This window comes from Pseudomonas sp. GW821-FHT07E12, from assembly GCF_058986605.1.
This window is the reverse complement of record NZ_JBYSVX010000019.1, coordinates 1-86,440: the sequence shown is the minus strand read 5'-3', so window position 1 is coordinate 86,440 and position 86,440 is coordinate 1. Positions and strand designations below refer to the sequence as shown.

At 64.1% G+C, this 86,440-nt stretch carries 78 protein-coding genes; 25 read left to right on the top strand and 53 right to left on the bottom strand.

The features are described from left to right. Positions 1–104 precede the first annotated feature (104 nt). The 3 genes from AC3WJE_RS12395 to AC3WJE_RS12385 form a co-directional block, all read right to left on the bottom strand. The gene (locus AC3WJE_RS12395; RefSeq protein ID WP_493731110.1) at positions 105–1,523 is read right to left on the bottom strand and encodes an ATP-binding protein; all 1,419 of its coding nucleotides are present in this window, start codon (positions 1,521–1,523) and stop codon (positions 105–107) included. Positions 1,524–1,548: 25 nt separating this feature from the next. Further along, the gene (locus tag AC3WJE_RS12390; RefSeq protein ID WP_079224892.1) at positions 1,549–2,232 is read right to left on the bottom strand and encodes a response regulator transcription factor; all 684 of its coding nucleotides are present in this window, start codon (positions 2,230–2,232) and stop codon (positions 1,549–1,551) included. 72 nt (positions 2,233–2,304) lie between these two features. Continuing rightward, the gene (locus AC3WJE_RS12385) at positions 2,305–2,679 is read right to left on the bottom strand and encodes a PepSY domain-containing protein (RefSeq protein ID WP_493731109.1); all 375 of its coding nucleotides are present in this window, start codon (positions 2,677–2,679) and stop codon (positions 2,305–2,307) included. A gap of 336 nt (positions 2,680–3,015) precedes the next feature. Here AC3WJE_RS12385 and AC3WJE_RS12380 point away from each other — a divergent pair, with 336 nt between their 5' ends. Continuing rightward, entirely contained in the window at positions 3,016–3,858 is an 843-nt protein-coding gene (locus AC3WJE_RS12380) for a class I SAM-dependent methyltransferase (RefSeq protein ID WP_493731108.1), read from the top strand. A gap of 138 nt (positions 3,859–3,996) precedes the next feature. After that, positions 3,997–6,330, top strand: coding sequence for a S9 family peptidase (locus tag AC3WJE_RS12375; protein WP_493731107.1), 2,334 nt, complete (start codon positions 3,997–3,999; stop codon positions 6,328–6,330). Positions 6,331–6,573: 243 nt separating this feature from the next. On the opposite strand, the gene AC3WJE_RS12370 is transcribed toward AC3WJE_RS12375, so the two are convergent. Next, positions 6,574–8,538 (bottom strand): alpha/beta hydrolase family protein, encoded by a 1,965-nt coding sequence (locus AC3WJE_RS12370; protein ID WP_493731106.1) that lies wholly within the window; start codon positions 8,536–8,538, stop codon positions 6,574–6,576. A gap of 155 nt (positions 8,539–8,693) precedes the next feature. Between AC3WJE_RS12370 and AC3WJE_RS12365 the strand changes: the two genes are divergently transcribed. Further along, on the top strand, positions 8,694–9,818 hold the full coding sequence (locus AC3WJE_RS12365) for a DUF1615 domain-containing protein (RefSeq protein ID WP_493731105.1): 1,125 nt from the start codon (positions 8,694–8,696) through the stop codon (positions 9,816–9,818). A 15-nt stretch (positions 9,819–9,833) separates the two neighbouring features. On the opposite strand, the gene AC3WJE_RS12360 is transcribed toward AC3WJE_RS12365, so the two are convergent. Further along, positions 9,834–10,160 (bottom strand): DUF3817 domain-containing protein, encoded by a 327-nt coding sequence (locus AC3WJE_RS12360; protein ID WP_493731104.1) that lies wholly within the window; start codon positions 10,158–10,160, stop codon positions 9,834–9,836. A gap of 431 nt (positions 10,161–10,591) precedes the next feature. Here AC3WJE_RS12360 and AC3WJE_RS12355 point away from each other — a divergent pair, with 431 nt between their 5' ends. Continuing rightward, a complete protein-coding gene (locus AC3WJE_RS12355) occupies positions 10,592–11,515 on the top strand; it encodes an arabinan endo-1,5-alpha-L-arabinosidase (RefSeq protein WP_493731103.1) in 924 nt (307 codons plus the stop codon). Positions 11,516–11,742: 227 nt separating this feature from the next. On the opposite strand, the gene AC3WJE_RS12350 is transcribed toward AC3WJE_RS12355, so the two are convergent. From AC3WJE_RS12350 to AC3WJE_RS12325, 6 genes are all read right to left on the bottom strand, one after another. Then, positions 11,743–12,921: a serine hydrolase domain-containing protein gene (locus tag AC3WJE_RS12350; protein WP_493731102.1), complete on the bottom strand. Its 1,179-nt coding sequence runs from the start codon at positions 12,919–12,921 to the stop codon at positions 11,743–11,745. A gap of 364 nt (positions 12,922–13,285) precedes the next feature. Then, positions 13,286–14,551: an RNA polymerase sigma factor gene (locus tag AC3WJE_RS12345; protein WP_493731101.1), complete on the bottom strand. Its 1,266-nt coding sequence runs from the start codon at positions 14,549–14,551 to the stop codon at positions 13,286–13,288. Between the two features lie 44 nt (positions 14,552–14,595). Continuing rightward, complete coding sequence (locus AC3WJE_RS12340) at positions 14,596–14,952, bottom strand: DUF1428 domain-containing protein (protein WP_493731100.1); 357 nt, start codon at positions 14,950–14,952, stop codon at positions 14,596–14,598. Between the two features lie 44 nt (positions 14,953–14,996). Beyond that, entirely contained in the window at positions 14,997–15,446 is a 450-nt protein-coding gene (locus tag AC3WJE_RS12335; RefSeq protein ID WP_493731099.1) for an SRPBCC family protein, read from the bottom strand. Continuing rightward, positions 15,443–15,883, bottom strand: coding sequence for a VOC family protein (locus AC3WJE_RS12330; RefSeq protein ID WP_493731098.1), 441 nt, complete (start codon positions 15,881–15,883; stop codon positions 15,443–15,445). The genes AC3WJE_RS12335 and AC3WJE_RS12330 overlap by 4 nt, the downstream gene beginning before the upstream one ends. Positions 15,884–15,918: 35 nt before the next feature. Further along, on the bottom strand, positions 15,919–16,341 hold the full coding sequence (locus AC3WJE_RS12325; RefSeq protein ID WP_493731097.1) for a YciI family protein: 423 nt from the start codon (positions 16,339–16,341) through the stop codon (positions 15,919–15,921). A gap of 162 nt (positions 16,342–16,503) precedes the next feature. Between AC3WJE_RS12325 and AC3WJE_RS12320 the strand changes: the two genes are divergently transcribed. Further along, complete coding sequence (locus tag AC3WJE_RS12320) at positions 16,504–16,902, top strand: YciI family protein (RefSeq protein WP_493731096.1); 399 nt, start codon at positions 16,504–16,506, stop codon at positions 16,900–16,902. A 152-nt stretch (positions 16,903–17,054) separates the two neighbouring features. Here the strand turns inward: AC3WJE_RS12320 and AC3WJE_RS12315 are convergent, their stop codons facing one another. From AC3WJE_RS12315 to AC3WJE_RS12305, 3 genes are all read right to left on the bottom strand, one after another. Then, on the bottom strand, positions 17,055–17,717 hold the full coding sequence (locus AC3WJE_RS12315) for a glycoside hydrolase family 11 protein (protein WP_493731095.1): 663 nt from the start codon (positions 17,715–17,717) through the stop codon (positions 17,055–17,057). A gap of 261 nt (positions 17,718–17,978) precedes the next feature. Next, positions 17,979–18,842, bottom strand: a complete 864-nt coding sequence (locus AC3WJE_RS12310; RefSeq protein WP_493731094.1) for a hypothetical protein — start codon at positions 18,840–18,842, stop codon at positions 17,979–17,981. After that, positions 18,805–19,077 (bottom strand): hypothetical protein, encoded by a 273-nt coding sequence (locus AC3WJE_RS12305; RefSeq protein WP_493731093.1) that lies wholly within the window; start codon positions 19,075–19,077, stop codon positions 18,805–18,807. Before AC3WJE_RS12305 ends, AC3WJE_RS12310 begins: the two co-directional genes overlap by 38 nt. A gap of 181 nt (positions 19,078–19,258) precedes the next feature. On the opposite strand from AC3WJE_RS12305, the gene AC3WJE_RS12300 reads away from it, so the two are divergent. Then, positions 19,259–19,885: a YiiX/YebB-like N1pC/P60 family cysteine hydrolase gene (locus AC3WJE_RS12300; protein WP_493731092.1), complete on the top strand. Its 627-nt coding sequence runs from the start codon at positions 19,259–19,261 to the stop codon at positions 19,883–19,885. Between the two features lie 57 nt (positions 19,886–19,942). Here the strand turns inward: AC3WJE_RS12300 and AC3WJE_RS12295 are convergent, their stop codons facing one another. Both AC3WJE_RS12295 and AC3WJE_RS12290 read right to left on the bottom strand, forming a co-directional pair. After that, a complete protein-coding gene (locus AC3WJE_RS12295) occupies positions 19,943–20,395 on the bottom strand; it encodes a hypothetical protein (protein ID WP_493731091.1) in 453 nt (150 codons plus the stop codon). 26 nt (positions 20,396–20,421) lie between these two features. Beyond that, a complete protein-coding gene (locus AC3WJE_RS12290) occupies positions 20,422–20,889 on the bottom strand; it encodes a hypothetical protein (RefSeq protein ID WP_493731090.1) in 468 nt (155 codons plus the stop codon). A 223-nt stretch (positions 20,890–21,112) separates the two neighbouring features. On the opposite strand from AC3WJE_RS12290, the gene AC3WJE_RS12285 reads away from it, so the two are divergent. Together AC3WJE_RS12285 and AC3WJE_RS12280 are read left to right on the top strand one after the other, a co-directional pair. Next, positions 21,113–21,457 carry a hypothetical protein gene (locus AC3WJE_RS12285; RefSeq protein WP_493731089.1) on the top strand — a complete coding sequence of 115 codons (345 nt, stop codon included), beginning with the start codon at positions 21,113–21,115 and terminating at the stop codon, positions 21,455–21,457. A 63-nt stretch (positions 21,458–21,520) separates the two neighbouring features. Then, a complete protein-coding gene (locus tag AC3WJE_RS12280) occupies positions 21,521–22,000 on the top strand; it encodes a hypothetical protein (protein WP_493731088.1) in 480 nt (159 codons plus the stop codon). Positions 22,001–22,180: 180 nt separating this feature from the next. On the opposite strand, the gene AC3WJE_RS12275 is transcribed toward AC3WJE_RS12280, so the two are convergent. Next, the gene (locus AC3WJE_RS12275) at positions 22,181–22,657 is read right to left on the bottom strand and encodes a hypothetical protein (RefSeq protein WP_493731087.1); all 477 of its coding nucleotides are present in this window, start codon (positions 22,655–22,657) and stop codon (positions 22,181–22,183) included. A gap of 86 nt (positions 22,658–22,743) precedes the next feature. After that, complete coding sequence (locus AC3WJE_RS12270; RefSeq protein ID WP_493731086.1) at positions 22,744–23,418, bottom strand: peroxiredoxin; 675 nt, start codon at positions 23,416–23,418, stop codon at positions 22,744–22,746. Here AC3WJE_RS12270 and AC3WJE_RS12265 point away from each other — a divergent pair. Both AC3WJE_RS12265 and AC3WJE_RS12260 read left to right on the top strand, forming a co-directional pair. Continuing rightward, positions 23,417–23,806: a hypothetical protein gene (locus AC3WJE_RS12265; protein WP_493731085.1), complete on the top strand. Its 390-nt coding sequence runs from the start codon at positions 23,417–23,419 to the stop codon at positions 23,804–23,806. The two genes, AC3WJE_RS12270 and AC3WJE_RS12265, sit on opposite strands and share 2 nt — an antisense overlap. Positions 23,807–23,814: 8 nt before the next feature. Beyond that, on the top strand, positions 23,815–24,294 hold the full coding sequence (locus AC3WJE_RS12260) for a hypothetical protein (RefSeq protein WP_493731084.1): 480 nt from the start codon (positions 23,815–23,817) through the stop codon (positions 24,292–24,294). 111 nt (positions 24,295–24,405) lie between these two features. Here AC3WJE_RS12260 and AC3WJE_RS12255 read toward each other — a convergent pair whose 3' ends face one another. The 7 genes from AC3WJE_RS12255 to AC3WJE_RS12225 form a co-directional block, all read right to left on the bottom strand. Then, positions 24,406–24,603 (bottom strand): hypothetical protein, encoded by a 198-nt coding sequence (locus AC3WJE_RS12255; RefSeq protein ID WP_493731083.1) that lies wholly within the window; start codon positions 24,601–24,603, stop codon positions 24,406–24,408. Between the two features lie 187 nt (positions 24,604–24,790). Continuing rightward, positions 24,791–26,836, bottom strand: coding sequence for an ArnT family glycosyltransferase (locus AC3WJE_RS12250; RefSeq protein ID WP_493731082.1), 2,046 nt, complete (start codon positions 26,834–26,836; stop codon positions 24,791–24,793). Continuing rightward, a complete protein-coding gene (locus tag AC3WJE_RS12245) occupies positions 26,833–27,993 on the bottom strand; it encodes a glycosyltransferase (RefSeq protein ID WP_493731081.1) in 1,161 nt (386 codons plus the stop codon). Before AC3WJE_RS12245 ends, AC3WJE_RS12250 begins: the two co-directional genes overlap by 4 nt. Before the next feature lie 117 nt (positions 27,994–28,110). Next, positions 28,111–29,478, bottom strand: coding sequence for a sensor histidine kinase (locus AC3WJE_RS12240; RefSeq protein WP_493731080.1), 1,368 nt, complete (start codon positions 29,476–29,478; stop codon positions 28,111–28,113). Beyond that, positions 29,447–30,133 carry a response regulator transcription factor gene (locus AC3WJE_RS12235; protein WP_493731079.1) on the bottom strand — a complete coding sequence of 229 codons (687 nt, stop codon included), beginning with the start codon at positions 30,131–30,133 and terminating at the stop codon, positions 29,447–29,449. Before AC3WJE_RS12235 ends, AC3WJE_RS12240 begins: the two co-directional genes overlap by 32 nt. A gap of 81 nt (positions 30,134–30,214) precedes the next feature. Then, a complete protein-coding gene (locus AC3WJE_RS12230) occupies positions 30,215–31,528 on the bottom strand; it encodes an ABC transporter substrate-binding protein (protein WP_493731078.1) in 1,314 nt (437 codons plus the stop codon). A gap of 566 nt (positions 31,529–32,094) precedes the next feature. Next, complete coding sequence (locus tag AC3WJE_RS12225; RefSeq protein ID WP_493731077.1) at positions 32,095–33,066, bottom strand: amidohydrolase family protein; 972 nt, start codon at positions 33,064–33,066, stop codon at positions 32,095–32,097. Between the two features lie 190 nt (positions 33,067–33,256). On the opposite strand from AC3WJE_RS12225, the gene AC3WJE_RS12220 reads away from it, so the two are divergent. Continuing rightward, positions 33,257–34,081 (top strand): SDR family oxidoreductase, encoded by an 825-nt coding sequence (locus AC3WJE_RS12220; RefSeq protein WP_493731076.1) that lies wholly within the window; start codon positions 33,257–33,259, stop codon positions 34,079–34,081. Positions 34,082–34,166: 85 nt separating this feature from the next. Here AC3WJE_RS12220 and AC3WJE_RS12215 read toward each other — a convergent pair whose 3' ends face one another. The 4 genes from AC3WJE_RS12215 to AC3WJE_RS12200 form a co-directional block, all read right to left on the bottom strand. Beyond that, entirely contained in the window at positions 34,167–34,856 is a 690-nt protein-coding gene (locus AC3WJE_RS12215; protein WP_493731075.1) for a type 1 glutamine amidotransferase domain-containing protein, read from the bottom strand. Positions 34,857–34,867: 11 nt separating this feature from the next. Then, positions 34,868–35,920: an NAD(P)-dependent alcohol dehydrogenase gene (locus AC3WJE_RS12210; protein ID WP_493731111.1), complete on the bottom strand. Its 1,053-nt coding sequence runs from the start codon at positions 35,918–35,920 to the stop codon at positions 34,868–34,870. Positions 35,921–36,028: 108 nt separating this feature from the next. After that, a complete protein-coding gene (locus AC3WJE_RS12205; protein WP_493731074.1) occupies positions 36,029–36,325 on the bottom strand; it encodes a YciI family protein in 297 nt (98 codons plus the stop codon). A 43-nt stretch (positions 36,326–36,368) separates the two neighbouring features. Further along, positions 36,369–36,938 (bottom strand): flavodoxin family protein, encoded by a 570-nt coding sequence (locus tag AC3WJE_RS12200; RefSeq protein ID WP_493731073.1) that lies wholly within the window; start codon positions 36,936–36,938, stop codon positions 36,369–36,371. 189 nt (positions 36,939–37,127) lie between these two features. Here AC3WJE_RS12200 and AC3WJE_RS12195 point away from each other — a divergent pair, with 189 nt between their 5' ends. The 5 genes from AC3WJE_RS12195 (at position 37,128) to AC3WJE_RS12175 (ending at position 40,879) form a co-directional block, all read left to right on the top strand. Further along, complete coding sequence (locus AC3WJE_RS12195) at positions 37,128–38,033, top strand: LysR family transcriptional regulator (protein ID WP_493731072.1); 906 nt, start codon at positions 37,128–37,130, stop codon at positions 38,031–38,033. A 12-nt stretch (positions 38,034–38,045) separates the two neighbouring features. Then, positions 38,046–38,447 carry a putative quinol monooxygenase gene (locus tag AC3WJE_RS12190; RefSeq protein WP_493731071.1) on the top strand — a complete coding sequence of 134 codons (402 nt, stop codon included), beginning with the start codon at positions 38,046–38,048 and terminating at the stop codon, positions 38,445–38,447. A 41-nt stretch (positions 38,448–38,488) separates the two neighbouring features. Beyond that, positions 38,489–38,869: a putative quinol monooxygenase gene (locus AC3WJE_RS12185; RefSeq protein ID WP_493731070.1), complete on the top strand. Its 381-nt coding sequence runs from the start codon at positions 38,489–38,491 to the stop codon at positions 38,867–38,869. Between the two features lie 369 nt (positions 38,870–39,238). Next, positions 39,239–40,171, top strand: a complete 933-nt coding sequence (locus AC3WJE_RS12180) for an NAD(P)-dependent alcohol dehydrogenase (protein ID WP_493731069.1) — start codon at positions 39,239–39,241, stop codon at positions 40,169–40,171. Positions 40,172–40,174: 3 nt separating this feature from the next. After that, complete coding sequence (locus AC3WJE_RS12175) at positions 40,175–40,879, top strand: helix-turn-helix transcriptional regulator (protein ID WP_493731068.1); 705 nt, start codon at positions 40,175–40,177, stop codon at positions 40,877–40,879. 148 nt (positions 40,880–41,027) lie between these two features. Here the strand turns inward: AC3WJE_RS12175 and AC3WJE_RS12170 are convergent, their stop codons facing one another. After that, complete coding sequence (locus AC3WJE_RS12170; protein WP_493731067.1) at positions 41,028–41,771, bottom strand: NIPSNAP family protein; 744 nt, start codon at positions 41,769–41,771, stop codon at positions 41,028–41,030. A gap of 85 nt (positions 41,772–41,856) precedes the next feature. Here AC3WJE_RS12170 and AC3WJE_RS12165 point away from each other — a divergent pair, with 85 nt between their 5' ends. Both AC3WJE_RS12165 and AC3WJE_RS12160 read left to right on the top strand, forming a co-directional pair. Next, complete coding sequence (locus tag AC3WJE_RS12165) at positions 41,857–42,810, top strand: helix-turn-helix transcriptional regulator (protein ID WP_493731066.1); 954 nt, start codon at positions 41,857–41,859, stop codon at positions 42,808–42,810. A 211-nt stretch (positions 42,811–43,021) separates the two neighbouring features. Continuing rightward, the gene (locus tag AC3WJE_RS12160; protein ID WP_493731065.1) at positions 43,022–43,717 is read left to right on the top strand and encodes a hypothetical protein; all 696 of its coding nucleotides are present in this window, start codon (positions 43,022–43,024) and stop codon (positions 43,715–43,717) included. A gap of 236 nt (positions 43,718–43,953) precedes the next feature. Here the strand turns inward: AC3WJE_RS12160 and AC3WJE_RS12155 are convergent, their stop codons facing one another. The 15 genes from AC3WJE_RS12155 to mdcA form a co-directional block, all read right to left on the bottom strand. After that, entirely contained in the window at positions 43,954–45,645 is a 1,692-nt protein-coding gene (locus AC3WJE_RS12155; RefSeq protein ID WP_493731064.1) for an RNA-directed DNA polymerase, read from the bottom strand. A 136-nt stretch (positions 45,646–45,781) separates the two neighbouring features. Then, the gene (gene aceE, locus AC3WJE_RS12150) at positions 45,782–48,469 is read right to left on the bottom strand and encodes a pyruvate dehydrogenase (acetyl-transferring), homodimeric type (protein ID WP_493731063.1); all 2,688 of its coding nucleotides are present in this window, start codon (positions 48,467–48,469) and stop codon (positions 45,782–45,784) included. Positions 48,470–48,795: 326 nt separating this feature from the next. Continuing rightward, a complete protein-coding gene (locus tag AC3WJE_RS12145) occupies positions 48,796–50,043 on the bottom strand; it encodes a histidine-type phosphatase (protein WP_493731062.1) in 1,248 nt (415 codons plus the stop codon). A gap of 116 nt (positions 50,044–50,159) precedes the next feature. Next, positions 50,160–52,655 carry a TonB-dependent receptor gene (locus AC3WJE_RS12140; RefSeq protein WP_493731061.1) on the bottom strand — a complete coding sequence of 832 codons (2,496 nt, stop codon included), beginning with the start codon at positions 52,653–52,655 and terminating at the stop codon, positions 50,160–50,162. Between the two features lie 284 nt (positions 52,656–52,939). Continuing rightward, a complete protein-coding gene (locus AC3WJE_RS12135; RefSeq protein WP_493731060.1) occupies positions 52,940–54,022 on the bottom strand; it encodes a FecR family protein in 1,083 nt (360 codons plus the stop codon). Next, on the bottom strand, positions 54,015–54,509 hold the full coding sequence (locus tag AC3WJE_RS12130) for an RNA polymerase sigma factor (RefSeq protein ID WP_493731059.1): 495 nt from the start codon (positions 54,507–54,509) through the stop codon (positions 54,015–54,017). Before AC3WJE_RS12130 ends, AC3WJE_RS12135 begins: the two co-directional genes overlap by 8 nt. Before the next feature lie 147 nt (positions 54,510–54,656). Next, a complete protein-coding gene (locus tag AC3WJE_RS12125; protein ID WP_493731058.1) occupies positions 54,657–55,376 on the bottom strand; it encodes a GntR family transcriptional regulator in 720 nt (239 codons plus the stop codon). A 256-nt stretch (positions 55,377–55,632) separates the two neighbouring features. Beyond that, the gene (locus tag AC3WJE_RS12120; protein ID WP_493731057.1) at positions 55,633–56,982 is read right to left on the bottom strand and encodes an SLC13 family permease; all 1,350 of its coding nucleotides are present in this window, start codon (positions 56,980–56,982) and stop codon (positions 55,633–55,635) included. A 134-nt stretch (positions 56,983–57,116) separates the two neighbouring features. Then, positions 57,117–58,052 carry a malonate decarboxylase subunit epsilon gene (gene mdcH, locus AC3WJE_RS12115; protein ID WP_493731056.1) on the bottom strand — a complete coding sequence of 312 codons (936 nt, stop codon included), beginning with the start codon at positions 58,050–58,052 and terminating at the stop codon, positions 57,117–57,119. Beyond that, positions 58,049–58,912 carry a triphosphoribosyl-dephospho-CoA synthase MdcB gene (gene mdcB / locus AC3WJE_RS12110; RefSeq protein WP_493731055.1) on the bottom strand — a complete coding sequence of 288 codons (864 nt, stop codon included), beginning with the start codon at positions 58,910–58,912 and terminating at the stop codon, positions 58,049–58,051. Before mdcB ends, mdcH begins: the two co-directional genes overlap by 4 nt. Next, complete coding sequence (gene mdcG, locus AC3WJE_RS12105; protein WP_493731054.1) at positions 58,909–59,553, bottom strand: malonate decarboxylase holo-[acyl-carrier-protein] synthase; 645 nt, start codon at positions 59,551–59,553, stop codon at positions 58,909–58,911. Before mdcG ends, mdcB begins: the two co-directional genes overlap by 4 nt. A gap of 1 nt (position 59,554) precedes the next feature. Beyond that, positions 59,555–60,259 (bottom strand): biotin-independent malonate decarboxylase subunit gamma, encoded by a 705-nt coding sequence (mdcE, locus tag AC3WJE_RS12100; protein WP_493731053.1) that lies wholly within the window; start codon positions 60,257–60,259, stop codon positions 59,555–59,557. Continuing rightward, positions 60,250–61,170 (bottom strand): biotin-independent malonate decarboxylase subunit beta, encoded by a 921-nt coding sequence (locus tag AC3WJE_RS12095; RefSeq protein WP_493731052.1) that lies wholly within the window; start codon positions 61,168–61,170, stop codon positions 60,250–60,252. The genes mdcE and AC3WJE_RS12095 overlap by 10 nt, the downstream gene beginning before the upstream one ends. A 109-nt stretch (positions 61,171–61,279) precedes the next feature. Further along, positions 61,280–61,597: a malonate decarboxylase acyl carrier protein gene (gene mdcC, locus AC3WJE_RS12090; RefSeq protein ID WP_493731051.1), complete on the bottom strand. Its 318-nt coding sequence runs from the start codon at positions 61,595–61,597 to the stop codon at positions 61,280–61,282. Positions 61,598–61,607: 10 nt separating this feature from the next. After that, on the bottom strand, positions 61,608–63,254 hold the full coding sequence (gene mdcA, locus AC3WJE_RS12085; protein ID WP_493731050.1) for a malonate decarboxylase subunit alpha: 1,647 nt from the start codon (positions 63,252–63,254) through the stop codon (positions 61,608–61,610). A gap of 176 nt (positions 63,255–63,430) precedes the next feature. Here mdcA and AC3WJE_RS12080 point away from each other — a divergent pair, with 176 nt between their 5' ends. Next, positions 63,431–63,964 (top strand): PadR family transcriptional regulator, encoded by a 534-nt coding sequence (locus AC3WJE_RS12080; RefSeq protein WP_493731049.1) that lies wholly within the window; start codon positions 63,431–63,433, stop codon positions 63,962–63,964. A 152-nt stretch (positions 63,965–64,116) separates the two neighbouring features. Then, positions 64,117–64,911: a siderophore-interacting protein gene (locus AC3WJE_RS12075; protein ID WP_493731048.1), complete on the top strand. Its 795-nt coding sequence runs from the start codon at positions 64,117–64,119 to the stop codon at positions 64,909–64,911. A gap of 749 nt (positions 64,912–65,660) precedes the next feature. Here the strand turns inward: AC3WJE_RS12075 and AC3WJE_RS12070 are convergent. Together AC3WJE_RS12070 and AC3WJE_RS12065 are read right to left on the bottom strand one after the other, a co-directional pair. Further along, positions 65,661–66,398 carry a YceI family protein gene (locus AC3WJE_RS12070; protein ID WP_493731047.1) on the bottom strand — a complete coding sequence of 246 codons (738 nt, stop codon included), beginning with the start codon at positions 66,396–66,398 and terminating at the stop codon, positions 65,661–65,663. An 83-nt stretch (positions 66,399–66,481) separates the two neighbouring features. Beyond that, positions 66,482–67,072, bottom strand: a complete 591-nt coding sequence (locus AC3WJE_RS12065; RefSeq protein WP_493731046.1) for a malonic semialdehyde reductase — start codon at positions 67,070–67,072, stop codon at positions 66,482–66,484. Between the two features lie 107 nt (positions 67,073–67,179). On the opposite strand from AC3WJE_RS12065, the gene AC3WJE_RS12060 reads away from it, so the two are divergent. Together AC3WJE_RS12060 and AC3WJE_RS12055 are read left to right on the top strand one after the other, a co-directional pair. Next, the gene (locus tag AC3WJE_RS12060) at positions 67,180–68,139 is read left to right on the top strand and encodes a mitochondrial fission ELM1 family protein (RefSeq protein ID WP_493731045.1); all 960 of its coding nucleotides are present in this window, start codon (positions 67,180–67,182) and stop codon (positions 68,137–68,139) included. Positions 68,140–68,894: 755 nt separating this feature from the next. Next, on the top strand, positions 68,895–69,461 hold the full coding sequence (locus AC3WJE_RS12055) for a queuosine precursor transporter (RefSeq protein ID WP_493731044.1): 567 nt from the start codon (positions 68,895–68,897) through the stop codon (positions 69,459–69,461). 110 nt (positions 69,462–69,571) lie between these two features. Here the strand turns inward: AC3WJE_RS12055 and glnE are convergent, their stop codons facing one another. From glnE to AC3WJE_RS12025, 6 genes are all read right to left on the bottom strand, one after another. Continuing rightward, positions 69,572–72,382 (bottom strand): bifunctional [glutamate--ammonia ligase]-adenylyl-L-tyrosine phosphorylase/[glutamate--ammonia-ligase] adenylyltransferase, encoded by a 2,811-nt coding sequence (glnE, locus tag AC3WJE_RS12050; protein ID WP_493731043.1) that lies wholly within the window; start codon positions 72,380–72,382, stop codon positions 69,572–69,574. A 188-nt stretch (positions 72,383–72,570) separates the two neighbouring features. Next, positions 72,571–73,719 (bottom strand): pyridoxal phosphate-dependent aminotransferase, encoded by a 1,149-nt coding sequence (locus AC3WJE_RS12045; RefSeq protein WP_493731042.1) that lies wholly within the window; start codon positions 73,717–73,719, stop codon positions 72,571–72,573. 629 nt (positions 73,720–74,348) lie between these two features. Beyond that, positions 74,349–75,422 (bottom strand): 3-deoxy-7-phosphoheptulonate synthase, encoded by a 1,074-nt coding sequence (locus tag AC3WJE_RS12040; RefSeq protein ID WP_493731041.1) that lies wholly within the window; start codon positions 75,420–75,422, stop codon positions 74,349–74,351. 369 nt (positions 75,423–75,791) lie between these two features. Next, on the bottom strand, positions 75,792–78,698 hold the full coding sequence (locus AC3WJE_RS12035) for a TonB-dependent receptor plug domain-containing protein (protein WP_493731040.1): 2,907 nt from the start codon (positions 78,696–78,698) through the stop codon (positions 75,792–75,794). 541 nt (positions 78,699–79,239) lie between these two features. Continuing rightward, complete coding sequence (groL, locus tag AC3WJE_RS12030; protein ID WP_493731039.1) at positions 79,240–80,880, bottom strand: chaperonin GroEL; 1,641 nt, start codon at positions 80,878–80,880, stop codon at positions 79,240–79,242. Between the two features lie 137 nt (positions 80,881–81,017). Continuing rightward, on the bottom strand, positions 81,018–81,305 hold the full coding sequence (locus tag AC3WJE_RS12025) for a co-chaperone GroES (RefSeq protein ID WP_493731038.1): 288 nt from the start codon (positions 81,303–81,305) through the stop codon (positions 81,018–81,020). A gap of 352 nt (positions 81,306–81,657) precedes the next feature. Here AC3WJE_RS12025 and AC3WJE_RS12020 point away from each other — a divergent pair, with 352 nt between their 5' ends. The 3 genes from AC3WJE_RS12020 (at position 81,658) to AC3WJE_RS12010 (ending at position 86,332) form a co-directional block, all read left to right on the top strand. Continuing rightward, a complete protein-coding gene (locus tag AC3WJE_RS12020) occupies positions 81,658–83,421 on the top strand; it encodes an endonuclease (protein ID WP_493731037.1) in 1,764 nt (587 codons plus the stop codon). Between the two features lie 344 nt (positions 83,422–83,765). Continuing rightward, a complete protein-coding gene (gene cutA / locus AC3WJE_RS12015; RefSeq protein WP_493731036.1) occupies positions 83,766–84,071 on the top strand; it encodes a divalent-cation tolerance protein CutA in 306 nt (101 codons plus the stop codon). Then, positions 84,068–86,332 (top strand): protein-disulfide reductase DsbD family protein, encoded by a 2,265-nt coding sequence (locus AC3WJE_RS12010; RefSeq protein WP_493731035.1) that lies wholly within the window; start codon positions 84,068–84,070, stop codon positions 86,330–86,332. The genes cutA and AC3WJE_RS12010 overlap by 4 nt, the downstream gene beginning before the upstream one ends. The last annotated feature ends 108 nt before the right edge of the window (positions 86,333–86,440 follow it).

The window sequence follows — 86,440 nt, the reverse complement described above, 5'->3', positions numbered from 1 at the left end:
GCTGGTGATCCTCAATGCCCGCGCTCGTGATGCCTGGGCCGGCACACCTGCGCTTGGGTAAACAAGACAGTTGCTACAGCGCGACGAATCCGGTCGTGCCTGCGTCACAGTCCCGGCGGCAGCGTGACTTCGAAGCGGGCGCCGCCCAGTTCTTCCGAGCGCTTGACCTGCAGTTCGCCGCGATAGCCCTTGACCAGGTCCTGCACGATCGACAGGCCGATGCCGTGGCCTTGTACGCGCTCATCGCCGCGCACGCCGCGCTGCAGGATCTTGGCCACATCCTCCGGCGCGATGCCGGGGCCGTCGTCGTCCACCGCCAGCACCAGACCGGCACGGCGGCTGCCGGCAGCGCCTTCCGGACGGGCGGTCAGCAGCACGCGATGCCTGGCCCACTTGAAGGCATTTTCCAGCAGGTTGCCGAGCAGCTCCTGCAGATCGCCCGGTTCGCCGTGGAAGCGCGCCTGCGGATCGATCTCGAACTCGCACAGCACGCCCTTGCCGGAATAGACCTTCTCCAATCCGCGCACGATTTCCTCGGCATTGGATTCGATCGGCAACGGCGCGGCGAACAGTTTGTGTCCACTCGAAGCCGCGCGCGCCAACTGGTAGGACACCAGGTTGTTCATTCGCCGCAACTGCACGTCCAGTTCCTCGCGCAGCTCCGTATCCGCACTGCCGCTGTCGAGCTGGGTGCGCAGCACTGCCAGCGGCGTCTTCAGGCTGTGCGCGAGATCGGCCAACGTGTTGCGCTGGCGATCCAGGTTCTCGCGCTCGCTCTCGATGAAGGCGTTGATGCTGTCGGTCAGCGGCTCCAGCTCGCGTGGGTGGTTCTCGCTCATGCGCTGGGCCATGCCGCGCTGGACCTTGGTCAGCTCGTTCACCACGCGCCGCATCGGACGCAGGCTCCACTGCAGGATGAAGGCCTGCAGCAACAGCAGCACCACACCGGCACTGCCCAGCCAGAACCACACGCTGCCGCGGAAGCGGCGCAGCTGCGCGCCGAGGCCGCGCGCGTCCTCCATCACGTAGATCGTGTAGGGAATCTCGTTGCCGTGTTCGCGCTCGACATAACTCACGCCCATGCCGTAGCGGTACACGTCACCCTGGCTGCCGTCGATCTGCAGCATCGGCAGCGGGCCTTCGAAGCGTTCTTCGCGCGGACGCAGCATGCCGCCGCTCTGCGGCAACACCGGGCCTTCGGCCGACATCGAGGTCCAGCGCTCGTTCGGGCGCACCACCTCGGCATACACGCCACCGCCGGGCACGTCGAAGCGCGGGTCCGGCGGCTGCTCGCCGATGTAGAGCGAGCCATCGCGCACGAACTCGATGCTCTTGACGTAGCTGGTGGCGTAGTTCTTCAGCCGCTCGCGCAGATTGCTCTCGGCGGTGTCGGCGAACACCGCGTCCAGCGCGTAACCGGCCAGGGCCAGGAACGCGAGCAGGCTGAGGCTGGCGGCCAGCAGCTGGCGCGCCTGCAGCGAGCGCGGCCGCCAACTCCTGACGGACCAGAAACGGGCGAGCACGCTGCTCTCTAACCGGACGCTGCGATCAGCCTTCGTTGCGCGGGATCGCGAAACGGTAGCCACGGCCGCGCACGGTCTCGATCGGCTTCAGTTCGCCGTCCGGGTCCAGCTTCTTGCGCAGGCGGCCGATGAAGACCTCCAGCACGTTGGAGTCGCGGTCGAAGTCCTGCTGATAGATGTGCTCGGTCAGGTCGGCCTTCGAGACCAGCTCGCCCGCATGCATCATCAGGTACTCCAGCACCTTGTACTCGTAGCTGGTCAGATCGACATTGCTGCCGGTGACGCTGACCGTCTGCGCCGCCAGATCAAGCGCGACCGGGCCGCACTCCAGGGTCGGCTTGCTCCAGCCGGCGGCGCGACGCAGCAGCGCGTTGACGCGTGCCAGCAGCTCCTCGACGTGGAACGGCTTGACCAGGTAATCATCGGCGCCCTGCTTGAGGCCCTCGACCTTGTCCTGCCAGCTCGAACGCGCGGTCAGGATCAGCACCGGGAATTTCTTGCCCTCGTCACGCAGCGCCTTGATCAATTCCATGCCCGACATCTTGGGCAGGCCCAGATCGATGATGCCGACGTCGAACGGCACTTCGCGGCCCATGTACAGGCCTTCCTCGCCGTCCTGCGCAGCGTCGACCGCAAAGCCTTCACGCTTCAGGCGTGCCGCCAGGGTCTCGCGCAGCGGGGCTTCGTCTTCGACCAGAAGGATACGCATGAACTCTCCCTAGTTACGTTGATGGCCATCAGGCCTGAGATATGTGTCGGGATAACGGCAGACTATCGGTACTTACCGGTGATCGCCGCGTGGTGGTGGCCCGTCCGACATCTCCGAAGGACGCGGCACGCGCGGTCCTGAAGCGTCGGGCGTGGTGTCGTCCATGTAACGAACGCGGCCGCGGTCGTCCAGGTACTTCACACGATTGATGTTGCGGCCGTCGAACGGCACCCGCTCGGCACCGAGGATCTGGCCGCCGGTCGAGCGCTGCACCCGCCGGATCGCCTCCGACAGCGAACGCCCGCCATCGTTGCGCGCGCCCTGCGGCATGATCGGCCGCGCTTCCGGGGCCATGCCGCGATCCTGCGCCAACGCAGGCATCGCCACCGCGGACGCCAATGCGGCGGCCACGAAGGCGATGCTGAAGCGGAAGGGCGAGTGGGTCACAACCGGAATCCTAGCGGAGTGTTCAGGGTCGTTCAAAATTCGTGAAACACAGGGTTTCCGAAAACTGCCGCGGCCTCTGAAATCGGAGGCAAATTCTTGATTTTTCGGGGTGAATCCGATCTGAACTTTTCCGGGCAACGCATGTCTCGTTCAGCCAAATGAACAACATTTCCGCCCCGGATTGCAAGCTTTCGGGGATTTGCAGGGCCGCTGCCACATGCCCGACAGGCCGGAGAAGCCGTTCCTGTCGGGTCCCCGCCTCTCGTGACGGGGCTGCCGGCGACGGGAAGGCGTCGGTTACGATGCCCGCCCCCTTGTGTCAGGTACCCCACCGCCGTGTCCCATTACACCGGCCCGCTGCTGACCCGTCCGCTCGCCGACGCCCTGCTTGCCGCGCGCGACAGCGGTGCGACCGACTGGCACGGCTCGCTCGACCTCGGCCGCTCGACCGGCAGCGCGGTGCTGGAGGCCGGGCATTGGCAGTGGGCCGGGCAGCGCTACCCGTACCCGGACCGGCTGAAGGACCGCAGCATCCACTACTGGGACGGCGAGGACTTCGCCCCGGTCTCGCGCTTTTCCGGCTCGCTGATCAAGCTGGTGCCGACTGAATGGGGCGCGCCGACCTTCGAGATCGACGGCATCAAGATGCTGCCGACGATGAAGGAGTCCCCGTTCGAGGACGCACGCCGCAAGGTCGCGCTGATCGAACCGCGCGGCAAGACCGTGCTCGACACCTGCGGCGGGCTCGGCTATTTCGCCGCCTGCTGCCTGGAGGCCGGGGTGACGCGGATCCAGTCGTTCGAGAAGAACGCCGACGTGCTGTGGCTGCGCACGCTCAATCCGTGGTCGCCGGACCCGGACGCGCCCGCCAGCGGCGGCCGCCTGCAACTGGCGCAGGCCGATGTCTCGCAGGCGATCGCGCAGATCGCCGATGCCTCGGTGGACGCGCTGCTGCACGATCCGCCGCGCTTCGGCATCGCCGGCGAGCTGTATTCGCAGGCGTTCTACGACCAGCTCGCGCGCGTGCTGCGCCGGGGCGGCAAGCTGTTCCACTACACCGGCAGCCCCAACAAGCTCACCAGCGGCCGCGACGTGCCGCGCGAGGTGGCGCGGCGACTGGAGAAGGCGGGTTTCAAGGCGCAACTGGCGCTGGACGGCGTGCTCGCGATCCTTCGCTGAGCCCGGAATCATGTGGCGCTGCCGCCACATGACGCGGCGGCGCGCACGACTTCCGGCAGGGTCCGGGCCTGGCCGAAGCGGCTAGCATCGAGCACTCGCGCGCCAGCGCGCGACGACCTTCTGTTCCGGGATCCCTCGATGCCTTCAACGCTTGTCCCGCGCCGCCTGCTCGGCGCCCTGATCCTGGCCGCACTGCCGTCACTGGCCGCCGCCCAGCCCGCTACCGTCACCGAAGCCGATTACGCGCGCGCCGAACGGATGCTGGGCTACCAGGCCCAGCCGCTGGTCGATCACGCCGTGACCCGCGTCGACTGGCTCGATGCCGATCACTTCGCCTACGTCGACCACGATGCCAACGGCGACCGCCTGCTGCGCATGGATGCCGCCACCGGCAAGACCACGCCGCTGTTCGAGCAGAAGGCGTTGGCCAAGGCGCTCAACCCACTGCTCAAGAGCGACGACAAGCCGCTGGACCCGAACGCCCTGCCGATCCGTGGCATCAGCCTGGCCGCCGATGGCCGCTACCGTTTCAATGTGCGCGGCACCGCCGTGTTCTGCGACACCAAGGCCGTCTGCAGCAAGGTCTACGCCAAGGACAAGCCGGAGCCGGGTACGCCCTCGCCGGATGCACGCTCGGAAGCCTTCGTCCGCGACTGGAACCTGTGGGTACGCGACCTCGCCAGCGGCCAGGAAACCCAGCTCACCAGCGACGGCAGCGAGAACTACGGCTACGCCACCGACAACGCCGGCTGGTCGCACAGCGACAAGGCCATCGTGGCGTGGTCGCCGGACTCCAGGAAGATCGCCACCTATCGCCAGGACCAGCGCAAGGTCGGCGACATGTACATGGTCAAGACCCAGCTCGGCCATCCCGAGCTGCAAGCGTGGAAGTACCCGCTGGCCGGCGACAAGGAAGTGACGATGATCGAGCGCGTGATCGTCGATGTGCCCACGCGCAAGGTCGTGCGCCTGCAGATGGATCCCGACCAGCGCCGCTCCACGCTCTGCGACGATCTGGCCTGCGCATCGGACGGCGTGTGGACCGACGTGAAGTGGGCCGCGGACGGCAACACGCTCGCATTCGTGTCCACCGCGCGCGACTACAAGCAGGTGTGGTTCCGCATCGCCGATGCCAACAGCGGCGCGGTGCGCACCGCATTCGACGAGACCGCCAGGACCTATTACGAGAGCGGCCAGGTCGGCGCCAACTGGGCCTACCTGCCGGACAGCCACGAGGCGATCTGGTTCTCCGAGCGCAGCAACTGGGGCCAGCTGTACCTGTACGACCTCGACACCGGCAGGCTCAAGCACGCCATCACCACCGGCGAAGGCAACGTCACCGAACTGCTGCGCGTGGACGCGAAGACGCGTACCGCGTGGTTCCGTGCTGTCGGCCGCACGCCGGGGCTGGATCCGTACTTCCAGCAGCTGTGGAAGGTGAGCCTGGACGGCGGCGAGCCGCTGCTGCTTTCGCCCGAGGCAGCTGATCATGCGATCAGCCTGTCACCGGACGGCACGCGTTTCGTCGATGTCTATTCGACCAACAGCACGCCGCCGGTCACCGTGCTGCGCGATGCCGTCGACGGCCGCACCACCAGGACCGTGGCCAAGGCCGACATCCGCCGCCTGCAGGCGATCGGTTGGGTGCCGCCGCAAGCGATCACGGTGAAGGCGCGCGATGGCAAGACCGAGCTGTACGGCACGCTGTTCAAGCCCTCCAATTTCGATCCGTCGAAGAAGTACCCGATCGTCAACTACATCTATCCCGGCCCGCAGACCGGCTCGGTGCGCGGACGCGGTTTCCTGGTCGATCAGAGCGGCAACCAGGCGCTGGCCGAACTGGGTTTCATCGTGGTCGCCATCGACGGCATGGGCACGCCGTGGCGCTCCAAGGCCTTCCACGACACCTGGTACGGCGACATGGGCGACAACACCCTGCCCGACCAGGTCGCCGGGATGAAGGAGCTGGGCCAGCGCTATCCGTGGATCGATCTGGCGCGCGCCGGCATCTGGGGCCATTCCGGCGGCGGCAACGCCTCCACCACCGCGATGCTGCGCTACCCGGATTTCTTCAAGGTCGCCTGGTCGGAAAGCGGCAACCACGACAATCGTCTCTACGAGGACGCCTGGGGCGAGAAGTACCAGGGCCTGCTGACCACCGACAAGGACGGCAAGACCAGCTACGACAACCAGTCCAACCCGGCACTGGCCGACCAGCTCAAGGGCCGGCTGATGCTGGTGCACGGCACCCTCGACGACAACGTGCCGCCGGACCACACCCTGCTGATGGCGCAGGCATTGATGAAGGCCAACAAGACCTTCGACATGCTGATGCTGCCCAACGCACGACACGGCTACGGCGAGGAATACACCCCGTACGTCACCCGCCGCCGCTGGGACTATTTCGTCGAGTACCTGATGGGCGCTACGCCGCCGGATAATTACTTGATGAAGCCGATGCCGAAGGGGTGAGAGTGGTGCTGCCGGCCCTGAACACCCGAGTAGCGTCGTCATTCCCGCGAGGCGCTTTTTCACAGCCGAATGGCTGGTAAAGCGGGAAGCGCTTTTCAGCAGCCGAATGGCTGATCATCCATGGACGTCAGCTCCTACGGGAGCTGTGAGTAACAGATAAGTCCTTGGATTCCCGCATTCGCGGGAATGACGAGCAAATCGGAGCCTGCAGCAGATCGTGAGCAGGCTCCGAGCGACACCGCGCTACTGCGCGGTCGCACCGCCCAGATATTTGTTCAAGAACGCCAGCAACCGCGTGTAGTACTCGCGACGATGCGGTTCGGTGTAGAAGCCATGCCCCTCGTTGGGGTAGTACAGACTTTCCACCGGCACACCGGCCTTCTTGAGCGCCTTTTCCATGCGTTCGGTATGGGCCACCGGCGCGCGTTCGTCCTTGCCGCCCGCGGCGAGGAACACGGGTGCCTTGATCTGGCCAGCCAGGTTCTTCGGCGAGCGCGCAGCCAGCGTGCGGCGGTCGCCCATCCAGTCGCCGGCCCAGTTCCTGGCCCAGCGCGCGCGATCTGATTGGTCGCTGTACATCAGTTCCAAGTCGTACACGCCGACATAGCCCGCCGCGCATCGATAGAGGTCCGGCTCCTTGGCCACGCCCATCAGCGCCGCGTAGCCGCCATAGCTGGCGCCATAGATACAGATGCGCGAAGCATCGGCCACGCCCTCAGCAATCGCCCAGCGCGTGGCGTCGGTCAGGTCATCCTGCATGGCGCCGCCCCACTCCTTCGCACCCGCCTGGACATGCGCGCGACCGTAGTTGCCCGAGCCCCGGTAGTTGACACGCAGCACCGCATAACCCGCTTCCGCGAGGATCTGCGCATCGTCGTCGAAGCTCCAGGTGTCGAAGATGCCGAACGGCCCACCATGCGGCAGCAGCACCATCGGCAATGGCTTGCCGGCCGACGCACCCAGCGGAAGTGTCAGATAGCCGTTCAACAGCATGCCGTCGCGTGCCTTGAAGGTGATCTCGCGGCTTGCCGGCACATCGCCGGGCGGGAACCACTCGCGCCGGCTGAACACCCGATCGGCGGTTTTTTTCACGGTATCGAACAGGAAGTAGTCGCCGTTGTTGCGATCGCTCCAGACATACACCAGCGCCAGCCGGCGATCGGCCGTCACCGAGGTGATGTAGAACGCATCGCCTTCGAATCCCTTTTCGAGCGCGCGATACAACCGGGGCGTCGGTCCATTTTCATCGAAGAAACGATTGCGAACCCGGTCGCTCATGAACGATGCACCGATCGGTGTCTTGCCGTCCAGGTCGTACAGGATCCGATAAGGACTGACCCGCTCGTCGCGCAGCAACGTGGTGTACTGGCCTGTCGACGGATCCCAGGACATCACCGCATCCGGACCGCTGGCCTGTTGCACGCGCAGATAGGCCAGCTTGCCGTCGGCCGAGAATCCCAACGGGGACTCACGATGGAAACTGGTGTTCTCATCGTTCACCAATCGCCACGGGGTGTCTTCATCGTCGCGGTAGTAGAGCTTGCTGGCGTTGCCGACGTCCGCGCCGTCGGCAAAGCGCACGCGGCCAGCAGCATCGGCGATGAAATCGGCACGGCGCACCGGCGCGACGGCCACCCTCACCCGGCGGCGTGTGTAGATGTCGAGCTTGTCGATGTAGACGTTGGGCTCGCTGGTCAACGCCATCGACGAAACCAGCACGTTGCGCGGATCCTGCGCCAGCGTATCCAGCATGAACACGGCCGGGTCGAGTTCTGTCTTGAAGCTCGCCACGCCCACCGTATCGTTCACGCCGTAGGGGCTGGCCAGCAAGCGCGCGTTCTTGCCGTCGGCATCGATCGCGTGCAGTTGCCCGATCGCGATCGGCTCGTCGCGCGCGCCCAGGCGCTCGGCCATCGACACCACGAGCCGCTGGTCGTTGGCCCACCAGAAATCGTCCACCACCGAATCCGCGCGCCCGGTGATCTTGGCGGTGACCTGCTTGTCCGCCCGTCGCAGGATCACCAGGGCGGTGCGGTCCTCCAGCGGCATGGTGACCGCGTAGTACTCGCCCGTCGGTGAAATCTTGACCCGCTCGTAGCGGTCGTTCTTCAAATAGGGCGTCAGGTCGATCGCCTGGGGCCCCGCATACGCACACGACGAAAACACATGGGCCAGCACCATACTGGCCGCAACGATCCAACCACGCATCCTGATCACCCTGCTCCTTCCCCTGAGTGCTTATGGTGACAAACCCCATCAGGCAACGTCCATCCCTTCAAGGCGGCATGAAGAATGCGCCCTGCCCGGCATGGCGCGGCGTTCCCCGACTTGTTCCCGACCAGGCCGCACGGTATTGATGGCACATGAGCACCCCGCACCTGCCAGCCGATTCGCGTCCCAGCAGTTCCGCTCGGGTGCTGCTGGTACTCACCCTCGCGCTGCTGCTCGGCGCCTGCGCGACCTCCGCGCCGCGTGCCCCGGAACGTACCCCGGGCGATGTAAAGGCGGACATCGCCCGGCGCATTCCCGCCGGCATCGCCGACCGCAATGGCTGGGCCAACGATGTCTACGTCGCGCTGACCTCGCAGCGGCTCGATACCAGCGCCGACAACATCTGCGCGGTGCTGGCGGTGATCGAGCAGGAATCCACCTATCAGGCCAATCCGGCGGTGCCCAATCTCGGCAAGGTCGCGCATGAGGAGATCCTCCGCCGCGCCGGGGCGCATCACGTGCCGGCGTTCGTCGTGGACACCGCATTGAAGCTGAAATCGCCGAATGGGGTGGCTTATCGCGACCGCATCGCCAAGGCGCGCACCGAGAAGGACCTCAGCGATACCTTCGAGGATTTCATCGGCAGCGTGCCGCTCGGCAAGACCTTGTTCGGCAGCTTGAATCCCGTGCATACGGCCGGGCCGATGCAGGTGAGCATTGCCTTCGCGCAGGCGCACGAGGATGGCTATCCCTACCCGATGCCTGGCTCGGTCCGCGATGAGGTGTTCTCACGGCGCGGCGGCGTGTGGTTCGGTACGCGCCATCTGCTGGGCTATCCGGCCCACTATGTCGCGCCGCTCTATCGCTTCGCCGATTTCAACGCGGGCTGGTACGCCAGCCGCAACGCGGCCTTCCAGTCGGCGTTGTCGAAGGCCAGCGGCATCCCGCTCGCGCTCGATGGTGATCTGCTGGTCCCCGGTTCCGACCTGGACGCGCCCGGTACCACCGAACGTGCCGCACGCAGTCTCGGCAGCCGCCTGGGCCTGGACGATCGCGCCATCCGCCAGGCACTGGAGAAAGGCGACACGCTCGACTTCGAGCGCACCGACTTGTATCAACAGGTGTTCGTGCTGGCCGAAGGCTCTACCCGTCGCTCTCTCCCACGTGCGGTACTCCCCGGCATCAAGCTGGAGAGCCCCAAGATCACCCGCAACCTCACCACCGCCTGGTTCGCCGATCGTGTCTATGGACGCTGGCAGCACTGCATGGCGAAGTGACGCGACGCATCAAACTCAGCGCGCGGCGGCGGGGCCGAGCAGGCCAACGCGACGGAAGACCATCTCCACCGGCACCGTGACCAGCGGCGGCAGCGCCGCGAGCAGGCTCAGCAGCCACGCCCACCAGGGCCAGCGCAGGCGTATCGCCGCCACCAGGCTGACGCCGACGTAGAACAGGAAGGCCGCGCCGTGCAGGCGGCCGAACAGCCACACGCCCAGTTCGGTGGTCTGCAGGCCGTATTTCAGCCACATTCCGATCAACAGGCCGGCCCAGGTCAGAGCTTCGAGAAACGCGGCAACGGCAAACAGCCGGCCGACAGGCGACAACGGATTGGAAGACACGCAGGACTCCAGACGGATAGGAAAATTCGCCGCGACGCGATGGCGGCGGCGACGCCCGCTGGCGACCGACATCATACAAGGGTGCGAAATCCGCAGACGCCCCGGGATAACCATTACGGCATCCCTCGCATCCTTTCTTGCGAAGTGCGACCCCCGTCGAGGCCGCGAAATCCACGTTCGCGCGTCATATGCGCGTCGCGACGCGGGGCCACCGGGAGGAAACGGCAGCCCGTAGCCGAACGCTTGCCCACGTATTGCCTGCAGGGACATCCACCGACGTCCCGATCAGGTTGCACGGGCTCGCGTCAGGCTCGCTCGAGCCATTCGACGCGACGCGACATTCAACGTGCACCACATGCCCCTGGATCGGGGCCCACTTGAGGGAGGGAAGGAACATGGCATCACGCACTACACGCAAAGGAAATCTACGCTTGGCCTGGCTGGCAGCGCTGCTGCTGAGTCCGCTCGCCGCACTGGCGGTCGGCCCCGGCGTGGTCACCGGCGACACCAGCATCCACGATCCATCGATGGTCAAACGCAGCGATGGCCGCTACTACGTCTACGGCTCGCACAACGCCACGCTCACCAGCACCGATCGCACCGCTTTCAGCAACGCCGGCGCGACGTTCTCCACCATTCCCAGCTGGGTCTACACCTACAACAGCGACGGCGATATCTGGGCACCGGATGTGTCCTATCGCGACGGCAAGTACCTGATGTACTACACAGCGTCGAGCTTTGGATCGAACAAGTCGGCGATCGCGCTGGCCTCCAGCACCACCGGCGCGCCGGGCAGCTGGACCAACCAGGGCATCGTCTACAGCTCCACCACCAGCGACGATTACAACGCCATTGACGGCAACCTGGTCGTGGATGCCTCCAATCGCTGGTGGCTTGCATTCGGCTCGTACTGGAGCGGCATCAAGCTGATCCAGATCGATCCATCCACCGGCAAGCAACTCGCCAGCAACACCTCCCGCTACAGCCTGGCCACGCGCGCCAGCCCGGGCGCGGTGGAAGCACCGTTCATCCACCGCGCCAACGGCTGGTACTACCTGTTCGTGTCCTTCGATGCGTGCTGCCAGGGCGCGGCCAGTACCTACAAGATCGCCGTGGGTCGCGCCAGCCAGATCACCGGGCCGTATCTGGACAAGTCCGGCGTGGACATGCGCTCCGGCGGCGGCAGCGTGATCCACTCCAGCCAGGGCAGCATGCACGGGCCGGGCGGTCAGTCGGTGATCACCGATGCCGACGGCGACATCATCGTCTACCACTACTACGACGATGCCGGCACGCCGCGCCTGGGCATCAACCGCCTCGGCTACGACAGCAGTGGCTGGCCGGTGGTGCAGTAACTTCGGATCGGCAAAGCGATCAGGGCAACCTGATCGCCTCGCCATCCCGAAATCAGGGCCCGGCACTTCGCTCGGGCCCGAACTGCATGTAGTCGATTACGGCGTCAGCAGTTGCTTGAGCAGTTGTCGATGCGTCTCACGCACTCCGACGAGTTGGCGATCGGCGTTGGCGCGCGGCAGGATCCTCTCTGCACTGGCAAGGGACATCGCCGCGAAACACCTCAAGCTCACTGCGATGCGTTCGCTTTCATCTGGTAAGGCACATAACCCTCCCAGCGCCAAGGCAGATTCGTCGGCCCCATCAGCAAGTCGACAAGTTCCTTGAATATGCCCGTGGCGCGCACGCTGTTGGACATCAGCAGCACGCAGGCCTGTCGGGGTTGCACGCACAGTGCGTAGTTCGCCGTCACCTCGTTCTGGCCTTCCTTGAAGAAAGCATGGCCGTACGGCGTCTCGAACACGCCCCAGCCCAGGCCGTAACCCAGCTTGATCGATCGATGGGCATCGGTGCGCGCCTCGCTGAACGTGGGAAACTGGGTCGCGCTGTCGATGGGCACCTGCAACCGGATCATCTCGGCCTTCGAGCGATCGCTCAGGCCTTCCCCACGTACTACCGCCGCAAGCAAGGCCGACCAGTCGGCGAGTGTGGTGTCCAGCGATCCAGCCGCCTTGACCGAAGAACGATCGTCGTGCGGCGTCATCGCACCTTGCTCGTCGTAACCCTGGGTCAGGTTGCCGGCGAAGTCGTCGCGCCAGGTCATGCTGCTGCGCTTCATGCCGAAGCGCTCGAAGATCCGCTTGCGCATGTCCTCGCCCACGTTCACACCGAGCTTCTGCTCGATGACGAACTGCAGCAGGTTGATGCCCTCGCCGGAGTACGCAAAGCGGCTTCCCGGTTCCAGCCGGATGCTCAGCTTCTGGTCGGGTTCGAAGAAACGGATATTGGGCAGACCCGCGGTATGGCTGAGCAGCATGCGCGCGGTAAAGCTGCGCCAGCGCTCGTCACCTCGCAGGTCGGCGTAGCGCTCATAGTCGGGAAGCGGCTTGTCCAGATAGTCCGCGATGGGCTGGTCCAGATCGATCAAGCCCTCATCGACCAGTTGCATCACGTAGTACGCGAACGTGGCCTTGGTCAGCGATGCCCCGTACATGATGGTGTCGTCGCGCAGTGGCAGGTTGCGTTCCACGTCGCGCTGACCATAACCGCGCCTGTAGACCACGCGGCCATCGCGGATCAAGGCCAGCGCCAGCCCTTTCACCTGATTGGCCTGCATGAGGCGCTCGACCTCCCCGTCAATCGATACGGAAGTGAGCGGCTTTCCATCCAACGTCTCGGCCACTGGTTGCGCTGCATGCGCAGGAGCCAGCGTGACCAGCGCGATCGCGACCATCAGGCATCTCAGCACGGCCCTGCTCCCCAACCGGTGGAATGGCGCCATTCGACGCCAGCAGCGGTACGAAGTGGAGGGCCGGAAGTCAGGGGGTCGTGAGTCATGGCGCGATCAACCCCAGGGCGTGTCATCCATTCCCGCGAGGCGTTTTTTCAAAGCCGAAGCGCTTCACAACAGCCGGATGGCGCGTAATGGCGGGTAAAGCCGGAATGACGGCATGGGGATGCCGTCCACCCGACACCGTCGTCCCCGCGCAGGTAGGGATCCAGTGCCTTGCCTCAATAAAAGCTCAAGTCGCCGCCCCCCGCCTGCACGGGGAGGACGGCTGGTCTTGATGCGACAACCGAAGGTGGATACCGATCAGGAACCCAAGATCAGATCACCCGCCACAGACACGCGCTCGCGCCTGCATGTGCTCGCGCTCGCGTGCATTGCCGGTCAATGCCGCCGCGCGCTCGAACGCGATGCGTGCCTCGGCATGGCGGCCGAGCTTTTCCAGCAGGTCGCCGTGCAAGGCCGGCAGCTGCGGATAGTCGCGCACCCCCGGGTCCTCCATCAGCGCTTCCACCAGCGGCAGTGCCGTCGCTGCGCCTTCGGCACGGCTGACCGCCACGGCGCGGTTGAGCTCGATCACCGGCGACGGCGCGATCGCGGCCAGCCGCGCATACAGCATGGCGATGCGCGCCCAGTCGGTGTCCTCGGCACGCAGCGCCTGCGCATGGCAGGCGGCGATCGTCGCTTGCAACACGTAGAAGCCGTCACCGCCACCGAGCCGCTGCGCACGCTGCAGTGACTGCAGGCCACGTGTGATCTGCAGCCGATCCCAGCGTGCGCGGTCCTGCGCATCGAGCAGCACGATCCCACCCCGGCCATCGCTGCGTGCGCGGCTGCGCGAGGCCTGCAGCTCCATCAGCGCAAGCAGGCCATGCACCTCGGCTTCGCCCGGCATCAGACCGGCCAGCACGCGTCCCAACCGCAGCGCTTCCTCGCACAATGCCGGCCGCATCCAGTCCTCGCCGGCACTGGCCGAGTAGCCTTCGTTGAACACCAGATAGACCACTTCCAGCACGGAATCCAGGCGTTCCTGCAATTGCTCCCTGCGTGGCACCTCGAACGGCACCTGCTTCTGCGCCAGCGTCTTCTTGGCCCGCACGATGCGCTGCGCGATGGTCGGCTCCGGCTGCAGGAAGCCCCGCGCGATCTCCGGCGTGCTCAACCCGCACAGCAGGCGCAATGCCAATGCCACGCGCGCCTCGGCCGGCAACACCGGATGACAGGCCACGAACACCAGCCGCAGCATGTCATCGCCGATGTCGTCTTCCAGGCTTGCATCGCGAGCGGGGTCGTCGCGCATGGATGACTCGCCTTCCAGTTCCAGCGCCAGTTCGGCGTGCTTGCCCGCATGCAGCCGGCGCTGGCGCAGCTGGTCGATGGCGCGGTTCTTCGCCGTCGTCATCAACCATGCCGCGGGGTTTTCGGGAACCCCGTCGCGCGGCCAGCGCTCCAACGCCGCGGCGAAGACCTCCTGGGTGAGTTCCTCGGCCACATCGATGTCGCCTCCGATCCGCGCCAGGCGCGCGACCAGCTTCGATGCTTCCATCCGCCACAGCGTATCGAGGGTGGCATGCAGATCGGAACGTGTCATCGGCGCGGATCACAACACCGCGCCAACGCCGATGCAAGCCGCGCTCACGACTGCACGATGGTCTTGAAGCCGCCCCAGATCATGCGTTTGCCATCGAACGGCATGTTCTTCATGTCCATCCCGGCGAGGCGCTTGTCGGCCATCGCCAGCTTGTTGACCTTGTCGCGATGCGCGCGCGAGGTGTAGAGGATGTACGAAAACACCACCACCTCGTCCTCCTTCAGCTTCACCGACCTCGGGAACGAGGTCAGCTTGCCTGCCGGCGCGTCGTCGGCCACGCTTTCCAGGTACGCCAGCGCGCCATGTTCCATCCATACCTTCCTGGCCAGCCGCGCCAGTTTCTTGTATTCGTCCAGCCGCGCCTCCGGCACCGGCACGATGAATCCGTCCACGTAGCTCATTGCAGTTCTCCTCTCAGGTTCAGGTAACCGATGGCACCCCTGCATCAGGCGCCGTCGGGAATCTCCGCTTCGACCAGCTGCGCGAGCAACTGTAGCGACTCCTGCCAGCCCAGGTAGCAGCCCTCGACCGGGATCGCATCGGGGATGCCCTCCTGCACGATGTTCAGTTCGGTGCCGACCGAGACAGGTTTGAACTCGATCGTGGTGCGCATCGTGCCCGGCAGGTTGGAATCGTCGAACGCATCGGTGTGGACGATGCGCTGGTCGGGCACCAGTTCCAGGTATTCACCACCGAACGCATGCACGGCACCGGTGCTGAAGTTGGTGAACGACATCCGGTAGCGGCCGCCGACGCGCGCGTCGATCGCGTGGACCTTGCCGGTGAAGCCATGCGGCGGCAGCCACTTGGCCAGCGCTTCGGCATCGAGAAAGGCCCGGTAGATCCGCGCCGCGGGTGCCTTCAGCACCCGGTGGAAACGCACCGTGCCGCTCATGACGCACCTCCCTGGACCTCGGCCTGGAACGGCTTCATGCAGTTGACCATCCACGGCTTGCCGAAGCGGTCGGTGAACATGCCCCAGCGATATGCCCAGAAGGTCTCGCCGATCGGCGCCATCACCCGGCCGCCGACGGACAGCTCAGCGAAGATGCGCTCAGCCTCCTCGTTGCTGTCCACGTCGATGTTGATCGTCGTGGTGGCGCCACCATCGCCATTCTGGGCGCCATCGGCCCCCATCAGCTCGGCGCCTTCGGCCAACAGGTGGATGTTGGCGATCAGCGGCTTCATCGCATCCGACATCGGCCCACCCTCCATCGGCGGCATCTCGCCGTAGGTCACGCTCGACAGGATCTGCCCGCGCAGCACCTGCGCGTAGAACTGGAAGGCCTCGCGGCATTGGCCCTGGAACATCATGTAAGGCATCAGTTTCATCATCGTCTCCTTGGAATCCGTCGCTTGGGGTGGCATCAACGCGTGCCGATGCGCTCGCGCAGACGTTCTTCCTGCTCGCGCAATTCCGGAGTGAAGGCCTCGCCGAAATCCTCGGCCTCGAACAGCGGGCGGATCTCGACCTCGCATTCAGTCCGGAATGGATTGGGACAACGCCGGGCCCATTCGACCGCCTCGCCCATCGAACGCACCTGCCACAGCCAGAAGCCGGCGATCAGCTCCTTGGTTTCCGCGAACGGCCCGTCGAACACATGCCGCGCCGCACCGTCGTAACGCACCCGCACCCCCTGCGAACTCGGCTTGAGGCCCTCGCCGGCCAGCATCACGCCGGCGTTGACCAGTTCCTCGTTGAAGCGGCTCATCGCGGCTATCAATTCAGTGTCCGGCATCGTCCCGCTCTCGGACTCGCGCGTGGCCCGGACCATCACCATCACTTTCATCGCTCTGCTCCCGTGGGGCGGAATGCCCACCTTCACCCTGTATGACGAACGGGAAGGAGAAGAATCGACAGACTCGGGAAAAGAATTTTTTCGCGGCACCGCAGCATCGTCCGTCACCGGCCCTGTGCGAGGATGTCGCCCCACCCGCAAGCACGCACCGACATGCAATTCCTGCTGCTGGTCTACCCCGATCCCGACCTGCTCGCCGGCTTGCCCGACGCCGAGCACGATGTGCTGATGCGCGGCTGCCTGGACCACGCCGAAGAACTGAGGGCACAGGGCATCCTGCTGGCCTACCAGAAGCTGGAGCTGCCGGCCGCGGCCCGCACGGTGCGCATGCGCAGCGGCCGCAGCACGGTGCTGGACGGCCCGTTCGCCGAGACCAAGGAGTTCCTGGCCGGCTTCAACCTGATCGAGGCCGCGGACATCGACGAAGCCGTCCGCATCGCCCACGAATTCCCCTGGATACGCTACGGCAGCATCGAAGTGCGGCCGCTGTGCGACATGGGCGCCGAGCGCCGCCGTGTCGGCGCGAAGACGGTGGTTGCCGTCACCAGCTGATCACGCGAGAAACCCGAGGTTCGAACCCCAGTCGATAACCCCTGTGGGAGGGACTTCAGTCCCGACGAGCCTTCCCCATATCACCCACCCTGCAGCTCGAATACCCCGCTCCCCACAGGGCCGGACGCACGCCCGGCCCCATGGAACACCTCTTACTGCTGCCACACCGTAACGTTGGAACTGCCATTGGCGCCGAAACCTTCGGTCGCCATGATCTGGTAGTTGTGCGTTCCCAGATTCATCCCGTAGCTGCTCCACGCGTTGACGTGATTGGCGAAGGTGATCGTGTTGTTGGTACCGGTCGCACGCTTGGAGGTGCGCACGCTCCAGTACTGGTAGAAGGTCGCGGTGCCGATGATCGATGGCGCATTGACCCGCTGCGTGCGGTAGATGTTGTAGGTACCGCCATCGCTGCTGACCGTGCCCATGAACGTGCCGCCGCCCGGAGGCGTGAACCCGCCCCAGTTGTCGACCACGTAGTACTCGATCAGCGGACTGGTGGTCCAGCCGTACAGCGTCAGATAGCTGTTCGATCCCGGATCGAACACACCGGCGTTGTAACCGACCCGCCGCGAACTGCTGCCGGTCGCCCAGCCCTTGCCGGTGACCAGATTGTAGCTGCCGCCGAGCGTGTAGCTGGTGCTGTAGTTGCCGTCATTGCCCAAGGTGACGCAGGCCGAGCCGCCATCCTTCCAGAACGAATAGAAATACCCGTTATGCGTGCCGGTCTGGTTGCTGCAGACCTGCTGCGCATTCACCCCGGCCGCCGCGCCCAGGGCAAGCGCCGCGGGCAGGATGCGAGTTAGCGCTATCATTTTCAGTGACGCAAGTTCCATGGTCCCTCCTCCATTTATGGTCTTGTGTACGGATTCGCCGCGGCCGATTTCAGATCGGCCTGGTCCAGCCGGCCGGGATATGAAGGCACGATGTGTTTTTCATAGTCAACATCACTTGGCCTGGTCACAGCGATGACAGCGCTGCCAGTTGCTAATTCGTACGCATCCGGCAGATCCAGTTGGCACCAGGCGTGCTGCCGCACACGGCTCATCGGGCAATCAACCTACCGCTCACCATCGCTACTCCTCCAGCGGCAAGATCTTCCCGTCCTCGATCTTCCACACGACGCCCTTCGCTGTACTGACGAACATCGGCTTGTTCGCCCACAGGCTCCAGAATACGTGCACCTCGGTGGGTGTCGGATCCATCAGATGGGTGATCATCATCCCAACCGAGCGCGGATCGTTTTTCAACGTCACGCAGCTACGGGTGAAAGCACGCTGCGACAGGATTGCCTGACCATCGGTTTCGAAACGATAGGCACCCCCCAACGGTATGACCGAGCGGTTGGTTGTCCCTGGCAGGAAGTAGACCAACCAATGGCCGGGTTCATCCGCCGGCAGAACGACAGAATTGTAGGTGCCTGGGCACGCCTCGAAGTTCACCTTTAGCGCCACCTCCCGTGCAGCAGCCGCACCCGCTTCGTAGCCATCCAATGGCGCCGGTGTCGCAAAGGCCTCCAGCGCGGGCTTCTCCGCAGAGCTCACGGGAACCGCGACGCGATACAGCGCTGCTGGTGTCGCATCGATGAAAGTCACCACGATCGCATCATTGCGCTCCTCGGTGATCCAGCCCTGTATGCGCTTATCGCGGGCGAACTCACGATTTTCCAGCAGCATATCGGTGGCAGTCGCCGCTGCCTCATCATGCCGATAAAGCTTTCGCGCCATTCCTTCCGCAAAAGCGATGGCATCAGACGTCGACCCTTTGCTCTCGACTGCGCTGGTCTCCTGTGCTGATGCAAGCATGGCGATCCCGAAACTTCCGACGCCCACAAAAACCAACGCGACTACCACTCTCCATATTTGCATTGCCATCCCCTGTGATTTTTTCAATCCGCTATTTTCATCGACTTGATCGAAAACCGGGTAGAACAACTTCACCGCATGCCCGCCCCCCTGGCAGACGACGAATGCGCCCCTTGAACCGCTGACTGTGCTCGAAGGTATCCATACGCAGATCCCAGCCGATGAGTTGCACCCGCCTGGTAGGGCCGCGGCGGAAGATCACGCCCGTGTGCCCTTCGCGCGCCAGGATCGCATACAGCCGAGTTGCGACCGGTCGGCTTTCGGCTTCGTTCTTTGCAACTTTCACGGTCATCTTTTCCGGAGAATACATGGGCGATTCGTATCAGCGTGCCCATGCATCGTGTCAGGCCCGCTGACGTGACGGAAGTGAGCCCGGCCGCTTTTTCCCGTCGCCCGGGAGGCCCCTTAACTCGGACATTCGTCCGCCTGAAGCGCACTTCGGTCCGGCACAGCGATAATGCCCCACCCCCTGACCACATCACACGATGCGCATGCGGACGTTTCTGCTGTTGATCTCCCTGCTGACCACGTCGGCATTCTCCCCGTCGGCCTGGGCGCTGCGCCTGCTCGACGGCGACCTGCTGTTCGTCACCGCCGGCACTACCGGCCTGAGCGGCGCCATCGATGAGGCCACAGCGAAGACGGGATCACCCAGCTTCGACCACATCGGCATGGTGGCGCACAAGAAGGCCGGCGATGTAGTGCTGCATGCTGACGAGAAGGGCTCCCGGCAGCAGGTGCTCACCGAGTTCCTCGACGAGGCTGAAGCCAAACACCGGCAGGTGTTCGTCTATCGGCTCAAGGACCGATATCGCGATGCCATTCCTGACGCGATCGCCCAGGCGCAACGCATGCTCGGCAAGCCGTACAACGTCACCTACGTGCAGGCCGAGGACAGCTACTACTGCTCCGATTTCATCGAGCGCGCGTTCCGCGCACACCAGGTGTTCGCCCTGCAGCCGATGAATTTCAAGAATCCCCAGACCGGGCAGATTCCCGCGTACTGGATCGATTTCTATCGCAGCAAGGGGATGGACGTGCCGCAGGATCTTCCCGGCACCAACCCCAACGACATGGCGCACTCAGCGGCCCTGGAGTACGTCGGCCGACTCAGCTAACACGCACTGCATCGACCTGGATCCCGCGATCCACGCCGATACCGCCAAAAGCCGCCGTCACTCCTGATGCGCTGGCATTGCCACGCCGGGTACCTGGTCGCCCTTGGCATACATGCACTGCGCGTAGGCGTTGTCGTACGCCCGCTGGATGCTGTACTGCGTCGTACCTGACGAGGAGCTGCCATTGCTCGCTCCAACCGCGGCTCCCGTGGCCGCTCCCACCGCCACGATCCCGCCGTCGTGAGGTCCCGGCCCGCGCAAGGCCATGCCCACCGCTGCACCCAGCACGGTCCCCAACGCCGTGGCGCCCGCCGTCTTGTTGTTGGCCTGGTCCGTCATCCCTCTTACCGAATTGGCCGCGTACTGGCGGCACTCCGCATCGTCGGCCTGAAAAGCCTGGAACGGCTGGTCGGGGGCCGGCATCACCCGGATGGTAGGCGCCATCGGCGTGGTCGCGCAGCCCGCCAGCGCCAGCACGACGCCACAGGCGCTCCATACTCGTGTGTTCATGTGTCGCACCTTCTCGAAGAATCGGTTCAAGGAATCGGCTGCCTGACGAAGTCGGTCGGGCACGTCTGCACCTGCGGGTAATACCCACGGTCCGAGCAGAAGTAACGAAAGCGCGGCGGCGGCGCGACGGGCACTGCGGGCTCGGGCGGCGCATACACCACCGGAGGCGATGGCGCGCGATTCACCACCGAAACCACGACGGGGTAAGGATAGACAGGCTGGTCGTACCAGTACCACATGCCATCCACGACCCACCACCAACCCCAGCGACCATCAAAATAATCGTGCCGCCAACGCCCATCGGCCCACAGCATTCGATCGTCCGGTCCGAAGTGACGAAAATCGCCGTGGAATTGATGGGGCTGACCACCGGGCCCCGCCATGCCCCGCTCCATCCTCCCTTGGCCGCTTCTTCGCGGCGGTCCGTCCTGCGCCTGCACCGTAGTTACAGCAAACAGAGCGAACAACATCGACGCAGAGAGAAAAACTTTCATGAGACGGCCCGGAAGGCATGGGGATCTGGCGAGGAGCCAATATAGGCTTCGAACCTTTCTGAAACTTGATCGCGGAACCTTTTCCCCGAAGTGAGACAGCGATCATTCAAATTCCGCTAAATCAAATTCCTTCGGTTGCAATTTTTTGCGAAGCTCGACGCATTTGGTCACTTATTGAATTTATTTATCGATGCCAGGCATCGACTGATGGCTTGTCGCGTTCATGGACGACGCGGTGATGAGCCCCTCCGAACCCTACCGATCACCCGGCAGTGCTGATGAGTTCGCCATCAACGGGCACGACGCCTTCGGAAGTTTCGAGCGCATGATGATCCTGAAGGCCGGCAATCACGCATCGACAGGTACCTGCAGCGCAACGCCGCCGAGCGACTGGCCTGGAACGATATCTTTGGTCTGCCTCATGCTCTCGGCGCGTCAGAAGAGTGCGACGCTCGGCGGATTTTATTCTAGAATCGCTCAATTCGCCGAAGAGGAAGGCGAACTTCACCGGGCGCGCTCTTGCAACTCCTGTCGCTCCCCGGATTTTCAACCATTTAATTCAAGTTAAATACTTTTCGGGAAAACAATGAGCTCTCCACGGAACAGGACAAGGAAATTTTTCGCCACCGCGATGTTCTTCGCAATCGCCGGAACCGGCCTGTACTGCACCCCGGTGCTTTCTCCAATTTCCTCGGCACACGCCCAGACGGAATATCTCCCGACCAAGGAAGACTTCGTTGGAAAATGGACACTGACCGGATCCGCGATCCGGCCACCGCGAGATCTGGAAGGCTCGCCGACGCAGGAACAGGAGGCCGCCGCTACCAAGTTTCAGCAGACGGTAACTGCACTTTACGGTGCGTTCGATTACCTCGAGATCAAGCCGGACGGCCGTTACAACTTCCATCAACCGGGTGATCCCGAGTCAGGTGCCTGTGTCTGGTGCGGAACCTGGTCTTTCAGGAACGACTCGCTGTGGCTTGACCTCGACACTGCTCCCAGACTCGATATCTACGCCGAAGCCGGTGACATGCAGATGACTTACACGGCAGACCCCGATAAGGCATCGCAGTACAAATGGCTGGTTTTCGGCTGGACAAAGCTTGACTGAGGCCTGGAAACAAACGGGATCGGGTTGTTTTTCGACCTGATCCCGTTTCAGCGGGGCAATGAGGGCCAGATCCACTCACCTGCATCCAGCCGCACCCATCGACCACGGAAAGCCGATCCCTCAACCGGCAAGAAACCTACTCGCGTCATTGGCACTGCGGAACCCAAGCCGCGCAAGACATCACTTGAAAGGAATCGAGAACGAGAGATTCCACAGCGAACCATCGTCATGGTAGGTGGCACGCACCTGCAAGCCGTCCTTGATCCACTGGTCCCATTCGATCACATCATCATCTTCTTCGGTCACATCCGGCGTACCGAATTCGCTCAGCGCATCTTGTCGATTGATGATCGGGCCGCTGCTGAACGGGATCGGCCCGGTGTAGGGCTTGAAGCTCTTGCCGCCTGGGCCATACGCAAACACCGCCGCCAGGATCGCCTTGCCCGCATCCTTCGGGGTGCCCATCTTCCGCTCATAGCCTTCCCGCTCCCAGAATGCCAGCTCCAACCCCAGCGACTTGAGTTCGATGGCGTCCGAGCCTTCGGTGCGGAGTGTTTGGGCGGACAAGGATTGGATGCTCGCTCCCGCAGATATCAGGAACTGATCAAGCTTCGTGCTCAGCTCCGAATTTCCGAGGAAGGGCAATAGGTCGTTCAATATCACTCGTTGCGCTCCTGTACTTCCAGATCGCTTTCCGGAAACGGGGTCAAGCTGGCTTACCGCTGGAGCTGACCCCGCTTCGGCTACTTGCCGGCCTTGTATGCCTTCACCGCATCCATCGTCATCCGCACGTGCTTCTCGGGGCTGCGATCGGTGTAGCTGAGAAGGATCTTGCCATTCGGCGCGATGACGAACGAGGTCCGATTGGAGAGGGTCTTGCCGTCGGCCTGCATGGTCGCGTCGAACTTCGCGGCCACCTTCGCGCCTGGATCGGCCGCGACGGCGAACTTGTCCCTGCATTCGGCCTTGGAGAACTCCTCGACCCGATCCAGATTGCCAGCCGTCACGCCCACCACGGACGCCCCCAGCTTCTCGAAATCGGGAGTCGCTTCAGCGAACAGATGAGCCTCGATGGTGCAACCGGCGGTGAAGGCGGCCGGGAAGAAGTAGAGCACCACCGGCCCATGCTTGAGCGCATCCTTGAGGTCGAAGGTCGTTGGCTTCCCGGCCAAGGCCGCCTTCAGATTGAACTCCGGCGCGGTGGCGCCCTGGGGCAGCGCGGCCGATGCCGTCATGACTGGCAGAACGACACCTGCGACCAGCAAGAGGGCCCAGCGCCTGACGACATTCTTCAAAACGTTCATACGAAACTCCATGCGATAAGGGGATACGACCCGGCGATACATCAGCGAAGCTGAGTGCACATGAGTGACCTGGATGGTTGCGATCTCGGCCGAGCCGAGTCGGAAGTCGCCCATGACACTCGGATTCTTGACGGTTGGCAAGGGAACGGGCGGCAGCATGCGCCAAGGACTGTTATCCGCATCTGATGGCTGCCATTTCTGCAAACGGGTGCGACAAGACCCGCTGCATGCCGCCTTTCCGCTCCACGCATCTTCCGACGGCGGCCCCAACCAATCCAATGACATGGTGGATGCACCCAAGCTCAACGGCGGTTACGGCGACACGCAATCCTTGCGCGCCGGCATTCCCACGGCGACGGTGTCCCAAGGCCAAGTGGGCTGGCATGAGATCAACAGCGGACAACTACAGTTCTCCTATCCGCAGGGCGCAATGAACAAGAGCCAGGAACGCGTCATGCAGCAGAACTTGAACAGCGAGCAGAAGCTGTTCCACATTCCATAGGACTAGCCATGACAAGCCCCCGTGCCCCCCTCCTGCTCCTCGCCCTGGCACTTGCCGGCTGTGTCCATTCGACGCCAACCGGTGCTGGCGCCAGCGCCGACACCGTGTCGCCCAGCGAACTGAACGCTCACCCACAGGCCCACCACGAACAAGACGTAGTGGTGGAGGGCTACCTGACCCTGGTACCGGAAGCGCACAACCTGTACGAGTCCCGGGCACTGAAGGCCGAGTTCGAGCGACGCTGGGACGCCAACGATCCCGCGTTCGATCCCAAGGACTACCAGGCCTACTGCCTGACCATCGCCAACCCCGGCGGGCTGCAAGCAAAGCAGAAGGCGTTGAACGGCACCACAATCACGGTCAAAGGCAAGTTCATTGCCGACTATCTCGACGGCAAGATCGACCTGGGCGCGTGCCCGCTACCCACGGCCATCGTGATCGACCTGGACGACTTGAAGCGGCGCTATCCGGCGATCTTCGGCAACTGATGTGAGTAAAGGAGTCAGGTCGACTTCTCACAACGTGGCACGCCGACCTCCCTTTAGATATAGCAGTCTTGCTCGATGTCAGCAGAGAAGGGGAGAACCTGCTCGCATTATTCACCCTGGCTTGCCCTTGGCATTGGCCCAGCTGGACGATCCAGCGCCTATCGCGACTTGCTCAATGAAGCTCTGACCAACGAACCACTGGCTGACATCCGCACCCACCTCCAACAGCAGCGCACCCTCGGCCAGGATGCCTTCCGTGCCATGGTCGAGGCCAAGACCCACCGCTTTGCCGGCATCAGGTCCGCACATCGACCCCGCAAATCCATCGCACCTACCGCGTAAGAGAACCTGACACCGTTACTCGGCTCAAGGTATTGGACCACCCGCTGAGCACCCGCAAGTTGCATACCACGCGATCGGCGATCGGCAATTGAACATGACATGGCTGAACTCTCGCAGGGTTCAACGACCCTCAAGCAGCTCAGTTACTGATGTGTCACTGATCCATCGCTACAGGGCGGTAATCGTAGCCCACGCGATAGTAGTAATTGGCGATGAACTTGTTGTTCGCCCCCGGTCCGTCCTGGATCAACGGGATTCGATGAACGTCTGGCTCGACTTGGCCGAAATGTTTCGCCAATTCACTGGACTGCAGCTCTTCCTTCTTGCGTGCCACCATGATGAAGGTCCGTCCGGAGAACCGCGTGGACTCACCCCAATAGCCGAACATCAATCCGTTTCCGCCGAAGACCACGCCACGCGATGTCACCTGCAGGGGGGCTTGAAATCCGTCCGGGCGAAGCTTGGCTGCGTGGTAGGAAATTTTCGAGGCGGTGAAGTACTTGTCCATCCCTACAACAACCGGAGCCTGACCCGTCGCCCGGACCACTCCATCGCTCACGTCCTGGATATGCCGCGTCGCCGTATCCCAGCCAATGACGCGCGCCAGCGACTTGGGATATGGCAATCCCGGCAGACCCAGCACGACGTAGTAGAACGCGGCTGCATTGAACATGAGCAAAGCCAGCGGCAACGGCCTCAGCTTTCGCCAGATGAAGGCTGCTCCCCAAGCTTTCCCTCTCAAACTTTCCGCATGAAGAATGCTCCAACCGGCAAGCGGCAGCATCGCGAGCCAGATAGGGGCCGTCCAGTTCAGACGAGGCTCGTGTCTCAACGCATTCAGAACAAAGACCAGCATCGGCACGAAAACCATGCAGGCAATGAACAACCTGTTCCGACGCTTGGCCAGTTCCGGCTCATCAGTGGGCTGATGTTGCCGCAGCCATCGATTCATGAACAACAACGGCACCGCCAAAAGCGGAACCGGCGTGGCGACCAGCAGCATGTTCATCAACAGAATATGCAGGCCGAACGATGGCTCGCCGTATCGGTCTGTCGTCTGGAACAGGAATGACGCCCAATCATGCTGGTAATTCCAGACGATCACCGGCATGAAAATGGCAATCGCCAGCACGACACCGGCGTAGGGTTCCCAGCGCAGGAACCAGCGCCACGAACGCCGGTCCATGAGCGCAAAAACGACGACTGCAAGCCCCAGTAAGGCCATGGTGTACTTCGACAAAAGGCCGATGCCGATCGCAGCGCCAAAGCCCAACCACGCGGTGCGATGGCCCATGACCAGCGCACCGTGGGAGAAATAAAGTGCGGCGGCCCACACAGCGACCAAGGGAGCGTCCGGCGTCGCCAGCATTCCGGCGCCAAAGAAGAAGGGCAATGCTGCCACCAGGGCGGCGGCCATCAGAGCCGAAGCCTTGTCCACCAGGCGCAACGAGAACCGATAGATGAATGCAATCGTGACCAGCCCACATGCAAAAGATCCCAGTCTGATGCCCGCTTCCGTCTGTCCCAGAAGAAGCTGCCCCAATGCAATGAGCCAGGCGACAAGCGGTGGATGATCGAAGTATCCAATGTCGAGATGTGCTGCGTAGTTCCAGTAGTACGTTTCCTGTGCAAGTAATGGCAACGTAGCGATGTAAACGACGCGCAGCAGCACGGCAACCGCCAGGATCGCCAATGCGGAACGCGACATGAGCGTTATCGGCTCCGTGGTTGGATCACTCTTCGACTTGTCCATGAATCGCCGGCCTGCGACAACAAAACCCCAGCCGGCAACAACGCCACCAAGATCTGCAAGCCCTCCCGGAGCCCCCATCCCAATGGCCGTGCTGACGATACCGCCACGAATCAGCAACGCAAGAATGCTGATCGTCAACAACGATGGCCATGGCCGTTCCGAGTCGTGAGTGGCCCACACGCCTCGAATGGCGAGCAACGCACAGCCGATGAAGGCCCCTGCCAGATGAGCGGCACCATGGCTTGCTCCCATCTCAGTGACAAGCAGTGTGCTGGCGAGATCGAGACAGGCTGCAAGGCAAGCCCATCCCAACCAGTGCGATGTACGCACCAGCATCCGCGTACCGAGTGTTGCTTCGGAAGACATACCAACGGAGGAACCATTACCCGATGTCAGGGAATCGGCCTTTGCGGCCACGCGGCTCTCGCCGCAATGTGACTGCTTCATTGGACCTTTCTGCGCCAGGTGTAAGTTGACGTCAGGGCGTAGTTCCACAAAGCGCCGGTAGCGGTACCTGCAAGAGTCGCGGCAATCCAGGTCGTACTGGCATCGAACAGGTACGAGGCGATGCCGACATTCGCAAGCCCGCCGATACTGCAGGCGAGCACAAACGATCCCCAGCCACGCAGCCAGTTCCAACCGCACAGACGCATGTCGCGGTACGTCAAGCTGTTGTTCAACGCAAAATTGCTGGTCATCGCCACCAGAATCGCAATTGATTGCGACCATACGAACGGGCTGTTTCCAACTTCGAACAGCAAGAACATCACGGCCAGATGGACACCCACACCGAGCACGCCCACCAGCGCAAAGTTGAGGAAGCGAACAGGTACGATCCCTCCGAATCTCTTGTCGAGCACGAGCATGAGAAAATCCCATGCGGCCCGGCTATCCATCTTGCTTTCACCCACGCTCCTGCCGCGAAACTCGTAGGACAGCTCCAGGAATCGCAGGGGTCTCGGGCCCGAGGCGAACAGGTCGAGAAGAATCTTGAAGCCGATTCCAGACAACGACCTGGCCCGCTCCAGGAAGGCTTCCCGCCTGATCATGAAGAGCCCGCTCATCGGGTCGCTGAGCTTCGTGTTCAATGCCGTCCGGGTAATCCACGTCGCGACCCGGCTCATTCGAGCGCGCCCCACGTCCCAGTCGCCGATGCCGCCATCTGCGACGTAGCGGCTTCCAATGACCACGTCGACATCCGTGCACAGCAGGTTGTCCAACATTTCCGGAAGCAGGTTCTCGTCATGTTGGAGATCGCCATCCATCACGGCGAAATACTTCGCCGTGCTCGCAAGCATGCCCTCCACGCATGCCGATGACAGCCCTCGCCTGCCGACGCGTTGCAGGCAGCGCACACGTCGATCGAGACTCCCCAGGTGACGTACAAGCTCTGCGGTTCCATCGGGCGAATCGTCATCGACGAAAATGACTTCCCAGGAACAATCCACCAGCGTGGCCTTCAGCCTCCGGACCATTTCCTGCACGTTGTCCCGCTCGTTGAACACCGGGACGATGACGGCTAATTCAGGACCGGGAGCGGGCTTGCTGCCGCGGAAAGCGGGCCATTCGGCAACGATGGGGAATGACTGTTCCGCTCGATACATGCGAGTCCTCGTCTGTACTTGTGACATGACGGGACTATTCAACGAGCGGTCTTTCCGAAGACTTACCGGAAAGCCTTTTTTCAGCCTGTTTTCAGTCAGCAGCGGGCACGTCAAGACTCAAGGCGCAAAGCTCACCTTGAACAATAAACCCGGGGCTGCACTGTGCGCGGATAACGTCCATCCATGTGCGAGCGCGATCTCCCGGCATATGGTCAGACCCAGACCTGCGCCATAGTCGCGCCGATGGGCGCCACGCCAGAAGCGGGTGAACATTTTCGGCAGTTGCTCCGGACTCGCGCCAGGCCCCCAGTCGCGTACCGACAAGGTTGCAGGGTCTACGTCCACTCTCACTTCCGTGCCTTGCGGGGCATGCTGGATGGCGTTCTCCAGCAGGTTCTTCAACAAGGTGAACAATGCCCCCCGATCGGCCTGCCATTGCGCCTCGAAGTCACCGCCGGACAAGGTCACTTGTACATTCGCGGCTGCGGCCATGCGCTGCAGGTAGGCAATGACCTCCATGGCCACTTCCCGCACATCGACCTGTGCGAAGTTGTAGTTCTGTACCTCACTGGCTTCTGCCAGCAGCAGGAGCTGCTGTACTTGACGCGTCATATGCTCGACGTCGTCGAGCAAGGCGTCGCGGTCATTGCCATCTTCCCTCAACTCCACCTGGGCGCGGATCAGCGCCAATGGTGTCTTCAACTCATGCGCCGCTGTGGCCAGGAATTCCTGCTGGATGCGGTATCCGTGCTCCAGCCTGTCGAGTGCATGATTGAAGCTGTCCACCAGGGGAGAGATCTCGCGCGGCACCGACCCGGTCTGCAATCGGGCGTGGAGCGCGCGCGGTGAGATCGAAGCGGCGGACTTGGACAGTTCCCGCAGGGGCCTGAGCGTATATCCGAGCGTGACATAGGCACAGACCCCAAAGACGAAGAGCAGGACCAGGCTGAAGAGAACGACCCCCGCCCCCATGAACGGCAAGGTGAACTCCTGATACATGAAACTCATCAGCCTTGCGCTGGCTGCGAACTGGAGATACCAGGTTCTTCCATTGTGCTCGACAGGCTCGACGAAGCTGTACAGCCCTATGCCATCACGCTCGAAGGTGAAACTATCCTTTTGCGGCTGCCAAGCCTCGGCAGGAGACCAGAAGGCCTCTCCGGCAGCGGAAACCAGAACCGAACGACCGGATTCGTCCAGCACGCGGTAGGCCGCTTCCTGTTTCAGGCTCTGATAGATCCATCGGTCGTTGTCCTCGCTGGCGGCAAGGCCGATCGGGACGCCACGGTTGTCGAACAGAACCGCTCGGGCCAGATCCCGCGTGTATTCGCCCAGATCCTTCTTGAGCAGGAAATCGCTGCGGAAGGTCGTCAGCAAGAAGACGATCAGCGCCATGAGCAGGATGCTCAGTATCACCCCGACTACGTACGCAAGCAGTACTTTCAGGCCCAGGCTATTGAGCCATGTCGGCTTCACGAAGGACATAGCCATGACCTCTCACATTGATGATCTGCTGGCGCGAGCCAATGGCAAGCAGTTTGCGACGGATACGATGAAGGGCGACGTCCAGCGCACCGGGGGTAACGGCCTCTCCCAGCCCCCACCCCACCGCCTCCAACGCGCTTCGACGCACCACTTCTCCGTGTTTTCGCAGAAGCTGCAACATGATCTGCATCTCCGCCGAGGGCAGCGTCACGCTCTCATCCCCGCAGCACATGATGCCTGCATCGGGTCGCAGCGTTAGATCACCATGACGGGGGTCGAGCGGGCGCTGCTCCACCGGGCGGCGCAGCAACGCCCGCACGCGCGCCACCATCTCATCCATGGCAAACGGTTTGGGGAGATAGTCATCAGCGCCCGCCTCCAGCCCTTCCACGCGATCATGCAAAGCATCACGCGCCGTCAGTACCAGGCAGGGCACGCCAATCCCGGCGCTGCGCAGATGCCGTAGCAGGGCGAGCCCGTCACCGTCCGGCAATCCGCGATCGATGATCAACGCCTGGTACGGCACGCTCTGGACCGCGGCCCAAGCGGCATCGATGCGATCGATCACATCGACGGCGATTCCGGCTGCCAGCAATCCCTTGCAGACCAGCTGTGCAAGCCGTTCATGGTCTTCGACTAAAAGAACGCGGCTCATCGCAGCTCATGAGAACGGCTGAAAGACACACAAGTCCGGCTGGCGCCATGTACTGGAAGCCGCAATGGATTCGCCACGACGTCAGTTCCTTCGCGAGGAGCGTGGAAGCTGCCTTTCCAGACCGATTGCCTCTTCGTGATAGTGCAGATCGTAGTACTTCCCGGCTTCGGCCAGGTATTTTCTCGGCTCGGCATACTCACTGCGCAGTGCCAGCACCGTCTCGATTCCCTCGATGTCGAGTCGTGCGCGAGGATCAAGTCCGTTATCCGAATTCAACAGGACCTCATATGCCTGTGCGGCCATCGGCTCGGTCATGCCCGGCATGTTCTTGCTCAGGATCGCCACGGCCTGCGCCTCGTTGGCAGGATTGCGGAGCCATGTGATGGCATCCATGTAGGCGCGGATGTAGCCGGCCAACGCGGCCTCATTGTTTCTTGCCCAATCTCGCCGCGCGGCGCCGACTGACGCCTGATAATGGCCGAGTACATCTTCCGCGTTGGCCAGGATGTTGAATCCCCTTTGTTGAGCGGCCGCATGCATGGGCGAGATAAGCAGCGTGCCGGCCTGCTGTTTTTCCATCAGCGCCTGGTAGCGCTGCCGCAACCCGCCGACGCTGACAAACTCGACATCGGAGGACGTCAGACCACCTTCCTCCAGCACTTTGCGTAGCACGAATGCGTAGCCGGTTGTCAGCGCATCGACCGAGACCTGCTTGCCTTTGAGATCGGTGAAGCTCTTGACCTCTGGCAAGGTCACCAACCGCAGAAAGCCCTGATTGCTGGCGCCCATGAAAGCGAAGATATCCGGGGTCGCCTGGGTCGGTGCTTCGCCCTGCCCTTCCATGTAGGCAACAACATTGTCGATGCCGGTCATCGCGATATCGAACTTTCCATCAATCAACCCGGCCAGCTGAAACTTCGAATCAGCCGTTGGAGTCAGTGAAACCGCTACGGCGTTGCGATCGAAATAGCCCTGCTCCTGCGCCACCCAGATGGGCCAATCATGAGGCGATGGAAACGAGATGACCGATATGGGTGTCATTGTCCTGGGGTCTATGGATGAAGTGTTCTCGACCGCACCGGAAGCCTGGGTGCAGCCTTTCGCCTGTTGCTCGCGCAACAGAAGGGCTTCTCTTTTTTCGGCCTCATTTTCCACGTGTGATGCATTGAAGTAGCGAACCCCGATGGCGATGGGAATGATGACTTTCCAGGATCTACGTTTCGCCTGTGCGGCCTGCTTGCGTGTAGCTTGCGCCTGGTCCAGCTGACCCGCAATTTCCGGACAATCCAGCGAGGCGAAGCGGGATTCCGGCATTTCGCTCCTTGGGATGCTCGCGCAACCTGTGATCGTGAGAACAAGCGAGAGCGACAACAAAAGTTTGGACACTCTTGACATGAAATTTCCTTTTTGGGAATTGAATCGCAGCCCCCCCCGCAACCGCAATGAAGTACGCAATTCGGCCCGCTCCCGCCACAGGCGTGCCGCGCAGCAACCTGCTTCATGCATGACACGTGTGCGGCGTGCCCCTTCGTCATAGCGTGGGGCTGGGACGAAGACCCCACGTGGTGGCGGTACCGATAGCTGCCCCGTGCGGGATGCAACGATGTCGATCGGGTAAGTGGACGTATGCGATGCCCGTTTGTTACGGGACGTCACTGTAGGAACGCGCGTCTTTCCAGATACTTACCGAAGATGGATATCGGCGATGCAGAGCTGCCATGCACGATCGCCCGAGCTCACGCCGTGTCTGCGTCAAGCGCTCCCAATTTCCGGCTCGCTGCCCCATCTTGCGGCGAGCATGAGGTTGCGGCTCGAATGCCTGTTCACCGTAGGAGCGGCTTCAGCCGCGATGAGGCTCCCGGGAAAGCTTCATCGCGGCTGAAGCCGCTCCTACGGGCGTGTCATCACCCCCCGGGGATGCGCATGAGTGGCGCGACCTGTTCGGGAATGGATGACACGCCCTAGCCGCCGGTCAGTCGCTCCCAGTTGGCGTACGCGAATTTGCGCTTGTCATCATCATCCCGCTGCAGCGTTTCGACAAAGCGCCGGGCATCACCACCGGGTCGGTACTGATAGGGGTAGTCGGTCGAGAAGAGAATGCGATCCGGCCCGACCACTTCAACCGCGCGTTGCAGGTAGTCCGCGCTGAACATGCCGCTGGCGGTCAGATACAGGTTGTCCCGCACATAAGCGATGAACGGCTTGCGCAGCGTGGCCACCCTGTCCAGCATGACCAGGCGTTCCAGGTAGAAGATCACCACCTCGCCCCAGTGGCCGAGGATGACCTGCAGATTGGGATGGCGATCGAAGACACCGCCCAGCACCATCCGCACGAATTCCATGCCGGCCTCGTAATGCCAGCCGAGGCTGAAGGTCGACAGCGCCAGATCGACCGCGGGCGTGAAACCACTGTAGTAAGACTCGCGCACCGCCATCTGCGGGATCTGCGGATGGATCAGCAAGGGCACATTGAGATCGGCCGCGCAGGCAAAGGTCGCCGCGAACAGCGCGTCGTCGAGATGCCTGTCGCCGACACGGCCGTACAGGATGCCGCCCTTGGCGCCGAGTTCCACCACCGAACGCCGCAATTCGCTCGCGGCTGCGTCGGCATTGGCGAACGGCAACGCGGCCAGGAACTGGAAGCGCGCCGGATTGCCGCGCACCGTAGCGGCCATCAGATCGTTGGCGCGCCGGGCCAGATCGATGCCAGGTTCGGCGAGGTTGTTCAGGCCCGGGGTCGTCAGCGACAACACCTGCATGTCGACGCCGGTCTCGTCCATGAGGGCCAGGCGCTTTTCGGCAAGATCGGCAAGGCGCTCGTCGATGACGGGAGGATTGAGCACCAGGGTTCCATCGTCCGCGCCGGGGATGGTTTCCCAGGCATGTTTGATGTCGGCCGGAAGCACATGCTCTTCGATCGCCACTAGTTTCATGGTTGAACTCCGTTATCGCAGCCGCCATCACGATGTGTTTCGTGCAGGGCTCTGCTTCTTGTCTTGTGATCCGCCGAAAAGCCTGTTAGAAACCGCAGGTCGAAAGAGTGCTGGCCGGATGGTAGCCCGGTCGCCGTTCCACCGGACGGCAGCTCCTCCCCCTTGGGGTATCCGCGACACCCAGCCCGGCTTGCCGGTTGCGAAGGTGTGTCCGCTGACTACCCCATGTCATCGTCGACGCGCCTTCCTCAATCAAACGGAAGAACGTACGACCATGAAACTCACAGGTAACACCATCCTCATCACCGGCGGCGCGAGCGGCATTGGCCTCGCGCTGGCCAGACGCCTTCACGACGAGGGCAATCAGGTCATCATCTGCGGTCGCAGCGAGGCGGCCCTGCAGCAGGCGAAGGCCGGGCTGCCGGTACTGGTGACACGCGTCTGCGACATCGCCGACACGGCCAGCCGGCGCGCGATGGTGCAATGGCTGCAGGCCGAGTACCCAGCACTCAACGTGCTCATCAACAATGCCGGCATACAGGTTCGACGCGATTTCACCGCAGATCCGGTCATCGACAGCCTCGACCAGGAGATCGCCATCAACTTCACCGCGCCGATCCACCTGATCAACGAACTGCTGCCGACGCTCCGCCAGCAGGACCAGGCGTGCATCATCAACGTCAGTTCGGGCCTGGCCTTCTCGCCGCTGGCGGACGTGCCGGTCTACTGCGCCACCAAGGCGGCGCTGCATTCCTTCACGCTCAGCCTGCGGCATCAACTGAAGGCAAGCGGCGTGCGGGTCATCGAACTGGCCCCGCCGATCGTCGATACCGGCCTTGGTGGCGGAACCCGCAGCGAGGGCACAGCGAACCGCATGATGGTCACGCCGGAGGACTTCGCTGACCAGGCCTTCGCACAATGGGCCGAAGGCCGGGACGAGATTCTGGTCGGCATCTCCGCGCAGACGCGCCAGTTGGGCGAAGCCATGTTCGAGCGCATGAACAATCGCGCCTGAGCCACCCCAGTGCCGGCGGCCCTGCAAGAACGGGGCCGCCTTTTTCATGCACCGGGGGTTGGCCGCAATCACTCATGCCCCTTCGTCAGGCCTTGACCTTCAGCTGCGCGACGACGGCCTCGCCCACACCGCGTGCCGATGCCGGGTTCTGGCCGGTCACCAGGCGGCCGTCGGTCACCACATTCTCCGACCAGTTGGGCGCCGGCCGATGCAGCGCGCCACGCTCCTTCAGCGTGCTCGCCAACAGATATGGCACGACATGGGTGTACTTGACCTCTTCTTCTTCCTCGTCGGTGAAGGCCGCGAGCTTCTTGCCGGCAACGAGATAGCGACCGTCCGACAGCGTCGCGTTCACCAGTGCGGCCGGACCATGGCAGACCGCCGAGACGATGCCGCCGGCCTCCCATATCTCGCGGATGACCTTCTGTACGGCTTCGCTGTCGGCGAAGTCCCACATGGTGCCGTGGCCACCGGCGAAGAACACCGCCGAGTAGCGCGACGGATCCAGCTCGCCGAGCACCCGCGAATGCGCCAGTGCATCGCGGAAATGCTTGTCCTTCCAGTAATGAGCGTTGACCGGATCGGATAGGTCGAAGAAATCGATCGGCGGATGGCCGCCGCGGATCGAGGCGATCTCGACCGGGATGCCGGCCTTCTCGAAAACCTCCAGCGGGTGCGTCAGCTCGACCAGGGCGAAACCGGTTGGCTCACCGCTGTCACCACGGATGGGATGGCTGGTGACCACGCACAGGATGGGCTTGATGCTGTCTGCCATGAATCTGCTCCTCAGGGTTTGAGCGAGGCCATGTCGATGACGAAGCGATACTTCACATCGCTCTTCAACATGCGCTCGTAGGCTTGGTTGATGTGCTCGATGGGGATGATCTCCACGTCCGAGACGATGCCGTGCCGTCCACAGAAATCGAGCATCTGCTGGGTTTCGGGCACGCCACCGATGAACGAACCGCTGATGGCTCTGCGTCCCCGCACCACGCCGCCGGCATTCACCGGTGTGCCGAGCGGGCCCAGATAGCCGACCAGCACGAGCACGCCTTCGAGCGCGAGCGTCGGCATGTAGGGATTGACGTCGTGGTCGTAGGGCACCGTGTCGATGATCACGTCGAAGCGGCCGGCGACGGCCTCCATCTGTGCGGCATCGCCCGACAGCACGACATGGTCGGCGCCGAGGCGGAAAGCGTCTTGCTCCTTGCCGGACGAACGGGTGAACAGGGTCACGTCGGCGCCGAGCGCCTTGGCCAGCTTCAGCGCCATGTGGCCAAGCCCGCCCAGGCCGATCACCGCGACCTTGCTGCCCTTGCCGACATTCCAGCGGTGCAGCGGCGACCAGGTGGTGATGCCCGCGCAGAGCAGCGGCGCGGCACCAGCCGGATCGAGCCCATCGGGCAACGACAGCACGAACGTGTCGCGCACCACGATGGATTCGGAATAGCCACCATAAGTGACGCTTCCGTCGTGCCGGTCGATGCTGTTGTAGGTGAAGGTCGAACCTTCGACACAGTCCTGCTCCCAACCCTTCAGGCACGGCCGGCAGTGCCGGCAGGAATCGACCATGCAGCCGACGCCGACCATGTCGCCGGCCTTGAAGCGCGAGACGCCCGCGCCGACCTCGCGCACCCGGCCGATGATTTCGTGCCCGGGCACGATCGGATAGGTGGTAAAGCCGCCGTGGTTCTGCGCCAGGTGCAGATCGGTGTGGCAGACGCCGCAATAAAGGATGTCGATGACAACGTCATCAAGGCGCGGGGCGCGCCGCTCGAAAGAAAAACGTTCGAGCGGACCGGAAGCCGATTGAGCGGCAAAGCCCAGTACGTTCATGATGGGAATATTCCTTGGCTCTGATACGGGCCGCACTGGCGTTCCGGGCAAAGCCGCGCCGCTTGCGCAACGCGGCCGGGATGCTGAGGCATCCGCCGTCGCAGGCAGGCCTCAGGCGTTACCGGGAGCGAACAGTGCTTCCCAGTGGAAGGGGCCGAGCGGGATCACCTCCCAGTCGATGAGGCCGGCCTTGGCAAGCGGAAACTCGGCCAGCGCGGCCTTGGCGGCTTCGACCGATTCGGCTTCGGCGATGATCGCCACACCGGGACGGTCCTGGCGGAAGTAGATATCCCGGACGATGCCGCCCTTGTACATCTGCCAGGTGTGGCGCACTTCGTCCGCCATGTGCGGCGCATATTTTTCCATCGTGGCGCCTGGTTGCGGCACGTCGAGACAGAGCAGTTTCATGGTGATATTCCTTCAGTATTTGGGAGACGAGGAAGAAAAACGGTCAAGCGTGCTGAAGACGCCGGGCCGTGTCGGCCACGCGGCGGCCGAAGTACTGGGCCGTCTGGAGGTCGCTGCTCGGTGGCACGATCTCGGGCGCCTCGTCCGTGTTCGCTTGCGTCATGACTCCGAGCCAGCTGCCGAGGCGATTGAGGTCCTGCGCGCTGCCGGTACTGCTGCTGTTGCCGGGCATCATGTCCAGGCCAACCCAGATCATTCCGTGCTGGGCGGCAAACAGCGCCATCGAGACCAGCGCGTTGAGCTTGTCGCCATGCTGCGCGCCGGAATTGGTGAATCCCGCCGCGATCTTGTTGCGCCACTTCTGCGCCGTCCACGCGGCCTTGGTGGAATCCTCGAAGAACTGCTTGAGCCTGGCGCTGATCATCCCGTTGTAGGTCGGCGATCCGAAGACGATCGCGTCGCTGTCTTCGAGCACCTGCCAGTCCACCGCACCTTCGATCACGGGCATGAGCACGACGTCGGCAACGCCCGACTCGCGGACACCTTCGGCCACGGCCTCGGCAACGCGCGCCGTGTGGCCATAGCCACTGTCATAAACGATTGAAACAAGCACTTTTCACCTTCGCCTTTTCGGCTGCATACAGTCATTGGACTCACCGAGCGCCCAGTAGCTGCCGGTTGCCTGCAGCCGGCTTCACTTGGCCTGCGAACGACTATAAAGTAGAATTAAAATCAACATAAGCGAATATTTTTATTCTCTATGTATCTTTAAATTCTACAATCTGGATCAAGAGGTGAACCCGTGCGCGACAGGTTTGATGGCGTCCAGTTGTTCGTCGAGGTCGTTGAAGCCGGTGGCTTCGCCAAGGCTGGCGAACGGCTGTCGCTGACACGCTCGGCCGTCGGGAAGGCGATCGCGCGCCTGGAAGAAAGACTGGGCGTGCAGTTGTTTCAGCGAACGACCCGAATGCAGAGTCTCACCGAAGACGGACAGCAGTATTACGAGCGCTGCCTTCGCGCCATCGAGGAACTGCGCGCGGGCGAGACCATGCTGGAGAACGGCAGACGCGAAGTGGTCGGCAAATTGCGCGTGACGATGCCGGTGCTGTTCGGTCGCTATTGCGTCGCCCCCATCCTGCGGGCGTATGCGCAACAGCATCCCAAACTCGAACTGGAATTGAACTTCAGCGACCGTCAGGTCGATCTGATCGCCGAAGGATTCGATCTGGCCGTGCGCAACGGCGCGCCGGACGACCGCGCCACCCTGCGTGCCCGCCGCCTGGTCAGCCAGCCCAAGGTGCTGTGCGCGGCGCCTGCCTATCTGTCGGCGAGGGGCGAGCCGCGCACGCTGGAGGAACTCATGGAGCACGACCTGCTGCCGTATTGGCCTAACCAGCATGCCTTGGTGTGGCGGCTCCCCGATGCCACCGATGCACTGGTGGATGTCCAGCCCACCTCCCGCCTGCGTTTCGACGATCTCGAATTCATTGCCGATTCCGCCGCAGCGGGGATGGGGCTTGCCTGGTTGCCGTACTGGCTGATCCGGGAACGATTGCGACGCGGCGAACTCGTCGAAATCTGGGGACACCGGCCCACCGCCGTCATCGAGGGCTACGCCGTCTGGCCTGCCGCCCAGTACCTGCCGCTGCGCTCCCGTCTGGCGATCGACGTGCTCGTCGCCGAACTGCCGAAATGCCTGGAAACCTGAAGAAGGAACCCCATGAGAACCTGGATGATTGCCACCACCATGATGTGCAGCACCGTAGCCGGCACACTTCACGCGCAGCCGCCGGACACCACCGTCGTGCGCATCGCCGAACTGGTGATCGACCCCGCGCAACTCGATGCCTACACAGCGGCCGTCAAGGAAGAGATGGAAGCATCCATCCGTATCGAACCCGGCGTGCTGGCCATCTATTCGGTCGCGGAAAAGGACAAGCCCAACAGCCTGCGCTTCTTCGAGATCTACGCCAGCGAGCAGGCCTACCGGGCGCATATCGAATCCCCGCACTTCAAGAAGTACGTGGCAGTGACCCAACCGATGATCCTGTCGCGCAAGCTGATCGAGACCGTGCCAGTCCAGCTCAGCGCCAAGGGGCAACCACTCCCTTCATCACCATGAAGCGCTCAAGGACACTGGGCAAAGCGATCGGTGGGCTGGCCATGACGATGCTGATGACCTTCACCGTGGGCAAGACCGCGATGGCTGCCGAAGTCGCTCCCCCCATCATGCGCATCTTCGAGTTCGTGCTCGCGCCCGAAGATGTGCAGCCCATCCTCGAAGCCGGCCGCAAGAACATCGAGGCCTCGGTGCGCGACGAACCCGGCGTGCTCTCGATGCATTGCGCGATCGACAAGGACGACCCGACCAGGCTGTACGTCGTGGAGGTCTATCGCGACCAGGCCGCTTATCAGGCACATGTGGAATCCGCTCATTTCAAGGCCTTTGTCGCGGCCATCCAGGGCAAAGTGATTTCGCAGCGGGTGACGGAAACCCAGCCGGCGGTTCTGGGTGCCAAAGCCTTCCACTGGCCCGGCAACTGAATCAACGAACTGCGCGCGAAGGCGCGATCCAGCGACGGCGGGAAATGCAGCCGGCTTTTGTGGGAAGAACTTCAGTCCCGACAGGCCGTCACAGCCAAGCATCGGGACTGAAGTCCCTCCCACGGCAGACCCCATGCGGGACTGAGCCAAAAGAATGGTGACAGAAACTGGCACCACCGCTCCGTAGGATGCCCAGGCAGACACCAGAGAGCCTTGGACCGCTCTCACCTCCCCCCTCGCCTGTCCTTGATAAAGGAATCGCACGATGCCCTGCTTTGAATCGCTAGCCCCCCACTTACCCCGTCGCCCGCCGGGCGAATATCGCAATGTCCGGTTCGCGCAGCGCTTGACACCCAGTCGGTGAAACCCATGAAACGCATTCAGTACAACCGCTATGGTGGCCCCGAGTTGATGCGGGTCGATGATTTCCAATTGCCTGCGCCCGGCAAGGGTGAAGTGGCCGTGCAGATCAAGTTCGCGGCGATCAATCCCATCGACTGGAAGCTGCGCAACGGGGTGATGAAGATCGTCACCGGCAAGGCATTTCCCCGTGCGATGGGCATGGACTTCTCGGGCCTGGTCACCGCCGTCGGCGCCGGCGTCACGCGCTTCAAGGCCGGCGATGCCGTCTTCGGCCTCGCCCGCTTCAAGGAAAGCGGCGCGCTCGGCCAGGCCGTGATCACCAAAGAGATATTCCTGGCCAAGAAGCCCACCGGTATCTCCTTCGAGGATGCCGCCTGCCTGGGCACGCCCGGCGTCACCGCCTGGAACGGGCTGATCGACAAAGCCAAACTGCAAGCCGGCCAGCACGTCTTCATCAACGGTTGCGCCGGCGCGGTCGGCGAAGCGGCCGTGCAGATCGCGCGACTTTTCGGCGCCATCGTCTCCGGTAGCTGCAGCACCCGGGACATGGAGCGCGCCAGATCACTCGGCGTGCAGACGGTCTACGACTATCGCGCGACGGATCTGTCGACGATCGCCACGCGCTTCGACGTGGTCTACGACACCGCCGCCACCATGACCGTGCCAGCCGGCCTGGCCATGCTGCGCCCGGGCGGCGTGTTCCTGGACCTGAATCCCGGCCCGGGCAAGTTCATCCGGGCGCTCTTCGACCGGCGGCTCAAGCCTATCATCGGGTCGCCGCGCGCCGAGATCCTGGAAAAGCTGGCAGGCGCCGCGCAAGAGGGCAGGTTCAAGATACCGATTGGAGAAACCGTTGCGCTGAGCGGCGCCGTCCAGCTGATCACCGAGCTTGAGAAAGGCCGCAAGCTCGGCGGCAAGGGCGTCGTGGCGATGGAGTGAAGCATGGCCAGAAGCCACCGACTGTTCGACCTGATGCAAACGCTTCGCCGACACCGCAGGACGGTGTCCGGCGGCGCGCTTGCGCGTGAGCTGGGCGTGTCCTTGCGCACCATCCGCCGTGACGTCGCCACCCTGCAGGACATGGGGGCCGACATCGATGGAGAACCGGGGGTTGGCTACATCCTGCGGCCAGGATCACTGCTGCCGCCGCTGTCTTTCACCGAAGAAGAAATCCAGGCGTTGGTGATCGGCGCGCAATGGGTCAGCCGCCAGACCGACGATACGCTCGCGCTGGCCGTGACCAACGCGCTGGCCAAGATCAATGCCGTTCTTCCCTCCGACATGCGCCACGCGCTCGACGACGACGCGATCTACGTCGGCTACCCGCTGAAAGGCCCGATGCCCCTGGACCTGAGCGAAATCCGCCGGGCGCTGCGCGAGCAGCGCAAGCTGCGCATCACGCTGGCGATCGAACACGCTCCGATGGACGAACAACAGGTCTGGCCGATCATGCTCGGCCTGATCGACGGCAAGCGCTTCATCGCAGCCTGGTGCGAGCTGGACAACCAGTTCCGCGTGATCGGCATGGACGACATCGCCAACGCCGAAGTTCTGGCCGAACGCTATCCAGGCAATCGCCGGCAGCTCGTCAAGGAATGGCGCGCGCATGAAGTGCGGCCATGCAACAGCCGGGGCGAGGCTTGCTGACTGACCTGCGTACGGGGTTTTTAGCCAGTCAGGCAGTGAGTGCGCCATGGCCGCCCCTCGCACGCCCAGCCCGCGACCCCGTGAGGGCTATACCTCACAGCCGGATCGGCCTTCTCCGGATCGATCTTGTATTGCTTGATCGCCCGGGTCATGCCTGCGGCCCCGAGCTTGGCAATCGCGAGCGCGTGGTCGGCGCGAGCCGCAACACGTCGGGGCGACGCGGCGCGGGGCGCAGCAACTCGCCCTCGAACTTTTGCCATTGCGGCGACGCTGCGAGGAACGCGCGGGCGCGTTGATAGGTTGGGTCGTCGCGAAATTGCGCGAACCACGCAAGTACCCATTCGCCCTCGCGTACCGGCAATCGTGGGAAACCGTTCGGTGCCGGCTCGGTGACCAGCACGGCAAGCAGTTGCGCGCCCGCGGCTTCGAGGATGGGCCGGACTGCATCGAACCTGTCCAGTTGCGCCTGGGTTGCGGCCTGGTCGAGATGATAGATGCGCGCTTCGATCAGTCCTGGTGGCAACTCCGCCGCATTGCGCGATGGAGGACATGCGGGCACGTGGAAGCCTTCACCCGCCCGTGCCGGCTTGAGCAGCAGCACGTTGTCGGAATCGACCATCGTTGCGTTGGCCGCATTGCGATGCGTCTGCCAGACCGGGCCATCGTAGAAACGCTGCAGCGCTTCGGTGCGTTCCGGCATGCCGGCGAAATCGCGCAGCCAGACGAAGCGGTCGGGATCGTCCAGGTCTCGGAACGTACCCAGCACGCGCATGCCCGCTTCTTCCTGGGTTTCGATGAACTCGCGCTCGAACAGGTCGATCAGCACGTCGCGCTTGAACGGGTGCAGGGTGTACTGGCGCAGTTCCAGCACGGTGGCTACGGGGTCCGGCATGGGTATTCGCTCCTTGGGGAATCAGCGGTGATGCTGGCGCATAATCAGGTCGTTTCCCGTCCTGATTGGATGTGATCCTGGCGCCATGGAACGTCCTGCCACCCGCTTGCTCGCCGTGCTCGAACTGCTGCAGGCGCATGGCCGCTTGCCCGGCAGTGCGCTGGCGGAACGCGTCGGTATCGACGTCCGCACCCTGCGTCGCTACATCGCGGCGTTGGAGGACATCGGTATCCCGGTCGTGGCCGAACGTGGGCGTTACGGCGGCTATGCGCTGGCTGCGGGATTCAAGCTGCCGCCGATGATGTTCACCGATGACGAGGTGCTGGCGATTTCGCTGGGCCTGCTCGCCGCGCGGCAAATGGGGCTGGCCGAGGCCGCGCCGGCTACCGCCAGCGCGCAAGCCAAGCTGGAACGGACGATGCCGGCCGCGCTGCGCCGCCGTGTGCGTGCGATAGACGAAACCGTGATGCTGGAGCAGGCCCATTCCGCCATCGCGGCCGAGGACAACGACGCGCTGCGCACGCTCAGCGCTGCCGCGCAGTCGCGTCAGCGTGTGCGCTTGCGCTATCGCTCGGCGCTGGGGGAAGACAGCGAGCGTGAATTCGATGCCTACGGCCTGGCCTGGCGTGGCGGCCGCTGGTACGTGGTCGGTCACTGCCACCTGCGTGGCGACGTACGCTCATTCCGCCTCGATCGGGTGCTCGACGTGCAGCCGCTGCCGGCGAGTTTCGCCCGCCCGGAAGGCTTCGATGCCCTCGCCCATCTCGGCCACTCGCTGGCGACGCTGCCCAGGCAGCATACGGTCGAGGTCCGTTTCGCCGCCGACCTCGCCAGCGTGCGTAGAGCCCTGTTCGAGGCCATCGGCGTGTTCAAGCCGGACGGTGATGGAACGTTGCTCCTGGCGCAGGCCGACGATCTGGATTGGTTCGCGCGCGAACTGTCGCGGTTGCCGTTCGATTTCGAGATCCGCCGGCCGACGTCGCTGCGCGATGCGCTGCGGGTGCAAGCGCTGCGGCTTACGCGGTTGGCAGACGGGTGAGCATGAAAAGAGCGGAATCTGATTGGCTTATAGCCGGAAGTGAATCTGACTTCGTTACTTTTTTGGCTTTTTTCACTAGCAAGTCAATCTAATCCAGCCTCTAAGCACACTCGGGAATGCCCTTACATTGGTGGCAGATGCAGAGGGCTAAGGGCTGTGCTACATAGCTGCTTGAGGGCGGCATGGAGCCGCCCCCTAGCAGGAGACAACCATGAATCGGTGGATTGCTGCTTCGGCTGTCGCGGTAACGATGAACTGTGTGGGTTGCTCCACGGTATACGACAAGGAGATCAGGAACATCGAAGGAAAATCAATTGGATCAGTGGTTGTTTGGAATCCCGATCAAAATGCTGCAGTTGTTCTGGAAGGGAAGAAGTTCTGTACTCAAGGAGCAATGAGTTCCTTCTCATCAGAGATCGGCTTGCTTGGCTTAGCAAGTGGAAAAATAAAGCCTTGGTCAAATGCTAGTGCCAAGGATATTGAAGCAAGCTTGGCCGCCGCCTCGAGCTACAGGGAAAATATTACCCCACTAATCAAGTCCACCGAGAAGACGACTTTCCTTTCAAGCGGACTTTATTATCTATGCCAATTATCCATGAATGGATCCATAGATAAGGACCAGACGGCCACTCTTTTTTTACAGGTTGTTCAATCGGCTGCTACTCTAATGATTTCGGACGGAGCCATTGAATCGGCAGCACTGCAGCTTGGCAGTGCTGGCCAATCATCAGCTCCTGGCTCAAGCGCTGTCCACATCAGCAAAGAAGCGCAGGAAGCAATATCCACGACCAGCAAACAAGTCGCCGATGCTGCCACGAAGGCAATTGAAGCTGTCAGCATCTCCGCGATGGGAAAGCTCGACGAAGCAGCGCAGCAGCGCGAGCAGGAACCCAATAACAATAAGTGAGCTTCGACTTAGTGAGAGGCATCTCTCCCCCTCGGGAAAAACGGGGTCAGGTTGACACACCGCCAAAAGTGAACCTGACTCCGTTATTCCGCCGTTATTATTTTTCTTCTGTGATCATGGTGCACTTGCCGATATTCGCGAGTTTAGAGTCCGCTGCTATGCCCGGCAAGCGGGATCAGGCTGGCTTATTGCCGTAATCGAGCCTAAGCCCGATTTTTCGATCCGTTGTTCACAACTTAATACGTCGAATGGAATTTCTCCTCTTCTTCCTCTTCTTCCTCTTCTTCCTCTTCTTCCTCTTCTTCCTCTTCTTCGTCTTCTTCGTCTTCTTCGTCTTCACTCATGTACCCATAAGAGTCTGGGTCCATTGCAATGTCTAGCAAATCATCAAGATCATCGAAGTCGACATCATCCCAATCCTCGTCCGCTTCACCATCCGCTACCGGACTATCGGTCGCAGCCGCAGTGGAAATCCCCCCCTTTTTTGTTATGCGACTCTTCTGAACCGCAGTGAAGTCCATGAATCTGATGTCCAGCGCCGCAAGAGGCTCGAGGATAGAACCAGTGATGTCGTTAGACGACCATCCATACCAGCCTCTAATCGCACCTTCGTAAGCGAGAAGCCAATTCGCGGAACGGAAATCATCAGCAGTAAGATGGGCCGGAAGCACACTCTGCCTCACTGCCTTACATAACCCGTTCTCCTCTGCGAATTTTGCGAGCAGCAAAACGTAAGAGCAGCGGCTAGCACCAACGGCTTTTACTACCGAATCTCGCAATCGAACCTTCAGACAGATTCCAAGCCATAGCAGCCAAATAGATTCCTTGTCATGTCCCAGTTCAACAAAGCGCGGAAATGCTGATCCCAGATAAGTGGCTATCGGACGCTTATCCACCTTGTAGCCAACCCTGTGATACCCGATTATTGCTTCGACGAACACCGGAATCACATCTGAGCTGTACGCTACAAGCCTCAGCAGGCAGGCCACAAGAAGGTCAATGTTTCGTTGATGTATGGTCTGGCGCGCGAGAACGGTTGCAGCGTATCTAGCAGCAGAAGGAATCCCCTTACTTTCGACAATCGATATTGCAAGATCGGTGAACCTAAGCATTTCCCTACGCTGCTCGGACGTGGTCTCTCCTCCGAATTCCCGAAGCTGGTAGACCCATCCCTCCTTGGAAGACCCCTTTATCGGTTCGACATAGGTCTTTTCGTCATTCAATGCAATCTGGTACTCGGCTGCCGCTCGTACTAGGTTAGTGTGAGCCTCCTCAGCCTCGGAGCGAGTCTCGAAGAAAAGCGCGTAATCGTCGATCAGACGTGAACCAACTACCGGCCGGCCGTGCAGATTCAAAAATTCCTTGTCAATGGCCGCCCCCATAACTTCGGCAACAACATAAGATGTATCCGGTCCTATGGGGATCCCTTGGGTTTGACCATCCTGCATTGCCTGGATAGCGCTGTCGAAGGATGATCCCCACAGGCACTCTTTGGCCGCCTTCTTCTTTTTTAAATTCAACTTGCTTTTTGCTTTCCCATGCACTGCCCATTCGATTGCATGGGTATATATGGTCGGAAAATATCTTGAAAAGTCCGCATGCAGCACGTACGAGTATCCGGCTGCTCGCGTAATCAGTGACTCTCTAAATCCGTCAAAATTACTGGATGATACAGCGCGGCTTCTCGTATTGAATTTTGGCCTGCTGAATGAAAAATGCGAACGATCATAAAGTGGAGAGATGTCTTTCCAGTGCTTGGAAATCAACTCGGCCAATGCAAAAAATGGCTTGGGATTCGCCAATGAGGCAACCCTTCGCCCCACTCTCGAATGGGGAAAGCTGAAGGAATCGCAGCTGGTCCACGCGAGCTTTTTCCCAGCCTCGCCGAAGTCTTGCTTTCTTAGAACACCAATCTTGGCTGCAAACATCTCACTGCTAAATATCGGGGGCAACTCTTTGGGGAAAAACCCCTTACTTAGCAACGACTTTGAGACTCGACTTCCCATGTCCCGCCCTACATAAAAGTAGAAAGGCGGCCATCATGGCCGCCTTTCTTTGTGAGAATCAAACCCCAACCGGATTAGCCTTCTCCGGATCGATCTTGTACTGCTTGATCGCTCTGGCCACGTCCTTGCCGGTCATCTTGCCTTCCTTCGCCAGGGCCGCGATCGCGGCGTGGGCGATGTAGTAGCGGTCCACTTCGAAGAAGCGGCGCAGATTGGCGCGGGTGTCGGAACGGCCGAAGCCGTCGGTGCCCAGGACGCTGTAGGTCGTCGGCACGAAGCTGCGGATCTGGTCGGCGAACAGGCGCACGTAATCCGTGGCGGCGATCGCCGGGCCCTGGCGGCCTTCCAGCAGTTGGGTGACGTGGGCCTTGCGCGGTTCGGCTTCCGGATGCAGGCGGTTCCAGCGCTCGACGTCGAAACCGTCGCGACGCAGCTCGTTGAAGCTGGGGCAGGACCAGATGTCGGCGGTGACGCCGAAGTCCTTGTCCAGCAGTTCGGCGGCGGCGATGGCTTCGCGCAGGATGGTGCCGCTGCCCAGCAGTTGCACGCGCAGCTCGCCCTTCTTGGGCTTGCCGGCGTCCTTGAGCAGGTACATGCCCTTGATGATGGCCTCTTCCGAGCCGGCCGGCATTTCCGGGTGGGTGTAGTTCTCGTTCATCAGGGTGATGTAGTAGTACTCATCCACCTGGTCCTGCATCATCGCCTTCATGCCGTGCTGCAGGATCACCGTCACTTCGTAGCCGAAGGTCGGGTCGTAGCTGCGCACGTTGGGAATCGAGCCGGCGATGACCTGGCTGAAGCCGTCTTCGTGCTGCAGGCCTTCACCATTCAACGTGGTGCGGCCGGCGGTGCCGCCGAGCAGGAAGCCACGGGTACGCATGTCGGCGGCCTGCCAGGCGATGTCGCCAACGCGCTGGAAGCCGAACATCGAGTAGTAGATGTAGAACGGCAGCATCGGCACGTCGCTGACCGAGTAGCTGGTGCCGGCGGCCATCCACGAGGCGATCGCGCCCGGCTCGCTGATGCCCTGCTGCAGCACCTGGCCGGATTCTTCCTCGCGGTAGTACATCAGCTGGTCGGCATCGACCGGCTTGTACTTCTGGCCGAACGGGGCGTAGATGCCGATCTGGCGGAACATGCCTTCCATGCCGAAGGTGCGCGCTTCGTCAGCGACGATCGGCACGATGCGCGGGCCCAGTTCCTTGTCACGCAGGGCGATGTTGAGCGACTGCACGAACGCCATGGTGGTGGAGTAGGTGCGCTCGCCGCTGTCCTTGAGCAGGCGCTCGTACTTGTCCAGGCCGGGCACGGTGAAGGACTTGGTCGCCTTCGGGCGGCGCGACGGCAGGTAGCCGCCGAGCGCGGCGCGACGCTCCTGCAGGTACTGCACTTCCGGCGAATCCGGGCCGGGGTGGTAGAACGGCACCTGGCCGTCTTCCAGCTGCTTGTCGGTGACCGGGATGTTGAAGCGGTCGCGGAAGTGGCGTACCGACTCGTCGTCGAGCTTCTTGGTCTGGTGGGTCGGGTTGAGCGACTCGCCGGCCGAGCCCATGCCGTAGCCCTTGACCGTCTTGGCCAGGATCACGGTCGGCATGCCCTTGGTGTTCACGGCCTGGTGATAGGCGGCGTAGACCTTGTGCGGATCGTGGCCGCCACGGTTGAGGCGCCAGATGTCGTCGTCGGACAGGCTGGCGACCATCTCGCGGGTCTCGGCGTACTTGCCGAAGAAATGCTCACGGGTGTACGCGCCGCCGAAGGCCTTGCAGTTCTGGTACTCGCCATCGACGGTTTCCATCATCAATTTCTTGAGGATGCCGGTGGTGTCCTTGGCCAGAAGCGGATCCCAGTACGAGCCCCACAGCAGCTTGATGACGTTCCAGCCGCCGCCACGGAACACGCCTTCCAGTTCCTGGATGATCTTGCCGTTGCCGCGCACCGGGCCGTCCAGGCGCTGCAGGTTGCAGTTGACCACGAAGATCAGGTTGTCCAGGCCTTCGCGGCCGGCCAGCGCGATCGCGCCGAGGGTTTCCGGCTCGTCGGACTCGCCGTCGCCGATGAAGCACCACACCTTGCGGTCGGACTTCTCGATCAGGCCGCGATGCTCCAGGTACTTCATGAACTGTGCCTGGTAGATCGCGGTCAGCGGGCCCAGGCCCATCGACACGGTCGGGGTCTGCCAGAACTCGGGCATCAGCCACGGGTGCGGATAGGACGACAGGCCGTTGCCATCGACTTCCATGCGGAAGGCGTCGAGCTGCTGCTCGTTGATGCGGCCTTCCAGGAAGGCGCGGGCGTAGACGCCCGGCGAGCTGTGGCCCTGGATGTACAGCAGGTCGCCCGGGTGGTTTTCGCTCGGGGCGCGCCAGAAGTGGTTGAAGCCGACGTCGTACAGCGTGGCCGACGAAGCAAACGAGGCAATGTGGCCGCCGAGGTCGCCGGGCTTGCGGTTGGCGCGCACGACGGTGGCCATCGCGTTCCAGCGGATGATCGAACGGATCTTCCACTCCAGCGCCGAGTCACCGGGGCTCTTGGCCTCGTTGGCGGGGGCGATGGTGTTGACGTATTCGGTGGTCGGCGAGAACGGCAGATAGGCGCCTGCGCGACGCGTCTGTTCGACCATGCCTTCCAGCAGTTGATGAGCGCGCTCCGGGCCCTCGACATCGATGACCGCCTTGAGCGATTCGAGCCACTCCTGGGTCTCAAGCGGGTTCGGATCGTTCTGCAGCACTTCGTTCAACCAATTCATTAGCAGCGCTCCCAAGGCGCACATGGGTGTGCGCCGGCAATGATTTCTTGAACTCCGAAGTGTAACGCACGCCCCCTGCGCGACTAGGGGTTACGGTGGCGTATGGAGCAGAAAATGCAGGGATTTTGCCGCCTTCATTCGCTTGTGGAATGAGCGTTATTCGCTATGGAAATGGTGCGTTGCGGCATTGCGGCTGGCGAATCCTGGGTAGGCGCGGCGTCAGCCGCGATGGGGCGTTACCGATGCGACTGGATGTCGTGCAGTGGCAGGTGTGGTGGAAGGTGTGCCGGTAAAGCTTCATCGCGGCTGACGCCGCTCCTACGGTTCTACGGCGGGTTTCTGGTTGTCGTCGGCCAGACTTGCATCGCGGGCAGTTCGGGCTGGATGCGGTTGGTATCCAGTCGCGGCTGTAGCCAAGTCGCGATGGTCGACAACGGGCATTCGCGATGGCCGTTGCAGGCGGGCAGCGGCAATGTGTCGCTGGCGATCGCATCGCCGTCGTAGCGGTTGTCGCGCAGCGCCTGCAGGCTGGGCATCAAGGTGCGGATGCGTAGCCGGGCGTGTGCGCCCTGCCCGATCAGATCGAATACCAATGCGCTGCCGGGCGGATATGCATCGGCACGATCGCTGCGTGTCCAATCGATGCCGAGCAGTCCGGCGAGATTGGCGAGGTTGGTGTCGTGGCCGACGACGAACAGCAGGCGCGTATCCTGCGTCGCCAGCGAAGCTGCGCCGGGCTTGATGCCGGCAGCGGCCTGCAACGTGCCCAGCAGGTGTGCGAGCAGGTTGGAGGCATTGGCGGAAGCCGCCGGCAGCGGTCGCTTGGCCTGTGCGAAGGAGATGTTGTGCAGGGCGATCACGCGTTCAACACCAGCGCGGTCAAGACGTCCCCAGCCAACCTGATCGAGTGGCATGCCTTCGACGTATTCGAGCATCAGGTTCTCGGCGAGGCCGCCGGCGAGCTTGAGGGCCTTGGCTGCGGCATGCGGATCATCGAGGGTGGCCGGGTCGTACAGCGGGGTGCGGCCCTGAGCGCGGGCTACGGTGGTGCAGTCCTGTGTGTGGCAGTCGAGCAGCAATGCTTGCAGGTCGTGCAGGCGAGCGCGCGTGTCGGCATCCACGGTGGCGGAGGGCGCCGGCAGGTCGTCGCTGCCGAACAGCGGGTTGTCCTCGCCTTCCGGCAGTGCGCGGTAGCTCATGCCACAGCGGGGCGCGATGCCCTGCGTCAGTGCCCGCGCGCTGACGTGGTTGCGGTTGTCGCTGTCGGCGATCATCGCGATACGTGTAGCGCCTTTGCAGCCGGTGGCCACGCCGAGCGAGGGGGCGAGCATTGCGCGATAGCGTGCGCCGAGTGCGACCAGGCCTTCGTGGCCGTGAGGTGTGATGCGTCCTGGTAGCGCTGTCCATGTGGGCCACGGTGCGGCGCTGTAGCGGTCCAGCGTGTCGTTGGATTGCGTGGGTGAGCGCATGCCGTGGCGCATCAGTACGATCGACAGGCGGACCTGCGGCGTGTCGTTGCTTGCGTCATGGGCGGCCCATGACGGAACTGCGCAGGCGAATAGCGCGATCAGCACGATCGCGCGTAGACGCGGCCCTTTCGACAGCTGGGTGCTGATGCGTGAAGGCGCTGGGTCCCCGCCTGCGCGGGGACGACGGTGTTGGAAATGATGGAGCGAGCGCATGGTGGACCTCAGAACTTCATCGACAGGTCGAGGAACACACCGCGACCGGCCAGGCCGAAGAACAACGGCTCACCATCGGTCGAACGCGCACCGGCATAGCCGATCAGCTTGTGCGTGTCGAAGATGTTGTTGACGTCCACGCTGACCGAGTAACCCTTGAAGCCCCAGGGGCCGTGATCGCTGCGGAAACCGCCGGCGGCATCGACGCTGGAATAGGCACCCAGGCGCTCGCTGTTGGCGAACACGGTGTTGCCACTGCTGTCGGTGGTGTTGTCCAGGCCGTACTGCGACCCGGTGAACTTGTCCATCAGCGAGCCGTACCAGCCGGTACCGCTGTTGTAGAGCACGCCGAGTGCGGCGGTGACGCGCGGGGTGGCGGCGACCTGCACGCTGGAATCCTTGTAGGTGGCCTCGTTGTAGCTGGCGTTGCCATACAGGCTGAACATCGAGTTGAACGCCCAGGTGGCCTCGGTCTCGACGCCACGATAGATCGCGCCGCCACCGTTGACGTAGGCATCCTCGGTGCCGCTGCTGGTGGTGACTTCGGTTTCGCTGATGTAGTTGCTGAAGTTGATGTAGTAGATGTCGGCGCCGAAGGTGAGGCGGCTGTCGGCGTAGGTGGTGCCGATCTGGTAGTTGGTGGTCAGCTCCGGCTTCAGGCTGCTGGAACCGTTGAGTTCGATCACGTCGATCGGCGGTGCCAGGAAACCACGTGCTACCTGCGCGTAGGCACTCCAGTGGTCGTTCAACGCGTCGTGCAGGCTCAGCGAAGGCAGCGCGGCATCGTAGGTGGCCTCGGTATAGGACGCGACCGGCGGCGAGGATTTGTTGAGTTCGGCGTTGAGCTGACGGGTGACGCTGGAGTAACGCACGCCCGGGGTCAGGGTGAGCGCGTCGGTCAGGCGCCAGTCGTATTGCAGATACGGCTGCACGGTGTCGGTGCGATCGTTCAACTTGTAGTTGTAGAGATAGCCGTACTTGGTGCCACTGGTGGCGCCGGTGGTCATGTCGACCGGCAGCTGGTAGCGGTGGTCGAGATTGCGCTCCACCCACACGCCGGTTTCCAAACGGCCGGGGCCGAAGTCGTGCGCCACGCGCAGCACGTCGCCGAAGGCGAGGTAGTCGTTCGCGGAGCTCTTGCCGGGCACGTCGGTGGACGACTTGCCGATCTTCTTGCCGGTGGCGTCGTAGAAGGTCACGCCGTTGTCGGATGCGCTCTCGCTGGTCGGCGTGGTGGTCTTGTCGGCGCGGTGGTCGAAGGTGTTGGCGTAGACGCGGTTGTCGATGTCCCAGTCGCCCAGGCGCGTGGTCAGCGCGAGGTAGCTGAAGCTGGAGTAGTAGGCCGCATCGTTGTAACCGGTGTAGTTCTGCAGGGTCGGATCGTTGCCCAGGCCGTAGCGCCAGCCATGCGCGGCGATCTGCGCCTTGGTCGCACCCTGCACGGTGTTCTGGTGTTCCTGGTTGTAGCTGGTGACGAAGGTCAGTGTGATGGCTTCGCCCAGGTCGGTGATGGTCTTCAGGAAGGCGTGTTCGCGGCGGTCGTCGGTGCCCTTGAGGTAGGTATCGCTGCTTTCCTTGGAGACGTCGAGCAGTACGCGCGTGTTGCTGCCGACGTGCTGCTCGATGGTTGCGCCGTAGGCGTAGGTATTCCAGCTGCCGGCGGTGGTGTAGACGGTGACACCATCGACCTGGCTCGGATCGCGCGAGCGCAGTCCAAGCGTGCCGCCGAAGGTGGCGTTGCCGATGGTGGCGCCGCCGCCAGGGCCGCGGTCGATCTCGGCCTGGCCGAGCACGTGGTTGTTGAAGTACGCCGAGGTGGTGTGGTGCAGGTCGCTGGCATCGCCGAACGGGATGCCGTCGAAGGTGATGTTGAACTGGCCGTCCTGGAAGCCGCGGATCGAGATGCCTTCGTTCTTGCCCAGGCCCGGGCCTTCCGGCGAGGTGACGCTGACGCTCGGCGCGTACTTGATGATGTCGTCGTAGTTGGCGTTGAAACGCAGGCCATCGCGGATGAAGCGCTCATCGATCACCGAGGTCGGTTGCACCGCTTCCAGTGGCGCGGCGCTGGGCGCGAGGGTGTCGACGCGGTTGGAGACAACGTTGATCGGAGCCAGATCGCGCGGGGCAGCGTCGCGATCGTCGTCGTCCTTGGCCTTCGGCGCGTGCGTGGCGGCGGTTGCCGGGGCCTCGGCCGGCGCGGCGACGATGCTGACCGAATTCGGCGTCAGGGCCTGCACCTGCAGACCGGTGCCGGCCAGCAGCGCCTTGAGCTGACGTGCCGGTGGCAGACCGGCGGGGGCGCCTGGACTGCGACGTCCGGCGACCGTGGCCGGATCGTAGATCAGCTGCAGGCCACTGCTGCGGGCGAACTGCTCCAGCGCGCTGTCCAGCGGCGCGGCCTCGATGGCAGGTGCGGAGCTGACTGCGGCCGGCGCTGCGTAAACAGCGACAGGCATCGTGGTACCGAGCAGCAGGGCGATCTGGAGGGCGAGCGGGTTGCGCATGGTGGGCATCGATCCGGAGGGAGGGGCTGGGTCGCGTGGTGCGACTGACCTGATGCTTGAGTGCGGGTTGAGGCGCGGGGGATACCCTGGGTTTCGTGAATTTTTTTTGACAGGGTTTTAGGCACGCATAGTTGAGGTCGTCATCCCCGCCTTCGCGGGGACGACGGGGTTGTTGTTTCTGCGGGCTGAAGCATTGAGGCTCTGCGATTACGGCACACCGGGGGAATTTCAGTTCGTCATTCCCGCGAAAGCGGGAATGACGAGAAAAATCCGGAAAGGTATCTCTAGCGCGAAGCCAGCACGCGGATACGATCAGGCTCGTGTTCGATATGCACACCCGGAAGACTGGCGAGGTAGGCCACGAAAGCCTCGGAATCACGCAGATGGAACACGCCGCTGACCCGACGCGCGGCCAGTGCGGTGTCCTCGATCGCCAGCGGCGTCAGCGTGTAGGCATTGAAGCGGCGCGCAACCTCGGCCAATGGCAGGTCGTGCAGGGTGGCTTCGTCGGGCAGCCACGCGGTGGCGTCGGCCAGGTCGGCGTGGGTATCCACGCTCGCCACTTCGCCGCGTGCATTCACCTGCGCACGCTCGCCGCCATGCAGGTCGGCCAGCAGCCCGGGCGACGGGCGCCAGCGCGCGAACCAACGTGGCAGCGGCGGTCGCACCTGCACGCGGCCGCTGAGTACGGTCACGTTCGCGCCGGTGTCGTCGCGATGCACGCTGAAGACGGTGCCGATATCGTGCAGCGCGACGTCTCCGACACGCACGCTGAGCGGTCTGGCCGGGTCGTGGTGGACGTCGAACAAGGCATTGCCGCGCACCAGGACGATGTAACGCGCCGCCGTGTCGAACGCGACTTCGATCGCCGCGCCGCGATCGAGGCTGACGCGGCTGCCGTCGGACAACTCCACTTCGCGCGGGGCATCCGCGTCGGCGACGTAGCGTTGCGCCGGAGCTGTCGCAGTCGGCCGGCCAAGCCACACCAAGCCGAAGCCAAGCCCGAGCACCAGCATCGCTGCCATCGCCCAGCCAGCAGTGTTCTTTCTTACTCTCGATTTGCGCGGTGCCGATGTACTTCTCACCTGCGAAGCCAAACGCAGCGGCACCACCACGCCATCGTCGCGCAGCGCCTGCTCGCTCAACTGCTCGCTGCTCGCCGGCAGGAGTCGCGCGGCCGCCGGCAGATCACCATGCAGTTCGGCGATCGCCAGGTATTCGGCGACATGCCGCGGCGAGACGCGCAACCATGCCAGGAACGCTTCGCGCTCGACCGGCGTCGGTTCGCTGTCGTCGTGCAGGATCAGGTACCAATGCGCGGCAGCCTCGGCGGCAAGCCGCATCGCGCGGGGCGAGGACTCAGGCATAACCGGCCATCCCCTGGCGGCACAGCGCCACGCCACGTGCGATGTGTTTTTTCACCATCGGCACGGAAATACACAGGCGCTCGGCGATCTCGCGGTATTCCAGCTCGTCGCGATAACGCAGCACCATGGCGGCACGGCAGCGCGGCGGCAGGCGCTCCATCAGCGTCGACAGGCGCTCACGGCGTTGTTCGGCCTGCACCTGGTGATCGCCTTCGAACGGCACCGCAAGATCGCTCTCCACATCGTCCAGTTGCTGCGCGCCGCGCAGCTCGGGCTGACGGCGCAGCGCCTGCTCCTTGAGCAGATTGGAGGCGATGGTGAACAGGTAGGCTTCGGGATTGGCGATCTCGCCGAGCTGGATCTGGCTGCGCTGCAATCGCAGATAGACCTCCTGGACCAGATCCTCGGCGTCCCAGGCGGCGGTGCGGCGGCGCATGAAATAGCGGTTCAACGAAGGCCGGCATTGCAGGAACAGGCGCGCGAGCATCGAACGGTCCGGGCGGCGGATGACCCGGGCGCCACCCCGGAACAGGCAAGCTGCGGAGCCTGCTCCGTCTCAATGACAATGCCGTGACAGCCGCGCCGGGCGTTCAGGCGTGTGCGAGCGGGTGGCTCGCCGACATACCTTCGCCGCTCAGGCGCCGCCCTGGCTCGGCAGCGGCGCCGGTACGTTGAGCATGCCGCCGCTGGCGACATAGGCCGCCAGCGCCTGGCCCTGGCTGAGCAGATGCCGGTTCATGGTCTGCTCGGCGGCCTCGGCATCGCGGCGACGGAAGCACGCCATCAGTTCGCGATGCTCGGCCAGCGATTGCGACATGCGCCCCGGCGTCAGCAGCTGACGGCCGCGGTGCATCTTGAGAATGCGGTGCAGGTCATGGGTGACGCGGATCAGCCATGGATTGCCGGCGTACTCCTGCACGGTCTCGTGGATCACGTAGTTGTTGCGGTAGTACTCGGCTACGTCACCGCGTGCGGCGGCGGCTTCCATGTCAGCGTGCAGTTGTTCCAGCTGCGCCAGACCGGCGTCGTCGATGCGCAGCACCGCCTCGTGCGCGCAGCGTGCCTCCAGCATCGCCATCACCGGGAACAGCTGGTTGAGGTCTTCCAGCGACAGGCGGATCACGCGGGTGCCGCGACCGGCGTCGAGCTGCACGAGCCCCTCGGCGGCGAGCAGCTTGAGGCTCTCGCGCAATGGCGTGCGGCTGATGCCGAGTTCTGCGGCCAGCGCCGGCTCGTCGATCCATTCGCCGGGCGGCAACTCGTAATCGTAGATCTTCTGACGCAGGCGCTCGGCCACTTCTTCGTAGAGCGGCACGCGTTTCTTGCCGGTGCGTGGAGCAGGAGCGAGCGTCATCGTGACGGAGTGGCCAGGAACGGAGAATGCGTCATTCTAGCGGGGGTCCCGTCGTCCCCGTGCAGACAGCGACCCCGTGCCTTGTGCCCTACCCAGGCCAGGACGCTGGATCTTCGATCCCCGGCCATCGGGCATAGCCCGATGGCGCTCAGCGCCACGCGAGCCAGTGGCTCGCAAGCAGTGGCACCTCGCCCCCGCCTGCGCGGGGATGACGAACGTGGAGGCAGGGGTCGGCCTCCACGGCGCAGCTGTGGCCTCACATCCAGCCCGGCACCACGAAGATCAGCCACGCTGCCAGCGGCCCCAGCGCCACCACCAGGCCGCTATAGACCAGGAAGCGCCGGAACAACGCCTCGCGCTCGTCCTTGGCCGCCGACGCCACCACCAGCGCGCCATTGGTCGAGAACGGACTGACATCGACCACCGTGGAGGAGATCGCCAGCGCGCAGATCACGCCCGCCGCACTCAGGTGCCCCTGCAACAGGAACGGCACCGCCAACGGAATGGTCGCGCCCAGCACCGCCGCCGAAGACGCGAATGCCGACACGATGCCGCCGACGTAGCAGACCAGCAGCGCGCCCAGCAGCGGGATGCCGATCTCGGAGACGCCATTGCCGATGAAATCCACCGCGCCGGCCTTCTCCAGCACGGTGATGTAGGTCACCACGCCGCTGATCAGCAGCACCGTGGACCAGCTGATGCCATCCACTGCACCCTTCTGCGACGAAGGCGACAGCAATGCCAATGCCACTGCGACGGTGATCGAGACCAGCCCGACGTTGAGGTTGTAGACCAGCGCGGCGATGCCCAGGCCCAGCAGGCCGACCAGGGTGATCGCACGATCGCGGGTCAGGCGCACCGCGTCCAGTTCGGCCGCATCGTGCGAGAGCAGGCCCTGGCCGGCACTGACGGTGGCGCCGTGCCCTTCGATCGCGAACACGCGACTGGACGCCTGCGAGCCACCGTTGCCGACTGCGGCGGGTACAGGCTCCTCGCGCCGACGCAGCAACGCGATGCCGCCAAACGCGAAGAAGCAGATCAACGCCATCATCAGGTTGAAGCCGAGACTGGTCAGGAACACCGCCATTTCGGTGACTTCCAGTCCGGACTTCTCGACTACCTTGTTGGTGATGCCGCCATACACGCTGATCGGCGAGAAGCCGCCGGCCTGCGCGCCATGGATCACCAGCAAGCCCATCATCAATGGATTGATCCGGTACTGCTTGGCAAAGCGCAGCGCGACCGGGCCGATGATCGCCACCGCCGCCGGGCCGAGCGCACCGAATGCGGTCAGCACCGCGGTCACCACGAACATCACCCAGGGGATGGCGACGATATGCCCGCGTACTGCGCGCACCGCCCAGTGCACGAGCAGATCGATGGTGCCGTTCTTCTGCGCGATCGCGAACAGGTAGGTGATGCCGACCAGGGTCAGGAACAGATCGCCGGGAAAGCCGGCCAGCACGGCCTTGCCGTCCTGGTCCAGCCAGATCCCGCCGATCAGAAAGGCCAGCGCGAACGCCACCGCGCCCATGTTGATCGGCAACACCGTGGATACAACGAACATGACCACCAGACCGATGATCGTGATGATTTCCGGACTCATGCGCCCTCCCGAGACACCTGATTCGCTTGCGAGTGGCCGCCCGCCACTCTGGGGTTTAGCTACGCTCCCGTAGGAGCGGCGTCAGCCGCGATGGGGCGTGCCGCGTACAAGCCCCATCGCGGCTGACGCCGCTCCTACGAAAATCCAGAACCTGCACCGCGCTCACTGACGCGCCGCGTCCATTCCACGACGCCCTCCAGCGTCTGGAAATCCTCCACCGAACGCGCTTGAACCTGCGGCGCCAGTTCGCGCGCCATTCGTGCCAGCGCCGTGCCCGGCCCGAGTTCGAGAAACACCGTGGCGCCGCGCTCTAGCGCCTGCGCGATCACCGCTTGCCACTGCACGGTCGCCGCGATCTGCACGGCCAGCATGGTGCGCACGCGTGCGGCGTCGCGAACCGGTTGCGCATCCACACCGGCCAGCACGGTGATCGCCGGTGCGCGTAGCGGCGCTTGCTCCAACACCCGCGCGAAACCCTCGGCAGCGGCACGCAGCCATGGTGTGTGCGCAGGAACTGCCACCGGCAACAGCGTTGCGCGTGCGCCACGTGCCTGAACTTCAGCGGCGATATCGTCGAGCGCGCTACGCAGGCCTCCCAGTACGACATGGTCTTCGCCATTGTCGATCGCCAGTTCGGCCTCGTATCGGCGCAACAGCGCCACCAAACTGCCGCGCGACAGCCCGGTCACTGCGAGCAGGCCGGCATCGGCAGGGCTGGCCGCATCCATCAGCGCGGCACGGCGTGCAGCCAGCCGCAGGCAAGTGGCATCGTCGAAACTGCCGGCGATCGCGTGCGCAGCCAGTTCGCCGACGCTGTAACCAAGCACCAAAGCGGGCGTCGGCAGTTGCGCCTGCAACGCGCGCCAATGCGCGAGCGTGGCTGCGCAGACCAGCGGTTGCGCGATGCCATTGATGTAGCGCGCCTCATCGGCGGCGAGTGTTCGCGGTGCATGACCGAGTACCTCGGCGGCAACACCCAGCACTGGCGCAGCGGCCGGTGCCGCCGACACGCGATCGAACATCCGCGCATGCTGGCCACCCTGCCCCGGACACAGCAACGCCAGGCTCATGCGTCCTCCTGGGCAAGCAGGAAGCTGGCGCAGGCCAGCAGGTCGGCACTGCCGCCAGGACTGAGCCGGCGCTCGACGAAGCATGCCCCGATCGTGTCCAACTGTTCACGCCAATCCGATCGACGGACGCCACCCTCGACGAGAAAGCCACGTGCCAGACCCTGCGCCAGACGCAAGCCATCACGACCACCGCGATGCAGCAGGTTGAGATCCTGCACCTGCGCGACCAGCGCCATCAGCGTCTGCGCCAATGCGGCCTCGCATGGAATCCCGTCACGCAGCGCGGCACGTAACGTCGGCAGCGCGATCTCACGCAGGATCGGATACCCCGCCGCGGCTTGCTCGCGTACGCCGGCCACGCCGTGCGCACGGCGAACGCGCTGGCCGTGGCTGCCAGGATCCAGCGGTGCATCCAGCAGTGCATCGCGCCAATCGGCGACCGCAAGACAGACCTGCTCGGCGCGTGGAACACCACGATGCAACGCCCGCAATCGTGCCGCCTGCGCGACCAGCAGGCCGAGACTGAAGATCGCGCCGCGGTGCGTATTGATGCCACCGGTGGCGCGCTGCATCACCACCTCGGCATCGAGTCCGAGCGTGCGCAACGTGGAAAACGGCGCATCGCGATATCCGGCCTCGGCCATCGCGATGAAGTAGCCGCGCAGCGCGAACAGGCTGCGCAGGAAGGTCGAGGCGTCCATGTCGTCATGGCTGCCACGGTCGAACGGCGTGACCAGCCCAGGCTTCGGCGCCAACGCAAGTTCCGCATACAGCGCCGCCACCGCCAATCGACCGAGCCGCCGCGCCAGCGGCGACACCGGGGGCGAAGCGACGTCGAGAACGGCATGCGCGGATTTCATGCCGCGCTCCGCTGCATGAACAAGTCGTCGCGCGGCCGCAGCATGCAGCCATCGTGACGCTTGACCAGCACCTGCGCGGCGGCGGACGCGTATTCGCGCCAGTTCACCGCACTGCCGCCGGCACGGACCAGCTCGCCATCGGCACGACGCCCATGCGCAGCCTCCCAGCGCTGCAGCAAGGTGACTACCGTGCCGGCACGGCGCGCATCGTCCACGCTCCACAACAGGTCAACATCCGAATCCGGACCGACATAGGCGAGGCCGGTCAGCGCCTGCCAGGCAAAACTGCCAAACACCCTCGGCATCAGACCGTGAGCGCCGGCCGCACGCGCCAATGCATCGAGCGAAGCGCGCCAATCCTCGGGGGCAAGCGCGAGCACATCCGCCAGCGCACATGGCGGGGTGTGGCGGCGCACCGCATGACCATCGGCACGCAGCGCCAGCCGGCGCTTGCCCAGATCCGGCGGCAGCGGCACGCCCAGGCATAGTTGACCGTCGTCGGCGCCATCATCGCGACGCGCGACGATCGCCGGTCGCCCCTGCGCGAACCACGCACGCAACTGCTCCTGCACCGCCGGCTGCAGTGCCTGCCAGCCGCCATGCGGATCGAGCCAGACCAGCGTGTGGCGTGGCAGCGGCATCTCAGGCCTCGCCTGCCGCCACGGCGTCGGCGACATCGCGCGACAAGGTGCGTCCACCGCGCTCGGCGCCTCGGGTGCTGCGCAAATCACCCTGCACCGGCGCGGCCAGCGCGTCGAGCAGCGCTTGCGCGAGGTCGTCCTGCCACAGCGACTCGACCGCACCCATCGCCACGTAGTTGGCCACACCGGGCGCGAACACCGGCGAAGCCTGACTCAGCGCCTGCAGTTTCTCCAACGGTTGCTTGGTCACCCGCGCCATCGCGCGCAGGTCCATCACGCGTACCTGCGCATCGGTGAGTGCGTGGATGCGGTCGGCCATCAATCCGAACGACAGGAAGCCACCGCTGACCGCTTCACCGTGGATCAGCGTGACCAACCGCGCACCACGGCGGCGTGCCAGATCCAGGCACTTGGCCAGATGCGCGAAGTAGCCGTTGATACCGAGCAATTCGTCGCGCCGCGACAGGCGCTGGCCGGCGGTATCGGCCAGCATCACGATCGGCCGCTGCGGATGCGCGCGGGTGCTGGCGATTACCTGCGCAGCCAATGCCAATGCGTGATCGACACCGACCTCAAGCCGATCGGCGGTGCCGATCACGGTGACCTCGCCTGCATTGGTGTGTGCGCTGCCGGTGATCACACCATCATTCACCGCGATGCCGTGGCCACGCGGGAACAGACGGTCGAGCAATTCGGTCAATACCATGACGCCCTCCGGTCGGCGGTGGCGGCGAGGAAATCGGCGGTATCCAGCAGCGGCAGCTGCTCGGCATCGGCAATGCCCTGGCGCTCCCATATTTCGATGCCGTCGCGGCAGTCGCCGTAGGCGTCGATGCGTTGCGACAGGCGCGCATGCTCGCCTTCGAGCGCGACCAGCGATTGTTCGTCCGACTCGGGCGGGCGCAGTTGATCGAGAACATCGAGCGCGGCCTGCGCGAATGCGTCGATGCGATCGGGCACCAGCGTGGCCGCTTCACCGAGCAGATAGCGATGCTTGCCGCCAGTGACACGCCAGACCAGCGCGCGGTCACGTGCGTCGAATTCCTCCACGCCGCGCACGGTTTCGATCACTTCCGGCCCGGACAGCGACAAGCGCCCTTCCTCGGACATGATCACTGCGCTGCAACAGCGCGCGACGATGCCCATGCCGCCGAATGCGCCGTTGCCACTACCGACCAGTGCCAATACCGGAATGCCGGCGGCACGTACGTCGAGTGTGGCGCGCATGATCTCCGAGATTGCTATCAAGCCGGCGTTGGCTTCGTGCAGGCGCACGCCACCGGTATCCAGCAACAGCAGCACCGCCGCCGGCCGCGTGGCGAGCGCACGCCGCAACAGGCCGACCAGCTTGGCGCCGTGCACCTCGCCGACGCCGCCGCCGAGGAACTCGCCCTGCTGCGCGGCGACCAGTACCGGGCGCTCGCGCAGGTGCCCCTCGCCGACGACGATGCCGTCGTCGAACGCGCCTGGCTGATCGAGCTGCGCAAGATGCGGGCTACTCAGGCGCCGACGCGGACCGACGAACTCATGGAAGCTGCCCGGATCGAGCAGTCCGGCGATGCGTTCACGCGCGTCGGCTTCGTAGAAGCTGCGCTGGGTGGTGGCGATGGCCGTCATGCATGAGCTCCTGTAGGAGCGACTTCAGTCGCGAGAGGCTTTACCGGGAAGGCCCGATCGCGGCTGATGGCCCGAGGCCACGTAGACCCGCTCCTACGATGCACCGTGCTCATGCCTCACCCTCCCGCAGCACTTCAACTGCCTGATCCAGACGCAGGCTGACCACCGCCGGGGTAGCGCCGACATCGTTGATACTGATACGCACGTCGCGCAGCGGATGGCGCGCGGCGAAGTCGTCCAGCACCGCCTTCCAGATCGCGCCGAAACCGCGCGCGGCAGTGACGATCACGATTTCCATCGCGCCATCCAGCGGCACGACCTCGACCAGCACTTCCAGGTTGCCGGAGGCGACCACGCCGACCAGTGCGTGATCGCGCGCGGCAACGGCAGCGGCTCGGCCGTCGAAACGGTAATTCAGGGTCTCCATCGATCGGCCCTCACCAGTTGCGGAAACGTTGCGGCGGCGCGTACAGCCCACCGGACCAGCGCACCAGGTCCTTGACCGTGCGCGCGGCGAGCAGATCGCGGGTGGCATCGCGGGTGCGGATGCCCAAATCTTCCGGGCGCCGGATCACGCCGCGATCGCGCAGGTTCTCGACCATGCGCCGGTCGCGGCCCAGGCCGACCTCGGTGTAGCCGGCCACGCCACGGATCGCCTGTTCGCGCTCCTCCGGCGTGCGGCACAGCAGCAGGTTGGCGATGCCTTCCTCGGTCAGCACATGGCTGACGTCGTCGCCGTAGATCATCACCGGTGGCAGCGGCATCGCCGCGCGCTCGGCCAGTTCCCAGGCATCGAGCTTGTCGACGAACGCCGGCGCCATGTGCTCGCGGAAGGTCTCCACCATCTGCACCACCAACTTGCGTCCACGCGGCATTTCGCCAGGGCGTGCCGCCTCGCGGCCGGCCTTGAGCCAGGTTTCGCTGGCATGGCGGCGACCGCGCGCATCCGAGCCCATGTTGGGCGCGCCACCGAAACCGGCGATGCGATCGCGCGTGGCGGTGGAGCTGTTGCCTTGCAGATCGACCTGCAAGGTCGAGCCAATGAACAGATCGCAGGCGTAGAGCCCGGCCGTCTGCGAATAAGCGCGGTTGGAGCGCATCGAGCCATCGGCACCGGTGAAGAACACATCCGGGCGCGCGGCGATGTAGCGCTCCATGCCGAGCTCAGAGCCGAACGAGTGCACCGATTCGACGAAGCCGCTTTCGATCGCCGGGATCAGCGCCGGATGCGGATTCAACGCCCAGTGCCGGCAGATCTTGCCCTTCAATCCGAGCGAGGCGGCGTAGGTCGGCAGCAACAGTTCGATCGCGGCGGTATCGAAACCGATGCCGTGGTTGAGCCGGTCCACGCCGTACTCGGCGTAGATGCCCTTGATCGCCATCATCGCCATCAGCACCTGGATCTCGGAGATCTGCGCCGGATCGCGGGTGAACAGCGGTTCGATGTAGTGCGGACGCGGCGCCTGCACCACGAAATCGACCCAATCGGCCGGGATGTCCACGCGCGGCAACGTGTCCACCACCTCGTTGACCTGCGCGATCACGATCCCGCCCTTGAACGCGGTGGCCTCGACGATCACCGGCGTGTCCTCGGTGTTCGGGCCGGTGTAGAGATTGCCGTGACGATCGGCGGCCTGCGCGGCGATCAACGCCACGCGCGGGGTCAGGTCGATGAAGTAGCGGCCGAACAGTTCCAGATAGGTGTGGATCGCGCCGATCTCGATCGCGCCCTGCGCCACCAGCGCCGCCAGTCGCGCGCCCTGCGGACCGGAGAACGAGAAGTCCAGGCGCTTGCCGATGCCACGCTCGAACACGTCCAGATGTGCCGGCAGCGACAGCACCGACTGCACCAGATGCAGATCGTGGACGCGGGCCGGATCGACCTGGGTCAGGCACTGGGCGAGGAAATCGGCCTGCTTCTGGTTGTTGCCCTCCAGGCAGACCCGGTCGCCCGGTTCGATCACCGCCTCCAGCAGCGCCACGGTGTCGGCCGCGGCGACGCGATGCCCGCCGCGCGCCAGTGGTGCGGCGCGTTGCAGGCGCTGGCGGCGGCTCTCTGCCAAGGTATCCCAGGTCCGGCTCATGCGGGTTCCAGCTCATGATGTCGCTGTAATAACAACATAATTATATCCACGCACCGTTGTCGAGCCGCAGTGCAGCAAGGGTTTCAGCTGAATGCTTCGTGGCCGGCATCGGCGTGCCGGTTGCTGTCCCTCTTCAATTCGATATATCGTTTTATCACTTGAATCGACATATCGAAATGCGCCCACCCAGAATTCTCTCAGGCCTGTTCGCCCATGCTTCGGCCCATGACCACGGGCCGGGACGGGGTCGCGGCAGCCGTGCCCTCGCCCATGGCGACCTGCGGCTGTTACTGCTGGCACTGATCGAGCAGCAGCCGCGCCACGGTTACGAGCTGATCCGGCTGATCGCCGAGCTGTTCGCCGGCGTCTATACGCCCAGTGCCGGCGCGGTGTACCCGACCCTGGCGCAGATGGAGCGCCACGGCTGGATCGAGGCCGACGAGGATGACGGCCGCAAGCGCTACGCGATCACCGTCGCCGGCCGCACCCAGACCGAGACCGAGCGCGAGGCGATCGAGGCCGCGCTGATGCGCACCCACCGCAGCGCACGCGAAATCGCCAGGGCCAACATGCCCGCACCGGTGCGTGACGCACTGCGCCGGATCAAACGCGGCCTGATCACCCGCCACGGCCGCTGGGACGAAGCCGAGATCGCACGCGTGGCGGCCCTGCTCAACCAGGCCGCCGACGGCATGGAAGACGCCTCGTGACCGGCCAGCCGCTTCATCCAGCTTTTTTGCAGGAGGGACTTCAGTCCCGACAAGCCTTCCCGGCAAAGCCCTTCGGGACTGAAGTCCCTCCCACAAGCTCATCCCACACCGACGGCGCCCTCCATCCGCGCCCCACTCCCACAGGAAACACCATGACTACCCACGACAACCGGCTGGTCCGCCATGAAGTCCGCCGCCGCGAACTGCAGGTGCTGCGTACCGAGCAAGTAACCCCGCACATGCGCCGCATCGTGCTGGGCGGCGAGCAACTGCAAGGCTTCCACAGCGCCGCGCCGGACGACCACATCAAGCTGTTCTTCCCGAATGCCAACGGCGAGATCGTCACCCCGACGATGACGCCGCAAGGCCCGCAACTGCCCGAAGGCGCACTGCCCTCACCGATGCGCGACTACACACCGCGCCACCACGACGCCGAGGCCGGCGAGCTGGTGATCGACTTCGTACTGCACGGCGACGGCCCGGCATCCAGCTGGGCGGAACACGCGCAGCCCGGCGACACACTGATCATCGGCGGCCCACGCGGCTCGTTCGTGGTCGCCGACGATTACGACCAGTACGTACTGATCGGCGACGAAACCGCTTTGCCGGCAATCGGCCGCTGGCTGGAGGAAATGGACGAAGCCATGCAAGCGCAGGTGTTCATCGAAATCGCCGACGCCAGCGAACGCCAGCTGCTGGAAAGCCCCGCCGACGTGCGCATCCACTGGCTCGAGCGCAACGGCGTGGACGCCGCCACCAGCACCTTGCTGGAAGACGTCCTGCGCGATTTCGAACCCGAGGATGGCGACACCTTCTACTGGATCGCCACCGAATCCAGGCGCGCCCGCATGATGCGCAAGTTCGTCGAAGGCCACCTGCATGTAGATGCGCATTCGATCCGCGCGACGGGCTATTGGAAAGCCGGCCCGGAAGACGACGAGGGCTGAGCCAGACGGCTTTTGCCGTTGCCGTTGCCGTTGCCGTTGCTCGTGATTTTGCTGTCGCTCTTTGCTTTTGACTTTCCGGCCCCCCCATCCGCAGCGACGGAGCCAGCGGGAAAAACCCGAAGGGCGACGTGCATGGATGCACGTCGTTTTCTGCCGCGGCATGGATGCCGCGTCAGAAAATCCCGCTGGCGCAGTGGACCCGTAGCGCAGCGGAGGGCGCGAGGACTGGGGCGTGCTTTCTTTGGGTTACGTTTCTTTGCACGAGCAAAGAAAGGTAACTCGCTCCGAAGGAGCGAAAGCCTTGGCCTTTGCTGTTGCTTTCAACGAAAAATCAAACGCAAGAGCAGCGGAGCCCCAAAAAAGGATGCAAGCACAAGCTTCGCTCTACGAGATCACCGCCACCTGCACGAACGTCCGATCCCCGGCCATCAGGCATAGCCCGACGGCGCTCAGCACCACGCGAGCCAGCGGCTCGCAAGCCGTGGCGCCTCGCCCCCGCGTTCGCGGGGATGACGGTAGATAGATGGCAGAGGACGGTAGAGGAATGGAGCAAAAGTCACTGGGTCCCCGCCTGCGCGGGGACGACGATAGAGAGATGGCATAGAAGACGCTGGATTTCCGCCCGGTCAACCCATCGGTCGCTGAAAAACACCGCGCCAAAACAACAATGGGCAAACCCCAACCCCACAACGAAGAAGGCCCGCCAAACGGCGGGCCTCCAAACATCGCAAAAAAACAAACCGCGACGCTTACTTCTTCTCTTCAGCCGCCGCCGGCGCAGCCGCATCAGCGATCGCACCCTCGGTGGTGATGCTCAGCTGCACATCGTCGCTGACGTTCGGCGCGTAGTTGCCCACGCCGAAATCGGTGCGCTTGATCGTACCGGTGGCGCTGAAACCGATCGACTGCTTCTTCAGCATCGGATGCTCACCCGCACCGTTCAGCGTGACGTGCAGGGTGACCGGCTTGGTCTGGTCCTTGACGGTCAGATCGCCGGTGACGTCGAACTGGTTCGGACCCGCCGCCACGACCTGGGTGCTCTTGAAGGTGGCGTTCGGGAACTTGGCCGCGTCGAAGAAGTCGGCACCCTTCAGGTGCTCGTCCAGCTTCGGCACGAAGCTGTCGATACCGGTGACCGGGATGGTGACCGTGACCGAGGACTTGCTCACGTCGTCGGCGTCGTACACCAGCGTGCCCTCGGTGATGCCGAAGTGGGCGCTAGGCTTGGAGAAACCGAAGTGGCTCCACTGCACCAGCACGTCGGTGTGGGTCGGGTCGAGCGTGTAGGTGCCCGAAACGGCCTTGATCGGCTCGGCGGCCGGAGCACCCGGAGCCGGAGCACCCGGCGGCGGCGGCGGCGGTGCGGCGCCTTCGGCGGGGGCCGGACCCGGAGGCGGCGGCGCGCCGTTCTGATCGGCCGGCTTGGAGCAGGCCGCGATGGCCAGGGTCAGGGCCAACGGGAGCAGCAGCTTCTGCGTGGTGTTCATTACGATTGTTTCTCCGAGAACGATGGGAAAAGACGGTTGTGACTACGGACGGACGAGGACCGTGGGACTACAGGCCAATCGCATCATTCGATGCGGGCAGCCTCATCGAAGCTCAGGCGGGGCAGGCGTGGGTAAACGCCAGCCGGATCACCATAGCCGAGATTGATCAGGAAGTTCGATTTGACCGAACTGCCTGCGAAAAAGGCGGCATCGACCTTGCTGTTGTCGAAACCGGACATCGGCCCGGCATCCAGGCCGAGCGCACGCGCGGCCAGGATCAGGTAGGCCCCTTGCAGGGAGCTGCTGCGCCAGGCCGCCGGATGACGGCTTTCGCGGGGGCCGTCGAACCAGCTCTTCGCATCGGCATGCGGGAACAGGTACGGCAGCTTTTCGTGGAAATCCTCGTCGTAGCCGACGATCGCCGTGACCGGTGCGGCCAGGGTCTTGGCGAGATTGCCCTGGTCGAGCGCTGGCGCCAGCTTCTGCTTGGCCTGCCTGGACTTGACGAAGACCAGGCGGGCCGGCGTCGAGTTGGTCTGGGTCGGCCCCCATTTCAACAGGTCGTACAACGCATGCAGCTGGCTGTCCTCGACCGGCTTGTCGAGAAAGGCGTTGTAGGTGCGGGCGGTACGGAACAACTGGTCCAGCACAGCGGCGTCGAGTACGTCCGACATGAAGGCTCCTTTGGGAAATCGGCGCGGAGGGCATACGACTTCCGCAAGAGACGGGAGTGTAGAGTGGCGCGATTGCAGTCACACACGCTCATGGCTGAAACAAATCTATGTCGGATGTGAAACGATCGGACGCCTGCTGGGCGGTCAGCGACGGGCACGCCGGCAATGCGCGCCAGGCCGCCGCGCTGGCCGCAGCCCTGCATCCGCCGACCTGGGACACGCTGGCCCTGGCCCCACAGGCGCCATGGCGCTGGTGGTCACCCCGGCGCCTGCCCGGCGACCGGGCCGCCTTCGGCGCCACGTTCGCCCAGCAACTGCAGACCCCACCGGCGCTGGCGATCGGCTGTGGCCGCCAGGCCGCCCTCGCCACCCGCCTGCTGCGGGCGCGCGGCAGCCTCGCCATTCAGATCCTCGATCCACGCCTGTCCCCCCGGCACTGGGATCTGGTGATCGTGCCCGAGCATGACCGGCTGCGCGGCAGCAACGTCCTGCCCCTGCTGGGCAGCCTGCACCCGGTCGACGATGCCTGGCTCGCGGCCGGTCGTGCCACCTTCCCCGCACTTGGCGACCTGCCCGGCCCACGCATCGCACTGCTGATCGGCGGCCCGACCCGGCACGTGCCCTGGTCGGCCGCCGACATCGTCACCCTGCTGGACACACTGCGCGTCCAACTGCACGACGGCGGCAGCGTACTGGCGACGACCTCACGCCGCACACCGCCGGAGGTGGTCATCAGACTGCGGCAAGCCCTGCGCGACCTGCCCGGCCTGCTGTGGTGCGACGAGGACGATGGCGCCAATCCCTATGCCGGCCTGCTCGGCTGGGCCGATGCCGTCATCTGCACCGCCGACTCCAGCAACCTCCTGTCGGAAGCCTGCGCGACCCGGGTACCGGTCACCGCCGCATTCACCGAGAAAGCAAACGGACGCCTGCGCAGCTTCGTCGAGGCATTGCTGACACGCGGAAGGCTCGCACCGCTGGACGCGCTGTCGCATGCAGGTGAACAAACGCCGCTGCGAGAAACTGCTCGCATCGCAGCGTTGGTGCGGGAACGCCTGTCGATCTAGGGTGAATCGATATTTGCGGCGCAGTCGCGGCTGTAGCTGTAGCTGTGGCTGTGGCTGTGGCTGTGGCTGTGGCTCATGATCTTGCCGTTGCCGTTGCTCGTGATTTTGCTTTTGCTTTTGCTCTGCCTTTGACTTTCCCGGGGCCCCCATCCGCAGCGGCGGAGCTGGCGGGGAAAACCCCGAAGGGGCGACGCACATGGATGTGCGTCGTTTTCTGCCGCGGCACGGATGCCGCGTCAGAAAATCCCGCTGGCGGAGTGAACCCGTAGCGCAGCGAAGGGCGCGAGGACTGGGGCGTGTTCCTTTGGGTTACGTTTCTTTGCACGAGCAAAGAAAGGTAACTCGCTCCGAAGGAGCGAAAGCCTTTGCTGTTGAAGTTGCCTTCAACAACAAATCAAACGCAAGAGCAGCGGAGCGAGCTCCGCTCTACGAGGTCACCACTGCCTGCACGAATGTCCATGGATCCCCGCTTGATCAGCCTTTGGCTGCTGAAAAGCGCTTCGCGGGGATGACGGCAGAAAGATCCCGCGGAAGACACTGGATCCCCGCCTTCGCGGGGACGACGGCTGATGGATGACAAGCAAGTGAAAGATGCAAAAAAGGCGGATACAAGCACATGCTCCACTACGAAACGCACATGAAACCGCACCCCCACCCCACACCCAATTCCAACAACAAACAGACAGCCCTCGTCAGTAGCCCCACATCACCACGACACGGATAATCCGCGCCTCCCCCACATTACCCGCCCCACCATGGCTCCCCCCATCAACATCGCATTCGCCCGCCCCACTCCGCATGCGCTGCTGCTCGCAATCCTCGCGATGGGCGCAGTGGTGCTGCTGTCGAACGTACTCGTGCAATACCCCATCAACGACTGGCTGACCTGGGGCGCGTTCACCTATCCCGCTGCGTTCCTGATCAGCGATGTGATCAACCTGCGCTTCGGACCGCGCATCGCGCGCCAAGTCGCATGGTGCGGATTCGTGGTCGCGGTGGCGCTGTCGATCTGGGTGGCGACACCGCGCATCGCCGCGGCCTCGTGCAGCGCCTTCATCTGTTCGCAGCTGCTGGACATCGCCGTGTTCCATCGCCTGCGCGCGGGCAACTGGTGGCGCGCGCCGGCCGTGTCGACGCTATGCAGCGCAACGCTGGACACCACGATCTTCTGGTCAATCGCCTTCGCCAGCTCCGGGCTGCCCTGGATCAGCTGGGCCACCGGCGACCTGGCGGTGAAGCTGGGCATGGGCATGTTCCTGCTGGCGCCGTTCCGCGCCTTGCTGCGCAAGAACACCCCACCGCAAACCACCCGCCCATGGTAGGAGCGGCTTTAGCCGCGATGAGGCTTTCCCGGTAGAGCCTCATCGCGGCTAAAGCCGCTCCTACGATGGCCCGTAACGACTCCGGGAAAGCTCCAGCCGAGCACCTGTCATCAGTCCTTGCCGGCCGGAAACGGCAGACCCTGCACACGCGCAACCTCGCTGATCGTCACCCGCGCCTGCGTGGTCGCCGCATTCGGCACGGTCAGACGCGAGCGCCGGTCCAGCGTGCAGGCCAGTCCCGCATCGAGCAGCGCCTCGTGCGCGGTGTGCAGTGCCTCCGTACTTGCCAACGGTAACCAGCTGGCAGCAACAAGCGCATCGATCAAGGCCGGCGTGTCGCGTGGCCGCAGCAACGCGGCATCGCGATGCGCTTCAAGCAGCACGCCGGCCTGCAGCACGAACTCAAGATCCACCAATCCACCGGCGCCCTGCTTGAGATCAAAGCGCGCGGCGTCACTGCGATCCAGCTCGGCGCGCATGCGTCCACGCATCTTCACCACGTCCTCGCGCAGTGCCGCCGGCTCGCGTTCGCGCGCGAGCGTGTCAGCGCGCACCTGCTCGAACGCTGCCAGCAACGCGGCATCACCGGCCACGCCACGCGCGCGCACCAACGCCTGATGCTCCCAGGTCCAGGCGCGCTCGCGCTGGTATTCGCGATAGCTCGCCAGCGAGGACACCAGCGCACCTTTGCCACCATCCGGACGCAGTCGCACGTCGATGTCGTACAACCGGCCGGCGCCGGTCTCGGCACCGAGCAAGGCCATCACCTTCTGCGCCAGGCGCGCGAACCAGCGCCCCGCTTCCAGTGGACGCGTGCCGTCGGAATTCTCGGCACCCGCGCCAAGCTCGTACAGGAACACCAGATCCAGGTCCGAGCCGAACCCAAGTTCGCCACCGCCCAGACTGCCGTAGCCAAGGATCGCGAACATGCCGCCCGGCACGTCGCCATGTGTTTCGACCAGTTGCCGCCGCGCCATCGCCAGCACGGTGACAACCACCGCATCGGCCAGCGCCGCCAGCTGACGCGTGCTGTCCAATCCCGGTTGACGGCCATCGAGCGTCGCCAATGCGATGCGGAAGCTGAGCGCGAGCCGGCGTTCGTTGAGCTCGCGCAACGCCGCCTCGGGATCGTCGATCGCCAATGTCTGCGCGCACAGTGCCTGGATCGCCGCGGCATCCGGCATCGGTCCGGAGATGCGTGTGTCGAGCAGTTCGTCGAGCAGCAGCGGATAGGCCACCAGGCGTTCGGACAACAACGCGCTGCGCGAAAGCACATTGACCAGCCGCGCCAGCGCGGTGGGTTGCTCGTCGAGCAGCGCGAGATAGCTGGTACGGCGCAATACCGCCTGCAACAAGCCGAGCACGCGGTGCAGCGCGGCATCCGGCTGGGCCGAGTGCGCGACTGCGCCGAGCAACGCCGGCATCACCCGATCCAGGCGCGTGCGCGCCGCATCCGACAGCACGCGTACCCCCAGCGATTGCGCGAAATCACGTAATGACTGGTCGGCACCGGCGGCATCGGTGAAACCGAGATCCGCCAGCTGCGTCGCATCGCCGGCATCGGGCAGGCCACGCCAGTACGCCGCCACCGCATCGGGCGCGCCGGTCTTCCGCCGCGGCGCCAGCAGTTCGGCGAACTCGGCGGCGACGCGATCGCGCTGCACCTGCAACGCCGAAAACAGCGCATCCCAGCCATCGAAGTCCAATCCACGCGCGATGCGCTCGCGATCCAGCGCCTCCACCGGCAACGCATGCGTCTGTGCATCGCGCAACATCTGCAACCGATTCTCGACCCGACGCAGAAAACGATAGGCCGTGGCCAGTGCCTCACCGTCACCCGGCTCGACCTGCCCCAAGGCGACCAACGCCGCCAGTGCCGGCAGCAGGCGTCGTTCGCGCAGCGCCAGCTCGCGACCGCCGCGGATCAGCTGCAACGCCTGCACCAGGAACTCGATCTCGCGGATGCCACCGGGCCCGCGCTTGATGTCGTCGAGTCGATCGTGACGCGCGACTTCCGCGGTGATCGCCGCCTTCATCTCGCGCAGGCCATCGAGCGCGGTGAAATCGAGATAGCGCCGATAGACGAACGGCCGCAGTGCCTGCAGCCACGCCTCGCCGGCATCGATATCACCGGCGACCGCGCGCGCCTTGATCCAGGCATAGCGCTCCCAGTCGCGGCCCTCGCGCTGGAAATACTGGTCCATCGCCGCGAACGACAACGCTACGCGCCCAGCGGTGCCGAACGGGCGCAGGCGCAGATCCACGCGATGACTGAAACCATCCACCGTCGTCTCGTCCAGCAGACGCGCCAGCTGTTGCCCGAGCCGTGCGAAGTATTCCTCGGCGGCGAGCGCACGCGCGCCATCGGATTCGCCGCCCTGCGGATAGGCGTAGACCAGATCGACGTCGGAGGAAAAATTCAGCTCGCCGCCACCGAGCTTGCCGAGCCCGAACACCACCAGCCGCTGCACGCTGCCGTCGGCGGCAATGACGCGTCCGTGGCGGAGCGCGAATTGCTGCTCCAGCACGGTCAGCGCCAGTTGCAGGCAGGTCTCGGCCAACCGCGTGACGCTGGCCAGCGTCGCATCGACATCGTCCAGGCCGAGCACATCACGCCAGACCAGACGCGACGATTCGGCGGTGCGGTAGCGGCGCAGTTGCGCCGGCCACAGCGTGGGCTGTCCGGGGTCCAGCTCGGGCAACGGCAGCGGCGCCGGATCGGGTTCGGCAAACCACGCCAGCAGCGCCGGCTGGCGTACCAGCGTATCGGCGACGAAGTCGCTGGCAAGCACGACACGGGCCAGATCGGCATCGAAGCCTTCACGCGCCGGCCAAGCCGGCTGCGCGTTGCGGATCCGCGTCAGGGAACGCTCGACCAGAGCGGAAATTTCGGGGGAAACGTCAGGGAAGGGCGATGGCATCCGTGGATTCTGTCATCACAGGCCGTATACGCCATACTCGCCGGGCAATAAAAAAGCCCGCTTGCAGCGAACTGCCAGCGGGCCTTGCTCCCTCCCCCACGTCGGGATGCGGGATCATAGTGCTCACAAAAATTCCGGGATGCACGCTGCAGTGCAAAAACAATACTGATCGGTACATTTGTTGCCGTTCAGCCTCGCCGAAGGCCCGCTTGAATCAACTCGCGCAGGGCGGCCTGCACCGCGGTGTTCTCGGCCGGCGTGCCGATGGTGATGCGCACCCAATCCGCATAGGGCGGGAACGCGCGACCGATGCGGATGCCACGCTCCAGCAATGCCGCAGCCACGTGCGATTGCGGACGGCCTGCATCGAAGAACACGAAGTTGCCGGCCGGCTCGGCATAGCGGAATCGCCACTCGCGCAGCAGCGCCAGCCAGCGTTCGCGCTCGCGTGCGACTTGCGTGCGCACGCGCGTCAGGTGCGCGGTGTCGGCCAGACTGGCGGCTGCGGCGACGATCGATAACTGATTCAACGCATGCGCATCACCGACACCGCGCCGACGCAGTGCATCGGCCAGCGCGCGTGGTGCCAACGCGTAGCCGATCTGCAATCCCGCCAGCGCATGCAACTTGCCGAAGGTACGGAACACCACCACGTTGTCACCCGCGCGCAACAGGCGCGTCGCAGTGCGCTCGGCGAAATCTTCGCGATAATCCAGATAGGCCTCGTCGACGATCACCAGCGTGCGTTGTGCAGCCGCATGCACGAACGCATCAAACGCGGCGCGTTCGCTGAGTGTGCCGGACGGGTTGTGCGGATTGACCACGAACAGCGCGCGCGTATCGGCGGCGATCGCCGCACTCAACGCCGGCAGATCGTTGCGCAGTTGCGCGTCCAGTGGTACTTCCACCGCCTTGCCGCCGAACGGCGCAGCCGCGTCCACCAACGCACCGTAGCCCGGCACCGAGTAGATGAAGCCACCGCCGCCATGTTCCAGCGCCAGATGCTGGCCGAGTGCTTCGAGCACTTCGCCCAGGATGACCTGCTCGGGCGCGACACCTTCGATCGTGGCGATCTGCCGCTGCAGCGCCTCGGCCTGTACCTTGCTCACGTAACGCGGCAACTGCGGCAAAGCCTGTGTGATCGCATCGGCCACTCGTGGCGAGGGTCCATAGCTGCTCTCGTTGAGATCCAGGCGGATCGGCACGGTCGGATCAGGCCGTGTCGCGGGAATCCCACTCGCGGCCCGCAGCGGCAGCGCGGTGGCGAGCAGGGCTGCGCCGGAGCCATGCAGCCAGCGCCGGCGCGCGGGATCAAAACCATCGGGATGCGTTTTCATTGCTGCGTACTCCGCGCCTCGGGGTTGCAGAAGGAGAGATGGCGACCAGCCGTCACCCTGCGCGAAGCCAAGGTAAACCACTGCCATCACGCCCGGCCGGCTCGGGAGATGGACATGCGGCATGTGCTGATGTCCGCGCAGCATGACCGCGGCGATCCCGACAAACCCATCCCAGCGAACTCAAACCATGGGCCTGGCCAGGATCATTCCAGGCAACGTTTAACGGGGAGAAGGCAACGCCTCCCGCCCAAACAGAAACGATCCGTTAAAGCAGCCGCATTCAGCGGCCCATGGACACGGCGCCGTGACCAGGCACGCCGCATCGACCGCTCCATCGCCACACACTGACGCACAGCCGCACTTGCGGACAAATCACCGACAAGCGGCCGCGGCAGGATCGCGCCATCAGGTGATCGACGTTGGCACTCTCTCCTGCCAACGAAGGTGATCTGGTACGGACGGCCGTGTCCGATGCCGGGTAGGCTTGCCTGCCCGGCTTTTTGTTGGGTCTCGCGCGGGAATCGGAATGCGAGCCCCTCGCAGAGGGGCCCGCAGTTCCATGCGCAGGGATTCAAAGGGCGAGTCCCTCAGCAAAGCCGCGCCTCCATGCGCGGCGGTCTGCTTTCGACTCAGGCCGCGGCAGACAGTGCGCGACGGCGACGGGCGCGCACGGCCTCGGCCAGCCGCTCCAGCACCTGCACCGAGGTATCCCAGTCGAGGCAGCCATCGGTGATGCTCTGGCCGTAGGTCAGCTCGCACCCCTCGACCAGTTCCTGGCGACCGCCGACCAGATGGCTTTCCACCATCACGCCGATGATCGCGTCCTGGCCCTGCTCCAGCTGCCGGGCGATGTCTTCGATCACCTTCGGCTGGTTTTCCGGGTTCTTGCCGCTGTTGGCGTGGCTGGCGTCGACCATCAGGCGCGCTTCCAAGCCGTTCTTCTGCAGCACCTGCGCGGCCGCCGCGACGCTGTCGGCGTCGTAGTTCGGCTGCTTGCCGCCGCGCAGGATCACGTGGCAGTCCGGGTTGCCGGTGGTGGCGGCCACCGCGGTCTGCCCGTCCTTGGTGACGGCCAGGAAATGGTGCGGATGCGACGCCGCGCCGACTGCGTCCACGGCGATCTTCACATCGCCGCCGGTGCCGTTCTTGAAGCCGACCGGGCACGACAGGCCCGAAGCCATCTCGCGATGCACCTGGCTCTCGGTGGTGCGCGCGCCGATCGCGCCCCAGGCCACCAGGTCGGCGATGTATTGCGGCGAGATGATGTCGAGGAACTCCACGCCGGCAGGCAGGCCGAGATGGTTGATGTCGCGCAGCAGGCCGCGCGCGATGCGCAAGCCCTTGTTGATCTGGAAGCTGCCGTCCAGATCCGGATCGTTGATCAGGCCCTTCCAGCCGATGGTGGTGCGCGGCTTCTCGAAGTACACGCGCATCACGATCTCCAGCGCATCGCCGAGCGTGTCGCGCAACGGGCGCAGGCGCTGGGCGTATTCCATCGCCGCGACCGGGTCGTGGATCGAGCAGGGCCCGATCACCACGGCGAGGCGATCGTCACGGCCGTGCAGGATCTCGTGCAGCGCCGCGCGCGAGGCGGATACGGTCTTCGAGGCGGGCTCGTCGCAGGGCAGCAGGGACAGCAGCTGCGCCGGCGGCGTCAGCGGTTCGATCTTGCGGATACGCAGGTCATCAGTGTGCGGGGGCATGTCATCGGGCTCCGGGATGTTAGGCGGTGTGCCCCAGGGCGAAGGCGGCAACAAAAAAGCCGCCAGTTGCGCTGGCGGCTTTCGGGAATGCTTCTGAAGGTACTTTCTTCAGGTTGAGCGCAATCCTTCCTCCGCCAGCGGCTTAGGAAAGTAGTACCAAAAATAAAAGGAGGCACGGCTTGCGTTCATGGGGTGCATTGATAACACGGGTTTTTCGCCATTGCCACTGTTTCATTGGCAACGAAGACCTGCATCTGGATGCCTATGTGCAGGATGCCCATGTGGGAGGGACTTCAGTCCCGACGGGCCTTCCCGGGAAAGCCCGTCGGGACTGAAGTCCCTCCCACAGCGCTCCACATCACTCACGCATCAGAAATCGAACACGTACTCCGCTGCGATTTCACGCCCGATCGAGTCATACAGCGTGGTGTTGTAGAAGGCATAGCCGTAATACGCCTCCTTGTGCTTGTAGCCAACGTTGTTGAACACGTTGTTGACGTAGAAGTTGACCTTCATGCGCTCGTTGATCCGGTAGCCGCCGCTGAGGTTCCAGTACCACGCCGGCCCGACCCGGCCGTAGTAGTGCGTGGTGGACTCGCCGTAATGCGAGCTGGCGCTGTCGGTGACCACGCAGTCGTCGCCGGCCGCCGGCTGGTAGCCGTCGTCGAAGCGGCGGCAGGTGCCCCAGTTGACCGCGCGGGTCGAGCCGAAGCGCTTGGCGTACAGGGTGAAGTCCCACGGCCCGCCGTTTTCCCAATGCGCGCTGGCGCGGACTTTGCTGCGCACCTTCTGGTCGCGCTTGTTCTGGTTCTCGTCGGTGCGGTAGATCTGCTCGTAGTAGGAGATCAGGTTGTTGTAGTCGAGCGAGAACTGCCAGTTGCCCCAGCTGGCGGTGTCGAGGCGGTACTTCAACGACACGTCCACGCCGGAGGTTTCGGCCTGGGCCAGGTTGATCGGGCCGCGCTCGATGCTGACGATCTTGCCGTCGGAATCACGCACCACGCGCGAGAGGATCGTGGCGCAGTATTCGTCGCCACCGGGGTTGTTCCAGACACCACCGCTGGTGGTGGTGCCAGTGCGGCAGCCGGCTTCGGCACTGAGGATCTCGTCGCGATCCAGATCCTTGATCATGTCTTCGAGACGGATCTTGTAGTAATCCGCAGTCAGCGACAGGCCCTGCGCGATGTCCCAGACGAAGCCGGCAGTGAACGAGCGGCCATGCTCGGACTTCAAGTCAGGCGTGCCGCGACGGTTCACGTCGACGGTGTAGTAGACGTTGGTGTTCTCGTCGCTGCAGGTGCCGGTGAGGTACGCACCTGAAGAAATGCAGCGGTACTGGTCGATCACGGTCTGGCTGGAGGAACTGGGCTCGCCGAGCACGTAGTGCATGTCCGGCGCGCGGAAGCTGGTGGCCAGGGTACTGCGCAGCAGCAGGCTGTCGAGCGGGCGCCACTCCAGGCCGGTGCTCCAGGTGGTGTCGCTCTGGTTGCCGATCTCGGTGGACAGATCGGAGGCGTAGGACTTGTAGGAACCGTAGCGGTCGTAGCGGGCCGCCATGCTCGCGGTCAGGCTCGACAACAGCGGCACCTGCAGTTCGAGACCGGCCGAGGAGCGCAGGCGTTCGCCGCCACCGCTGTCGACCACGTCGACGTAGTAGCACTCGTTGGCGCACGGATCAGGATTGAGCCGGTAGCCCTGCTTGGCCAGCTCGGCGACGGTGGCGAAGCGGATCGGGCCGGCCCAGCCCTGCATCAGTTCGCCGCTCAAGGTGAAGCTGGCCTGGTTGACCCAGGAATCGGCGGCGTTGTGCGACTTGGCGACCAGATCGTTGTACTGCGACGAGGTCAGCGGCGAATACCAGCGCTCCAGATTGACGTCGTAGATCGGCGTGCCGTCAGTGGTGGTACCGAGCTGGTCGCCGAGGAAGTAGTTGGTGGCCTTCTGCAGGTCGACGGTGCGGATGTACTCATCGACGGTGTAACGCGAACGGCCGATGCTGAACTCCCAGTCGAAGCGATCGGCCCACACGCCCTTCAGGCCGGCGCTCACGTCCCAGGACAGCTCCTTGTTGTAGTTGGCCAGATCCTCGAAGCTGCCGGCCTCGCGCCGGGTCAGCTGGCGGATCGCGTAGAGCGTGCGGTCGCTGCCGGTGTCGTAGAACGGGCCGAGGTAGACGTAGGGCGGATCGTAGGTCCAGTAACCGGTGCTCTTGTTCACCGACAACGTGGCCCAGGCCTCGGTGTTCTCGCTGAACTTCCAGGTGCCGTACAGATAGCCGGAGTAGTTCTCGCCGCCGCTGCTGAGCAACCAGTCCTGGTAGTCGTGGGCCATGCCGCAGTAGTTGCCGTAGTTGGTCAGCGTGTCGCTGTTCTGGTCGTAGCTCAGGCGCTGCGCGTTGATGAACTCGCCGCCGAAACCTTCGCAGGTGCCGGACGGCATCGACAGCCGCTCGGACGTATTGGCATCGACCAGGCTCAGGCCGGTGTAGGCATTGAAGCCGTACTTGCGGTTCTGCGCGGTCCAGTTCGAATAGGCCATGTCGTCCTGGTCGTCCATCTGCGGACGATCGCGACCGGTCAGCGGATCGCGACGCGTGCCCTGCAATGCGTAGGTGACGCTCCAGTTGTCGCCGGTGCGCCCGCCGGCCCACGACACGTCGAAGGCATCGCGTCCACCCTCGGTGGCGACGCCGCCGCGCATGCGTATCTGGTCGCCCTTGTAATCGCGCTTGAGGATCACGTTGATCACGCCGGCGACCGCATCCGAGCCATAGATCGCCGAAGCGCCACCGGTGAGGATCTCGATCCGCTCCACCGCTGCCGAAGGGATGTTGCTGTAGTTGGCGAAGTTGCTCTCGCCGCCGTACGGCAACGGGTAATCGGCGACGCGATGGCCGTTGACCAGCAACAGCGTGCGGCCTGGACCGAGGTCGCGCAGGTTGATCGGCGAGGCGTTCGGCGTATGCGAGCCCCACTGCGTATCCGCCTCGACCGAGCCCTGCTGGTTCATGCTGGCCAGCGCGTCGTAGACGGTGGCGAAGCCCTGCTGCTGGATCTGCTCGGCGCTGATGGTCAGCACCGGCTGCGCGCCCTCGACCTCGGCGCGCTTGATGCGCGAGCCGGTGACGGTGACGGCATCCAGCTCGGTGGCGGCCTTGGCCTTGGCCTTGGCCTTGGCGGTGTCTGTGTCGCTGTCACTCTGCGCCTGGACGGCACCGGCGTGCGCGGCGATGACGAGGGCAATGCTGAGGGCAAGGCAATGGCTACGGCACTTCATGGGTGATCCCCTGACAGAAGAACCGGCGGTGGCCGGCGGACGGTGGTGTCGGTTCGGTCACGCAGAGCGCGTCCCCCGACGCCGCTCTCCCCTGGCCTGCTGCGTATGTCGCGCAGGCCGCGTTTCCTGAACGAAACCTAAGTCCTCACTGATATCGTTGTCAACATATCGTCATGCATGGCGCTCGCGAGTCAACTACGGCATGGATTGACCAGCCTGTCTTACAGGACAAACAGAGTCACTGATACGCCACCTGAAAGACATGAATCCGGACCGCCGGGCCTTTCGGTGTGACATCCCATGCCCTGGGCACGACAAAGAAAAGGCTCTGTTCGCATCGGGTGGCTCCTTGTGGGAGGGACTTCAGTCCCGACAGGCTCTACCGGCAAAGCGTCGGGACTGAAGTCCCTCCCACAAAGAGCCAGCCGCAGGACCACGTCATCACAGGAAATCGCCCCCCGAACGCGAACAAGAGCCACAAAAAAAACCCCGCCTTTCGGCGGGGTTTTCTGTACAGCGTGCAGCCTGGGCTGCGGTGGACTTAGAAGTCCATGCCGCCCATGCCACCCATGCCGCCGCCGCCCGGGATGGCCGGCTCGTCCTTCTTCGGCGCATCCGCCACCATCGCTTCGGTGGTGATCATCAGGCCGGCGATCGAGGCCGCGTTCTGCAGCGCCGAACGGGTGACCTTGGTCGGGTCCAGGATGCCGAACTCGACCATGTCGCCGAACTCGCCGTTGGCGGCGTTGTAGCCGTAGTTGCCGGTGCCTTCCTTGACCTTGTTCAGGATCACGGACGGCTCTTCGCCGGCGTTGGCGACGATCTCGCGCAGCGGGGCTTCCATCGCGCGCAGGGCGATCTGGATGCCGTGGGTCTGGTCTTCGTTGGCACCGGCCAGGTCGCCCACGGCCACCAGCGCGCGCACCAGCGCCACGCCGCCGCCCGGGACCACGCCTTCTTCGACGGCCGCACGGGTCGCGTGCAGGGCGTCTTCAACGCGTGCCTTCTTTTCCTTCATCTCGATCTCGGTCGAAGCGCCGACCTTGATCACCGCAACGCCGCCGGCCAGCTTGGCCACGCGCTCCTGCAGCTTCTCGCGATCGTAATCCGACGAGGTGTCCTCGATCTGGGTCTTGATCTGGGTGACACGCGCCACGATCGCCGCGCCGTCGCCGGCACCGTCGATGATGGTGGTGTTCTCCTTGGAGACCTGCACCTTCTTGGCGCGGCCCAGGTCCTTGATCGTGGCCTTCTCCAGCGACAGGCCCACTTCCTCGGAGATCACGGTGCCGCCGGTCAGCACGGCCATGTCTTCCAGCATCGCCTTGCGACGGTCGCCGAAGCCCGGCGCCTTGACGGCCACGACCTTGACGATGCCACGGATGGTGTTGACCACCAGGGTCGCCAGCGCTTCGCCTTCGACTTCCTCGGCGACGATCAGCAGCGGCTTGCCCGACTTGGCCACGCCCTCGAGGACGGGCAGCAGGTCACGCACGTTGGAGATCTTCTTGTCGTGCAGCAGGATGAACGGGTCGTCCAGGTCGGCCGACTGGCTCTGCTGGTTGTTGATGAAGTACGGCGACAGGTAGCCGCGGTCGAACTGCATGCCCTCGACCACGTCCAGCTCGTTCTCCAGGCCCGAGCCTTCCTCGACGGTGATCACGCCTTCCTTGCCGACCTTCTGCATGGCCTCGGCAATGATGTTGCCGATCGACTCGTCCGAGTTGGCCGAGATCGTGCCGACCTGGGCGATCGCCTTGTCGTCGGTGGTGGGCTTGGAGATCTTCTTCAGCTCGGCGACGGCGGCGATGACCGCCTTGTCGATGCCGCGCTTGAGGTCCATCGGGTTCATGCCGGCGGCCACCGCCTTGGCGCCCTCGCGGATCAGTGCCTGAGCCAGCACGGTCGCGGTGGTGGTGCCGTCACCGGCGTTGTCGTTGGTCTTGGAAGCGACTTCCTTGACCATCTGCGCGCCCATGTTCTCGAACTTGTCGGCCAGTTCGATTTCCTTGGCGACGGAGACGCCGTCCTTGGTGATGGTCGGGGCGCCGAAGCTCTTCTCGAGCACGACATTGCGGCCCTTCGGGCCGAGCGTTGCCTTGACGGCATTGGCGAGAATGTTGACGCCGCGCACCATGCGCGAACGAGCGTCTTCACCGAAACGGATGTCCTTAGCGGCCATTTGAATTACCTCGGGAATGGAGAATGGGGAACAGGGAATGGAAAAAGCGCGGCAATGTAGATCGGGACGGAGGCAGGACAGGCGCACATGCAGTGCTTCGCCGATTCCCTATTCCCCGCTCCCGATTCCCGTCGCTATCAGCCGATGATGGCCAGAATGTCGTCTTCGCGCAGGACCTTGTACTCGACGCCCTCGGCCTTGTAGCTGCTGCCGGCGTACTGGCCGTAGATGACCTTGTCGCCGACCTTGACCACCGGGGCACGCACGCTGCCGTTGTCCAGCGGCTTGCCGGCGCCGACGGCGACGACTTCACCCTTGGTCGACTTTTCCTTGGCCGAGTCCGGGATCACGATGCCGCCGGCGGAAATCTCGTCGGCTTCGATCGGCTTGACTACGACGCGGTCGTGAAGCGGCTTGATGCTCATTGAATGGCCTCTTAAGTGATTGATTGGTCTGGAAAAGGCTGGCGATGTTAGCACTCGTATATGACGAGTGCCAGCACAGCGCACGACAAAACCCGACGTGTCGGGACGAGCCAGAGATGGAGCCGGCGCGGGGGCTTTCAAGGGCAGGCCGGCGAAAAAACGGAGTCGTGAGCCTGTGGGAGGGACTTCAGGCTCTGCATGCGAAGCCTGTCGGGACTGAAGTCCCTCCCACAAGGGGGCTCCCCAGCGGAGGCGACCTTCTCCCGCAGGAACTGCTATGGGGTTCCGATCGGATGTCATCGACAGGCCCTACGCTCGGGGTGCAGTCCCCCCTATCAACAAGGAGAAGTCGATGAGGTCGCTGTACACCACCACCCTGTCCCTGGCCGGCCTGCTTGGCCTGGCCATCCCGACGGCCCAGGCCGCCGTATTCGTCAACGAACTGCACTACGACGACGCCACCGCCGCCGGTGACACCGGCGAGGCGGTCGAGGTCGTCGCCACCGCCGGCGAGAGCCTGTCCGGCTATCGGATCTACCTCTACAACGGCAGCTCGCCCTCGGCCGCCGTGGTCTACGCCAACAACGCGGTACCGGCCGGCAGCCTGGTCAGCTGCGGCAGCCAGGTGCGCATCGCCACCGTCACCTACGCCAGCAACGGCATCCAGAACGGGCCGAACGATGGCCTGGCACTGGTCGATGGCAATGGCCAGGTCGTGCAGTTCCTCAGCTACGAGGGCGCCATCACCGCCTCCGATGGCCCGGCGGCCGGCATGACCAGCACCAATCTGCCGGTCAGCGAGACCAACAGCACGCCCGCGGGCACTTCGCTGCAGCTCACCGGCAGCGGCAGCACCGCCGCGCAATTCAGCTGGGCCAGTTCGCAGGCGCAGACCTTCGGCACCTGCAATCCCAACCAGCAATTCACCGGCAGCGGCAGCGGGACCGGCAGCGCACCGTCGATCACCGCCACCTCGCCGGCCGCGGGCGCCAGCAATTTCCCGGTGGCCGGCGATCTGTCGGTGAGCTTCAGCGAGGCGGTCAGCGCCGGCAGCGGCGCCTTCACCCTCAGCTGCGCAAGCTCGGGCGGCATCGCACTGACCTATCCGGCCAGCGGCACCCAGTTCGCGCTGACCACGGGCGCCACCCTGCAACCCGGCGAGAGTTGTACGTTGGGCGTAGTCGCCTCGGCGATCCAGGATGTCGACGGGCTGCATCCGGCCGCCAACCTGCAGGTGGCCTTCAACGTTGCCGCCGCCAGTGCCAGCGGCTACTACAGCAAGGTCAACACCTCCAGCGCCAGCCAGTTGCGCTGTTCGCTGCACGCGACGATCAAGGACCACACCGCCTATCCGTACAGCGGTTCGGGCACCAACACCTGGACGATCCTGGAGATCGCCGATGAGGACCCGAACAACAGCGGCAACATCCTCGACGTCTACCGCAACCGCAGCTACACCAAGGGCAGCGCGCGCGCCGGCACCGGCAGTGGTCTGACCTACAACCGCGAGCACACCTGGCCGAACTCGCTGGGCTTCGGCAGCGCCACCGGCGACCTCGGCCTGCCCTACGCGCCGTATACCGACACCCACATGCTGTATCTGAGCGACACCACCTGGAACGCCGATCGCGGCAACAAGCCCTATGCCAACTGCGACAGCAGCTGCGGCGAGCGCGTCACCGAGGCCAACAACGGCTTCGGCGGCGGCAGCGGCACCTATCCGGGCAACTCCAACTGGGTACGCACGCCGGACGGCAACGGCGGCACGTTCGAGGTCTGGAACCACCGCAAGGGCGACGTGGCGCGCGCCATCATGTACATGGCGATCCGCTACGAAGGCGGGGTGGGTGCCAACGGCCAGTCCGAGCCGGACCTGGAACTGACCGATACCCGCAGCCTGATCGTGCAGACCTCGTCCTCGCCGGCCTACATGGGCCTGCTGTCCACGCTGATCGCCTGGCACCAGGCCGACCCGCCGGACGATGCCGAGCGCGCCCGCAACGAGGTGATCTATGGCTTCCAGGGCAACCGCAATCCCTTCATCGACCATCCGGAATGGGGCACGGCATCGCTGTTCACCTCGGCCAAGCCGGCTACCTGCCAGTTGCTGAATTGATCCGCTGACCGGAGCGTGGAGCGGAGCTGGCTCCGCTGGGGACTTCCCTGGGAAAGCCTCAGCCGAGCCAGCCCGGCTCTACGATGGGTGGCGTCTCCGTGAGGGGACGCCATGCCTCATCCGCAGGTCAGAAACGTTCCGTTCCGCGTAGCGGCCGTCGCATGGCAGCCGCTCTGCTGCCGGGCGCACAGCGAGCCGGTACACTCGCGGGCTCCATGTCCTCCCCGTCCAACGCCCCCATGTCTGCGAGTCCCTCGCAGGAGCACCACGCATCCCTGTGCGGGGTCTCTGATTCTGCGAATCCCTCGCAGGAGCACCGCACATCCCTGTGCGGGGTGTTTATTTTGTTCAGCACCTGCCCGGATGCCGCCAGCGCCGAGCGCATCGCGCATGCGCTGGTGTCCGAGCGTCTGGCCGCGTGCGTGACGCAGTTGCCCGGGGCGCGTTCGACCTACCGCTGGCAGGACCGGATCGAGCAGGGCGAGGAAATCCAGCTGCTGATCAAGACCACCGCTACCCGGCTGGATGCCACCATCGCGCGCCTGCAGGCGCTACATCCGTATGAACTCCCCGAAGCGATCGCGTTGCCCGTCAGCGGCGGATTGCCTTCCTATCTGGCGTGGATCGACGCCGAGACCCGTAACGAATGAACGTCCCGATATCCCTGCGCCGCTTCGTCATGCTGTGCGCGCTCACGCTGCTGTCCCTGCCCGCGCTGGCCTTCTCCGAGGCCGACCTGCTGCCGGTGGACCAGGCCTTCAAGCTCAGCGCCGAAGCCACCGCGCCCGGGCGGGTCGAACTGCATTGGCAGATCGCGCCCGGCTATTACCTGTATCGCCATCGCATGGGCGTGGGCGAGATCCCCGGTTTCAAGCAGAACCCGCTGCAGCTGCCGGACGGCCACAAGAAGCACGATGAGTTCTTCGGCGAGGTCGAGACCTATCGCGACACGGTGACCGCGGTGGTCACCGGCGCCGCTGCCGATGGCGTGGACACACTGGACCTGGAGGTGCGCTACCAGGGCTGCGCCGACGCCGGCGTGTGCTATCCGCCGCAGAAGCGCCGTCTGCAGGTCAAGTTGCCGACAGGCACGGTCGCAGCGGCAGTGGCACCCGAGCATGCCGGTGCGCCGCGTGCCATGCGTCTGCCCGGCCCCGGCGTCAACACGCTGGCCGGCGTGGACGCGCTGCCGCTGCCGGCCGAACAGGCGTTCAACTTCGAGGCGATCGTCGGCGACGGCAATACGCTGCTGCTGCGCTTCACCCCGACACCGGGCTATTACCTCTACCGCGACCGCACCTCGCTGGCGCTGGAGGGCGTGGCCGGCATCCGCACCGGCGCGCCGCGCTGGCCGCCGGGCAAACCGCACCGCGACGAACACTTCGGCGAGGTGGTGGTGTACTTCGACCAGGCCGAGGTGAGCCTGCCGCTGCTGCGCGACCGCGCCGATCCAGCCGATATCACGCTGGTGGCGACCTTCCAGGGCTGCCAGACCGATGGCATCTGCTATCCGCCGATGACGCGCCGGGTGAAGCTGGCGCTACCGGCCGGCAAGATCTCGCCGAAGGATCAGGCCAGCGCCACGCCGCTGCTGATTCCGCCGTTGTCCGGCAGCAACGCTGCGGCGCAAGCGGCGCCGGCCGCGCCCGCAGCGATGCGTCCGGATGCTTCGCCCGACAATCCCGGACGCAGCCGGCCACCGCATGTCGAGCGCAACCTGATTGCGGTGCTGGTGCTGGCGCTGCTCGGCGGACTGGTGCTCAACCTGATGCCATGCGTGCTGCCGATCCTGTCGCTGAAGGTGCTCGGACTCGCGCACAGCGGCGAGAGCCGCACACGCGCACGCAGCCATGCGCTGTGGTATTCGCTCGGCGTGCTGGTCTCGTTCGCGGCGATCGGCGCACTGGTGATCGGCCTGCGCGCAGCCGGGCAGGCCGCCGGCTGGGGCTTCCAGCTGCAGCAACCGTGGTTCGTCGCCGCGCTGGTCTATCTGATGTTCGCGGTCGGCCTGAGCCTGACCGGGGTGTTCACGCTCGGCAGCAACCTCGGTGGCGTCGGCCAGTCGCTGGCCTCGCGACACGGGCCGGTCGGCGACTTCTTCACCGGCGTGCTGGCCTGCGTGGTCGCCAGCCCGTGCATCGCCCCGTTCATGGGCACCGCACTGGCCTACGCGTTCACCGCACCGCCGCTGCTGGCGATGCTGGTGTTCCTGGCGCTGGGCCTCGGATTGGCACTGCCGTTCCTGCTGATCGGTTTCGTGCCGTCGCTTGCCCGTCGCCTGCCCGCGCCCGGCGCGTGGATGGAGACGCTCAAGCAGGTGCTGGCGTTCCCGATGTACCTCACCGCGATCTGGCTGCTGTGGGTGCTGGGCAAGCAGCGCGGCGTCGATGCGATCGCCGTGCTGCTGGTCGGCACGACGCTGCTGGCGCTGGGCCTGTGGTGGTTCGAGCGCAGCCGCTGGCGCAGCCATCGGCTCGGGATGGGGCTGTCGTCACTGATGTTGCTGCTGGCGCTGGTGCCGGTGTGGGGCGTCACGCGCCTGCACGCACCGACCGCCGCGGCCACTGCCGGTGAGGTGGCCTACTCGCCGCAGTTGCTGGATCGTCTGCGCGCCGACAACCGGGTGATATTCGTCAACATGACCGCCGACTGGTGCGTGACCTGCAAGGCCAACGAGAAGAATGTGCTTGGCAGCAGCGCCTTCCGCGACACCCTGCGCCGGGTCGATGCGGTCTACATGAAGGGCGACTGGACCAATGTCGATCCGCAGATCAGCGCCTTCCTCGACCAGCACCAGGCCGTCGGCGTGCCGTTGTACGTGGTCTATGGCCCGGGCACCTCGCCGACCGTGTTGCCGACGGTGTTGACCGAGGCGATGGTTGAAGACGCGTTGATGCGCGCTGCGCGTTAAACCGCTTCAGGTGTTTACAGACTCCTGATTCGCCGTAGGAGCGGCTCTGGGTGGCCTAGGGCCATCAGCCGCGATGGGCTTTACCGGTGAAGCCCATCGCGGCTGATG

What these genes read in the sequence shown, in the direction of transcription:
- AC3WJE_RS12185 (WP_493731070.1), top strand. Translation starts at nt 38,489, where the DNA reads ATGACGATGCTGATGACCTTCACCGTGGGCAAGACCGCGATGGCTGCC.
- AC3WJE_RS12285 (WP_493731089.1), top strand. Translation starts at nt 21,113, where the DNA reads ATGGACGACGCGGTGATGAGCCCCTCCGAACCCTACCGATCACCCGGC.
- AC3WJE_RS12370 (WP_493731106.1), bottom strand. Translation starts at nt 8,538, where the DNA reads ATGCGTGGTTGGATCGTTGCGGCCAGTATGGTGCTGGCCCATGTGTTT.
- AC3WJE_RS12325 (WP_493731097.1), bottom strand. Translation starts at nt 16,341, where the DNA reads ATGAAAGTGATGGTGATGGTCCGGGCCACGCGCGAGTCCGAGAGCGGG.
- AC3WJE_RS12170 (WP_493731067.1), bottom strand. Translation starts at nt 41,771, where the DNA reads ATGCCGGACCCCGTAGCCACCGTGCTGGAACTGCGCCAGTACACCCTG.
- AC3WJE_RS12065 (WP_493731046.1), bottom strand. Translation starts at nt 67,072, where the DNA reads ATGTCGGACGTACTCGACGCCGCTGTGCTGGACCAGTTGTTCCGTACC.
- AC3WJE_RS12135 (WP_493731060.1), bottom strand. Translation starts at nt 54,022, where the DNA reads ATGCCTGAGTCCTCGCCCCGCGCGATGCGGCTTGCCGCCGAGGCTGCC.
- AC3WJE_RS12120 (WP_493731057.1), bottom strand. Translation starts at nt 56,982, where the DNA reads ATGAGTCCGGAAATCATCACGATCATCGGTCTGGTGGTCATGTTCGTT.
- mdcB (WP_493731055.1), bottom strand. Translation starts at nt 58,912, where the DNA reads ATGAAATCCGCGCATGCCGTTCTCGACGTCGCTTCGCCCCCGGTGTCG.
- AC3WJE_RS12180 (WP_493731069.1), top strand. Translation starts at nt 39,239, where the DNA reads ATGAAACGCATTCAGTACAACCGCTATGGTGGCCCCGAGTTGATGCGG.
- AC3WJE_RS12165 (WP_493731066.1), top strand. Translation starts at nt 41,857, where the DNA reads ATGGAACGTCCTGCCACCCGCTTGCTCGCCGTGCTCGAACTGCTGCAG.
- mdcG (WP_493731054.1), bottom strand. Translation starts at nt 59,553, where the DNA reads ATGCCGCTGCCACGCCACACGCTGGTCTGGCTCGATCCGCATGGCGGC.
- mdcH (WP_493731056.1), bottom strand. Translation starts at nt 58,052, where the DNA reads ATGAGCCTGGCGTTGCTGTGTCCGGGGCAGGGTGGCCAGCATGCGCGG.
- AC3WJE_RS12080 (WP_493731049.1), top strand. Translation starts at nt 63,431, where the DNA reads ATGCGCCCACCCAGAATTCTCTCAGGCCTGTTCGCCCATGCTTCGGCC.
- AC3WJE_RS12190 (WP_493731071.1), top strand. Translation starts at nt 38,046, where the DNA reads ATGAGAACCTGGATGATTGCCACCACCATGATGTGCAGCACCGTAGCC.
- AC3WJE_RS12125 (WP_493731058.1), bottom strand. Translation starts at nt 55,376, where the DNA reads ATGACGCTCGCTCCTGCTCCACGCACCGGCAAGAAACGCGTGCCGCTC.
- AC3WJE_RS12390 (WP_079224892.1), bottom strand. Translation starts at nt 2,232, where the DNA reads ATGCGTATCCTTCTGGTCGAAGACGAAGCCCCGCTGCGCGAGACCCTG.
- AC3WJE_RS12280 (WP_493731088.1), top strand. Translation starts at nt 21,521, where the DNA reads ATGTTCTTCGCAATCGCCGGAACCGGCCTGTACTGCACCCCGGTGCTT.
- AC3WJE_RS12215 (WP_493731075.1), bottom strand. Translation starts at nt 34,856, where the DNA reads ATGGCAGACAGCATCAAGCCCATCCTGTGCGTGGTCACCAGCCATCCC.
- mdcC (WP_493731051.1), bottom strand. Translation starts at nt 61,597, where the DNA reads ATGGAGACCCTGAATTACCGTTTCGACGGCCGAGCCGCTGCCGTTGCC.
- AC3WJE_RS12255 (WP_493731083.1), bottom strand. Translation starts at nt 24,603, where the DNA reads ATGTGCGGACCTGATGCCGGCAAAGCGGTGGGTCTTGGCCTCGACCAT.
- AC3WJE_RS12260 (WP_493731084.1), top strand. Translation starts at nt 23,815, where the DNA reads ATGACAAGCCCCCGTGCCCCCCTCCTGCTCCTCGCCCTGGCACTTGCC.
- AC3WJE_RS12140 (WP_493731061.1), bottom strand. Translation starts at nt 52,655, where the DNA reads ATGCGCAACCCGCTCGCCCTCCAGATCGCCCTGCTGCTCGGTACCACG.
- aceE (WP_493731063.1), bottom strand. Translation starts at nt 48,469, where the DNA reads ATGAATTGGTTGAACGAAGTGCTGCAGAACGATCCGAACCCGCTTGAG.
- AC3WJE_RS12055 (WP_493731044.1), top strand. Translation starts at nt 68,895, where the DNA reads ATGGCTCCCCCCATCAACATCGCATTCGCCCGCCCCACTCCGCATGCG.
- AC3WJE_RS12365 (WP_493731105.1), top strand. Translation starts at nt 8,694, where the DNA reads ATGAGCACCCCGCACCTGCCAGCCGATTCGCGTCCCAGCAGTTCCGCT.
- AC3WJE_RS12095 (WP_493731052.1), bottom strand. Translation starts at nt 61,170, where the DNA reads ATGACGGCCATCGCCACCACCCAGCGCAGCTTCTACGAAGCCGACGCG.
- AC3WJE_RS12130 (WP_493731059.1), bottom strand. Translation starts at nt 54,509, where the DNA reads ATGCTCGCGCGCCTGTTCCTGCAATGCCGGCCTTCGTTGAACCGCTAT.
- AC3WJE_RS12250 (WP_493731082.1), bottom strand. Translation starts at nt 26,836, where the DNA reads ATGAAGCAGTCACATTGCGGCGAGAGCCGCGTGGCCGCAAAGGCCGAT.
- mdcA (WP_493731050.1), bottom strand. Translation starts at nt 63,254, where the DNA reads ATGAGCCGGACCTGGGATACCTTGGCAGAGAGCCGCCGCCAGCGCCTG.
- AC3WJE_RS12160 (WP_493731065.1), top strand. Translation starts at nt 43,022, where the DNA reads ATGAATCGGTGGATTGCTGCTTCGGCTGTCGCGGTAACGATGAACTGT.
- AC3WJE_RS12265 (WP_493731085.1), top strand. Translation starts at nt 23,417, where the DNA reads ATGACACTCGGATTCTTGACGGTTGGCAAGGGAACGGGCGGCAGCATG.
- AC3WJE_RS12330 (WP_493731098.1), bottom strand. Translation starts at nt 15,883, where the DNA reads ATGAAACTGATGCCTTACATGATGTTCCAGGGCCAATGCCGCGAGGCC.
- groL (WP_493731039.1), bottom strand. Translation starts at nt 80,880, where the DNA reads ATGGCCGCTAAGGACATCCGTTTCGGTGAAGACGCTCGTTCGCGCATG.
- AC3WJE_RS12045 (WP_493731042.1), bottom strand. Translation starts at nt 73,719, where the DNA reads ATGAAAACGCATCCCGATGGTTTTGATCCCGCGCGCCGGCGCTGGCTG.
- AC3WJE_RS12245 (WP_493731081.1), bottom strand. Translation starts at nt 27,993, where the DNA reads ATGTATCGAGCGGAACAGTCATTCCCCATCGTTGCCGAATGGCCCGCT.
- AC3WJE_RS12060 (WP_493731045.1), top strand. Translation starts at nt 67,180, where the DNA reads ATGTCGGATGTGAAACGATCGGACGCCTGCTGGGCGGTCAGCGACGGG.
- AC3WJE_RS12225 (WP_493731077.1), bottom strand. Translation starts at nt 33,066, where the DNA reads ATGAAACTAGTGGCGATCGAAGAGCATGTGCTTCCGGCCGACATCAAA.
- AC3WJE_RS12025 (WP_493731038.1), bottom strand. Translation starts at nt 81,305, where the DNA reads ATGAGCATCAAGCCGCTTCACGACCGCGTCGTAGTCAAGCCGATCGAA.
- AC3WJE_RS12290 (WP_493731090.1), bottom strand. Translation starts at nt 20,889, where the DNA reads ATGAAAGTTTTTCTCTCTGCGTCGATGTTGTTCGCTCTGTTTGCTGTA.
- AC3WJE_RS12270 (WP_493731086.1), bottom strand. Translation starts at nt 23,418, where the DNA reads ATGGGCGACTTCCGACTCGGCTCGGCCGAGATCGCAACCATCCAGGTC.
- AC3WJE_RS12075 (WP_493731048.1), top strand. Translation starts at nt 64,117, where the DNA reads ATGACTACCCACGACAACCGGCTGGTCCGCCATGAAGTCCGCCGCCGC.
- AC3WJE_RS12315 (WP_493731095.1), bottom strand. Translation starts at nt 17,717, where the DNA reads ATGATAGCGCTAACTCGCATCCTGCCCGCGGCGCTTGCCCTGGGCGCG.
- AC3WJE_RS12040 (WP_493731041.1), bottom strand. Translation starts at nt 75,422, where the DNA reads ATGCCCCCGCACACTGATGACCTGCGTATCCGCAAGATCGAACCGCTG.
- AC3WJE_RS12175 (WP_493731068.1), top strand. Translation starts at nt 40,175, where the DNA reads ATGGCCAGAAGCCACCGACTGTTCGACCTGATGCAAACGCTTCGCCGA.
- glnE (WP_493731043.1), bottom strand. Translation starts at nt 72,382, where the DNA reads ATGCCATCGCCCTTCCCTGACGTTTCCCCCGAAATTTCCGCTCTGGTC.
- AC3WJE_RS12335 (WP_493731099.1), bottom strand. Translation starts at nt 15,446, where the DNA reads ATGAGCGGCACGGTGCGTTTCCACCGGGTGCTGAAGGCACCCGCGGCG.
- AC3WJE_RS12070 (WP_493731047.1), bottom strand. Translation starts at nt 66,398, where the DNA reads ATGAACACCACGCAGAAGCTGCTGCTCCCGTTGGCCCTGACCCTGGCC.
- AC3WJE_RS12035 (WP_493731040.1), bottom strand. Translation starts at nt 78,698, where the DNA reads ATGAAGTGCCGTAGCCATTGCCTTGCCCTCAGCATTGCCCTCGTCATC.
- AC3WJE_RS12240 (WP_493731080.1), bottom strand. Translation starts at nt 29,478, where the DNA reads ATGTCCTTCGTGAAGCCGACATGGCTCAATAGCCTGGGCCTGAAAGTA.
- AC3WJE_RS12340 (WP_493731100.1), bottom strand. Translation starts at nt 14,952, where the DNA reads ATGAGCTACGTGGACGGATTCATCGTGCCGGTGCCGGAGGCGCGGCTG.
- AC3WJE_RS12010 (WP_493731035.1), top strand. Translation starts at nt 84,068, where the DNA reads ATGAACGTCCCGATATCCCTGCGCCGCTTCGTCATGCTGTGCGCGCTC.
- AC3WJE_RS12230 (WP_493731078.1), bottom strand. Translation starts at nt 31,528, where the DNA reads ATGTCAAGAGTGTCCAAACTTTTGTTGTCGCTCTCGCTTGTTCTCACG.
- AC3WJE_RS12020 (WP_493731037.1), top strand. Translation starts at nt 81,658, where the DNA reads ATGAGGTCGCTGTACACCACCACCCTGTCCCTGGCCGGCCTGCTTGGC.
- mdcE (WP_493731053.1), bottom strand. Translation starts at nt 60,259, where the DNA reads ATGGTATTGACCGAATTGCTCGACCGTCTGTTCCCGCGTGGCCACGGC.
- AC3WJE_RS12305 (WP_493731093.1), bottom strand. Translation starts at nt 19,077, where the DNA reads ATGTATTCTCCGGAAAAGATGACCGTGAAAGTTGCAAAGAACGAAGCC.
- AC3WJE_RS12295 (WP_493731091.1), bottom strand. Translation starts at nt 20,395, where the DNA reads ATGAACACACGAGTATGGAGCGCCTGTGGCGTCGTGCTGGCGCTGGCG.
- AC3WJE_RS12320 (WP_493731096.1), top strand. Translation starts at nt 16,504, where the DNA reads ATGCAATTCCTGCTGCTGGTCTACCCCGATCCCGACCTGCTCGCCGGC.
- AC3WJE_RS12205 (WP_493731074.1), bottom strand. Translation starts at nt 36,325, where the DNA reads ATGAAACTGCTCTGTCTCGACGTGCCGCAACCAGGCGCCACGATGGAA.
- AC3WJE_RS12155 (WP_493731064.1), bottom strand. Translation starts at nt 45,645, where the DNA reads ATGTTTGCAGCCAAGATTGGTGTTCTAAGAAAGCAAGACTTCGGCGAG.
- AC3WJE_RS12375 (WP_493731107.1), top strand. Translation starts at nt 3,997, where the DNA reads ATGCCTTCAACGCTTGTCCCGCGCCGCCTGCTCGGCGCCCTGATCCTG.
- AC3WJE_RS12300 (WP_493731092.1), top strand. Translation starts at nt 19,259, where the DNA reads ATGCGGACGTTTCTGCTGTTGATCTCCCTGCTGACCACGTCGGCATTC.
- AC3WJE_RS12345 (WP_493731101.1), bottom strand. Translation starts at nt 14,551, where the DNA reads ATGACACGTTCCGATCTGCATGCCACCCTCGATACGCTGTGGCGGATG.
- AC3WJE_RS12235 (WP_493731079.1), bottom strand. Translation starts at nt 30,133, where the DNA reads ATGAGCCGCGTTCTTTTAGTCGAAGACCATGAACGGCTTGCACAGCTG.